General features: G+C 67.9%; 103 protein-coding genes (2 of these 103 running past the window's edge). 66 read left to right on the top strand and 37 right to left on the bottom strand.

Annotation, left to right across the window (positions count from 1 at the left end):
- From KNJ79_RS01370 to KNJ79_RS01410, 9 genes are all read left to right on the top strand, one after another.
- Positions 1-359 carry the final stretch of an MFS transporter gene (locus KNJ79_RS01370; protein WP_317152495.1) on the top strand. Its footprint begins 1,099 nt before the window's first position, so 359 of the gene's 1,458 nt are visible here — the last part of the coding sequence; the start codon falls outside the window, past its left edge; its stop codon occupies positions 357-359.
- Between the two features lie 112 nt (positions 360-471).
- Positions 472-1,764, top strand: a complete 1,293-nt coding sequence (locus KNJ79_RS01375; RefSeq protein ID WP_089216564.1) for an acyl-CoA dehydrogenase family protein — start codon at positions 472-474, stop codon at positions 1,762-1,764.
- 112 nt (positions 1,765-1,876) lie between these two features.
- Entirely contained in the window at positions 1,877-2,968 is a 1,092-nt protein-coding gene (locus KNJ79_RS01380) for a Zn-dependent alcohol dehydrogenase (RefSeq protein ID WP_317152496.1), read from the top strand.
- Positions 2,965-4,032 carry a phosphotransferase family protein gene (locus KNJ79_RS01385; RefSeq protein ID WP_317152497.1) on the top strand — a complete coding sequence of 356 codons (1,068 nt, stop codon included), beginning with the start codon at positions 2,965-2,967 and terminating at the stop codon, positions 4,030-4,032. The genes KNJ79_RS01380 and KNJ79_RS01385 overlap by 4 nt, the downstream gene beginning before the upstream one ends.
- The gene (locus tag KNJ79_RS01390) at positions 4,029-4,805 is read left to right on the top strand and encodes an SDR family NAD(P)-dependent oxidoreductase (RefSeq protein ID WP_317152498.1); all 777 of its coding nucleotides are present in this window, start codon (positions 4,029-4,031) and stop codon (positions 4,803-4,805) included. Before KNJ79_RS01385 ends, KNJ79_RS01390 begins: the two co-directional genes overlap by 4 nt.
- Positions 4,805-5,608: an SDR family NAD(P)-dependent oxidoreductase gene (locus KNJ79_RS01395; protein ID WP_317153972.1), complete on the top strand. Its 804-nt coding sequence runs from the start codon at positions 4,805-4,807 to the stop codon at positions 5,606-5,608. Before KNJ79_RS01390 ends, KNJ79_RS01395 begins: the two co-directional genes overlap by 1 nt.
- A 107-nt stretch (positions 5,609-5,715) precedes the next feature.
- A complete protein-coding gene (locus KNJ79_RS01400) occupies positions 5,716-6,918 on the top strand; it encodes a serine hydrolase domain-containing protein (protein WP_317152499.1) in 1,203 nt (400 codons plus the stop codon).
- A 24-nt stretch (positions 6,919-6,942) separates the two neighbouring features.
- Complete coding sequence (locus tag KNJ79_RS01405; protein WP_317152500.1) at positions 6,943-8,976, top strand: 3-hydroxyacyl-CoA dehydrogenase NAD-binding domain-containing protein; 2,034 nt, start codon at positions 6,943-6,945, stop codon at positions 8,974-8,976.
- Between the two features lie 152 nt (positions 8,977-9,128).
- Complete coding sequence (locus KNJ79_RS01410; protein WP_317152501.1) at positions 9,129-9,362, top strand: hypothetical protein; 234 nt, start codon at positions 9,129-9,131, stop codon at positions 9,360-9,362.
- Between the two features lie 164 nt (positions 9,363-9,526).
- Here KNJ79_RS01410 and mmsB read toward each other — a convergent pair whose 3' ends face one another.
- The 8 genes from mmsB to KNJ79_RS01450 all read right to left on the bottom strand — a co-directional run bounded on the left by mmsB (position 9,527) and on the right by KNJ79_RS01450 (position 16,697).
- On the bottom strand, positions 9,527-10,402 hold the full coding sequence (mmsB, locus tag KNJ79_RS01415) for a 3-hydroxyisobutyrate dehydrogenase (protein WP_317152502.1): 876 nt from the start codon (positions 10,400-10,402) through the stop codon (positions 9,527-9,529).
- 122 nt (positions 10,403-10,524) lie between these two features.
- A complete protein-coding gene (locus KNJ79_RS01420) occupies positions 10,525-11,307 on the bottom strand; it encodes an enoyl-CoA hydratase-related protein (protein ID WP_317152503.1) in 783 nt (260 codons plus the stop codon).
- Positions 11,308-11,414: 107 nt separating this feature from the next.
- Positions 11,415-12,461, bottom strand: a complete 1,047-nt coding sequence (locus KNJ79_RS01425; protein WP_317152504.1) for an enoyl-CoA hydratase/isomerase family protein — start codon at positions 12,459-12,461, stop codon at positions 11,415-11,417.
- A 133-nt stretch (positions 12,462-12,594) separates the two neighbouring features.
- Positions 12,595-13,764, bottom strand: coding sequence for an acyl-CoA dehydrogenase family protein (locus KNJ79_RS01430; protein ID WP_089216575.1), 1,170 nt, complete (start codon positions 13,762-13,764; stop codon positions 12,595-12,597).
- Positions 13,761-14,156 carry a RidA family protein gene (locus tag KNJ79_RS01435; protein ID WP_245836797.1) on the bottom strand — a complete coding sequence of 132 codons (396 nt, stop codon included), beginning with the start codon at positions 14,154-14,156 and terminating at the stop codon, positions 13,761-13,763. The genes KNJ79_RS01430 and KNJ79_RS01435 overlap by 4 nt, the downstream gene beginning before the upstream one ends.
- Complete coding sequence (locus tag KNJ79_RS01440) at positions 14,149-14,454, bottom strand: I78 family peptidase inhibitor (protein WP_089216577.1); 306 nt, start codon at positions 14,452-14,454, stop codon at positions 14,149-14,151. The genes KNJ79_RS01435 and KNJ79_RS01440 overlap by 8 nt, the downstream gene beginning before the upstream one ends.
- Positions 14,455-14,483: 29 nt before the next feature.
- Positions 14,484-15,008: a hypothetical protein gene (locus KNJ79_RS01445; protein WP_317152505.1), complete on the bottom strand. Its 525-nt coding sequence runs from the start codon at positions 15,006-15,008 to the stop codon at positions 14,484-14,486.
- A 195-nt stretch (positions 15,009-15,203) separates the two neighbouring features.
- Positions 15,204-16,697 carry a CoA-acylating methylmalonate-semialdehyde dehydrogenase gene (locus tag KNJ79_RS01450; protein WP_317152506.1) on the bottom strand — a complete coding sequence of 498 codons (1,494 nt, stop codon included), beginning with the start codon at positions 16,695-16,697 and terminating at the stop codon, positions 15,204-15,206.
- Positions 16,698-16,927: 230 nt separating this feature from the next.
- Between KNJ79_RS01450 and KNJ79_RS01455 the strand changes: the two genes are divergently transcribed.
- The 7 genes from KNJ79_RS01455 (at position 16,928) to KNJ79_RS01485 (ending at position 29,487) form a co-directional block, all read left to right on the top strand.
- A complete protein-coding gene (locus KNJ79_RS01455; RefSeq protein WP_089216580.1) occupies positions 16,928-17,815 on the top strand; it encodes a LysR family transcriptional regulator in 888 nt (295 codons plus the stop codon).
- Positions 17,816-17,931: 116 nt separating this feature from the next.
- The gene (locus KNJ79_RS01460) at positions 17,932-19,107 is read left to right on the top strand and encodes an efflux RND transporter periplasmic adaptor subunit (protein WP_317152507.1); all 1,176 of its coding nucleotides are present in this window, start codon (positions 17,932-17,934) and stop codon (positions 19,105-19,107) included.
- 6 nt (positions 19,108-19,113) lie between these two features.
- Positions 19,114-22,308: an efflux RND transporter permease subunit gene (locus KNJ79_RS01465; protein ID WP_317152508.1), complete on the top strand. Its 3,195-nt coding sequence runs from the start codon at positions 19,114-19,116 to the stop codon at positions 22,306-22,308.
- Entirely contained in the window at positions 22,305-23,699 is a 1,395-nt protein-coding gene (locus KNJ79_RS01470) for an efflux transporter outer membrane subunit (protein WP_317152509.1), read from the top strand. Before KNJ79_RS01465 ends, KNJ79_RS01470 begins: the two co-directional genes overlap by 4 nt.
- Positions 23,700-23,976: 277 nt before the next feature.
- Complete coding sequence (locus KNJ79_RS01475; protein WP_317152510.1) at positions 23,977-24,765, top strand: ImuA family protein; 789 nt, start codon at positions 23,977-23,979, stop codon at positions 24,763-24,765.
- Complete coding sequence (locus tag KNJ79_RS01480) at positions 24,668-26,206, top strand: Y-family DNA polymerase (RefSeq protein WP_317152511.1); 1,539 nt, start codon at positions 24,668-24,670, stop codon at positions 26,204-26,206. Before KNJ79_RS01475 ends, KNJ79_RS01480 begins: the two co-directional genes overlap by 98 nt.
- Complete coding sequence (locus tag KNJ79_RS01485; protein WP_317152512.1) at positions 26,203-29,487, top strand: error-prone DNA polymerase; 3,285 nt, start codon at positions 26,203-26,205, stop codon at positions 29,485-29,487. The genes KNJ79_RS01480 and KNJ79_RS01485 overlap by 4 nt, the downstream gene beginning before the upstream one ends.
- 305 nt (positions 29,488-29,792) lie before the next feature.
- On the opposite strand, the gene KNJ79_RS01490 is transcribed toward KNJ79_RS01485, so the two are convergent.
- From KNJ79_RS01490 to KNJ79_RS01510, 5 genes are all read right to left on the bottom strand, one after another.
- Positions 29,793-31,346, bottom strand: coding sequence for an amino acid permease (locus tag KNJ79_RS01490; protein ID WP_089216587.1), 1,554 nt, complete (start codon positions 31,344-31,346; stop codon positions 29,793-29,795).
- Between the two features lie 107 nt (positions 31,347-31,453).
- The gene (gene pbpC / locus KNJ79_RS01495; RefSeq protein ID WP_317152513.1) at positions 31,454-33,580 is read right to left on the bottom strand and encodes a penicillin-binding protein 1C; all 2,127 of its coding nucleotides are present in this window, start codon (positions 33,578-33,580) and stop codon (positions 31,454-31,456) included.
- A 165-nt stretch (positions 33,581-33,745) separates the two neighbouring features.
- Positions 33,746-39,562, bottom strand: coding sequence for an alpha-2-macroglobulin family protein (locus tag KNJ79_RS01500; RefSeq protein WP_449465112.1), 5,817 nt, complete (start codon positions 39,560-39,562; stop codon positions 33,746-33,748).
- Positions 39,563-39,664: 102 nt separating this feature from the next.
- Positions 39,665-40,042, bottom strand: a complete 378-nt coding sequence (locus KNJ79_RS01505; protein ID WP_317152514.1) for a histidine triad nucleotide-binding protein — start codon at positions 40,040-40,042, stop codon at positions 39,665-39,667.
- 8 nt (positions 40,043-40,050) lie between these two features.
- Positions 40,051-40,371, bottom strand: a complete 321-nt coding sequence (locus KNJ79_RS01510) for a phosphoribosyl-ATP diphosphatase (RefSeq protein WP_170935568.1) — start codon at positions 40,369-40,371, stop codon at positions 40,051-40,053.
- 230 nt (positions 40,372-40,601) lie between these two features.
- Here KNJ79_RS01510 and ung point away from each other — a divergent pair, with 230 nt between their 5' ends.
- The 8 genes from ung (at position 40,602) to KNJ79_RS01550 (ending at position 48,110) form a co-directional block, all read left to right on the top strand.
- Positions 40,602-41,315, top strand: coding sequence for a uracil-DNA glycosylase (gene ung / locus KNJ79_RS01515; RefSeq protein ID WP_317152515.1), 714 nt, complete (start codon positions 40,602-40,604; stop codon positions 41,313-41,315).
- Entirely contained in the window at positions 41,312-42,070 is a 759-nt protein-coding gene (locus KNJ79_RS01520) for a sulfite exporter TauE/SafE family protein (protein WP_317152516.1), read from the top strand. Before ung ends, KNJ79_RS01520 begins: the two co-directional genes overlap by 4 nt.
- A complete protein-coding gene (locus tag KNJ79_RS01525) occupies positions 42,067-42,528 on the top strand; it encodes a YaiI/YqxD family protein (protein WP_317152517.1) in 462 nt (153 codons plus the stop codon). The genes KNJ79_RS01520 and KNJ79_RS01525 overlap by 4 nt, the downstream gene beginning before the upstream one ends.
- Before the next feature lie 46 nt (positions 42,529-42,574).
- Positions 42,575-42,865 carry a hypothetical protein gene (locus KNJ79_RS01530; protein ID WP_089216595.1) on the top strand — a complete coding sequence of 97 codons (291 nt, stop codon included), beginning with the start codon at positions 42,575-42,577 and terminating at the stop codon, positions 42,863-42,865.
- A gap of 184 nt (positions 42,866-43,049) precedes the next feature.
- Entirely contained in the window at positions 43,050-43,427 is a 378-nt protein-coding gene (locus tag KNJ79_RS01535) for a BlaI/MecI/CopY family transcriptional regulator (RefSeq protein WP_089216596.1), read from the top strand.
- On the top strand, positions 43,424-45,157 hold the full coding sequence (locus KNJ79_RS01540) for a M56 family metallopeptidase (RefSeq protein WP_317152518.1): 1,734 nt from the start codon (positions 43,424-43,426) through the stop codon (positions 45,155-45,157). The genes KNJ79_RS01535 and KNJ79_RS01540 overlap by 4 nt, the downstream gene beginning before the upstream one ends.
- A gap of 122 nt (positions 45,158-45,279) precedes the next feature.
- Positions 45,280-46,026, top strand: coding sequence for a hypothetical protein (locus KNJ79_RS01545; RefSeq protein WP_317152519.1), 747 nt, complete (start codon positions 45,280-45,282; stop codon positions 46,024-46,026).
- Positions 46,023-48,110 carry a TonB-dependent receptor plug domain-containing protein gene (locus KNJ79_RS01550; RefSeq protein ID WP_317152520.1) on the top strand — a complete coding sequence of 696 codons (2,088 nt, stop codon included), beginning with the start codon at positions 46,023-46,025 and terminating at the stop codon, positions 48,108-48,110. The genes KNJ79_RS01545 and KNJ79_RS01550 overlap by 4 nt, the downstream gene beginning before the upstream one ends.
- Positions 48,111-48,188: 78 nt before the next feature.
- Here the strand turns inward: KNJ79_RS01550 and KNJ79_RS01555 are convergent, their stop codons facing one another.
- The 3 genes from KNJ79_RS01555 to KNJ79_RS01565 all read right to left on the bottom strand — a co-directional run bounded on the left by KNJ79_RS01555 (position 48,189) and on the right by KNJ79_RS01565 (position 51,518).
- On the bottom strand, positions 48,189-49,661 hold the full coding sequence (locus tag KNJ79_RS01555) for a peroxidase family protein (protein WP_317152521.1): 1,473 nt from the start codon (positions 49,659-49,661) through the stop codon (positions 48,189-48,191).
- A gap of 260 nt (positions 49,662-49,921) precedes the next feature.
- On the bottom strand, positions 49,922-50,947 hold the full coding sequence (locus tag KNJ79_RS01560; protein ID WP_317152522.1) for an adenosine deaminase: 1,026 nt from the start codon (positions 50,945-50,947) through the stop codon (positions 49,922-49,924).
- On the bottom strand, positions 50,940-51,518 hold the full coding sequence (locus KNJ79_RS01565) for a phosphoribosyltransferase (protein WP_089216602.1): 579 nt from the start codon (positions 51,516-51,518) through the stop codon (positions 50,940-50,942). Before KNJ79_RS01565 ends, KNJ79_RS01560 begins: the two co-directional genes overlap by 8 nt.
- A gap of 338 nt (positions 51,519-51,856) precedes the next feature.
- On the opposite strand from KNJ79_RS01565, the gene KNJ79_RS01570 reads away from it, so the two are divergent.
- The 13 genes from KNJ79_RS01570 (at position 51,857) to gp17 (ending at position 61,139) form a co-directional block, all read left to right on the top strand.
- Positions 51,857-52,348, top strand: a complete 492-nt coding sequence (locus KNJ79_RS01570; RefSeq protein ID WP_317152523.1) for a hypothetical protein — start codon at positions 51,857-51,859, stop codon at positions 52,346-52,348.
- Positions 52,349-52,407: 59 nt separating this feature from the next.
- Positions 52,408-53,655, top strand: a complete 1,248-nt coding sequence (locus tag KNJ79_RS01575) for a DNA-packaging protein (protein WP_317152524.1) — start codon at positions 52,408-52,410, stop codon at positions 53,653-53,655.
- 54 nt (positions 53,656-53,709) lie between these two features.
- The gene (locus KNJ79_RS01580; protein ID WP_317152525.1) at positions 53,710-54,003 is read left to right on the top strand and encodes a hypothetical protein; all 294 of its coding nucleotides are present in this window, start codon (positions 53,710-53,712) and stop codon (positions 54,001-54,003) included.
- Between the two features lie 91 nt (positions 54,004-54,094).
- Positions 54,095-54,457: a hypothetical protein gene (locus tag KNJ79_RS01585; protein ID WP_317152526.1), complete on the top strand. Its 363-nt coding sequence runs from the start codon at positions 54,095-54,097 to the stop codon at positions 54,455-54,457.
- Positions 54,458-54,508: 51 nt separating this feature from the next.
- Positions 54,509-55,654, top strand: a complete 1,146-nt coding sequence (locus tag KNJ79_RS01590; RefSeq protein WP_317152527.1) for a phage portal protein — start codon at positions 54,509-54,511, stop codon at positions 55,652-55,654.
- 69 nt (positions 55,655-55,723) lie between these two features.
- Positions 55,724-56,050 (top strand): DUF6127 family protein, encoded by a 327-nt coding sequence (locus tag KNJ79_RS01595; RefSeq protein ID WP_317152528.1) that lies wholly within the window; start codon positions 55,724-55,726, stop codon positions 56,048-56,050.
- A gap of 104 nt (positions 56,051-56,154) precedes the next feature.
- A complete protein-coding gene (locus KNJ79_RS01600) occupies positions 56,155-56,670 on the top strand; it encodes an HK97 family phage prohead protease (RefSeq protein WP_394357188.1) in 516 nt (171 codons plus the stop codon).
- 137 nt (positions 56,671-56,807) lie between these two features.
- Positions 56,808-57,947, top strand: a complete 1,140-nt coding sequence (locus KNJ79_RS01605) for a phage major capsid protein (protein WP_317152530.1) — start codon at positions 56,808-56,810, stop codon at positions 57,945-57,947.
- A 298-nt stretch (positions 57,948-58,245) separates the two neighbouring features.
- Positions 58,246-59,760 carry a tail fiber domain-containing protein gene (locus KNJ79_RS01610; protein ID WP_317152531.1) on the top strand — a complete coding sequence of 505 codons (1,515 nt, stop codon included), beginning with the start codon at positions 58,246-58,248 and terminating at the stop codon, positions 59,758-59,760.
- Entirely contained in the window at positions 59,757-59,912 is a 156-nt protein-coding gene (locus tag KNJ79_RS01615; protein ID WP_170935563.1) for a hypothetical protein, read from the top strand. Before KNJ79_RS01610 ends, KNJ79_RS01615 begins: the two co-directional genes overlap by 4 nt.
- A gap of 14 nt (positions 59,913-59,926) precedes the next feature.
- The gene (locus tag KNJ79_RS01620; RefSeq protein ID WP_089216611.1) at positions 59,927-60,208 is read left to right on the top strand and encodes a phage fiber-tail adaptor protein; all 282 of its coding nucleotides are present in this window, start codon (positions 59,927-59,929) and stop codon (positions 60,206-60,208) included.
- Complete coding sequence (locus KNJ79_RS01625; RefSeq protein WP_317152532.1) at positions 60,205-60,753, top strand: head-tail connector protein; 549 nt, start codon at positions 60,205-60,207, stop codon at positions 60,751-60,753. Before KNJ79_RS01620 ends, KNJ79_RS01625 begins: the two co-directional genes overlap by 4 nt.
- The gene (gene gp17, locus KNJ79_RS01630) at positions 60,750-61,139 is read left to right on the top strand and encodes a tail completion protein gp17 (RefSeq protein ID WP_317152533.1); all 390 of its coding nucleotides are present in this window, start codon (positions 60,750-60,752) and stop codon (positions 61,137-61,139) included. Before KNJ79_RS01625 ends, gp17 begins: the two co-directional genes overlap by 4 nt.
- 96 nt (positions 61,140-61,235) lie before the next feature.
- Here gp17 and KNJ79_RS01635 read toward each other — a convergent pair whose 3' ends face one another.
- Positions 61,236-61,571: a hypothetical protein gene (locus KNJ79_RS01635; RefSeq protein ID WP_089216614.1), complete on the bottom strand. Its 336-nt coding sequence runs from the start codon at positions 61,569-61,571 to the stop codon at positions 61,236-61,238.
- A gap of 48 nt (positions 61,572-61,619) precedes the next feature.
- Between KNJ79_RS01635 and KNJ79_RS01640 the strand changes: the two genes are divergently transcribed.
- From KNJ79_RS01640 to KNJ79_RS01690, 11 genes are all read left to right on the top strand, one after another.
- The gene (locus KNJ79_RS01640; protein WP_089216615.1) at positions 61,620-62,027 is read left to right on the top strand and encodes a phage tail tube protein; all 408 of its coding nucleotides are present in this window, start codon (positions 61,620-61,622) and stop codon (positions 62,025-62,027) included.
- Positions 62,028-62,080: 53 nt separating this feature from the next.
- A complete protein-coding gene (locus tag KNJ79_RS01645) occupies positions 62,081-62,338 on the top strand; it encodes a gene transfer agent family protein (RefSeq protein WP_394357189.1) in 258 nt (85 codons plus the stop codon).
- 124 nt (positions 62,339-62,462) lie between these two features.
- A complete protein-coding gene (locus KNJ79_RS01650; protein WP_089216617.1) occupies positions 62,463-62,618 on the top strand; it encodes a phage tail assembly chaperone in 156 nt (51 codons plus the stop codon).
- Positions 62,611-63,168, top strand: coding sequence for a tail tape measure protein (locus tag KNJ79_RS01655; protein ID WP_089216618.1), 558 nt, complete (start codon positions 62,611-62,613; stop codon positions 63,166-63,168). The genes KNJ79_RS01650 and KNJ79_RS01655 overlap by 8 nt, the downstream gene beginning before the upstream one ends.
- Positions 63,169-63,347: 179 nt before the next feature.
- Positions 63,348-65,678, top strand: a complete 2,331-nt coding sequence (locus KNJ79_RS01660) for a DUF2460 domain-containing protein (protein ID WP_317153974.1) — start codon at positions 63,348-63,350, stop codon at positions 65,676-65,678.
- Positions 65,672-66,499 carry a DUF2163 domain-containing protein gene (locus KNJ79_RS01665; RefSeq protein ID WP_317152534.1) on the top strand — a complete coding sequence of 276 codons (828 nt, stop codon included), beginning with the start codon at positions 65,672-65,674 and terminating at the stop codon, positions 66,497-66,499. Before KNJ79_RS01660 ends, KNJ79_RS01665 begins: the two co-directional genes overlap by 7 nt.
- A complete protein-coding gene (locus KNJ79_RS01670) occupies positions 66,492-66,911 on the top strand; it encodes a C40 family peptidase (protein WP_245836801.1) in 420 nt (139 codons plus the stop codon). The genes KNJ79_RS01665 and KNJ79_RS01670 overlap by 8 nt, the downstream gene beginning before the upstream one ends.
- A 73-nt stretch (positions 66,912-66,984) precedes the next feature.
- Positions 66,985-69,162, top strand: coding sequence for a GTA baseplate fiber-binding domain-containing protein (locus tag KNJ79_RS01675; protein ID WP_317152535.1), 2,178 nt, complete (start codon positions 66,985-66,987; stop codon positions 69,160-69,162).
- Positions 69,163-69,195: 33 nt separating this feature from the next.
- The gene (locus tag KNJ79_RS01680) at positions 69,196-69,648 is read left to right on the top strand and encodes a DUF2793 domain-containing protein (RefSeq protein ID WP_089216622.1); all 453 of its coding nucleotides are present in this window, start codon (positions 69,196-69,198) and stop codon (positions 69,646-69,648) included.
- A 131-nt stretch (positions 69,649-69,779) separates the two neighbouring features.
- Complete coding sequence (locus KNJ79_RS01685) at positions 69,780-70,898, top strand: OmpA family protein (RefSeq protein WP_089216623.1); 1,119 nt, start codon at positions 69,780-69,782, stop codon at positions 70,896-70,898.
- Positions 70,899-71,134: 236 nt separating this feature from the next.
- Positions 71,135-71,560 carry an ExbD/TolR family protein gene (locus tag KNJ79_RS01690; RefSeq protein ID WP_089216624.1) on the top strand — a complete coding sequence of 142 codons (426 nt, stop codon included), beginning with the start codon at positions 71,135-71,137 and terminating at the stop codon, positions 71,558-71,560.
- Positions 71,561-71,579: 19 nt separating this feature from the next.
- On the opposite strand, the gene KNJ79_RS01695 is transcribed toward KNJ79_RS01690, so the two are convergent.
- The gene (locus tag KNJ79_RS01695; protein WP_317152536.1) at positions 71,580-72,116 is read right to left on the bottom strand and encodes a DUF1993 domain-containing protein; all 537 of its coding nucleotides are present in this window, start codon (positions 72,114-72,116) and stop codon (positions 71,580-71,582) included.
- Between the two features lie 28 nt (positions 72,117-72,144).
- Positions 72,145-73,947 (bottom strand): ABC transporter transmembrane domain-containing protein, encoded by a 1,803-nt coding sequence (locus tag KNJ79_RS01700; RefSeq protein WP_317152537.1) that lies wholly within the window; start codon positions 73,945-73,947, stop codon positions 72,145-72,147.
- Between the two features lie 174 nt (positions 73,948-74,121).
- On the opposite strand from KNJ79_RS01700, the gene KNJ79_RS01705 reads away from it, so the two are divergent.
- From KNJ79_RS01705 to KNJ79_RS01720, 4 genes are all read left to right on the top strand, one after another.
- Positions 74,122-75,342 carry a polyhydroxyalkanoate depolymerase gene (locus KNJ79_RS01705; protein WP_317152538.1) on the top strand — a complete coding sequence of 407 codons (1,221 nt, stop codon included), beginning with the start codon at positions 74,122-74,124 and terminating at the stop codon, positions 75,340-75,342.
- Positions 75,343-75,398: 56 nt separating this feature from the next.
- The gene (locus tag KNJ79_RS01710; RefSeq protein WP_089216628.1) at positions 75,399-75,731 is read left to right on the top strand and encodes a DUF962 domain-containing protein; all 333 of its coding nucleotides are present in this window, start codon (positions 75,399-75,401) and stop codon (positions 75,729-75,731) included.
- Between the two features lie 106 nt (positions 75,732-75,837).
- Positions 75,838-76,044: a DUF2061 domain-containing protein gene (locus KNJ79_RS01715; RefSeq protein WP_317152539.1), complete on the top strand. Its 207-nt coding sequence runs from the start codon at positions 75,838-75,840 to the stop codon at positions 76,042-76,044.
- A 53-nt stretch (positions 76,045-76,097) separates the two neighbouring features.
- Positions 76,098-76,526, top strand: coding sequence for an OsmC family protein (locus tag KNJ79_RS01720; protein ID WP_089216630.1), 429 nt, complete (start codon positions 76,098-76,100; stop codon positions 76,524-76,526).
- Positions 76,527-76,538: 12 nt separating this feature from the next.
- Here KNJ79_RS01720 and KNJ79_RS01725 read toward each other — a convergent pair whose 3' ends face one another.
- Positions 76,539-76,865, bottom strand: a complete 327-nt coding sequence (locus tag KNJ79_RS01725) for an antibiotic biosynthesis monooxygenase family protein (protein WP_089216631.1) — start codon at positions 76,863-76,865, stop codon at positions 76,539-76,541.
- An 8-nt stretch (positions 76,866-76,873) separates the two neighbouring features.
- A complete protein-coding gene (locus KNJ79_RS01730; protein ID WP_089216632.1) occupies positions 76,874-77,404 on the bottom strand; it encodes a hypothetical protein in 531 nt (176 codons plus the stop codon).
- A gap of 147 nt (positions 77,405-77,551) precedes the next feature.
- On the opposite strand from KNJ79_RS01730, the gene KNJ79_RS01735 reads away from it, so the two are divergent.
- Positions 77,552-78,436 (top strand): arylamine N-acetyltransferase family protein, encoded by an 885-nt coding sequence (locus KNJ79_RS01735; protein WP_317152540.1) that lies wholly within the window; start codon positions 77,552-77,554, stop codon positions 78,434-78,436.
- On the opposite strand, the gene KNJ79_RS01740 is transcribed toward KNJ79_RS01735, so the two are convergent.
- A complete protein-coding gene (locus KNJ79_RS01740; protein WP_089216633.1) occupies positions 78,433-78,636 on the bottom strand; it encodes a dodecin family protein in 204 nt (67 codons plus the stop codon). The two genes, KNJ79_RS01735 and KNJ79_RS01740, sit on opposite strands and share 4 nt — an antisense overlap.
- A gap of 192 nt (positions 78,637-78,828) precedes the next feature.
- Between KNJ79_RS01740 and KNJ79_RS01745 the strand changes: the two genes are divergently transcribed.
- Entirely contained in the window at positions 78,829-79,686 is an 858-nt protein-coding gene (locus KNJ79_RS01745) for a TauD/TfdA dioxygenase family protein (RefSeq protein ID WP_317152541.1), read from the top strand.
- Positions 79,687-80,060: 374 nt separating this feature from the next.
- Here KNJ79_RS01745 and KNJ79_RS01750 read toward each other — a convergent pair whose 3' ends face one another.
- The 5 genes from KNJ79_RS01750 to gyrB all read right to left on the bottom strand — a co-directional run bounded on the left by KNJ79_RS01750 (position 80,061) and on the right by gyrB (position 84,583).
- Positions 80,061-80,531, bottom strand: a complete 471-nt coding sequence (locus KNJ79_RS01750; protein WP_317152542.1) for an SRPBCC domain-containing protein — start codon at positions 80,529-80,531, stop codon at positions 80,061-80,063.
- Positions 80,528-80,857: an ArsR/SmtB family transcription factor gene (locus KNJ79_RS01755; protein ID WP_317152543.1), complete on the bottom strand. Its 330-nt coding sequence runs from the start codon at positions 80,855-80,857 to the stop codon at positions 80,528-80,530. The genes KNJ79_RS01750 and KNJ79_RS01755 overlap by 4 nt, the downstream gene beginning before the upstream one ends.
- The gene (locus tag KNJ79_RS01760; protein ID WP_089216637.1) at positions 80,854-81,327 is read right to left on the bottom strand and encodes a VOC family protein; all 474 of its coding nucleotides are present in this window, start codon (positions 81,325-81,327) and stop codon (positions 80,854-80,856) included. The genes KNJ79_RS01755 and KNJ79_RS01760 overlap by 4 nt, the downstream gene beginning before the upstream one ends.
- Before the next feature lie 128 nt (positions 81,328-81,455).
- Positions 81,456-81,893, bottom strand: coding sequence for a septal ring lytic transglycosylase RlpA family protein (locus KNJ79_RS01765; protein ID WP_317152544.1), 438 nt, complete (start codon positions 81,891-81,893; stop codon positions 81,456-81,458).
- 134 nt (positions 81,894-82,027) lie between these two features.
- The gene (gene gyrB / locus KNJ79_RS01770; protein ID WP_317152545.1) at positions 82,028-84,583 is read right to left on the bottom strand and encodes a DNA topoisomerase (ATP-hydrolyzing) subunit B; all 2,556 of its coding nucleotides are present in this window, start codon (positions 84,581-84,583) and stop codon (positions 82,028-82,030) included.
- A gap of 107 nt (positions 84,584-84,690) precedes the next feature.
- Here gyrB and KNJ79_RS01775 point away from each other — a divergent pair, with 107 nt between their 5' ends.
- Positions 84,691-85,137 (top strand): hypothetical protein, encoded by a 447-nt coding sequence (locus KNJ79_RS01775; protein ID WP_317152546.1) that lies wholly within the window; start codon positions 84,691-84,693, stop codon positions 85,135-85,137.
- 479 nt (positions 85,138-85,616) lie between these two features.
- Here the strand turns inward: KNJ79_RS01775 and KNJ79_RS01780 are convergent, their stop codons facing one another.
- From KNJ79_RS01780 to KNJ79_RS01815, 8 genes are all read right to left on the bottom strand, one after another.
- Positions 85,617-86,135 carry a hypothetical protein gene (locus tag KNJ79_RS01780; RefSeq protein WP_317152547.1) on the bottom strand — a complete coding sequence of 173 codons (519 nt, stop codon included), beginning with the start codon at positions 86,133-86,135 and terminating at the stop codon, positions 85,617-85,619.
- Positions 86,132-86,833, bottom strand: a complete 702-nt coding sequence (locus tag KNJ79_RS01785) for a nitroreductase (RefSeq protein WP_317152548.1) — start codon at positions 86,831-86,833, stop codon at positions 86,132-86,134. The genes KNJ79_RS01780 and KNJ79_RS01785 overlap by 4 nt, the downstream gene beginning before the upstream one ends.
- Complete coding sequence (locus tag KNJ79_RS01790) at positions 86,820-87,689, bottom strand: RDD family protein (protein ID WP_089216643.1); 870 nt, start codon at positions 87,687-87,689, stop codon at positions 86,820-86,822. The genes KNJ79_RS01785 and KNJ79_RS01790 overlap by 14 nt, the downstream gene beginning before the upstream one ends.
- Entirely contained in the window at positions 87,686-88,714 is a 1,029-nt protein-coding gene (locus KNJ79_RS01795) for a stage II sporulation protein M (RefSeq protein ID WP_317152549.1), read from the bottom strand. The genes KNJ79_RS01790 and KNJ79_RS01795 overlap by 4 nt, the downstream gene beginning before the upstream one ends.
- The gene (locus KNJ79_RS01800) at positions 88,714-90,048 is read right to left on the bottom strand and encodes a DUF58 domain-containing protein (RefSeq protein ID WP_317152550.1); all 1,335 of its coding nucleotides are present in this window, start codon (positions 90,046-90,048) and stop codon (positions 88,714-88,716) included. Before KNJ79_RS01800 ends, KNJ79_RS01795 begins: the two co-directional genes overlap by 1 nt.
- Before the next feature lie 190 nt (positions 90,049-90,238).
- Positions 90,239-91,204 carry an AAA family ATPase gene (locus tag KNJ79_RS01805; protein WP_317152551.1) on the bottom strand — a complete coding sequence of 322 codons (966 nt, stop codon included), beginning with the start codon at positions 91,202-91,204 and terminating at the stop codon, positions 90,239-90,241.
- A complete protein-coding gene (locus KNJ79_RS01810; protein WP_317152552.1) occupies positions 91,194-92,426 on the bottom strand; it encodes a DUF4350 domain-containing protein in 1,233 nt (410 codons plus the stop codon). Before KNJ79_RS01810 ends, KNJ79_RS01805 begins: the two co-directional genes overlap by 11 nt.
- Entirely contained in the window at positions 92,423-93,109 is a 687-nt protein-coding gene (locus KNJ79_RS01815) for a DUF4129 domain-containing protein (protein WP_317152553.1), read from the bottom strand. The genes KNJ79_RS01810 and KNJ79_RS01815 overlap by 4 nt, the downstream gene beginning before the upstream one ends.
- Before the next feature lie 155 nt (positions 93,110-93,264).
- Between KNJ79_RS01815 and KNJ79_RS01820 the strand changes: the two genes are divergently transcribed.
- Positions 93,265-95,466, top strand: a complete 2,202-nt coding sequence (locus tag KNJ79_RS01820; RefSeq protein WP_317152554.1) for a thiamine pyrophosphate-dependent enzyme — start codon at positions 93,265-93,267, stop codon at positions 95,464-95,466.
- On the top strand, positions 95,463-96,515 hold the full coding sequence (locus KNJ79_RS01825) for an ACP S-malonyltransferase (RefSeq protein WP_317152555.1): 1,053 nt from the start codon (positions 95,463-95,465) through the stop codon (positions 96,513-96,515). The genes KNJ79_RS01820 and KNJ79_RS01825 overlap by 4 nt, the downstream gene beginning before the upstream one ends.
- A gap of 166 nt (positions 96,516-96,681) precedes the next feature.
- Here the strand turns inward: KNJ79_RS01825 and KNJ79_RS01830 are convergent, their stop codons facing one another.
- Complete coding sequence (locus KNJ79_RS01830) at positions 96,682-97,329, bottom strand: response regulator transcription factor (RefSeq protein WP_245836804.1); 648 nt, start codon at positions 97,327-97,329, stop codon at positions 96,682-96,684.
- A gap of 176 nt (positions 97,330-97,505) precedes the next feature.
- Here KNJ79_RS01830 and KNJ79_RS01835 point away from each other — a divergent pair, with 176 nt between their 5' ends.
- Positions 97,506-98,747 (top strand): ROK family transcriptional regulator, encoded by a 1,242-nt coding sequence (locus KNJ79_RS01835; RefSeq protein ID WP_317152556.1) that lies wholly within the window; start codon positions 97,506-97,508, stop codon positions 98,745-98,747.
- 154 nt (positions 98,748-98,901) lie between these two features.
- Here KNJ79_RS01835 and KNJ79_RS01840 read toward each other — a convergent pair whose 3' ends face one another.
- Positions 98,902-100,269, bottom strand: a complete 1,368-nt coding sequence (locus KNJ79_RS01840) for a sugar porter family MFS transporter (RefSeq protein WP_317152557.1) — start codon at positions 100,267-100,269, stop codon at positions 98,902-98,904.
- A 228-nt stretch (positions 100,270-100,497) separates the two neighbouring features.
- Between KNJ79_RS01840 and KNJ79_RS01845 the strand changes: the two genes are divergently transcribed.
- The 8 genes from KNJ79_RS01845 to KNJ79_RS01880 all read left to right on the top strand — a co-directional run.
- On the top strand, positions 100,498-101,328 hold the full coding sequence (locus KNJ79_RS01845) for a class I mannose-6-phosphate isomerase (protein ID WP_317152558.1): 831 nt from the start codon (positions 100,498-100,500) through the stop codon (positions 101,326-101,328).
- A gap of 24 nt (positions 101,329-101,352) precedes the next feature.
- Positions 101,353-103,713 (top strand): GH92 family glycosyl hydrolase, encoded by a 2,361-nt coding sequence (locus KNJ79_RS01850; RefSeq protein ID WP_317152559.1) that lies wholly within the window; start codon positions 101,353-101,355, stop codon positions 103,711-103,713.
- Between the two features lie 118 nt (positions 103,714-103,831).
- Positions 103,832-105,778: a glycoside hydrolase family 2 protein gene (locus tag KNJ79_RS01855; protein ID WP_317152560.1), complete on the top strand. Its 1,947-nt coding sequence runs from the start codon at positions 103,832-103,834 to the stop codon at positions 105,776-105,778.
- A 278-nt stretch (positions 105,779-106,056) separates the two neighbouring features.
- Complete coding sequence (locus tag KNJ79_RS01860) at positions 106,057-109,065, top strand: TonB-dependent receptor (protein ID WP_317152561.1); 3,009 nt, start codon at positions 106,057-106,059, stop codon at positions 109,063-109,065.
- A 109-nt stretch (positions 109,066-109,174) separates the two neighbouring features.
- Complete coding sequence (locus tag KNJ79_RS01865) at positions 109,175-110,224, top strand: glycoside hydrolase family 43 protein (RefSeq protein ID WP_317152562.1); 1,050 nt, start codon at positions 109,175-109,177, stop codon at positions 110,222-110,224.
- A 22-nt stretch (positions 110,225-110,246) separates the two neighbouring features.
- A complete protein-coding gene (locus KNJ79_RS01870; protein ID WP_394357143.1) occupies positions 110,247-112,589 on the top strand; it encodes a GH92 family glycosyl hydrolase in 2,343 nt (780 codons plus the stop codon).
- A 14-nt stretch (positions 112,590-112,603) separates the two neighbouring features.
- Complete coding sequence (locus KNJ79_RS01875) at positions 112,604-114,037, top strand: glycoside hydrolase family 125 protein (protein WP_317153976.1); 1,434 nt, start codon at positions 112,604-112,606, stop codon at positions 114,035-114,037.
- Between the two features lie 14 nt (positions 114,038-114,051).
- Positions 114,052-114,620, top strand: the start of a protein-coding gene (locus KNJ79_RS01880; protein WP_317152563.1) for a GH92 family glycosyl hydrolase. It continues 1,765 nt past the right edge of the window; 569 of the gene's 2,334 nt are visible here — the first part of the coding sequence; its start codon is at positions 114,052-114,054; its stop codon lies off the right edge, out of view.

Here is a 114,620-nt window from a genome sequence, read left to right on the forward strand (position 1 = left end):
CGTCGATGGTCGCCGAAATCGTCGAGGCGCACGAGGTCGATCATGGCACGCGAATCGAGGGCGTCTTTTTCGCCGGCTATCTGATGGTCCAGAAATTCGGGCAGGCGCTCGGCATCTTCCTCGTCGGCCAGCTCGTCGCCTTCGTCGGGCTCAGCGACCGGCTGCGGCCCGAGGATTGGCCGGCGCGCGACGCGGCGGCGATGGCGTGGATTTTCGCCGGGCTGATGATTTTGATCGGAATCATGGCGACGATCGGACTGCGCCGTTACGCGATCGACCGGGCGAGTCACGAAGCACGCCTCGCCGCGCTTGCCTCGACCCTGCAACCGCAGGGCGATAGCGAAGGGCAGCGGCCGTAGCGTAAGATTGCGCGGGTGTGCAGGTGCCGGCAATTTTCTGCGTCGCGGGGCTTGGCAAGGCGCCCGAATCGGTTCTAGGGTTTACGTGAACGTAAAGGGAAAGGATGCAGCGATGGATTTCGACCTCACCGAGCGGCAGAAGCACTGGCAGGGCCGCGTGCGCGACTTCATCGAGCGCAAGGTGCGCCCTGCGGTCCCGACCTATAAGGAACAGGATCAGGCCGGCGATCGCTGGAAGGTGATCCCGATCGTCGAGGAGCTGAAGGCCGAGGCGAAGGCGGCGGGCATCTGGAACCTGTTCATGCCGCCGCGCAGCGCCGCGCACCACCATGTCGACGAGACGATCGAGTTCGAAGGCCCCGGCCTCACCAACCTCGAATATGCGCTGTGTGCCGAGGAAATGGGGCGGATCGGCTTTGCGAGCGAGGTGTTCAACTGTTCGGCGCCCGACACCGGCAATATGGAAGTCTTCCATCGCTACGGCACTGCGGCGCAGAAGGAACGCTGGCTGAAGCCGCTGATGAACGGCGAGATTCGCTCGGCCTTTCTGATGACCGAACCCGCGGTCGCCTCGTCCGACGCGACCAATATCGAGACGCGGATCGAGCGCGACGGCGACGATTATGTGATCAACGGCCGCAAATGGTGGTCGTCGGGGGTCGGAGATCCGCGCTGCGCGGTCGCGATCGTGATGGGCAAGACCGACTTCGGTGCGAAGCGCCACCAGCAGCAGTCGATGCTCGCGGTGCCGATGGACACGCCGGGGATCAAGATCCTGCGCCACCTGCCCGTCTTCGGCTATGACGACGCGCCGCACGGCCATATGGAGGTCGAGCTGAAGGATGTGCGCGTCAATGCCGAGGATGCGATGCTGCTCGGCGAAGGGCGCGGGTTCGAGATCGCGCAGGGCCGGCTCGGGCCGGGCCGCATCCATCACTGCATGCGCACGATCGGCGTCGCCGAGGAAGCGCTCGAAAAGATGTGCAAGCGGCTCCAGTCGCGCGTTGCTTTTGGCAAGACGATCGCCGAGCACAGCATCTGGGAACAGCGGATCGCGCGCGCGCGCATCGACATCGAGATGACGCGGCTTCTGTGCCTCAAGGCCGCCGACATGATGGACAAGGTCGGCAACAAGGCCGCCGCGGCCGAGATTGCGGCGATCAAGGTGCAGGCGCCGAACATGGCGCTGAAGATCATCGACGATGCGATCCAGGCGCACGGCGGCGGCGGCGTCAGCGACGACTTCGGCCTCGCGAGCGCCTATGCGCATCAGCGCACCCTGCGCCTCGCCGACGGCCCCGACGAGGTCCATGCCCGCGCGATCGCGCGCATCGAACTCGCCAAGCACGCGCCGGCGGCGAACGACCCCGGCTTTTCGTCGGGCGACGTCGGGGTTTCGCGCTAAGCTCCCCTCCCGCCAGCGGGAGGGGCCGGGGGAGGGCCTGTCCCGGTTCGCATTCAACATCCCTTCCCCTAACCCCTCCCGCAAGCGGGAGGGGGGATGAACGGAGATTATCATGACCAAAGCCGCCGTCCTGATCGAACCCGGCAAGCCGCTCTTCGTCGAAGAGGTCGTCGTCGACAAGCCCGGCCCGCACGAGGTGCGCATCCGCACCGCCGCGTGCGGCTTGTGCCATTCGGACCTCCACTTCATCGACGGCGCCTATCCGCATCCCCTTCCGGCCATTCCCGGCCACGAGGCCGCGGGCATCGTCGAGGCGGTGGGAAGCGAAGTGCGCACGGTGAAGCCCGGCGATGCGGTCGTCACCTGCCTTTCGGCCTTTTGCGGTCACTGCGAGTTCTGCGTCACCGGGCGCATGTCGCTATGCATGGGCGGCGACACGCGGCGCGCGCCCGGCGAACCGCCGCGCATCACGCGCCCCGACGGCAGCGTGGTCAACCAGATGCTGAACCTTTCCGCCTTTTCGGAAGTGATGCTGGTCCACGAACATGCGTGCGTCGCGATCGACCCCGACATGCCGCTCGACCGTGCGGCGGTGATCGGCTGCGCGGTGACGACCGGCGCGGGGACGATCTTCAACGCGTGCAAGCTGACGCCGGGCGAAACGGTCGCGGTCGTCGGTTGCGGCGGCGTCGGGCTCGCGACGATCAACGCTGCGAAAATCGCCGGCGCGGGGCGCATCATCGCCGCCGACCCGGTGCCGGAAAAGCGCGCGCTCGCCGAAAAGCTCGGCGCGACCGACACCGTCGATGCGCTCGCCGACGATGCCGCGAAGCAGATCGTCGAGATGACCAGGGGCGGCGTCGATCATGCGATCGAGGCTGTGGGGCGTCCGGCCTCGGCCAGCCTTGCGGTCGCATCGCTGCGCCGCGGCGGCACCGCGACGATCCTCGGCATGATGCCGCTCGCCGAAAAGGTCGGGCTCGGCGCGATGGACCTGCTTTCGGGCAAGAAATTGCAGGGCGCGATCATGGGCGGCAACCGCTTCCCGGTCGACATCCCGCGGCTCGTCGATTTCTACCTGCGCGGGCTGCTCGACCTCGACTCGATCGTCGCCGAAACGATCCCGCTCGAAAAGATCAACGAGGGCTTCGACAAGATGAAGAAGGGCGATTCCGCGCGGTCGGTGATCGTATTCGACCAATGAGCATCGACGCGCAGAAGCTGTTTTCGGGCACCGTCGCGCCCGAGGGCGCCGACATCCTCGACGAGGCGAAGCTGACCGCGTGGATGGAGGCGAATGTCGAGGGTTTCAGAGGGCCGCTGACGCAGAGCAAGTTCGCCGGCGGCCAGTCGAACCCGACCTACAGGATCGCCTCGCCGTCGGGCAATTATGTGCTGCGCCGCAAGCCGTTCGGCAAGCTGCTGCCCTCGGCGCATGCGGTCGACCGCGAATATAAGGTGCAGGCGGGCCTGCACAAAATGGGCTTTCCGGTCGCGCGCCAATATGGGCTCTGCACCGACGAGAAGGTCGTCGGCAGCTGGTTCTATGTGATGGACATGGTCGACGGCCACACCATCTGGGACGGCTCGATGCCGGGATCGACCCCCGAAAACCGCCGCGCGACCTATTTCGCGATGATCGACACGCTCGCCGCGCTGCACGGCGTCGACGTCGAGGCGGCGGGGCTGGCGGACTATGGCAAGCCGGGCAATTATTTCGGGCGCCAGGTCGACCGCTGGACCAAGCAGTACAAGCTCTCCGAAACCGAGACGATGGACGAGATGGAGCAGCTGATCGCCTTCCTGCCCGCGACCCTGCCCGAACAGACGCGCACCAGCGTCGTTCACGGCGACTATCGGATCGACAATATGATCTGGGCAAAGGACCGCGCAGAGGTGCTCGCGGTGCTCGACTGGGAGCTGTCGACCCTGGGCGACCCGCTCGCCGACTTCACCTATGTCGCGATGGCGTGGGTGACCGAGAATGGCGGACGCTCGGGGGTGATGGACCTCGACCGCGCGGCCCTCGGCATTCCCGAGCTTGAAGCGGTGGTCGAGCGCTATTGCGCCGCGACGGGGCGCGACAGCGTGCCCGACATGAACTGGTATTTCGCCTATAATTTCTTCCGCCTCGCGGGCATCATGCAGGGCATCAAGAAGCGCGTGATCGACGGCACCGCCTCGTCGGCGCATGCGAAGGAAATGTCCGAACGCGTGCGGCCGCTCGCGCAGCGCGCATGGGATTTTGCACGAAAGGCAGGCGCATGAATCTCTTCGATATGAGCGGCGAGGTCGCGCTGATCACCGGATCGTCGCGCGGCATCGGCAAAGCCATTGCGGAAGCGATGGCCGAGCAGGGCGCGAAGGTCGTGATTTCGAGCCGCAAGCAGGATGCGTGCGACGCGACCGCGGCGGCGATCAACGCGAAACACGGGCGGGGCACCGCGATCGCGGTCGCGGCGAACATTTCCTCGAAGGAGGATCTTCAAAATCTGGTCGCCGAAACGCGGCGCGCCTTCGGCAAGATCACGACGCTCGTCTGCAACGCCGCGTCGAACCCCTATTACGGCCCGGGGCTCGGCATCGCCGACGAGCAGTTCCGCAAGATCATGGACAATAATATCCTGTCGAACCACTGGCTGATTTCGATGGTCGCGCCCGAACTGATCGCACAGGGCGGCGGCGCGATCACGATCATCAGCTCGATCGGCGGGCTGAAGGGATCGCCGATCATCGGCGCCTATTGCATCTCCAAGGCCGCCGACATGCAGATGGCGCGCAACTTCGCGGTCGAGTTCGGGGAAAGCGCCGTGCGCGTCAATTGCATCGCGCCGGGGCTGATCCGCACCGACATGGCGCGCGCCTTGTGGGAAAATCCCGAGACGCTCAAACGCTCGACCGCCGCCGCGTGCCTCAAGCGCATCGGCGAGCCGCACGAGATCGCGGGCGCCGCGGTCTTCCTCGCGTCGAAAGCGGGGGCTTTCACAACCGGCCAGACCATCGTCTGCGATGGCGGCGCCACGATTTCGGGAGGCGCATGATGGGCGCATTGGACGGCAAGATCGCGATCATTACCGGTGCCGGCTCGGGGATCGGCCGCGCGAGCGCGCTGCGCTTCGCCGCCGAGGGCGCGCGGCTCGTCATCGGCGACAAGACGGCGGCGGTACACGACACGGCGGCGGCGGTGAAGGACGCGGGCGGCGAGGTCGTCGCGCTCGAAATCGACGCCGGGGTCGAAGCCGATGTCGCGAAGCTCGTCGCGGCCGCGCAGGGCACCTATGGCGGGCTCGACATCGCCTTCGCCAACGCCGGGATCATCGGCGACATGGGCGGCATCTTCGACATCACGCCCGAGGGCTGGGCCGAAACGCTGCGCGTCAATCTGATCGGCCCCGCGCTGATGGTGAAACATGCGGGCAAGGCGATGGTCGACCAGGGGCGCGGCGGCGCCATCGTGCTGACCGCGAGCGTCGCGGGGCTCAATTCGGGCGCGGGTCCCGCCGCCTATTCGGCGTCGAAGGCCGGCGTGATAAACCTTGCCAAGACCGCGGCGCAGCAGATGACGACCGCCAATGTCCGCGTCAACGCGATCTGCCCCGGCCTCACCGAAACCGGCATGACGCGCCCGACTTTCGACTATGCGAAGGAAAAGGGCGTGACGCACAAGATCGGCCAGCTCAATCCGCTGAAGCGCGCGGGGCAGCCCGAGGAGCTTGCCAATGTCGCGCTGTTCCTCGCGAGCGATCAGGCGAGCTATGTCAACGGCCAGGCGATCGCGGTCGACGGCGGCCTTACCAGCTCGCACCCGGTGACGCGCCAGCTGCTCGGCCAGACGTCGCATTAGGAGATGGTGATTTTCGACATCGAGCAACCCTGCGATAGCCGTGTGTCCCCGCCTTCGCGGGAGCACAGGCTTTTCCCATCGAAGACAGCCATGACCGGAACACATTGATGACCCACGGATTCGACACCGCGCGGCTCGACCGCATTCCCGCCTTCCTCGGCGCCAAATATGTCGATAGCGGGCGCCTGCCCAATGCGGCGACTTTGGTGTCGCGGCGCGGTGAGATCGCGCATCTGTCATGCATCGGCGAGGCGCGGCCGGGCGAGGCGCTGAAGGAGGATGCGATCTTCCGCATCGCGAGCATGACCAAGCCGATTACCGGCATCGCCTTCATGATGCTGCTCGAAGAGGGCAAGGTCGCGCTGTCCGACCCGCTCGTCAAATATTGCCCCGAATTCAGGGAAACCGGCGTGTTCGTCGCCGGCGGCGGCAATGTCCCCTTTCTGACCCGCCCGCCGGCGCGGCCGATCCTGATGGTCGATCTGCTGCGCCATACCGCGGGGCTGACCTACAGCTTTCAGGAACGCACCCCCGTCGACGCCGCTTACCGCAAGACGAAAATCGACGATTTCGACGCCGATTATACGATGGACAGCTTCATCGCGGCGCTCGCGAAGATTCCGCTCCAGTTCGACCCCGGCGCGCACTGGAATTATTCGATGGCGACCGACGTGCTCGGCGCGGTGATCGAACGGATCGAGGGCAAGCCCTTTGCTGAGGTCCTGCACGATCGCATCTTCGCACCCCTCGGCATGGTCGACACCGGCTTCAAGGTGCCGGCCGGCGAGCAGCATCGCCTGACCGACTGCTATGCCTTCGACCCCAAGGCGAAGATGAAGCCGTTCGACAGCGGCGCGCGCAGCCGCTGGGCGAAGGATCGCAGTTTCCATTCGGGCGGCGGCGGGCTCGTTTCGACGCTTGCCGACTATCACCGTTTCTGCCTGATGCTGCTCGGCGGCGGCAAGCTGGGCGATGTGCGGATCGTCAGCCGCAAGACGCTCGACCTGATGACGTCGAACCACCTCGTCGGCGGCGGCGATTTGACTCAGCATAGCGTTGGCATTTTCAGTGAGGATGAAAATGCGGGGGTCGGCTTCGGGCTCGGCTTTGCGGTCACGCTCGATCCGGCGCGCGCGGGCATCCCGGGCTCGGCGGGCGATTTCTATTGGGGCGGCATGTTCTCGACCGGCTTCTTCGTCGATCCGGTCGAGGAGATCTGCATGGTGTTCATGACCCAGCTGATGCCCTCTTCGACCTATCCCGTGCGGCGCGAGGTCAAGACCCTCGTCCACGCCGCGATCGACGACTGATTACCCAGACCAAGGAGCTTTCCCATGTCCGATGAAACCCCCAACTCCGTCACGATGCAGAAGGATGGCGAGGTCGCCGTCATCATCGTCAACAATCCGCCGGTCAACGCGCTGTCGTGGCACGTTCGCGAAGGGCTGAAGACCCATTTCGAGGCCGCGCTCGCCGATGACGGCGTCAAGGCGATCGTGCTGCGCTGCGACGGCGCGACCTTCATCGCCGGCGCCGACATCAGCGAATTCGGCAAGCCGCCGCGCGGGCCCGATTTCAACGCGGTGCTCAACATGATCGAGGCGGCGCCCAAGCCCGTGGTCGCGGCGATCCACGGCACCGCGCTCGGCGGCGGGCTCGAGACCGCGCTCGTCTGTCACTATCGCATCGCGGTGCCGTCGGCGAAGCTCGGCGTCCCCGAGGTCAAGCTCGGCCTGCTTCCCGGCGCGGGCGGGACGCAGCGCCTGCCGCGCGTCGTCGGGGTCGAGGCCGCGGCGACGATGACCTCGCTCGGCGATCCCGTTCCGGCGCCCAAGGCGAAGGAGATGGGCCTCGTTGATGAACTGGCGGGCGAGGACAGCCTTGCCGCCGACGCGATTGCTTTCGCGCGCGCCAGGATCGCCGACGGCCCGCGCCCGACGCGCGAGCGCGAGGTGTTCGGCGATGTCGCCGCGATCGAGCAGCTCAAGACCGCGAACGCGAAGCGCTGGCGCGGCTTCGAGGCGCCCTATGCCAACCTCGCCTGCGTCGAGGCGGCGACGCGCCTGCCCTTCGACGAAGGCCTCGCCTTCGAGCGCCAGGAGTTCATGAAGCTGATGATGGGCAGCCAGTCGGCGGCGCAGCGCCACATCTTCTTCGCCGAACGCCAGGCCGCGAAGATCGACGGTCTGCCCAAGGACATCAAGCTGCGCGACGTGAAGAAGGTCGGCATCATCGGCGCCGGCACGATGGGCGGCGGCATCATGATGAACTTTCTGCAAAAGGGCATCCCATGCACGATCGTCGAGATGCAGCAGGAGGCGCTCGACCGCGGGCTCGGCGTCGTGCGCAAAAATTATGATGCAAGCGCCGCAAAGGGCCGCTTCAAGCCCGAGCAGGTCGAGTCGATGATGGGGCTGATCACACCGTCGCTCGAGCTGGAGGCGCTCGCCGATTGCGACCTCATCATCGAGGCGGTCTATGAGAATATGGACGTCAAGAAGGAGATTTTCGGCAAGCTCGACAAGATTGCGAAGCCCGGCGCGATCCTCGCGTCGAACACCAGCTATCTCGACGTCAACGAAATCGCCGCATCGACGAGCCGGCCCGGCGACGTGCTCGGCATGCACTTCTTTTCGCCCGCGAATGTGATGAAGCTGCTCGAGGTCGTGCGCGGCGACAAGACCGCCGACGATGTGCTCGCGACCGCGATGGCTACGGGCAAAAAGATCGGCAAGGTCGCGGTGGTCGCGGGCGTGTGCCACGGCTTCATCGGCAACCGCATGCTCGCGCCGCGCCAGATCGAGGCGCAGAAGCTGCTGCTCGAAGGCGCGACCCCGGCGCAGGTCGACAAGGTGCATGTCGATTTCGGCATGCCGATGGGGCCGTTCCAGATGAGCGACCTCGCGGGCGTCGACATCGGCTGGCACCGCGACCCGAACCGGATCGAAAGCATCCGCGACGCGCTATGCGCCGAGGGCCGCTGGGGCCAGAAGAAGCAGGCGGGCTTTTACGACTACGATGACAAGCGCAACCCGTCGGAAAGCCCGCGCGTCGCCGAGATCATCGAGGAGTTCCGCCAGAAGGCCGGGGTCGAAAAGCGCGAGATCAGCGACCAGGAAATCGTCGAGCGCACGCTTTATCCGATGGTCAACGAAGGCGCGCTGATCCTCGAGGAAGGCAAGGCGCAGCGCGCGAGCGACATCGACGTCGTGTGGATCTATGGCTATGGCTGGCCGGTCTATCGCGGCGGCCCGATGTTCTGGGCGGGGCTCGAAGGCACCGACAAGATCGCCGCGGCGCTGGAAAAACATGGTTTCGAGGTGGCGCCGCTGCTCAAGGAAAAGGCCGCGGCGAAAGCCGGGTTCTGATCCCAATATCCCCTCCCCTTCAGGGGAGGGGCTTAATTTCGTCCCGATGCGGGGCAGGCGGCCCTTCGTTTGTCGGCGTCCTGCGTCCGGCACGGGCGAAAAGTTGCGATTGAAGGTTAAAGCACTGGCAAGACCCGCCGTTAGGGCAGAGCATGGACGCCATGCCCTTCGCCGCTGCCCTGATGCTGCTCGCCGCCGCCGCACCGGCCGCCACGCCGGCGCCGCAGCCGAGCGCGGTCGGCGTCGCCCGCGCGCGCATCGTCGCGCCGGCCGAGGTTCGGCGGGTGAACGGCAAGCTCGAAATCCGCAGCGGCGATGCCAAGGCGCCGCGGCAGGTGCATCGCACCACGCGCCGCGACGGCGGCGAGACGGCGGACTTTTATTGAACGATCCACGACGGCCGATATCGACTCTCGAGCTGGAGCCGATCCAAACACTCTCGTCATCCCGGACTTGATCCGGGATCCATTCGAGCCGACGGGGGGAACTGGATCCCGGATCAAGTCCGGGATGACGAAGATTTCGAGGCGGCCCTTGCCTGGTCCCTCATTCAGGCCTGCAACGTCCGGATGATCGCCGAAAAGTCATGGCCGCCCTCGTCGGCAGCGACGAAGGCTTCGTAAAGCTCGCGCGCGCGGCTGCCCATCGGGACTTGCGCCTCGACGCTCGCTGCGGCTTCCATCGCGAGCCGCAGATCCTTGAGCATCAGCGCCGCGGCGAACCCGCCCTGATAGTCGTTGTCGGCGGGGGTCGTGGGGCCGACGCCGGGGAGCGGCGCATAGCTGGTCAGCGACCAGCATTGCCCCGACGACACGCTCGCGATGTCGAAGAATTTCTGCGGGTCGAGCCCCAGCTTCTGCGCGAGCGCAAGGCTTTCGCACGTCGCGATCATCGACGCGCCGAGCAGCATGTTGTTGCAGATCTTCGCCGCCTGTCCTGCGCCCGCATCGCCCGCATGGATCACCGCCTTGCCCATCGCGCCGAGGATCGGCTCGCTCCGCGCAAAGGCGCCGCCGGTGCCGCCGACCATGAAGGTCAGGGTGCCCGCGTTGGCGGCGGCGATGCCGCCCGAAACCGGTGCATCGACCGCGACGAGGCCCTTCGCCGTCGCAGCTTCGATATTGGCGCGCGCGGTGGCGACGTCGATCGTCGAGCAATCGAGCAGCAAGGTGCCGGGCGCGGCATTGGGGAAGACGTCGGCTTCATAAACGCCCGCGACATGCTTGCCCGCGGGGAGCATGGTGACGACAGCCTCGGCGCCGGTCACCGCTTCGGCCGCCGACGAGGTGCGCTGGCAGCCGGCTTCGACCGCGCGCGCCAGCGCCTCTTCGCTGAGGTCGAAGGCGCGGACGTCATGCCCCGCCTTCGCGAGGTTCGCGGCCATGCCGCCGCCCATATTGCCGAGTCCGATGAATGCGATTTTCATATCTGCTCCCCTCCCGCTTGCGGGAGGGGCCGGGGGAGGGCCTGTCCCGTATATTGCACATTGCCGGGAAAACGAACACGCCCTCCCCTAGCCCCTCCCGCAAGCGGGAGGGGGGACTGAAATCACCGCCCCTTCCACACGCCTTCGCGCTTTTCGATGAAGGCGGCCATGCCCTCGGCCTTGTCCTCGGTCGCGGCGAGGATCTGAAACAGGCGGCGTTCGTAGATCAGACCCTGGTCGAGCGTCGTTTCGAACGCGGCGTTGACCATGTCCTTGTTCACCATCGCCGCCATCGGGGGCATCGCGGCGATCACCGTCGCGGTCTTCACCGCTTCGTCGACGAGGCTTTCATGCGCCACCACCCGCGCGACAAGGCCTGAGCGCTCGGCCTCTTCGGCGTCCATCATCCGGCCGGTGAGGCACATTTCCATCGCCTTGGCCTTGCCGACCGCGCGGGTGAGGCGCTGCGAGCCGCCCATGCCGGGGGCGACGCCGAGCTTGATTTCGGGCTGGCCGAACTTCGCCTTTTCCGACGCGATGATGAAATCGGCCATCATCGCGAGTTCGCAGCCGCCGCCGAGCGCGAAGCCGTTCACCGCGGCGATCCACGGCTTGCGAACCTTCTTCACGAAGTCGCTCGTCCATTTCGAGAAGAAATCCTCGAGGTAGAAATCGGCGGCGGGTTTGTCGGCCATTTCCTTGATGTCGGCGCCCGCGGCGAACGCCTTGTCGCCCGAACCGGTGAGCACCGCGCAGCGTTGGCTGTCGTCGGCCTCGAAGGCGGCGAAGGCGGCGATCAGGTCGTCGAGCACACCCGAATTGAGCGCGTTGAGCGCCTGCGGGCGGTTGAGCATGACGAGCGTGACGGCGCCGCGCTGTTCGACGAGGAGGGTATCGTAGGTCATTCTGATGTTCTCCTGATGGCCGTCATGCCGGCCCTTCGACGGGCTCAGGACCGGCATCCATTCCGGCGAGGCTGACTGGACCCCGGATCAAGTCCGGGGTGACGAAATTAGGGTAGCGGGGTCCATTTCTCCTCATCGGGCAGCGGCGCGAAGATCGCGTCGATCCACGCGTCGCTGACCGCCTCGGGGGTTGGCGGGTCCCATTTGGGACTATTGTCCTTGTCGACGATCAGCGCGCGCACGCCTTCGAGGAAGTCGTGCATCTGGACGACGCGCGCGCCGATCGCATATTCCTGGGCCATCTCGGCGGCGAAGTCGGGCATCGCCGCGCCTTCCTTCAGCTGCCGCAGCGCGACCTTGCACGTCTGCGGCGATTTGGTGCCGAGCGTGTCGCGCTCCTTTTGCGCCCAGTCCGATCCGTCGGCCTCGAGCGCGGCGAGGATGTCCTCGTAGCGGTCGCTCGCGAACAGGCGGTTGATCTTGTCGAGATGGTCCATCACCGCCGCATGCGGCGCAGTGATAGAGAGCTCGCCCAGGATACCGCCGATGCGGTCGGGGTGCGCGGCGATGCGCGCCTTCGCCTCGGCGAGCTTTTCGGACGGCAGATAATGGGTGGCGATGCCGAGCGCCAAACATTCGGCGCCGTCGAGCCGCGCGCCGGTGAGCGCGAGATATTGGCCGACGCGCCCTTCGAGCCGCGGCAGATACCAGCCGCCGCCGACGTCGGGGAAGAGGCCGATCCCCGTCTCGGGCATTGCGAAGCGCGTATGCTCGGTCGCGACGCGATATTTTGCGGGCTGCGAAATGCCGACCCCGCCGCCCATGGTGATGCCGTCCATGAAGGCGACGACGGGCTTTGCATAAGTGAAGAGCAGGTGGTTGAGGCGATATTCGGTGTGGAAAAAGGCGCGCGCTTCCACGCCGTCCTTCGCGCCGCTCTCTGCCAACATGCGGATGTCGCCGCCGGCGCAGAAGCCGCGGCCCTCGCTATGCTCGATAATGACGGCTTCGACGGCGGCATCATCGCGCCACGCGACGAGTGCGTCGATCATCGCCCGACACATTGCGAGGTTCAATGCGTGGATCGCCTTGGGGCGGTTGAGCGCGATGCGGCCGATGCGGCCTTCTTTCGCGATGATGACGTCTTCGGTCATGCAGCAGGTCCTTCGAGACGGGTCTTCGCCAGGCTCAGCCCCTCCTCGGGACGAACGGCGAAAAATAAAATCCGTTTGTGCTGAGGAGCCGCTGAGCCTGTCGAAGCGGCGTCTCGAAGCATCGTTATCTTCATCATTGGCGCAGCAGGTCCCTTCCCACGATCATCCGCATCACCTGGTTCGTCCCTTCGAGGATCGAATGGACGCGCAGGTCGCGCCAGAAGCGCTCGATCGGATAATCCTTCAGATAGCCATAGCCGCCGAACAGCTGGAGCGCGTCGTTGACGATCTTGCTGCCATTGTCGGTCGCGAGCCGCTTCGCCATCGCCGAGAAGCGCGACTTGTCGGGGGCATTCGCGGTGACCTTCGCTGCCGCCATGTAAAGCAGCGCGCGCGCGGCTTCGAGGTCGGTCGCCATGTCGGCGAGCATGAACTGGGTGTTCTGGAAATCCGAAATCGGCTGTCCGAACTGCTGGCGGTCCTTCGTATAGGCAATCGCTTCGTCGAGGCAGCGCTGCGCGCCGCCCAAGGAACAGGCGCCGATGTTGAGCCGGCCCCCGTCGAGCCCCGCCATCGCGAAGCGGAAGCCGTCGCCCTCGGCGCCGACGCGGTTTTCGACCGGCACCTTCACATTGTCGAAGATCACCTGCGCGGTGGGGGAGGCGTTCCAGCCGAGCTTGCGCTCCTTGGCGCCGAAGCTGACCCCCGGCATGTCCTTTTCGATGACGAGGCACGAAATGCCCTTCGGTCCCGGCTCGCCGGTGCGGACCATCGTCACATAGAGGTCGTTGACCCCGGCGCCCGAAATGAACTGCTTGGTGCCGTTGACGACATAATGGCCTGCCCCGGACCCCGATCCGGGGTCGCCCTCCAGCTTCGCCGTCGTCTTCAATGCCGCGGCATCGGAGCCTGAACCCGGCTCGGTGAGGCAATAGCTCGCCATCTGGTCCATCGTGACGAGGCCGGGCAGGAACTTCGCCTTGACCGCGTCGCCGCCGAAACGGTCGATCATCCAGCTCGCCATATTGTGGATCGAGACGAAGGCGCTGGTCGCGGGGCAGCCATAGGCCATCGCCTCCATGATCAGCGCGGCTTCGAGCCGGCCGAGGCCGATGCCGCCCGATTCCTCGCTGACATAGATAGCGGCGAAGCCCAGCTCGGCGGCCGCCTTGATCACATCGCGCGGGAATATCTGCTTTTCATCCCATTCGGCGGCGTGCGGCGTGATCGCATCGGCGGTGAACTTGCGCGCCATCTCCTGAATGGCGCGCTGGTCGTCGGTCAGCTGGAACTGGTCGGTCATTTCCCTGTCTCTATTATGGCCTCGGCCTCGATTTCGACTTTCCATTCGGGGCGCAGCAGGCCCGCGACGACGGCCATCGTGGCCGCGGGCCGGACATCGCCGAACACAGCCCCGTGCGCGCGGCCGACGAGGTCGGCGTCGGCGGGGTCGGTGATGAACATGCGCGTGCGCACCACGTCGGCGGGCGAGCCGCCGAGCGCGGCGAGCGCCTCCGCTATGATCGTCAGGCAGCGAGCCGCCTGCACCCCCGCGTCGCCGGCGGTCGACGAACCGTCGGGCTCGATCGGCGCGGTTCCGCCGACAATGATCCGCTCGCCGATCCGCACCGCCCGGCTGTAGCCGAAAACGGGTTCATAGGGCGATGCGGAGGCGTGATTGCGGCGGTCAGCCACAGGTGATTTTCTCGATTTTATAGGCGTCGTCATAGAAGATGTTCAGCCGGTCCTGGCGATAGTCCATCGTCATCGCCGAGCGCGGCGGGCCCCAGCGCAGGGTGCGCGCGCCCGATTCTTTCAGGATCGCCGCGCCGAGATCGGGGGTCGCGGTCTGCCCGACATGGCTTTGCACCGCATCGGCGTTGCACGTCATTTCGGCGGGCGGCGGCGGTCCCATGTCGCCGGGCGATTCGCCGGGCGCCGCACAGGCGGCCAGCGGCAGGGCGGCGGCGATCGTCAGCAAGCGAATATCCATCGTCTATCTCCCTTTCTTCCTGCCGCCCCTCAGGCGACGCACCGCCTATAGCGCAGCGGCTCGGCGGCGGCACCCTCGCCATAATCGCGGCGCACGAGCGTCTTGCCGCCGTCGGCGAGGCCGAGCAGCATCAGCCGGTCCCATGTCTCGCCTTCGCCGCTGAACTTGTAATCGGCGACGATGCGGTTCGCGCCGCGCTCGCGGACATGCGCAAGGTCGCCCGCCGATTCGAAGAAACGCAGCGTCTTTGCGTCGATCACCAGCGCGGTGAGGTCGGTGCCGGGGCGCGCGGTGCAATCCTCTTCCTTGAGCGCCCAGCGCCCCTGGATCGCGGCGGGGATCGCCTTGTCGCCGGTGCCGATGCCGGCATCGGGCTTCGCGGGCGGCTTCGCCGACGCGTCGGGCGTGTAGGAAAGGTCGGCGTCGGCGGGCGCCCCCTCGGCGGGAACCGCGCTTGCGGGTTCGCCGGGGATGGAGGTGTTTTCGGGTGCCGTTTCCTGCTTCTCGTCATGGCCGCCGCCGCACGCGGCCAGAAGCAAGATTGTGGCCAACATTAAGCCCCTCCCCTTCAGGGGAGGGGTTGGGGGTGGGGCCCATCGGCCTTGCACAAGGTTTCGGGGCCCCACCCCAATCCCTCTCCTGAAGGGGAGGGGCTTTGTTGAAGCGGCGTCGGTGTGACTGTTCATCCTTTGTCTCCTTCGCAGGAGAAATGCCCGATGGCCGGACGCGGTTTCATGGCGCGCGCCCGCTCAGCCCATCGTCGGGATGACGAAGGCGTTGCCGCCGTCCGGCGACCCGTCGGGCCAGCGCGCGGTGACCGTCTTTACCTTGGTCCAGAATTTGACGCCTTCCATGCCGTGCTGATTGGTGTCGCCGAACGCCGAGCGCTTCCAGCCGCCGAAGCTGTGATAGGCGACGGGCACCGGGATCGGCACGTTGATGCCGACCATGCCGACGTTGACCCGCGCGGCGAATTCGCGCGCGGCGTGGCCGTTGCGCGTGAAGATCGCGACGCCATTGCCATATTGATGCTTCGAGGGCAGTTCGAGCGCGGTTTCGAAATCGGGCGCGCGGACGATCTGGAGCACGGGGCCGAAGATTTCTTCCCTGTAGCTTTCCATGTCGGGGGTGACATGGTCGAAGAGCGTCGGGCCGACGAAGAAGCCGTCTTCATGCCCCTGGAGCGAAAAGCCGCGGCCGTCGACGACCAGCTCGGCGCCTTCCTCGGCGCATTTGGCGATCCAGCCTTCGACCTTTTGCTTGTGCGCGGCGGTCACCACCGGGCCGTAATGCGCTTCGGCATCGGTCGAGACCCCGACGCGCAGCGCCTCGATCGCGGGAACCAGCTTGTCGCGCAGCCGCTCGGCGGTGTCTTCGCCGACCGGGACGACGACCGGCAGCGCCATGCAGCGTTCGCCCGCCGAACCGAAGGCGGCGCCGGTCAGGTCGCTGACCACCTGGTCGAGATCGGCGTCGGGCATGACGATGCCGTGGTTCTTGGCCCCGCCCATCGCCTGGACGCGCTTGCCCGCGCGCACGCCGCGCTCATAGACATAATGCGCGATGTCCGACGAGCCGACGAAGCTGACCGCACCGATGTCGGGATGGTCGAGGATCGCGTCGACCATCTCCTTGTCGCCGTGGACGACCTGGAAAATTCCTTCGGGCATACCGGCTTCGAGCATCAGTTCGGCGAGGCGGACGGGAACCGACGGGTCGCGCTCGCTGGGCTTCAGGATGAAGGCGTTGCCGACCGAGGTTGCGACCGCGCCCATCCACAACGGGATCATCGCGGGAAAGTTGAACGGGGTGATGCCGACGCCGATGCCGATCGGCTGCCGCATCGACCAGACGTCGATGCCGGGGCCGGCGCCTATCGTATATTCGCCCTTCAGCACATGCGGGATGCCGCAGCAGAATTCGACGACCTCCAGGCCGCGCTGGATGTCGCCCTTCGCGTCGGCGATGACCTTGCCATGCTCGCTCGACAGCAGCGCGGCGAGCTCGTCCATATTGGCTTCGACGAGGCGCTTATACTCGAACATTACGCGCGCGCGGCGCTGCGGATTGACCGCGGCCCACGCGGGCTGCGCCGCCTTTGCGGCGGCGACCGCCTTGTCCAGCACCGCCGCATCGCCGAGCGCGACCTCGGCCTGCACGCCGCCATTGTTGGGATCGAAGATTGCGCCCTTGCGCGCCGCCCGGCCGGCACCGCCGACGATGAAATGGTCGATCTGTCGCATCGAAGGACTCCTTTCCCTACCCCGCTTCCCCGAGCGAAGACGAGGGGCCGTGCCGAGCGAAGCCGAGGCAACGCCGCCGCTGGTTCTCGCTTCGCTCGAACGAGCCCCTCGTCTTCGCTCGGGGAGGCGGAGACTTCAGGTCATTGCTGTTTCAAAATAGTCTCTCAACCCAATCGCGGCCTATTTGCAAGGGATAGACTTGCAGCTTTATACTGCATATTTGCAGGGCAATGGACTGGGACAAGCTGCAATATTTCCTGTCGGTCGCGCGGCACGGCACGCTTGCGCGCGCGGGTCAGGCGCTGCACGTCGACCCTACCACGGTCAGCCGCCGCGTCAGCGGGCTCGAGGCCGAGTTGCAGCAGACGCTGTTCGAGCGCGCGCCGGCCGGATTCCTGCTCACCGCGGCGGGGCGCGCGCTCGTCCCGCATGCCGAGGCGATGGCGGCCGCCGCGGCGCGCATCCATGCGGGCGGCGACGGCGGCGCGGCGCTGTCGGGGCAGCTGCGGATCAGCGTGTCCGAAGGCTTCGGCGGCCATTTTGTCGCGCCGCGGCTCGCGGGCTTCGTTGCGGCGCATCCCGAAATCGAGATCGACCTCGTCGCCTCGTCGGGTTTCCTCAATCCTTCGCGGCGCGAGGCCGATATGGCGGTGCTGCTCGCGCGGCCGCGCAAAGGCCCGCTCATCACGCGCAAGCTCGCCGACTACAGCCTCGGCCTCTATGCGCCCGCCGACCGGCTGGACTGGCAGCGCGCAGTCGAGGCGACGGCGCTGTCGCGCGCGGCGATCCCGATCGTCGGCTATGTTCCCGACATCCTCTATGCCCCCGAACTCGACTATCTGGGCGAGATCGAGCCGGGATTGCGCGCGGGGGTGCGATCCTCGTCGATCCTTGCGCAGCGACGGATGATCGCGGGCGGTGCGGGGGTCGGGGTGCTCCCCTGTTTCCTCGCCGCGGGCGACCCGGCGCTGGTACGGGTGCGCGCCTCGCAGACGATCCGCCGCAGCTTCTGGCTCGCGCTCCACCGCGACGTCGCGCCGCAGCCGCGCATTCGCGCCTTCATCGACTGGCTCGACGCCGAAGTGCATAAAGGCCGCGCGCTGCTTGTCCCGGGCTGAAAAACGAAATTGTCGCACTTTGTCGCAAGCCGCCCATTTTCCTTGCGGCGACCGGTCAATCCGTTGAATAGAGCCCTCTTCCGCCCTCCCCGGGATCGACAAGAGTTGGATCGACCATGCCCAGCAAGCGGCCGCCGCGCCTGACCGGAGCCCTGTGCGCGATGTTGCTGACGCTCGGCGCGTGCGCGAACGGCGATGCGGACAAGGGCGGGCCTCAGACCCCCGAAGTCGGCTATGTGACGGTTGCGGCCGCGGCGGTGCCGATCGCGAGCGAACTCGGCGGGCGCACCGTCGCCTTCGAGACGAGCGAGGTGCGGCCGCAGGTGACGGGGCTGATCCGCAAGCGGCTGTTCACCGAAGGCAGCTTCGTGCGCGCCGGCCAGCCCTTGTTCCAGATCGACGCGAGCCTCTATCGCGCCGCGGTCGCCGAGGCCGAAGCCAATCTGGCGAGCGCCAGGGCCAATGCCATGGGCGCCGAGGAGAAGGCGAAGCGCTACGAACCGCTCGCGAAGATGCAGGCGATCGCCGAGCAGGACTATACCGACGCGCTCGCCGCCGCCCGCGTCGCGCGCGCCGCGGTCGCGCAAAATGCCGCTGCGCTCGATACCGCGCGGATCAACCTGCGCTACACCACGATCACCGCGCCGATCGGCGGGCGCATCGGCCGATCGCTCGCGACCCCCGGCGCGCTCGTCAGCGCGACGCAGGCCGATCCGCTCGCGATCGTGCAGCGGCTCGACCCCATCTATGTCGATATCCAGCAATCGGCGGCCGAACTGACCGCGCTGCGCCGCTCGCTCGCGAACGGCAGAACGCAGCCCGGAAGCACCGCGGTGCGGCTGCGGCTCGAGGACGGCAGCGACTATGCGCTGCCCGGCACGGTCGAATTTTCCGAGGTGACGGTGAACGAGGCGACGGGGACGGTGACCTTGCGCGCGCGCTTTCCCAATCCGAACGGGGTGCTGCTGCCGGGCATGTTCGTCACCGCACTGTTCGAACAGGCGGTCGAGCCCGACGCGATGCTTGTCCCGCAGCCGGCGGTGCAGCGCGACTTCGATGGCAGCGCCTTCGTTTATGTGGTGGGCAAGGACAATAAGGCGCAGCGGCGCAAGATCGTCACGACGCGCACCGCGGGGGCGAACTGGGTCGTCTCGTCGGGGCTGAAGCCGGGCGAGCGCGTCATCACGCAGGGGCTCGGCAATTTGCGCAGCGGCGCGGCGGTCAGGCCCGTGCCGGCGGCGAGCGCGCAGAAGGTGGGGGCGGCGGGCGGCAAAGCGGCGAAGGGCGAGTAGCGGCCGATGTCGCGCATCTTCATCAACCGGCCGATCTTTGCATGGGTGCTGGCGATCATCGTCATGCTCGGCGGGCTCGGCGCGCTGTTTTCGCTGCCGATCGCGCAATATCCCGACATCGCCCCGGTGCAGGTCAATATCCGCGCCAACTATCCCGGCGCGTCGGCCGAGACGATCGAGAACAGCGTCACGCAGGTGCTCGAACAGCAGCTCACCGGGATCGACGGCCTGCTCTATTTCAGCTCGCAGTCGAGCTCGCGCGGGCAGGCGAGCATCAGCGTCATCTTCGCCAAGGGGACCGACCCCGACATCGCGCAGGTGCAGGTGCAGAACCAGATCCAGTCGGCGATCTCGCGCCTGCCGCAGCAGGTGCAGAGCCAGGGCGTGCGCGTCACCAAGTCGAATTCGGACTCGCTGCTGCTCGTCGCGGTGTTCGACACCACCGACACGCGGTCGAACCAGGATGTGTCCGACTATCTGACCTCGAACATCCAGGACCCGCTGTCGCGCGTCGACGGGGTCGGCGACGTCAATGTCTTCGGGTCGCCGCACGCGATGCGCATCTGGCTCAACCCGCAGCGGCTGGCCGCGGTGTCGCTGATGCCCGGCGACGTGATTAATGCGATCAATGCGCAGAATAGCGAGATCGCGGCGGGCGACGTCGGCGGCCTGCCCGCGCCCGAAGGCCAGATGCTCAACGCGACGGTCACCGCGCAATCGCGGCTCCAGACCCCCGAAGAGTTCGAGAATATCGTGCTCAAGACGCTGTCCGACGGATCGACGGTGCGGATCAAGGATGTCGCGCGGGTCGAGATCGGCGCCGAAAGCTATGCCGTCATCACCCGCGTCAACGGCCATCCGGGCGCGGGCATGGCGATTTCGCTGTCGCCCGGCGCCGACGCGCTGAAAACCGCCGAACTGGTCAAGGCGCGGATGGACGAGCTGGCGCAGACGATGCCCGAGGGGCTCGACTATGCCTATGCGAATGATTCGACCAATTTCATCAAATTGTCGGTCAGCGAGGTGCAAAAGGCGCTGTTCGAGGCGATCCTGCTCGTCGTGCTCGTCATGTTCGTGTTCCTGCAAAGCTGGCGCGCGACCTTGATCCCCGCGATCGCGGTGCCGGTGGTGCTGCTCGGCACTTTCGGCGTCTTCTATATCGCGGGATTCAGCATCAACACGCTGACCCTGTTCGGGCTCGTCCTCGCGATCGGCCTGCTCGTCGACGATGCGATCGTCGTCGTCGAAAATGTCGAGCGGTTGATGGAAGAAAATCCCGGCATGACCGCGCGCGAGGCGACGATCCGGTCGATGCAGGAATTGCAGGTCGCGCTCGTCGCGATCGGGCTCGTGCTGTCGGCGGTGTTCCTGCCGATGGCCTTTTTCGGCGGTTCGACCGGGGTGATCTATCGCCAATTCTCGGTCACCATCGTCTCGGCGATGGCGCTGTCGGTGCTCGTCGCGCTGATCCTCAGCCCGGCGCTGACCTCGACGCTGCTCAAGCCGAAGGCGCACGGGGCCGCGGCGGATGGCCCGCATCGCTTCCCGCGGCTCCACACCGTCTATGAGCGCGCCAAACAGGGCTTCAACACGCGCTTCGAGCGCGCGAGCGCGGGCTATGCGGGCAGCGTCGCCAAGGTCGTCGAGCGCAAATGGCTGTTCCTCGGCATCTATGCGCTCGCGCTCGCGCTGCTCGTGCTGCTGTTCTGGCGCTTGCCGAGCGGCTTCCTGCCCAACGAGGATCAGGGGCGCGTCGCGATCCAGTTCCGCCTTCCTGCCGGCGCGACGCAGGCGCGCACGCTCGAGGTGCGCGACGCGATCGAGAAATATCTGCTGACGCAGGAAAAGGCGAACACCCAAGCGCTGTTCCTGATCGCCGGCGGCGGGGGCGGCGGCGCGTCGGGGCAGAATACCGGCCAGGGTTATGTCAACCTCGTTCACTGGGACGACCGGCCCGGTCCCGAGAACAGCGCCGACGCGATCGCGCAGCGCGCGCGGCAGGCGCTGTCGGGGCTGCGCGACGCCGACATCTTCGCGCTCGTTCCCGGCGCGGTGCGCGGGCTCGGCGACACGTCGGGCTTCACGATGGAGCTGCAGAACCGCAGCGGCCTATCGCGCGACGAGTTTGTGGCGGCGCGCGACCGGTTGCTGGAGATGGCGAACGCCAATCCCAAGCTGACCTCGGTGCGGCTCAGCGACCTGCCCGACGTCGCGACACTGAAGATCGACATCGATACGCAGCGGTTGACCGCCTATGGGTTGTCGAACAGTGACGTCAACACGACGCTGTCGACCGCGTGGGGCGGGCGCTATGTCAACGACTTCATCGACAAGGGGCGCGTCAAGCGCGTCTATGTGCAGGGTGACGCCCCCTATCGCGCGAGCCCCGACGACCTGGGGCAATGGTATGTGCGCTCGGCAGACGGCGGCATGTCGCCCTTCTCCGCCTTTTCGCACATCGGCTGGTCGACGACACCGAGCAGCACCTCGCGCTTTCAGGGGGTGCCCGCGTTCGAAATTTCGGGGCAGGCCGCGCCCGGCGTAAGTTCGGGCGAGGCGATGGACGAAATGGAGCGGATGGCGGCCGAGATTCCGGGCACCAGCGTCGCCTGGTCGGGCGCCTCCTATCAGGAACGGCTGTCGTCGGGGCAGGCGCCCTTGCTCTATGCGCTGTCGCTTCTCGTCGTCTTCCTCTGCCTCGCGGCGCTCTACGAAAGCTGGTCGATCCCGGTCGCGGTGCTGCTCGTCATCCCGCTCGGGCTGGTCGGCGCGGTGCTCGCGGTGACGCTGCGCGGGCTGGAGAATGACGTCTATATGCAGATCGGGCTTTTGACGACGATGGGGCTCGCGTCGAAGAATGCGATCCTGATGATCGAATTCGCCGAGCAGGAAGAACGCAAGGGCAAGCGCGTGATCGAGGCGGCGATCGCCGCGGCGAAGATCCGCCTGCGCCCGATTTTGATGACGAGCTTTGCCTTCATCTTCGGCGTGCTGCCGCTCGCGGTCGCGACCGGCGCGGGCGCGAACAGCCGTGTCGCGATCGGCACCTCGGTGATCGGCGGGATGCTGACCGCGACCCTGCTCGCCATCTTCTTCATCCCGCTCTTCTTCGTGCTTGTGCGGCGCGGGGTGCGCGACGGGCTGGCGGCGCTCCGCCAGCGCTTCGGCCGCGGCGGCGATGCGGCGGAGGTGCCGGCATGAGGCGCGCATTGCTTTTGTTGACGCCGCTCGTCCTCGCCGGATGTTCGCTCGCACCGAAGACGGTGCTCCCGGCGCCGCCGGTGCCCGCAAGCTGGCCGGTCGGCGACGCCTATCTGGCGGCGAGCGAGGCGGCGCTGCCGCTGCTCTCCTACAAGGCGATCTTCACCGATCCGCGGTTGCAGGCGCTGATCGAGGCGGCGCTTGCGAACAATCGCGACCTGCGCGCCGCCTATGCCAATGTCGCGGCGGCCCGCGCGCAGGTGCGCGTGAGCCGGGCGGCGCAACTCCCCGCGATTGGCGCGAGCGCGGGCGCCGGCTATTCGGACAGCAATAGCAGCGACGGCAGCGCCGATTTTTCGCTGCAGGGCGGCGTCACCGGCTTCGAGCTCGACCTGTTCGGGCGGCTCGCCAATGCGACCGAGGCCGAACGGGGTCGTGCGCTTGCGACCGAGGCGGCGGCGCGCACGGTGCGCCTCGCGCTGATTGCCGACCTCGCCGACGCATGGGCGAGCTATGGCGCCGACCGCGACCTGCTCGCGATTGCGCAGGATACCGCCGTCAATGCGCGCGAGAGCGTGCGGCTGACCAGGGCGCGGCTGGAGGGCGGCATCGCGCCGCGCACCGACCTGAGGCAAGCCGAGCAGATCCTCGCGAGCGCCGAGGAACTGATCGCGGTGCAGACGAGCGCGATCGCGCAGGACGAAAATCTGATCCGCCTGCTCGTCGGCGGCGACGTCGATCGCGCGCTGCTGCCCGCGAGCCTCGACGAAGTGGTGCCGGGAATCGCGCTGCCGCCCGCCGGAGTCAGCTCGCAGATCCTGCTCCGCCGCCCCGACGTGATCGAAGCCGAATATCAACTGCGCGCCGCCAATGCCGATATCGGCGCGGCGCGCGCGCGGCTGTTCCCGACGATTTCGCTGACCGGCCTGCTCGGGGTTGCGAGCGATGCGCTGTCGAGCCTGTTCGACGGCGGCTCGTTCGGCTGGTCGGCAGGCGCCGACGCGAGCGCGAGCATCTTCGATTTCGGCGGCCGCCGCGCTGCTGTCGCGGTGAGCGAGGCGCAGCGCGACGCCGCGCTCGCGAGCTATGAAGGCGCGATTCAGACCGCCTTTCGCGAGGTTTCCGACGCGCTCGCGGTGCAGGGCACGATCGCCGAGCGCGTCCGCGCGGCGGCGGCGAATCGCGAGGCCGCCGCCGACAGCGCGGCGCTGACCGAGGCGCGCTACAAGGGCGGGATCGACAGCTTCCTCGCCAGCCTCGTCGTTCAGCGCAGCCTCTATACCGCGCGCAGCAGCGAGGTCGCGACGCGCCTGCTGCTCGCGCAAACGCGAATCGCCCTGTTTCGCGCGCTCGGCGGCGACAGCGAGGCGGGAAGCGCGGGCGAGCCGTAGCGCGTCGATTGCGCCTCGCGCCGGGACGCGGGCGTTGTGTAATTTATTCGCACGAAGCCACGAAGCCACAAAGAAGCGCCGTCCGCAGCGCAGCCACTATCCTTCAAGGCAGTGCAGGATATGGCGGCTGGGCAGGAGGGCGCCTGCGGCGCGATACGAGATTCCTTTGTGGCTTTGTGTCTTTGTGCGAGTCCCTCTTCGCCGGTCGCGACCATGATCGCTCCGTCTTGACAAGCGGCCGGACTCGCGCGCTAATAGAACATATAGAGAACATGTCATGCGCGAGTCGTCTTCCTCTCTCGCCGGGCTGCGCCGCCGCGTCGCCCGGATCGCCGCTTCGGGCGCGCCGTCCGTCCGCCAGTCCGAGCGCTGGCTGGCGAGCGGGCACGACCGATTCGACGCGGCGCTCGGCGGCGGGCTTGCGGCGGGGCGCATCCACGAATTTTTCGCCGCCGATCCGCTCGACGCCGCGAGCGCCGCCGCCTTTGCCGCGCTGCTCGCGCTGCGCGGCGGAGGCGAGGCGCCGCTGTTGTGGCTGCGCACCGCCGATGCGGGGCGCAAGGCCGGGCATCTCTATGCCCCCGGGCTTGCCGAGCTTGGCGGCGATCCGAACCGGTTGCTGCTTGTCGAGACGGGCGACGCGAAAGCGCTGCTCGCCGCCGCCAACGATGCGGTGCGCTGCGCCGGGCCGGCGGCGGTGGTAGTCGAAAGCCATGGCCGGCTTCCTGCGTTCGATCTGACCGCAGGACGCCGTCTCGCGCTCGGCGCGCGCGAGGCGGGGACGAGCCTGTTCCTGCTGCGCATCGCCGCCGAGCCCGTGCCGAGCGTTGCCGAAACGCGCTGGCAGGTGGCGGCCGCCCCCTCGCGCGAACTCGAGGCGCGCGCGCCGGGCGCGCCCGCCTTCGACCTGGAATTATTGCGCTGGCGCGCCGGCCCCGCGGGCGCGCGCTGGCGGCTGGAGTGGAACCGTGACGACCAAGCCTTCCGCGACCCGGCGCTATCTGGCGCTCTTCTTCCCCTGGCTCCCCGCCGAGCGCTGGAGCCGCGCGGCGCCGCGGCCGCCTGACGCGCCGCTCGTCTTTGCCGAGACGGTCCGCGGCGCGCTGCGCCTTGCGAGCGTCGCGCCCGAAGCGGCAGCGCTGGGACTCGTTCCCGGCATGGCGCTCGCCGATGCGCGCGCGCGCGTTCCCGCGCTGACGGTGGTGCCGCACGACCCCGCCGCCGATGCCGCATGGCTCGACCGGCTCGCGCAGGGCTGCGCGCGCTACACGCCGCTCGTCGCGCTCGACGCCCCCGACGGGCTGATCCTCGACATTGCCGGTGCTGCGCATCTGTTCGGCGGCGAGGCGGGACTGGTCGCCGACGCCGCGATGCGCTGCGACCGGCTGGGAATGACGCTGCGTCATGCCTTCGGTCCGACGGCCGACGCAGCGCGCGCGCTCGCGCGTCATCCGGCCCCGCCCGCCCCCGACGAGGCCGCGGCGATCCGCCGCCTGCCCGTCGCGGCGCTCGAACTCGACGAAGAGGCGACGCGCGCGCTGGTCCGCGCCGGCCTCAAGACGATCGGCGACCTCGCGACCCGGCCGATGGCGAGCCTCGCCGCGCGCTTCGGCACGGGCGCCGCGACTGCGCTGCGCCGCATCCTCGGCGACGCGCCGAGCCCGCTCGACCCGCGCGTGGCGCCGCCGCCGGTCGCCGCCGAACGCCGCTTTGCCGAACCGCTCGCGAGCAGCGCGCATGCGATGGAGGTGCTCGCCGAACTGATGGGCGAGGCTGCCGCCGACATGGCCGAGCGTGGCAAGGGCGGGCGCGCCTTTCGCGCGACCTTTTTTCGCAGCGACGGGCTGGCGCGGACGATCGCGGTCGAAACCGGCCAGCCGGTGCGCGACGTCGCGACCGTCATGCGGCTCTTCGCCGAGCGCCTCGACGCGCTGCGCGATCCGATCGACCCCGGCTTCGGTTTCGACATGATCCGCCTTGCCGTGCCGCGCCTCGAGGCGCTCGGCGCGAGCCAGCTGAAGCTCGAGGGCGGCGCGGTGCGGAGGGGCGACGTCGATGCGCTCGCCGACCGGCTCGCGACGCGGCTCGGGCGCGGGCGGGTGCGCAGGCTTCGCCCCGCCGACACGCATATCCCCGAACAGGCGCAGCTCGAACTGCCCGCCGCCGACGCGCCGCGCCCCGAACGCTGGCCCGAACCAGAGGCGGGCGAGCCACCGCTGCGCCCCTTCTACCTCTTCGACCCGCCGCAGCCGATCGAGGTGATCGCCGAAGTGCCCGACGGCCCGCCGCAGCGTTTTCGCTGGCGCCGCGCGCTCCACGCGGTGCGCCTCTACGAAGGGCCCGAGCGGATCGCCGCCGAATGGTGGCGCCGCCGCGACAATAAGGGGCTGACGCGCGACTATTATCGCGTCGAGGATGTGCAGGGACGGCGTTACTGGCTGTTCCGCCACGGCCTCTACGACGAAAAGGCCGATCCGCGCTGGTATATCCACGGGCTGTTCGCATGAGCGGTGCGTCCGGCCCCGAACCCCGCCCCGAGCCCGGCTTCGCCGAACTGGTCGCCGCGACCAACTACAGCTTCCTCGCCAGTGCCTCGCACCCCGCCGGGATGGTCGCCGAGGCGATCGCGCTCGGGATGGACGGCATCGGCATCGCCGATCGCAACAGCGTCGCGGGGGTGGTGCGCGCCTGGGCGTTCCTGAAGGAATTGCAGGTCAAAGAGGACGCGCGGGCAGCGAATTTCAGGCTGGTGACGGGGGCGCGGCTGGTTTTTTCCGACGGCACCCCCGACATCGTCGCCTATCCGGTCGATCGGCGCGGCTGGGGGCGGCTGACCCGCCTGCTTTCGACCGGGAATCTGCGCGCGCCGAAAGGCGACTGCATCCTGAACCTCGACGATCTGCTCGACCACTGCGAGGGTCTGCTGCTGATCGCGATGGACGGCGACGCGGCGCTGCTCCGCACGCTCAAGCGCGCGCGGCCGAAATCGGTGTGGCTGGCGGCGACGATGCCGCGTGCGGGGAGCGACGCGCGGCGGCTGGCCGAACGCCGGCGGCTGTCGGCGGCGGCCGGCGTTCCGCTGCTCGCGACCAATGACGCGCTCTATGCCACCGCCGCGCAGCGCCCGCTCCACGACATCGTCACCTGCATCCGCGAAGGCACGACGGTCCAGAAAGCGGGCCGGCGGCTGCACGCCAATGGCGAACGCCATCTGAAATCGCCCGCCGAAATGGCGCGGCTGTTCGGCGCCTGTCCCCAGGCGGTCGGCGAAAGCGCGAAGCTGCTCGCGCGCATCGGCTTTCGCCTCGACGACCTGCGCTACGAATATCCGCACGAGCCGGTGCCGCCCGGCTGGAAACCCTTTGCCTGGCTTCACCATCTGGTGAAAACGGCGGCTGAAAGGCGCTATGGGACGCCGCTGTCTCCCAGGGTGCGCGCGCTGATCGGCAGCGAGCTGCGGCTGATCCGCAGGCGGAACTATGTCTATTATTTTCTGACCGTTTACGACCTCGTCCGCTTCGCGCGAACGCAGGACCCGCCGATCCTGTGCCAGGGCCGCGGCTCGGCGGCCAATTCGATCGTCTGCTTCCTGCTCGGCGTCACCTCGGTCGATCCGATGAAGCACGAGCTGCTTTTTTCGCGCTTCATCTCGGCCGAGCGCGACGAACCGCCCGACATCGACATCGATTTCGAGCATGAGCGGCGCGAGGAGGTGATCCAGCACATCTATGACCGCTATGGCCGCGACCGCGCGGGGATCGCCGCGACCGTCATCCACTATCGCCCGCGCAGCACGATCCGCGAGGTCGGCAAGGCGCTGGGCTTCAGCGAGGATGTGACCGCGCGGCTCGCCGACACGAGCTGGGGAAGCTGGGGCGACGACGTGCCGGTGGAGCGGCTCGTCGAGGCCGGGCTCGATCCGCACAATGGCGAGATCGAGCGGCTGCACCGTTTCGTCGGCGAATTGCTGACCTTTCCGCGCCACCTGTCGCAGCATGTCGGCGGCTTCGTGCTGACCGAAGGGCGGCTCGACGAACTGGTGCCGATCCATAACGCCGCGATGGAGGATCGCACCTTCATCGAATGGGACAAGGACGACATCGACGCGCTGGGGCTGATGAAGGTCGATGTGCTCGCGCTCGGCATGCTGACCTGCATCCGCAAATGTTTCGACCTGATGCGCGCGCACGGGCTGGGGAACAAGACGCTGAAACTCGACCTCGATGCGGATGATCCCGCAGTCTATGACATGTTGTGCAAGGGCGACAGTATCGGCGTCTTTCAGGTCGAAAGCCGCGCGCAAATCAACATGCTGCCGCGCCTGCGACCGCGCGAGTTCTACGATCTGGTGGTGCAGGTGGCGATCGTCCGTCCGGGGCCGATCGAGGGCGATATGGTGCATCCCTATCTGCGAAGGCGAAGCGGCGAGGAGCCGGTCGACTATCCCTCGCCCGCGCCGCCGCATCCGCCCGATGAACTGCATGATGTGCTGGGCAAGACCTATGGCGTCCCGCTGTTTCAGGAACAGGCGATGAAGCTGGCGATGGTCGCCGCCGATTTCAGCCCCGAGGAAGCGAACGGCCTGCGCCGCGCGATGGCGACTTTTCGCAATCTGGGGACGATCGACAGGTTCCGCGACAAGATGATCGGCGGCATGGTCGCGCGCGGATATGAACGCGATTTCGCCGAGCGCTGCTTCAAGCAGATCGAAGGATTCGGCAGCTATGGCTTTCCCGAAAGCCACGCCCAATCCTTTGCGCGGCTCGTCTATGTCTCCGCGTGGATCAAGCATCATCACCCCGCGGTTTTCACCTGCGGGCTGCTCAATTCGCAGCCGATGGGTTTCTATGCCCCCGCGCAGCTCGTTCGCGATGCGCAGGGGCATGGCGTCGAGGTGCGGGGGGTCGATGTCAATGCGAGCGGGTGGGACAACAGCCTCGAACGGCGTGCGGACGGCGCCCTCGCGCTCAGGCTCGGTTTCCGGCAGATCGACGGGTTTCGCGAAGCGTGGGCGGAGGCGGTCGTTGCGGCGCGCGGCGCGCCTTTCGCGAGCGTCGAGGAGCTGGCGCGGCGCGCGGCGCTTCCACCCCGCGCCTTGCGGCTGCTCGCCGAAGCCGATGCGTGCCGCTCGATGGGGCGCGAACGCCGCCCTGCGCTGTGGGAGGCGCGGCGGGTGCGGCAGGGGGTGCTGCCGCTGTTCGATGCCGCCGGTGCGGGCGAACTGGGCGCCGAGGCCGATGCGCAGCTGCCGCCGATGCCGCGCGTCGAGCAGATACTCACCGACTATCAGACGACGCGGCTGTCGCTGAAAGGCCATCCGATGGCCTTTTTGCGCGAGGCGTTCGCGAAGGAGGGGGTGCTGAGCTGCCTCGAGACCGCGGCGGCGAAGAACGGCCGCATCGTCCGCACCGCGGGGGTGGTGCTGATCCGCCAGCGTCCGGGCAAGGGCAATGCGATCTTCATCACGCTCGAGGACGAGGGGGGGATCGTCAACATCCTCCTCTGGGCGCGCCATTTCGAACGCTATCGCCGCGCGGTGATGGCGTCGCGGCTGATGCTGGTCGAGGGCGAGGTGCAGCGCAGCAAGGAGGGCGTCGTGCATCTGATGGCGAGCCGGGTCGTCGACCGCACCCCCATGCTCGACGCGCTGGGAAGCGGCCGGCCGGTCGAACCCGACCTCGCGCGCGCCGACGAGGTCCGCCATCCGCAATATCCCCGCGGCCACGCGCAGCGCCACGGCCATCCGCGCGACGTGCGCATCCTGCCGAAGTCGCGCGATTTTCATTGAACGAGGATTGGGGGGAGCGCAGAGACGCTTGGAGTGACGGCTTTGGGGTGGTTTGCTGTCATTCGACCAAACCCCTCCTCTTCAGAGGAGGGGCAGCGAGACTTGCCAGCTTGCTGGCTTAGTCGCAGCGGGGTGGTGCTAGACGTCTTGCGCGCTATCGCGCGCCACCACCCCCAACCCCTCCTCTAAAGAGGAGGGGCTTATTACGCCCGCTACCGCCCGCAACCCGCCATTTGAACCCAAGCGGAAAATCCAAAAAGAAAGGGGGCCGGAAGCCCCCTTTCCCATATCCGTCTTCGGACCGATCACTCGATCGGCGGAACCGGCTGCGGCGGTGCGTCGCTATCGGCTTCATGCACCTCGACCAGCCCGCGCCCGACATGGCTCTTGCGATAGCCATAGGCGAAATAGACGAGCAGGCCGATGCCGCCCCACACGGGCAGGACCATCTTCGATTCGAACGGCAGGTTCGCATAGAGGCCAACCGTGCCGAGGATCGCGAGCGGCGCGACGACCCACACGAGCGGGGTGCGGAACGGGCGGTGGCGGTCCGGTTGGGTGCGGCGCAGGATCAGCACCGCGATCGCGACCATGAAGAAGGCGAAGAGCGTGCCCGAGTTCGAAATATCGGCGAGCTGGCCGACGGGCAGGAAGGCCGCGAAAAAGGCGACCGCGACACCGGTAATCATCGTCACGACGTGCGGCGTCTTCCACTTCGGGTGGATCGTCGCGAGCTTTTCGGGCAGCAGCCCGTCGCGCGCCATCACGAAGAAGATGCGCGTCTGGCCGAAGAGCATGATCAGGATGACCGACGGCAGCGCGAGGAAAGCCGCGACGCCGATCAGGTCGCCGATGCGTTCCCAGCCGATCGAGCGGAGCACATGGGCGAGCGCTTCGCGCGAGCAGACGAGCGGCTCGCGGCCCGCGTCGATCAGTGCCTGGCACTGGCTGGCGAGCATCGGCGTGCCGGGCTGGAGCACCTCGCCCGCGGGCCCCGCGACCGGCTGCGCGCCGATCGTCCCGATCGCGCCCGCGGCGACGAGCAGGTAGAAGATGGTGCAGATCGCAAGGCTGCCGATCAGGCCGATCGGCACGTTGCGCTGTGGATTCTTGGTCTCCTCGGCGGCGGTCGAGACGGCGTCGAAGCCGACATAGGCGAAGAAGATCGACGCCGCGGCGCCGATGACGCCGAGGCCCGAACCATTGCCGTTGCCGAACCAGCCGTTGGGCATGAAGGGTTCGAACTCGGCGCCCTTGATCACCGGCAGGGTCAGCGCGATGAATACGGTGAGCGCGGTGACCTTGATCGCCACCAGCACCGCATTGACGCGCGCGCTTTCGGTGGTGCCGATCATCAGCAGGCCGGTGATCAGCAGTGCGATGAACAGCGCCGGCAGGTTGACGATGCCGCCGGCATAGGGCCCGACGACGAGCGCGTGGGGAAGACTTATCCCCCAACTCTGCAACAGTCCGACGAAATAGCCCGACCAGCCGACCGACACGGCGCTCGCCGCGACGGCATATTCGAGGATCAGCGCCCAGCCGACCATCCACGCGAGCAGCTCGCCCATCACCGCATAGGTGTAGGTATAGGCCGAGCCCGAGACCGGCACCATCGACGCGATTTCGGAATAGCAGAGCGCGGCGACGGCGCAGACGAGCCCCGCGACGACGAAGCTCCACATCATGGCGGGCCCGGCCTTTTGCGCGGCTTCGGCGGTCAGGACGAAGATGCCCGTGCCGATGATGGCGCCCACCCCGAGCAGGGTGAGCTGAACGGGTCCGAGCGTGCGCGCGAGCGATTTCTTCTCGGCCGTGGCGAGAATGGCGTCGAGTGGTTTGACGCGACCAAATATCATGCGAATGTCCCCTTGTCGGGCCGCCGGAAGGGCGCCCGTCTCCTGGCGGGGCAGACTAGCCGCTCGTTCGCTCAGCGCAACTTAATTTCAGCGGTGTGACACGCGCTCTATCGCACCGTGAATCGCACCCGGTCGATCGTCCGCCCGCCGGGATCGACGAGCGCGAGGATGTGGCTGCCGGGGCGCGGCACGATCTGCAAACCGGCATCGGCGTCGCCGAGCGGCTTTTTGTCGAGAAGCAGGCGATGGCCCGCCACCGCGCCGCTGACCGCGACGCCGAGCCGCTGGCGATCCGCGGGAATGTCGGGGTCGATCGCATAGACGCTGCCGCTCACCGGGCTGGTGATCCGCGGGCGCCGCGCGGCTTCGGGCGCTGCGGCCATTTCGGTCTGCGCGGTGCCGGCAAGGAAATATTCGCGCCGCGGCGGCTCGCGCGTGCCGGGGAGCGCGATGCGGCGCGCCTCGACGCCATCGGGCACCGCGGGGGCGGTGCCGGGGCGCCCTTCGTGCAGCGCCAGCATCACGTCGCGCCACACCGGCGCCGCGCCCGAGGTGCCCGAAACCGCGTGCATCGAATCGCCCTCGAGATTGCCGACCCACACCGCGACGGTGTAGCGGTCCGAAAAGCCGATGCACCAATTGTCGCGCATCCCCTTCGACGTGCCGGTCTTCGCCGCCGCCCAGAAGGGCAGGCGCAGCGCGCTGTCGGCGCCGAAGGCGTCGGTGCGCGCGGTCGCGTCGGAGAGGATGTCGCCGACGATGAAGGCGGCGCCGGCACCGACGATGCGGCGCGGCTTGCCCATCGGCGCGCCGCGCACGAAGCGCACCGGCGACCAGCGGCCCTGATTGGCGAGGGTCCGAAAGGCATTGGCCTGTTCGACCAGGCTGACCTCGGCCGAGCCGAGCGCGAGGCTGAAGCCGTAATAGTCGCCGTCCTCGACCAGTCCGTGATAACCCAAGGTCCAGAGGCGGTCGCGGAATTGCTGGACATCGTCGAGGACAAGGGTGCGCACCGCAGGGACGTTGAGCGAACTGGCGAGCGCCTTGCGCACCGTTACCGGCCCCTTGAAGCTGTGATCGTAATTTTTGGGCACATAGAGGCCCGAGGCGGTGTCGAGCTGGACCGGGCTGTCGTCGAGGATCGAGGCGGCGGTCAGCCAGCGCTTTTCGATCACCTGCGCATAAAGATGCGGCTTCAATGTCGAGCCCGCCTGCCGCCGCGCGCTCGCGCCGTCGACCGCGGCGGCGGTCGAGCCGAGCCCGACCCCGCCGACATAGGCGAGCATGTCGCCGGTCCGGTTGTCGAGCACGACCACCGCGCCGTCGCGCACGCGCTCCGCACCGAGCCCCTTGAGCTGACGGCGCAGCGCGCGGATCGCGATCTGCTGCGCGCGCCGGTCGATCGTCGTGGTGACGCGCTTGCCGGGCGTGTCGAGCAGGCGGATCGCGAGGTGCGGGGCGAGCGCCGGGTCGAGCCGTGCCGCGCGCTCGCCCGAAACGAGCGTCGCCGCTGCGGCCTCGATCGCGCCGCAATCGGCGGCCGCGGCGATGCGGCAGGCGCGCGCGCCGAGCGCCTTGGCCCCCGCCGCCGGGTCGGGCAGCAGCCCGGCGAAAAGCGCGGCGTCGGTGCGCGTCAGGTCGGCGGGACGCTTGCCGAACAGGCTGTTCGCGCCCGCACCGATCCCCTGTGCCTCGCCGCGCAAGGGAACGAGGTTCAGATAGGCCTCGAGCATCTGCGCGCGGGTCCAATGCGACGCGAGCGCCTGCCCGGCGCGCATCTGGCGGATCTTGGTCAGCCAGTCGCGCCGTCCGGGCGCCGCGATGTCGGGCGACAGGAAGCCCGCAAGCTGCATCGCGAGCGTCGAGGCGCCGCGCGAGGGGCCGCCGGTCCAGCGCGCGCGGATCGCGCCGGCGATCGCGAGCCAGTCGACCCCGCCGTGCGACCAGAAGCGCCGGTCCTCCGATTGGACGACGGCGTCGCGCACTGCGGGGCTGATGTCGCCGAGCGGCACCCACGCGAGGCGGCGGCGCTGGAAATCGACGCGCTCGGTATCGAGGAGGCGGCCGTTGCGGTCGTAGAGCCACGCCTCGCTGGGCTTCCACGCCGCGCGCACGTCGGCATAGGCGGGCATCGCGGGCGGGCGGGTGACAAGATGCGCGGCGGTGACGAGGATGAGCGCGGCGAGCGCGATCCACGCGAAAGCGTCGAAGAGGCGGCGTTTGGGGGGGTGCATGATGTGATTCGGCGCCGTCCATTGCTCGTTCAAAGCCCCTCCCCTTCGGGGGAGGGGTTGGGGTGGGGCTTGCGGGATGGTGCTGGCGTTGCGGCCCGCCCCGCTGCGACCAGGCAGCAAGCTGCCAAGTCTCGCTGCCCCTCCCCTGAAGGGGAGGGGGTTGGTCTATTCCGCCGATCCCGCGACGGTCATCGTGCCGTTCGGCCACTGGCCGCGGATCGCGGGCGAATACATCGCTTCGACGCGCGTCGGCGGCAGGGTGAAGCGGCCCGAGCCGTTCAAACGCACGACATATTCGACCGCGTGGGTGCCCGCGGGCATCCAGCCGAAATAGCCGCGCCAGCTGTCCTTGCGGCGTTCGACATAGCTCGGCTGCCAGCCTTCGCCTTCGGCTTGCTGGCCGAGCATCTGCGACTGGCCGCCGAGGTTGCCGACGATCGTTGCGCCGGGCGGGACCGGGTCGCTCACGACGACCCACGTCCGGCCGGCGCTCGCGGCGATCTCGATCCGCACCTTGACGACGTCGCCGCGCACGAGCCGCTTCGGATCGGCGGCTTTGACGATGCTCATCGTCCGCTTGATCCGGTAGCCGGCGTTCAGCGGCTCCTTGAGCGGCACCGCCGCCCTGACGCTGACCGTCGCCCATGGCGATCCGCCGCCGTCGTGGCGCAGGCTGAGCGGTCCCGCGACCAGCGGCACGCGCAGCGGTTCGGTGTCGGCGCGCAAGGGCCAGGCCTGCGCCGCGCTGCCGCCGCCGAGCGACACGCGCGTCGTGCCGGTGATCGCGCTTGCGGGGTAAAGCTCGGCGAAGCGGCGCACCACCGTCGCGCCCCACGCATTCGCAGGGGTGGTGTCCCAATGGCCGCGGCGCTGGCGCTGCGCGACGCCGGTCATCAGCCGCCCGGCGTCGTCCTCCCAGCCCTTGCGGCCGAGCACGGCGTCGAGCGTCTTGATCGCCATTTCGTCGCCGCTCGCCATCATCCACCACGGCGCGCGCGCATCGTCGACGAGGTCGAGGCGCGTGCCTTCGTAGACGAGCCGTTTGCGAAGCTCGGCTTCCGCCGCGGCGCGCAGGCGCGGCGCACCCCGAACCCCCGGGGTCGCGTCGATCGCGACGAGCCAGTCGGCGAGCGTGCCGGTGGCCATGTCCTCGGGCGCCATGTCGGCGGCTGCGATCAGATCGGCGCTCGACGCCCGATTGCGCGCGAGCGCGGCGAGCGCCGCGATACGCACCGGACGGATGTCATAGGGGCCATAGCCCTTGCGGGTCAGCCGTCCCTCGACGAGCGCCTGGAGCGCCGCGATCATCTTTGCCCTGGGCGCCTCGGGGATCGCGAAGCCGTTTGCCGCGGTGATCGCGAGGACATAGGCGGTAAGCTCGGGCGATCCCTGGAGCCGCTCGCTCGGCCAGTAACGCAGCAGCCCGTCGTCATCGAGATAGGTCGGCATCGCGCCCGCGAGCGCCTGCCAGCGTCCCAGATCGCCGAGCGCGACGGCGCGCGAGGTTGCCTGCTCGAAACAGTCATAGGGATAGGCCGCCATATAGGCGCGCACCCCCGCGAGCGGCGGGGCGAGCGTATCGGAGAGCGCAATGTCGACAGTGCCGCCCGCCAGCGCGCCCGCGGGCGGTGCGATCGGCAGGCCGGTGTCGGCGCCGACATGGAGCAGGCTCGCGGCCCAGGTCTCGATCGGCACCGCGGGCTCGATCATCTGGTCGAAGACGAGGCGGTCGCGCTGCTTGCCGTCCTTCGACGCGGCTTCGATCGTCCATATGAGCTTGCCGGGCGCATCGGGCGCTTTCATCGTCCAGCTGATCGGCACCGCGCCGCCCGCGGGAATGGTGACGGTGAGCGGCTTTCCGGTCGCGATCGCGGGGGTGAGCGACGGGGTCGCGGTCACCGTCATCGCCTTGCCGGTGCCGTTCCTGAGCGTGAAGCGCGCATCATAGCTGTCGCCGGTACGGACGATTTCGGGAAGGCCGGCGAAGATGCCGAGATCCTGCACGGTGCGGACGCTCGCCTCGCCGGTGCCGAAATATTGCGCCCCGCCGGTCGCGATCGCGACGAGGCGGAAGGCCGAAAGATTGTCGGAGAGCGGGACGTCGACGCGCGCGCGCCCCTTGGCATCGAGCGCGACATGGCCTTTCCAGAGCAGGACCGGGCGGAAATCCTCGCGCGTCAGCCCCGAAAGATCGCCCCCGCCGCCACCACCGGGCTCGAGCGCCTTGCGGCCGTAATGGCGCTTGCCGACGACCTGCATCTGCGCGGTCGAGGTGAGGACGTCGAGCGTGCGCGCGCCCATCATCGCGTCGAGCAATTTCCAGCTCTCGTTGGGCGCGAGCTGGAGCAGCGCCTCGTCGACCGCGACGAAAGCGACGTCGGCGTCCTTCGCGGGCTTGCCGTCCGGGGTGCGCACCTCGATGCTCGCCTTTGCGGTGTCGCGCACGGCATAGCTTGGCTTGTCGGTCCTGACCTTGACGGCGAGCTGGTGGCCCTCCCAGCCGACCTTGATCCGCGCGATGCCGAGGCGGTAGCTCGGCTTGGCGAGGTCGACGAGCGCGGTCGGGGGGGCGTTCTCGCTCTTTTCGATTTCGAAGCCGACCGCGCGCTTCATCTTGCGCAGCCAGCTTTCCTCGCCGGTCACGCGCCCGCGCACCGCCATCACCGAGACGTAGACGTCGGGGGCATAGGTCGCGGGCAGCTTGACCTTGACCACCGGGTCGGTGCCCGAAAGCGGGGTGACGAAGCTCGACAGCACGCCTTCGCGTTCGACGGTGACGAGCGCGGTCGCCTCGCGGAAGGGCATGCGGACCTGGAAACGCGCGGTGTCGCCCGCGGCGTAGCGCGGCTGCTCGGGAATCACGTCCATGCGGTCGCCATTGTCGCCGCCGAACCACCAGTCGTCGTCGCCCGCGAGCCACACCGAGCGCACCGCGCGCGCTTCGTTGCCGTCGGCGTCGCTCGTCGTCGCGACCACCGTGACCTCGCCCGAGACGCCGGGCGCCATCGCGCAGCTCGCGCGGCCGAGCCTGTCGGTCGAGGTGCTGCACCGCGCGGCGAGCTTAGTCGTGCGCATCTGGTTGTCATAGGCGTAGAAGCCGCCGATCAGGCGGCGCCGCGCGGTGATGACCTCGCGGCTGTAGAGCGCGACGTCGATGCGCTGGCCGCGGATCGGCTTGCCGGCAAGGTCGAGCGCGACGAATTTGAGCCGCAGATCGTCGTCGCGCATCAGCCAGCCGTCGGTCTTGAGCCCGAGCCGCACCGCCGAGGGATAAAGGGTGATGCGGCGGCTCGCGGTCAGCGTCTCGCCATTGGCGTCGGCATAGTCCATCTCGACCGCCATCAAGGTCGGCTCGCTTATCGGCTCGTCGACGGCGATATTGGTCCTTGCGGTGCCGTCGGCGCCGAGCGTCAGCGGCACCGAGCGCGCGAGCGGCATGTCGGCGCGCGGCACGTCGCCGTCGTCGTCGAGGCGCACGATACCTTCCTTCACCGGCTGGCCGTCGAAATCCCAGCCCTCATAATCCTCCGGCGGCGACCAGCTCGGATAGAAATTGGTCCTGAGCTCGACCGGCAGGCCGGGGGCGGGGCCGCCCGACAGATAGCCGGCGAACAGCGACAAGGGCACGCTCGCCGGGCGCACCGGCGGCGCCTTTGGCCCTGTGACCTCGGCCTTCATCGTCGGCAGGCGATATTCGTCGACGCGGATCGACTGGTCGCTCCAGCGCGTCTGTTCCTCGCCCTTCTTGTCTTTGGTGACGAAAACGAGGTCGTAATCGCCCATCGGCGCCGATTTGGGGACGTCCCACGCCGTTTCGCCGCTGCCGCTCGCGGCAATCGCGAAGGGCATTTCGAACTCGGTATCCGAACCGCGGTGGCGCAGGCGCAGCGTCCCCGCCATCGCTTCGGGAATCTTGAAGCCGGTGCCGACCGGACGGCGCAGGATATGCTTCATATGCACCGTCTCACCCGCCTTCACGAGCGCGCGGTCGAAGACGGTGTGGACGATGTCCTCGCGTTCCGACCAGCCATAGGGCAGGTCGAAGTCATAGGGGCGGATGCCCTTGCCCCAGTCGGTGAGGGTGAAGCTGAAATCATCGCCCGCCCGCGCGGTGACCATCAGCGCATGGCCCTCGCTGTCCATCGGGTCGGGGTCGTCCTCGCAGCTCGAATAAGTCTCGGGCTCGGGCAGCCCCTTGGGGAAGGCGAGGCGGCCGGCCTTGTCGGCGGTGCCGCTGGCGAGCAGGCGCCCCGTGCAGCTGTCGGTGACGCGAATCTCCGCCCCCGCGACGGGCTTGCCGCTCGCGAGATGGGTCACCCAGGCGAGCGAATTTTCGCGGCCCCATTTGAAATGCACCGCCATGTCGGTGACGAGCGCGGCGGTCGCGACATAGCGCGTCGCCTTGCGCCCCAGCAGCGCGGCGCCGAGTTCGGGGCTCGCGATCTCGACGACATGGAAGCCCTTTTGCGCGAGCGGGATGCCGACGACCTCGAACGCCTTGCCGCCGCCGGGCGGGGTGAGGGTGAGGTCGCGGCGGGTGCCGCCCGCCGGGGCGCCATCGCCGAAGACCGATTCGCTGCCGGTGTAATTGACCGTGATTTCGGTGCCGTCGGGGCCGGGCTCGCGGCGATAGTCGCTGTCGCCCGCGTCGTCGACGCGCTTCAGCCAGCGCGCGATCGCGGCATCGTCGTCGCCGACGCGCAGCGTGCGCGCGGACATCTGGAGGTTCTTCTGCACCAGCGAGGCTTCGACGCCGCGCACGGTGACGGGCAGCACGCCGCCCTCGCTCGCCTCCAAAATGCCGAAGGGGGCGGCGAATTTGACCAGCGGCGGAGCGCGGTCGATGCCGAAGCGCAGCGGGAAGTTCGCGGCATTGGCGAGGGGGCGGCCGCTCTGGTCGGTGACATTCGCGGGCAGGGTCAGCGTCGCCTCGACATTCTGCGGCAGCGGGCCGGCGAAGCGGACTTCGCTGAGCCACGGGTCGTGCTTGTCGTCGTCGCTCGCCTTGGGGGTCAGGCGCTGGCCGTCGGCGGTGGTGAGCACCGCGGCGAGCGCGGTGGCGCGCGCGACGGGCGAGGCGAAGGAGAGACGGACATCCTCGATCGGATTGCAGCCGGCCTGCGCGTTGACGCGGCTGCACGCCATCTTCGCGGTGAAGGCGGGGCGCACGTCATAGTCGAAGCGCTGGTCGCGCCCCGCGGTGCGGCCGGGGACGCCCGCTTGCTGGATGCGCGCGTCCCAGACGAGCGCCATCTCGCGGCCGGGGGGCAGCGGGCGGCGGCATTTGAGCGGAACGATGCGGTCGAGCGCGGCGTCGCGATCGGCACCCGCGGCGGGCAGGCGATCGGGCAGGCCGGCGTCATAGGCGAAGGACCGGCGCTTCCAGTCGTTTTCGCCGAGGCCGGTCAGGATTTGCGTCGCGGTCTCGCGCGGCAGCACGTCGACCGGGATCTTCTCGCCGATGCCGTCGACCGCGCAATAGGTGTAGCGGCCGACCGAGGCGCGGTCGGCGGCGACGTTGGTCGCGACGAGGAAGATCTGCTCTTCCTCGATCCCTTCATAGGTGCCGCCGGCGAGCACGGCGCGCGCCGACGGGCCGCCGGTGTCGATCGCGAAACGGTCGTTGCCGACCACCGACACGCCGCGCGCCGTCACGAGGTCGGGGCGCAGCTCGACATGGCAGCGCTTGCCGCCGGGGAGCGGCGCGTCGAATTCGAGCACCCAGGTGCGCGTGTCGACCCAGCGGCTCGTCTCGGCGACCTTGCAGTCGTTGGTGGCGGGCGCGCGCGCGCGCGGGTCGCCGAGCGGGACCATGTCTTCGGAAAAGCGCAGGGTGAAGCGCGTGATCGTGCCGTCGCCGCTGCCCGAGCTGCCGGGGGTCGCGAGCGTCACCTGCGGCACGCTGTCGCTGCCCGCCGCGGCGACAGCTGCCATCAGCGGCAACAGCAGCGCAAGCCGCAGCCGCCCGGCCAATGCGCTCACGAGCGCGCGTCCCCTGTTCCTCATCGCTGGCGTCTCCCTGGCTTCGCGCGACCCGAGAGTCTGTATTTCGCCGCTATTTATGCACGGTTCGTCGTTCGCTTGTCAACGCGCAAGCATCGGCCCGAGCGGCCGGCCCGCGAAGATATGTATGTGAAGATGCGCGATTTCCTGGTGGCTGTCGAGCCCTGCGTTGGCAAGCACGCGATAACCCGGCGCGACGAGCCCCTGATCGCGCGCGATCTTGCCGACCGCGCGGATCAGCGCGGCAATTTCTTCGTCGCTGCCGCGCTCCGAAAAATCGTCCCAGCTGACATAGGCGCCCTTGGGAATGACGAGGATATGGACCGGCGCCTGCGGGTTGATGTCGTGGAAGGCGAGGACATGCTCGTCCTCATAGACTTTCCTGCACGGCAGCTCGCCGCGCAGGATGCGCGCGAAGATGTTGCTGTCGTCATAGGGAAGGGTGGCGTCGATCGGCATGGGCTCTCCTAGTCGTTGCGGGCGGCTTTTTCGGCGTGGCCCGAAGTGCCGTGGCGGCGCGCGAGCTCGGCGGCGACGGCGTCCCAGCCGATCCCGCGCTCCGACAGCAGCACGGTCAGGTGGAAGATCAGGTCGGCGGCCTCGCCGGTGAGCGCCGCATCATCCTCGGTCAGCGCGGCGATCACGGTCTCGACCGCTTCCTCGCCGAGCTTCTGCGCGATCTTGCCGCGCCCTTTCGCAGCAAGGCTCGCGACATAGGAGGCGCCCGCGTCGGCGGCGGCGAGGCGGTCTTTCACCACCGTTTCGAGCTGCATCAACGTCGGGCCTATAGTCATTATTGCCGCTCCTCAACCGGATTCCCGTTCGTCCTGAGGAGGGGCTGAGCGTGGCGAAGACCCGTCTCGAAGGACCCGGCGCCGCGCTGCGGTCCTTCGAGACGCCATTTCGACAAGCTTAATGGCTCCTCAGGACGAACGGAGCCTGAAGTCCGCCTCTTCGGGGATGACCTAGCCGCCGACAAGCCACTGGACAAGGCCGCGCGGCTCTGGTCGAAAGCCGCATGGCCGAGGTCAAGCTCCATCCCGACTGGCTCGCCGCGATCGGCGGCGAGTTCGAACAGCCCTATATGGCCGATCTGAAGGCGTTCCTCGCGGCCGAGCGCGCGAAGGGCAAGCGCATCTATCCGCGCCCGCGCGACTGGTTCGCGGCGCTCGACGCGACGCCGCCGCAGGAGGTGCGCGTCGTGATTCTGGGGCAGGACCCCTATCATGGCCCCGGGCAGGCGCACGGGCTGTGCTTTTCGGTCCAGCCAGGCGTGCGCACCCCTCCGAGCCTCGTCAACATCTACAAGGAAATGCAGACCGACCTGGGCATTCCGCCGGCGCGCCACGGCTATCTGAAGAGCTGGGCCGACCAGGGCGTGCTGCTCCTCAACAATTGCCTGACCGTCGAGGCGGGGATGGCCGCGTCGCACCAGAAAAGGGGCTGGGAGCGCTTCACCGACGCCGCGGTCGCGGCGGTCGCCGCCGATCCGGCGCCCAAGGTCTTCATCCTGTGGGGCAGCCATGCCCAGCGCAAGGCGGCGAATGTCCCCGCGCTCGGACCCGGAACCCCGCACCTGATCCTGCGCGCGCCGCACCCCTCGCCGCTGTCGGCGCATAATGGATTTTTCGGCTCGCGGCCGTTCAGCCAGGCCAATGATTTCCTGACCGCGAACGGACGCGGTGCGATCGACTGGCGGCTCCCCGAGACTCCCGAGACCGCCGCTACATGAACATCCTCGCCGACCCGGTGACGCTCGCGGTGCTCATCGCGGCGGTGATTCTGCTCGGCATGGCGAAGGGCGGGCTCGCTGGGGTCGGCGCGCTCGCGACGCCGCTCGCGGCGCTCGTGCTGCCGCCCGCGACCGCGGCGGCGCTGCTGCTGCCGATATTGATCGTGCAGGACGTGATCAGCGTCTGGGCGTTCCGCAAGACGTGGGACGGCTGGATCGTCGGCTGGATGCTGCCCGGCGCCGCGGCCGGCGTCGCGGCGGGCTGGGTCTATGCCGAGCGGGTAAACGAAGCGCAGCTGATGGCGGCATTGGGCGCGATCACGCTCGCTTTCGGCCTCTATCGCCTGTGGGTCGAGCGCGGCGGGCGGATCGTCGCGGCGTCGCGCTCGCCGGGCTGGGTCGGGACGATCTTCGGCGCGATCATGGGGCTGACCAGCCAGATCGCGCACGCCGGCGGGCCGCCGTTCCAGATGTGGGTGACGCCGCGCAAGCTGCCGCATCTCGCCTTCATCGGGACGAGCGCGATCCTGTTCGCCATCGTCAACTGGATGAAGGTGCCCGCCTATCTGGCGCTCGGTGCCTTTCCGCGCGAGGTCGTGGTCGCGGCGCTGCTGTTGATGCCGCTCGCGATCGTGTCGACCTTGCTGACGGTGCGCTGGATGAAGGCGATGAATCCCGAGCGCTTCTATGTCCTCGTCTATGCGCTGATGGTGCTGCTTGGCGCGAAGCTCTTGTGGGACGGGCTTGGCGGATGACGGTGCCGGTGATCCTCGTCGATGCCGACGCCTGCCCGGTGAAGGACGAAATCTATCGCGTCGCGTGGCGCCACGAGGTGCCGGTGAAGATCGTCAGCAACAGCCGGCTGCGCGTCCCCGACCATCCGCAGGTCGAGCGCGTGCTGGTCTCGGACGGTTTCGATGCCGCCGACGACTGGATCGCCGATGCGGCGACGCCGCGCAGCATCGTCGTCACCGCCGACATATTGCTCGCCGACCGCGCGCTGAAAGCGGGGGCGACGGTGCTCGCGCCGACGGGCAAGCCCTTCACCGCCGCCTCGATCGGTCCCGCGATCGCGACGCGCGCGATCATGGCTGATTTGCGTTCGGGGATGAGCGATGGAATCGGAGGCCCGCCGCCTTTTTTGAAGGCCGATCGCTCGCGCTTCCTGCAAGCGCTCGATGCCGCGCTGGTGCGGCTGAAGCGCCAGGTGTAAATTTTTTTCCTTTCTTTTCATTATTTTGTGGATTTTCTGCGCGCCAGTGATCGCGATCACCGCAATGCCGCGCGCGCTGCGGCAAAAGGCGGGCATCGGGACCGACCCGATCCGGCTTTTGAATGACCCCAATGATTTTCGAGAGGAAGAAACGATGACCAAGAAGCTGATCCTTGCCCCCGCCATGGCCCTGACGATCGCGCTGTCGGCGACCCCCGCCATGGCGCAGTCGACGACGCCGACGCAGGCGGGCTCGATGTCGATCACGACCAACCCGATCGCCATCCTGATCGGCCTGCTGCTCCCCGCGGTGCAGAAGGTGCGCGAAGCGGCCTGATTTTCACCATTTCTTTCCGGGCCGTTTCCCGCGGTCCGGCGGACCCTCCCGCCGTTTGCGACCCTCGGCGGGAGGGTCTTTTGCTGCGTGTCGCAGCCGACAGCGTATTAGCCGAATAAAACTGCTTGCCATCCGAGCGCTACAAATGTAGCTAGGCTACAAATGTAGCGCATGGAGTGATTCGATGCTGTCCAGTCTGCCGCCGCGCGAACGCGAAATCGTCGATATCTTGTATGAGAGAGGCGCGTCGACCGTCGCCGAGATCGCGGCGTCGCTGAGCGACGAGCTGTCGGGATCGGCGATCCGCGCGATGCTCAAGCGGCTCGAGGGCAAGGGCTTCGTGGCGCGCGAGGCGTCCGAGCGCGGCTTTCTCTATGCGCCGAGCGTCGAGGAGAAGACGGCGAGCAAATCGGCATTGGGCCAGGTCGTGCGCGTCTTTTTCAACGGATCGGCGACGAGCGCCGCGGCGGCGCTGCTCGGGATGCAGGACAAGATGAGCGACAAGGAACTCGACGAGATCGAGCGACTGATCGCCGAAGCGCGCGAAGGGAGGACGAAATGACGATCACGACATCCTTGCTGCTTGGCCTCGCCTGGAAGTCGGTGCTGGTCGCGGGCCTCGCCCTGGCGCTGCTGCGGCTTGCGCGCTCGCGCTCGGCGGCCGAGCGGTCGATGATCGCGCATGTCGGGCTCGCGGCCTTGCTCGCGCTTCCCGCGGCGACGCTGCTGCTGCCCCAATGGACGCCGCTGCCCGCGGCGTGGGTCGCCGACACGGCGCCTGCGGTTGTGGCGGCCGCGGATACGAGTGTCGCGGCGACGGTCGATGCGGCTGCGGCGTCGGCGCCGGCGGCCGGCGAGGTGGCGCGGCCGTCCTTGTGGGCGTCGCTGCCGTCGGCGTCCGAACTCGCGCCATGGGTCTATGCGCTGCCGCTCGCGCTGTTGTTTCTGACGATGCTGATCGCGGTCGTCCGGCTGTTCGCGATGCGCGGGCGCGCCGAGGTGCTGGTGCAGCCGTCGTGGCTGTCGGCGCTCGCCGAGGCGCAGCGGCGCATGGGGTTCAAGCATGGCACCGCGCTGCTCGTCAGCGACGAACTGCGCTCGCCGATCAGCTGGGGCGTGATCCGCCCGACGATCGTGCTGAGCCCGCACGCGGTGCAGGCGGTCGGCGAGGCCGAGGCGATCATCGCGCACGAGCTGGCGCATGTCGCGCGGCTCGACTGGGCGAAGCTGCTCGGCGCGCGGCTCGCCTGCGCGCTCTTCTGGTTCAATCCGCTGGTGTGGTTGCTGGCGCGCGAAAGCCACCAGCTGCGCGAGGAAGCCGCCGACGATGCGGTGCTGCTCGCCGACATCGACGGCCCCGATTATGCGAGCCTGCTGGTCGGCGCGGCGCGCCACGACAACAAGGGGGCGCTGATCGCCGCGCATGGGGTCGCGCCGGGCAAGGACAGTCTGAAGCGGCGGATCACCCGCGTGCTCGACGCGCGGGCGAAGCGCGGGCCGGCGGGACCGGGCTGGATCGCGCTGATGCTTGCCTTCCTCGCGGGCGTCACCTTGCCGCTCGCCGCCTTTTCGGCGACCGCCTCGCGGCCTTTGGACGAAATTCGCGAGCATGGCCCGTCCCCGGTGGCCGCGCTCGCGCCGGCGGCGGCCCGCGACGCCGCCGCCGGGCCTGCATCGGCTGCCGCTGCAGGCAAGGGCAAGCTGCCGGTCGATACGCTGGTCGGGATGAAGGCGATGGGGGTGACGCCCGACGACGTGCGCGAGATGCGCAAGGGCGGGCACGAGATCAACGCCGACGACGCGATCGCTGCGAAGGCGGTCGGGGCGAGCCCCGCCTATCTCAACCGGATGCGCGCGGTGTTTCCCGATGCCAGCATGGACGATCTGATCGGCGCTTCGGCGATGGGGATCGACACCGGCTATGCGCGCGAGATGAAGCGCTATTTCCCCGATGTGACGATCGACGATCTGAGCGGGCTGCGCGCGGTCGGGGTGACCGGCGATTATGTCCGCGAGATGCGCAAGGCGGGAATCCGCCTCGACGACCCCGACGATGCGATCGCGCATCGCGCGGTCGGCGGCGGGCTCGATATCGCGCGGACGGTGTCGGATGCGGTGGGCGTGGCGACCGGCGCCGCCTCGCTGGGCGTCGGCGAGGATACGGTGATCGAGATGCGCGGACCCGACGGCAGGATGACCCGCTATTCGGTGAAGCCGCCCGCGAGCCCCGCGACGGCCGCGCCGCCCGGCCCGCCGCTGCCACCCGCGCCGCCCGAAGCGACGAACGATTGACGCCGGTGCGCCCGGCCTGACCGGACGCGCCGCCACCCAAGCCTGACGAATGAACCGAAACGCCGCGCGAGGCGGCGAGCGATGGCGCTCGCCCGTGCTCCGCGGCCCCGAGGAGATATGCCATGAAAGCCCTGATCGTAACCACTGGCCTGGCAATGTTGTCCGCCCTCGCCACCGCCGCGCCGATGCAGCCGGCCGGCGCGCCGCTGACGCTCACCGACATTCGCTGGGACATATTGCCGCCCGATCGCGGCGCGGGCGACGAGCCGCGGTTGCGGGTGCGCCGCGACAATTCGAGCAGCACATTGGCGCTCGACGGGTCGCGGCCCGAAACCGACGCCGCGAAGCAGCTGCTCGGCGGCGGCGCCGGCTCGGTTTCCTTTGCGGTCATGCACGAAGCGGGGACGCTCGATTGCAACGGCCGCCTGTCGCGGCGCTACCAGGGCGACGGCGATTGCCGCTTCACCTCCGATCCCGGTTTCGAGAAGGCGCTTGCGGCGCGCGGACTGGCGCCCGAGCAGCGCCGCGACCTGCTCGCGATGCTGCTCGTCGATGCGACGATCGAGCTTGCCGACGGGCTGACTGCGGCAGGGGTGCGGCCCGAGGAGGGCGACGATCTGATTGCCGCGGCGGCGCTCAAGGTGACGCCAGCCTATGTCCGCGAGTTGCGCGCGGCGCCGATGACGCTCGCGTCGATCGACGACGCGGTCGCGTGCCGCGCGCTCGGGATCGACCCCGCCTATGTCCGCGAGCTTGCGGATGCGGGCTATGACGATCTGTCGGCCGAGGACATTGTCGCGATGAAGGCGCTCGGCGTCACCGGCGACTATGCGCGGCGGATGAACGAAGCGTCGGAGGGCGGCCGGTGAAGCGAGCCGCCAGCCTGATCGCGATTGCCCTTTCGCTTTCGGCCGCTCCCCTCCTTGCCCAGGAATCGACGGGCGACGCGCCGCCGCCCTCGGACGGCGAGGCCGCGACGACGACCGGCGCGAGGGGGCAGGTCTATGTTCCCGCCGATTTCGCGCGCTATGCGCCCAAGAACGCGCGCGACATGCTGGTGCAGGTGCCGGGCTTTTCGATCCGCGACAGCGACGAGGTGCGCGGGCTGGGGCAGGCGACGGGCAATGTGCTGTTCAATGGCGCGCGCCCCTCGACCAAGGCCGACAGCATCGACACGCTGCTGACGCGCATCCCCGCGACGGCGGTCGAGCGGATCGAGATCGTCGACGGCGCGACGCTCGATCTGCCGGGATTGTCGGGGCAGGTGGCGAATGTGGTCTTTCGCGCCGACAATTTCTCCGGCCAGTTTTCGTGGAAGCCCGAGTTCCGCCCGCACTACACCGATCCGCTTTTCACCCGCGGCGACATTTCGGTTTCGGGGCGCAAGGGCGAGATCGAATATGAGGTGGGGCTGAGCAACGACAACAGCTCGCGCAGCGGCGCGGGCGGGGGCACGGTGATCACCGATGGCGCGGGGACCGTCATCGAGCGGCGCAAGGATATCTGGAACACGCATTACGACACCCCCAAGCTGTCGGGGCGGCTGACCTGGGACCCGGCGGGCGCGGCGATCGGCCATCTGGGGGCGCATTATCAGCGTGAATGGTATCATTATGACGAGGATGGCTATTGGACGTCGCCCACGGGTCCCGACCGCGTCCGCACGATCCGCACGACCGAGGATACATGGAATTACGAGCTGAGCGGCGATTTCCAGTTCGCGCTCGGCCCCGGCAAGCTGAAGCTGATCGCCTTGCGCAGCTTCAGCCACGAGCCCTATTCGCAGGAAGTGGTGCTCGCGCCCGTCGACGGCTCGCCCGCGACCGGCGACCGCTTTACGCAGGTCGGCGACGTCGGCGAGACGATCGGGCGCGGCGAATATCAGTGGAAGATGCTGGGCGGCGACTGGCAATGGTCCGCCGAGGCGGCGTTCAACAGGCTGGGCAATGTCGCGCGGCTCTATACGCTGGACCCCGCGGGCGATTTCGTCGAGCTGCCTTTCCCCGAAGGCACCGGCGGGGTGAGCGAGGATCGCTATGAATCTTTGCTGAGCTTCGGGCGCACGCTCGCGCCGAACCTGTCGGTCCAGCTGGTCGGCGGCGCCGAATATTCGACGCTGACCCAGACCGGCATGAACGGGCTCGAACGCAGCTTCTTCCGGCCCAAGGGATCGCTGACGCTCGCGTGGACGCCCGAGACGGGGATCGACCTGTCGCTGAAGATCAAGCGCGAGGTGCAGCAGCTCGATTTCTACGACTTTCTCGCGCGTGCCTTTCTGGGCGACGGCAACAACAACAGCGGCAACAACGAGCTGAGGCCGCAGCAGGACTGGCGCTATGAGTTCGAGGCGAACATGTCGCTCGGTATATGGGGGTCGACCAAGGTCCAGCTCGTCTATGTCGATGCCGAGGATTTCGTCGATATCGTGCCGGTGGCGGGCGGCGAGTCGGTCGGCAATATCCCCAAGGCGTCGGCGGCGGCGGTCGTGGTGTCGGCGACGATCAACCTCGACCCCGCCGGGCTGAAGGGAATGAAGATCGACGCGAGCGTCGATCTGGAGACCTCGAGCCTGATCGACCCCTTCACGGGCGAGAAAAGGTCGTGGAGCGGGTTCGAGGACCGGTCGGCCAATTTCTCGCTGCGGCACGACATTCCCGCGAGCGACTGGGCGTGGGGCGTCGCGGCCGATTACGGCCATTATCAGCCGAACTATCGCCGCAACGAAGCCAACCGGACGTGGGAAGGGCCTGTTTTTGCTTCGATTTTCGTCGAGAACAAGGATGTGATGGGGCTGACGGTGCGCGCGACCTTCGCCAATGCGATCAATGCGCGGTCGCGGCGCGAGCGGACCGTTTACGAAGGGCTGCGCGGCGCGAGTGCGGTGCTGTTCCACGAAAGCCGCGACCGGCTGATCGGGCCGATCTTCGCCTTTTCGGTGCGAGGGAAATTCTAGGGTCCTGACCCCAAGGGCGACGGGCGCGCACGCCCCGCCGGGGCCGAAAGGCCCGGCGGGGCGGCGTTGACCGCCCCCTTAGAAGGTCAGCAGGTCGAGCAGGGTGAAGACGCCGTTCGGACCGAGCTTGTCGTCGGCGAGCGCGGGCGACCAGGCGCGGTTGCTGCCGAGCCACGCGCGGTCGTCGAGTTCGAGCAGCCCGATGATCGTTTCGGCGACGATGCGCCCGCCGACGGGGCCGAGCCCCTCGCCCTTGTCGAAAGTGCCCGGGCTCGTCTCGCGTCCGATCTCGGCGGCTTCGGTCAGGATATAGAGCCAGAGCGGCGTCGCGCCCGCCAGCGTCGCCGGCGGGCTCGCCGCGGCGGCAAGCGCCTGCGCCTTGTTCGTCACCTTGGCGATCTCGTTCGCCGGCCGGTCGCATGCGCGCGCGACATATTCGCCCGACGGCAGGCGGAAGGCCTGTCCACGCAAGAGGTTGCGCAGCGCGAGCGACTTGACATCGCCGGCGCCGACGAAGGGCAGGTCGAGCAGGTCGGCGGCGAGCTTGGTATCGAGCTTGTCGGCCCGGTCGGTGCTGGCGTTGCCGAGATCGAGCAGCTGCGGCCATTCGACCACCGCCTTGGCGTCGCCGAGTGGGCTGAAGCCGAAGCCGAGCGTCGCGCCGAAGACGTCGAGCGCGGGCTTGCCGGCCTGGACCTGAATCCGCTGCGGGATCATCGAATGGCCGAAGCGGAAGCCCGCGACCGCGAATTCGACGGGGATGAAGGGGTCGGGCCCGGCCTCCTCTCCGAAAGGACAATCGTCGGGGCGATAGATTTTGCGGCCGCCCGCAAAAATGTCGGCAAGCAGCGGCGCGCCGACCATCGCGCGCAGAAAATCATTCACCACGACCCAGTGATAATGCCACGTCACCGTGCGGCGGCATTGCTCGAACAGATCGTGCCCCGCGAGCCCCTTGGCATGGAGCGTTTCGGCGACGCGGTTGTGGAAGCGGATGAATCCGAGCTGCATCTGCGAGATGACGCGGTTCTCGTCGTTGCGCGGATCGCCGATGATCGCGCGGCCGTGCGCCGAGCGTGCGAGATCCTGCGCGGCGAGCGCCGCGGCGCCGGGCATGTCGGCGCCGGTGAGAATCTTGACCCCATTATATTCGCTGCCCGCGCCGCCGCCCGCGACATTGTGGTAGAGATAGGGCGAACCGTCGGGGCCGTCGCCGTAGATGCTGTCGAGGTCGAGCGTCGGGGTGCGGAAATTGATCGTCGCCTCGGCCGGATCGAGCCGGGCGAAGCTGCTCGTCAGGTCGAGCGTGATGTCGTGGTCGATGAACTGGCCGAAGAAGATGTGACCGACGGGAATGCCGCTCGTCTTCTTCGCCGGGCCGGTCGATTTCATCGGGCCGTTCTTGTCGGCGATCGCCGCAAGGTCGCGCGGATCGACATAGAGCGGCGGCGCGTGGGGGAACATGCGGCCGAAGCGGTCGGCGCGGTTGACGCTGTGCTCGCACAGATGGTGCAGCCCGGTGAAGTGCTTCATTCCATGATGCGTAGGCATGGCTTCTCCTTCGCCGCGGACGCTGATCCGCGGGCGGCTTGTCGGGTTGAAACGGACACAGGCGCAGCACCGGTCGGCCGCCGGCGACCGTTCGCGGGCCGGGCGGAAAGACGATGCCGATTTTTTGGCAAACCCTGGGGCGGAAAATTACGCCGCGTCCGGCGGCCCGGATAGCATCAATGCGTCATCACGCTGCGGTTTGCCTCAGTCCCTGCACGGCTCGACAGGTTAAATTCGCCTTAGCGAAGGCGCGGCGCCCCTCAGGCGAGAGCGTCGATTGCGGCGAGGTGCGGCGCCTGTTCTTCGGCGTCGAGGAAGGAACCGGTGAAGCCGTTGCACGCGAGCTTGACCAACTCGGCGCGCGACAGGTCGAGCGCGTCGGCGACCGCCTGGTAATTGGCGTTTACGTAACCGCCGAAATAGCTGGGATCGTCCGAGTTGACGGTGGCGTGGAGGCCGGCGTCGAGCATCGCCCTCAGGGGATGGTCGGCGATGGCGCCGACGACGCAGAGCCTGACGTTCGAGAGCGGGCAGACGGTGAGGCACATGCCTTCGGACGCGAGGCGCGCGACGAGCGCGGGGTCTTCGAGGCTGCGGTTGCCATGGTCGATGCGGTCGACCTTCAGCACGTCGAGCGCTTCGCGGACGTATTCGGGCGGGCCTTCCTCGCCTGCGTGCGCGACGAGTTTGAGCCCGAGGCTGCGGGCGCGCGCGAAGACGCGCGCGAATTTCGACGGCGGATGACCGACTTCGGACGAATCGAGCCCGACGCCGGCGATGCGGTGGAGCCATGGCAGCGCTTCGTCGAGCGTCGCTTCGGCCTCTTCTTCGCTCAGATGGCGGAGGAAGCAGAGGATGAGCTTCGACGTGATGCCGTGGCGTTCGCGCGCGTCGTCGAGCGCGCGGGTGATGCCCGCGATGACGGTGCCGAAGGCGACGCCGCGCGCCGTGTGACCCTGCGGGTCGAAGAAGATTTCGGCGTGGCGGACATTGTCGGCGCGGGCGCGGTCGAGATAGGCGGCGGTGAGGTCGTGGAAATCCTGCTCGGTCTGGAGGACGCCCATTCCCTGATAATAGATGTCGAGGAAATCCTGGAGGTTCGAAAAGGCATAGGCGGCGCGCACCTCCTCGACCGAGGCGAAGGGGATGGCGACGCCGTTGCGGCGCGCAAGCGCGAACATCAGCTCGGGCTCGAGCGAGCCTTCGATATGAAGGTGCAGCTCGGCCTTGGGGAGCGCGGCGATGAAGGCGGCGCGCTCGGCGGGCGAGGCGAAGCCGTCAGCCATCGGTGCGCGCCGCCTCTTCGCCGAGGATGATCGCCGCCTCGGGCTTGTGGCGGCGGATTTCGTCGGCGGTGAGTCCGTCGATCTCGTGCGGGAAGATCAGCCAGCGGTCGGTTTCGTGGACGAAATAGTCGGGCACGAGGTCGGTGACGTTGCGGCGCGGCTTGTACCAGACGGTCGCGATGCGGATGTCGCGCGGCATGTTGTAGCGGCAGCGCGCCTTCAGCTCGGCGAGGAAGGCGCGGATGCTGCGCCCCGAATCGAAGACGTCGTCGATCAGCAGCAGGCGGTCGTCGGGGTTCAGCGTGTCGATGAGGTAGCCCAATGCGAACACCTTCACCTGCGGGTCCTGCCGGTCGATGCCGTGGTAGGAGGAGGTGCGGATCGCGATATGGTCGCAGGGCACGCCATGATAGTCGAGCAGCTCCTGCACAGCGATGCCGACCGGCGCGCCGCCGCGCCAGATGCCGACGAGATGCGTCGGCGCGAAGCCGCTGTCGAGCACCTGCCGCCCGAGCCGCATCGAATCGGCGAGCAGTTCGTTCGCGCTGATGAAGATTTTCTCGTCGCTCATGGGCGAGGTCTAACCGCGGGGGCGGGGGCGGGCAAGGCGGGTGGGGGCGGACGCGGTCATTCCTTCTCCCCTCCCGCTTGCGGGAGGGGGTGGGGGTGGGCAGCGGCGCTGCAATAGCCCACCCCGCTGCGGCTAGCGAGCAAGCTCGCAAGCCTCGCTGCCCCTCCCGCAAGCGGGAGGGGAGGCCAGTTGTCGTTCGATTGGATCTTTGATAACCATATAGGTTATTTTCTATTGACATCATAACGCTGATATGGCACAAGCAAGGCATCATGAAGAATTGCGAGTCGGGCCGGCGACGTGGGGCGTGCGGCCCGATTGCTTTTGGAGGATGCGGGATGCGGCGCACGAAGCCGAATCGCGCCGAGCGGGCGGGGCGTCCCGGCCGGGCGCAGATGGATGTCTTTCTCGACGAACTCGCTGCGAGCTCGAACGTCGCGGCCTCGGCACGCGCGGCGGGCGTTTCGGCCAACGCTATGTACCGCGAGCGGCGGCGCAACGCTGCCTTCGCCAAGCGCTGGCTCGCGGCGTTGTGCGAGGGCTATGCGCGGCTGGAGGCCGAGCTGCTGTCCGAAGCGCTGGTCGCGCCGAACGGCAATGTGAAGGAGGCGACGCTGAAGTCGCGCGCGCAGAAATATCGGCTCGGCCTGTCGTTGCTTGCCGCGCATCGCGCCGCGGTGCGCGGCAATATGCCGACGCCGGCGGCGGCAGCGACGGGCGGGGCCGGGAACGCCAAGGCGCGGCTCGCGGCGAAGCTGCGCGCGATGCAGGCGCGGGTGCAGGAGGAGCGCGCGTCGGGCGCCGACGATGATGGGGACGACGGATTTTGAAGCGCGCGATCGATTGGGCGGAGGGACCGCCCCGGGATCTCGACGCATGGTTGCGGCGGTTGAGCGACGAACAGGCCGAGAAATGGCGGACCGACTGGGATTTCTGGCGGCGCGGCGATCAGCGGCCGCCCGCTGGCGATTGGCGCGTGTGGCTGCTCCTCGCGGGGCGCGGCTTCGGCAAGACGCGCACAGGGGCCGAATGGGTGCGCGAACTCGCCGAGACGACGCCGGGGGCGCGGATCGCGCTGGTCGCCGCGTCGCTGCACGAGGCGCGGCAGGTGATGGTCGAGGGCGAAAGCGGGCTGCTGGCGATCGCGCCGAGCTGGGCGCGCCCGGCCTATGAAAGCAGCCTGAGGCGGCTGACCTGGGCGAACGGCGCGGTGGCGACGCTGTTTTCGGTGGCCGAGCCCGAGAGCCTGCGCGGCCCCGAACATGGCGCGGCATGGTGCGACGAAATCGCCAAATGGCCGCACGGCGAGGCGGCGTGGGACAATCTGATGCTGACGATGCGGATCGGCCACGCGCCGCGCGTCGTCGCGACGACTACACCGCGCGCGGTGCCGCTGGTGCGGCGGCTGATGAAGGAAGCGGGCGTCGTTCCGACCGGCGGGGCGACGGGCGCGAACCGGTTCAACCTGTCGGGGCCGTGGCTCGCGGCGATGCAGCGGATTTACGGCGGGACGCGGCTGGGGCGGCAGGAACTCGACGGCGCGATGCTCGAGGATGTCGAGGGCGCGCTGTGGACGCGCGCGCTGATCGAGCGGTGCCGGGCCGGTGCCGATGCGGTCGGCAAGCCGGTGCGCGTCGTGATCGGGGTCGACCCGCCCGCGACGGCGACCGGCGATGCGTGCGGGATCGTCGTCGCGGCGCTGCTGCGCGATCGCCGGATCGCGGTGGTCGAGGATGCGAGCGTCGAAAAGGCACCGCCGCTCGTCTGGGCGCAGGCGGTCGCGGCCGCCGCGGCGCGCTGGGGCGCCGACCGGGTGGTCGCCGAAAGCAATATGGGCGGCGAAATGGTCGCGGGCACGCTGGCGCAGGCCGATGTGACGCTGCCGGTGCGCGCGGTCCATGCGAGCGTCGGCAAGGCACGCCGCGCGGAGCCGGTGGCGCTGGCCTATGAGCGCGGGCAGGTGGTGCATGCGGGGGTGTTCGCAGCGTTGGAGGACCAGCTTTGCGGGTTCCAGACGGGCGGCGGCTACGCCGGGCCAGGACGCTCGCCCGACCGCGGCGATGCGTGCGTCTGGGCGATGGCGGAGTTGCTGGAGGGGGTGCGGAAAGGGCGGGAGCCGGGGGTGCGGGTGGTGTGAGGTAGACAAGAATCCAAGTTTGCCATAATGTCAGCGAGAACAAAGGATAGGACAGTGGCAAAGGCTGCGGACAGTAAAATTAAGGCCGTTATAGAGCGCCTCGCAAAAGAAGAAATTAGAGATGTTCGCCTGTATCGAATTGATATGGAGCGCGACATTGACTCAGATGGTGAATCCATCTTTCGAATTGCTGTTGTAGTTGATCACCCTGAGCATATTAATTCGGGCGCAATGACCTCCTTTTCTCGGCTTGTTCGGAACAAAGTTTTAGATAATGATGGTACATATCCCTTAATTTCTTTTCGTTCATTGGCAGACGATAAGGGAATGAGTTCTGAAGCCGCGTGATCTGCTTGAGGTAGCGGAAGGCCTTTTAATAGGTCAGACGCGGCCGAGCAGCGCCCGGCTTAGGAGGGCGCAAAGCAGTATTTATTATGCCATGTTTCATGGACTTGCGCAGATTTGCTCGGACGGGCTGATTGGAACAGCAGGTGCGGACCGAAGCCGTCCTGCTTGGAGGCAAACCTACCGTGCGCTCGAGCATAGTGCCGCCAAGCGGGCTTGTAGAAACAACGCTATTCTGGCTGATTTTCCACAAGAAATTCAAGATTTTGCGGATGGATTCGCGCAGTTCCAAGAGAAACGTCATAATGCAGACTATGATCCGGAATTCCGTTCAAGCAAATCTGAAGTTCTCGCGGATGTCGAGCGGGCGACGGCTCTAATAGACGCTTTGAGAAACGTATCGATGAAAGATAAGCGAGCTTTCGCCGCTCATGTTCTTTTCAAGCAGCGGTTCTAAGTTCTAAATTCCGCTTGGGGGCCGGGTCGCCTCGATATCCAGGAGAATATCATGAACTGGTTTGGCCGCAAGGCTGCGCAGGGGGCTGCGCGGCCTGCTTTGTCGCGTGTGTATGGGACATATGGGATCATGGGGAGCGTGCCCGCGCCGCTGTCGTGGGAGGCGCAGGTGCGCGCCGGTTATCTGGGCAATGCGATCGTGCAGCGTGCCGTGCGGCTCATTGCCGAGGCGGCGGGGTCGGCGCCGCTCGCGGCGAGCGATCCGGCTTTGTTGCGGCTCGTCTGTGCGACCTCGGGCGGGCAGGGGCTGGTCGAGACGCTGGCGTCGCAGCTGCTGCTCCACGGCAATGGCTATGTGCAGATTTTGGCCGACGGCGCGGGGGCGCCGGCCGAGCTGTTTGCGCTGCGGCCCGAGCGGGTGACCGTGGAGGCCGACGCGCGCGGGTGGCCGGTCGCCTATCGGTATAAAGCTGGCGGTAGCGTGGCGGTGCTGCCGGCCGAGGATGGCGCGGGGCGCGTGGCGGTGGTGCATGTGAAGGCGCTGCATCCCCTGGACGATCATTATGGCGCGGGGTGCCTGGGCGCGGCGGCGGGCGCGATCGCCGCGCATAATGCCGCGGCGGCGTGGAATGCGGCGCTGCTGGAGAATGCGGCGCGGCCATCGGGGGCGCTCGTCCACGATCCGGGCGACAAGGGGATGCCGCTGTCGGCCGAGCAGGTCGACCGGCTGCGCGAGGAGCTGGCCGAGAGTTTTGCGGGCGGCGCGAATGCGGGACGGCCGTTGCTGCTCGAAGGCGGGCTCAAATGGCAGGCGCTGTCGCTGTCGCCCGCCGAGATGGACTTTCTGGAGCTGAAGCATAGCGCGGCGCGCGAAATCGCCATGGCGTTCGGGGTGCCGCCGATGCTGCTCGGGCTGCCGGGGGATGCGACCTATGCCAATTATCGCGAGGCCAATCGCGCGCTGTGGCGGCTGACGGTGCTGCCTTTGTGCGCGAAGATTTTGGGGGCGATTTCGCAGGGGCTGGCGGGCTGGTTCGAGGATGCGGCGCTGCGCGTCGACATGGACCGGGTGCCGGCGCTCGCCGAGGACCGGATGGCGCTGTGGCGCGAGGTGTCGGGGGCCGACTGGCTGACGGCCGAGGAGAAGAAGGCGCTGTTGGGGGTGGACTTTCAGCCACCCTCGTCAACCCGGACTTGATCCGGGTTCCACGACTTCGGCGCCGCTGTGGATCCCGGATCAAGTCCGGGATGACGAAAGGAAATCGACATGGACGAGGAAGAGGCGCTGGCGCGGCTGGTCGCGCTGGCGGGGACGAGTGCGGCCGGAGCGGCCGGCGCGGCCGATGCGGCGCTGTTGCGTGCGGTCGTCGAGGAGGCGAGCGAGCTGGGGGCGCGGCGGGCGCTCGCGCGGCTGGGGCTCGCCGACGAAGCGGCGCGCGACGACATCGGCGACTTGCGCCAGCTGCTCGGCGCGTGGCGCGATGCCAAGAAAAGCGCGTGGGCGGCGGTGGTCGACTGGGCGGTGCGCGGCGCGCTCGCGCTGGTCGTCGTCGGGCTGGCGGTTAAGCTGGGGCTGCCGGGGCTGCTCAAGTGAGAACGGCGGCTCGGCTTGAAAAGGGTTCACGCGGAGACGCGGAGACGCGGAGAGACGGCCCGATGCGCCCAGGTTCGCCTCCCAACCTGCAATCATTCAAGGCGGTGATGGCGGAAAGCGAAGGGGCGGCTTTGCCGCCCTTTTTCAATCTCCGCGCCTCCGCGTCTCCGCGTGAACCCCTTGCGGTTCGCTTTGCGGGCTATGTCTCGGTGTTCGACCGGGTCGATCGTGGGGGCGATGTGGTGCGCAGCGGGGCCTTTGCGGCGAGTTTGCGCGAGCGCCACGCGGTGCCTTTGCTGTGGCAGCATCGGCCGGGGGCGGTCGTGGGGGTGATCGAGACGCTGGCCGAGGATGCGCGGGGCTTGCGCGTCGTCGCGCGGGTCACGCATCCGACCGCGGCGGGGCTGGTCGCGCGCGGGGCGCTGACCGGACTGTCGTTCGGATATCGGGTGCGCGGCGCGCGGGGGAGCAATCCGCGCGAGCTGCTCGCGCTCGACCTTGCCGAAGTGAGCCTGGTCGCGATGCCGATGCAGCCGGCGGCGCGGGTGATTGCGGTGGAGAGCCTGCCCGTGGGCAGGGAGAGGATTCGCGCAGAGGCGCAGAGAGCGCCGAGGATTTGAGCCTTTGTGCGGCGATGCGGAGACAGGTGGCGAGGGTGGATCTGGGCGGCTTTGCCGCCCTTTTCATTGCTCTGCGGTCTCTGCGCCTCTGCGCGGAATTTTTCCGGGTTCCGGGGTTGTTGGAAGGAGTGAAGCGAATGGACGATTTCGAAGTGAAGGCCGATGCGCTCGAGGGGGCGTTCGACGCGGTGCTGGCGGCGGAGGCGGTCGACGAGCTGAAGGCGTCGGTCGCGGCGCTGAAGGCGCAGGTCGAGCGCCAGGCGGTCGCGGCGTCGCGGCTGCCGCTCGACGGGGCGAAGGCGGCCGATCCGGCGGCGGGTGCCTTTGTCGAGCGCTATCTGCGGCGCGGGATCGACGCGGGGATCGAGATGAAGAGCCTGTCGGGGGCGTCGGGCGGCGAGGGCGGCTATGCGGTGCCGCGCGAGATCGACGGGGCGATCGCGGGCACGCTCAAGTCGCTGTCGCCGATCCGCGGCATCGCGACGGTCGTGCAGACGGGGACGAGCGGCTATCGCAAGCTGATCGCGACCGGCGCGACCGCGGCGGGCTGGGTCGGCGAGACCGCGGCGCGGCCCGAGACGGGCACGCGCAGCTTTGCCGAGATCGCGCCGCCGTCGGGCGAGCTTTATGCCAATCCGGCTGCGAGCCAGGCGATGCTCGACGATGCGATGTTCAACGTCGAGGACTGGCTGACGGGCGAGATCGCGCGCGAATTCGCGGTCGCCGAAGGGGCGGCCTTCGTGAACGGTGACGGGACGAACCGGCCCAAGGGCTTTCTCTCCTATGCCGCGAGCGACGAGGATGATGCGGCCCGCGCCTTCGGAACGCTGCAATATGTCGCGAGCGGCGCGGCGGGCGGCTTTGCGGCGGTGAGCCCGCAGGACGGGCTGATCGAGCTGGTCCACTCGCTGCGCGCGCCCTATCGGCAGGGCGCCTGCTGGGTGATGAACAGCGATACGCTGGCGCGCATCCGCAAGTTCAAGACCTCGGACGGCGCCTTTCTGTGGCAGCCGGGGCTGGTCGAGGGGCAGGCGGCGACGCTGCTCGGCTATCCGGTGGTCGAGGCCGAGGACATGCCGGCGGTCGCCGCCGACAGCCTGGCAATCGCCTTCGGCAATTTCCGCGCCGGTTACCTGATCGCCGACCGCGGCGAGACGCGCATCCTGCGCGATCCGTTCAGCAACAAGCCCTTCGTGCATTTCTATGCAACCAAAAGGGTGGGCGGCGCGATTGTCGATTCGAACGCGATCAAGCTGATGAAATTCGCCGCCAGCTAAGCAGCGCTGGCGCGCGAGGGCGCCCGGCCCGCGCTCCCTGCCCTTTCGGGGGAGGGCCGGGCGTCAACGAATCGGCTGCCAATTCCGCCCATTCCGGCCTGCAAATGGCGCCGTCCCGCGCTTTCCGCTGCTCAGGTGCAGAAGCACGCTGCGCTGCGGGTCGCGGGACGTCACCCTTTTCGGCTCGGACTGACCGAAATTGGCAACCGATTCGGCCGTCGATGGACCCGAGCCAAATTCACGGCCGTCGATCGCTTTTTTCCGACATCTTTGTATTTTCCGAAAGGATGGGCTGGCCATGCCGACGCTTTTCTTTGCCGATCTGGTGCGCGAGCTGTGCGAGGCGGGCGGGACCGGGGCGCTGATGCCGGGCGGCGCAGTGCCGGGGCACCGGCGCTTTGCCGACGCAGTGCCGGTGGATACGCCCTTTCATTATGCGATCGCGGGGATCGCGAGCCCCGATCAGTGGGAAACGGGGCAGGGCCGGATCGACGCGGAAGGGCGGTTGCAGCGCGACAGCGTTGCGGCGTCGAGCGCCGGGGGCGCCATCGTCGATTTCGCGCCGGGGCTGAAGACGATCGCGCTGACCGTCGGCGCCGGCTGGTTCGCGGCGAGCGATGCGGCCGCAGCGGCGACGGACGCCGCGCTCGCGGACAAGCAGCCGCTGTCGACGAGCCACGATGCGGTGGCGACGGGGGCGGCGGGCGACCTGGTGACGGTGCGGCGCGCGAGCGGCTGGGTCAATCTGCCGCTGGCCGCGATGGCCTACCTCAGCGACGCGGGGCGGCACGAGCTCGCCGGTCCGCTCGGCGCGCAGGCAGGGACCGCAGCGGCACCCGCGCTCAGTTTTTCGGGCGATCCCGATACCGGCCTGTTCCGGCCGTCGTCCGATGCGCTGGGGTTCGCGGCCGGCGGCGCCGAGAAGGCGAGGATCGACGCGAGCGGTCGGCTGTTGCTCGGCACGACGACGGCGCCGGCCGACCTGGTCGTCGGCGGGGTCAGCGGCGGCGCCAATCGCGCGATCCAGATCGGTTCTTCAGGGCTTATCCGGCTACGGCTGGAAACCTCGGGGGCTTCCGGCACGGGCACCATCGCCGTGACCAACGGCGCAGGCGCGGGGAACATCGTGTTCCGCGCCGGCGACGCTGGCGAACATCTGCGCATCACATCGACCGGCACGGTCCAGCCGGGCGCGAATGCAAGCCAGGACCTGGGCACGAGCGGGACGCGGTGGTTCACCACCTTTACCAATATCGTTTCGGCGGCCTCGTCGAACCTCGTTCTACGCACCGACGCCGGTGAGTGGCGCGTCTCGGCCGCGACGGGCACCTTTTATCCGGGCACCGACAATGCGTTCAACATCGGGGGCGCCGCCAACCGGCCGGCGCAGGTCTATGCCATCACCGGCACGATCAATACCTGCGATGTCCGTGAAAAGCTGTGGCATGGCGGGCCCAGCGAGGCCGAGCGGCGCGCCGGCCGGCGCATCGCTGCCGAACTGGGATTTTTCCAGTGGCTGACACAGATCGAAACGAAGGGCGCCGAAAAGGCCCGGTATCACTTCGGCGTGCGGGCGCAGGCGGTCTGGTCGATCATGGCCGACGAAGGGCTGATCGCGCCGGTCGCACCCGGCGAGCCGCCCGACAGCCGCTATGCCTTTTTATGCTACGACCGATGGGACGAGGAATGCGACGCCGAAGGGGCGATCGTCCGCGCGGCGGGTGACCGCTTCGGCATCCGCCCCGACCAGCTGGCGCTGTTTCTGATCGCCGCGCAGGAAGCGCGGCTGACGGCGCTGGAGGCAGCGGCATGATCGGCGGAGCGGCGCTGTCGGCGCGGGCGATCGGCGATGCCTCGCGCCGCGAGCTGGCGAGCAGCTGGGGAGGCCCCGATCCGCGCCTCGCCCCGACCGTCGCGCGGCCGCCGCGCGAGCGCGTGCGGCGGCTGATGCTGCACAAACCCTGAAGAAAGGAACGGCGATGACCCTGCTGGTCAAGGATCCGGGGACGCGGATCGACTATGAATTCGACTGGAGCGCCGCCTATCCCGCGGGGCAGGCGGTGACCGCGAGCGACTGGAGCGCCGAGCCCGACGAGGCGGGCGGCGTGAGCGTGGCCGCATCGGCGCACGATCTGTTGCAAAGCACCGTGACCTTGACCGGCGGCATCGCCGGTCGCGTCTATCGCGTCACCAACCGGGTGACGCTGAGCGACGGGCAGATCGACGAGCGTTCGATGAGCGTGCGGGTGGAGGAGCGATGATGGGCGCAATCCTGACGCCGGGCGACGTTCCGGTGAGTTTGAACGAGGCGCGCGGCTGGCTGCGCATGGGGGCGTCGATCGACGATGCGGTCGTCGCACAGCTGATCCGCGCCGCGACCAATATATGCGAGGCGTTTATCGGGTGCCGGCTGATCGCCGGTGCGGTCGAAGAGATGCTTTCCGTCGGACCGGGTGCGGTGCAGCTCGGCGTGCGGCCGGTCGTTGGCGTCGATACGGCCGCGTTGCTGTCGGAGGAGGGGAGCGAAACGGCGCTCGGCGATGGCGATTATCGGCTGGCGATCGGGCGCGACGGCACGGGGCGGCTGACGCTGAGCGGCGCGGTTGGCGGCGGGCGGCTGCGCGTCGGCTATCGCGCCGGAATCGCGGCGGGGCCGAACGAGGTGCCCGAAGCGATCCGGCAGGGGATCGTCCGGCTGGTCCAGCATCTGCACGAGGCGCGCGACGGCGCCGGCGGCGGCCCGCCGGCGGCGGTCGCGGCGCTGTGGCAGCCGTGGCGGCGGATGAGCCTGGGCGGCGCGGCATGAGCGCCGAGCAGGCGCTGCGCGCGCGGGCGCTCGGCTTGCTGGCGGAGGATGGCGCGCTTGCCGCGCTGGTCCATGGCGTGTTCGACGGCGTCCCGCGGCGGGGGGCGATGCCCTATGTCGCCGTCGGCGGCGCCGAGGGAAGCGATTGGGGCACCAAGGACCGGGCGGGACGCGAGGTGCGCCTGACATTGACGCTGGCGGGGGTCGACCCCGCGGGACCGGGCGCGGCGGCGGCGCGGATCGAGGCGATCGTGCCGGCGCTGCGCGGCACATCCGACGGATGGCAGATCGTCGCCGCGCGCCTTGTGCGCAGCCGGTTCGCGCTGCGCCGCGAGGGCGGCTGGCGGCAGGAGTTTCTGCTGCGCTGCCGCTGCCTTGCGGCGTGAGTTAGAGCCTGATCAACTTTCATTGAAGCGTGTGTGCTCCCGCCTTCGCGGGGACACACGAACCTTTGTAAGCGTTTCGCTCAAAGTTGATCGCACCTAACCCGCCGGCATAGTGTTGGTCTCGGTATAGTCCGTGAACTTCTCGAGGAAGTTCTCGTGATAATCCTCGACCTGCATGTCGGCGTCTTCGGCCGCGTCGGCGTCGGAATCGCCGCTCGCCTTGTCGAGCGCGATCACCGCCTTGCGAAAGGCGTCGCGTTCGGTCTGACAGACGGTCTTGATCGCGGTTTCATAGTCGGCCGGGGCCATTTTGGCCTCGAGCGACTTCTTCATGTCGGCGTGCAGGCATTTGGTGAAGGCGACGCGCGCCGTGGCGACATCGGCGGATGGCGATTGCGCCATGGCGACCAGAAGCAAGCTGGTGATGAGCATCCTCTTTCTCCCCGTTTTTCGGATGATTTGTGTTGAGGAGAATAAACGATGGCAGTCGAAAATGGGAGCGCTTTTCTGCTCAAGATCGGCGACGGGTCGGCGCCCCCGGCCTATCGGACCGTCGCCGGACTGCGCACGACGCAGCTGTCGGTGAACGGCGAAGCGGTGAACGTCACGACCAAGGAATCGGGGGGCTGGCGCGAGCTGCTGTCGGGCGCGGGGGTGCGGTCGGTGTCGGTGAGCGCGGCGGGGATTTTCACCGGCTCCGACGCCGAGACGCGGCTGCGCGCCCAGGCGCTCGCCGGGACGATCGACGATTTCCAGCTGAGTTTCGAGAGCGGCGAGCGGATGGAGGGGCGCTTCCTCGTCACGCGGCTCGACTATTCGGGCGATTATAACGGCGAGCGGCAATATGTGCTGAGCCTGGAGTCGAGCGGCCCGGTGGTGAGCCTGTGAGCGCGGGAGCCAATCCGCTGCGCGGCGAGGCGGAGCTGCGCATCGGCGAAAATATGCATGTGCTGCGGCCGAGCTTTGCGGCGCTGGTCGCCGCCGAGGAGGAGCTGGGGCCGCTGTTCGCGCTGGTCGAGCGCGCCGCCGGCGGCGGGCTCAGGCTCGGCGAGCTGGCGGCGCTGTTCTGGCATTGCCTGCGCGAGCGGCCCGCGGGGCTGACGCGCGAGGCGGTCGGCGAGGCGGTGGTCGCGCAGGGGCTGGCGGCGGTGACGCCGGCTTTGCGGATGCTGCTCGGGCAGATCGTGCGGGGGCGGTGAGGTGGCGGGCGATGAAGGAGCGGCCCACCCCGCTGCGACTAGCGGGCAAGCCCGCAAGTCTCGCTGCCCCTCCCGCGAGCGGGAGAGGGGAGTCGGGGCGGTCGCGCTGGGCTTGGCCGGTGTGATGGCGCGGGTGGCAGGGTGGCGGCCCGAGGAATTGTGGGCGGCGACGCCGGCCGATGTCGCGGCGGTGCTGGCGGCGTGGATGCCCGAGGCGGAGAGCGCCGGCGTCGATCGCGGCGCGCTGGCGGCGATGATGGAGCAATGTCCCGATGGATGAGGTCGATGAGATGGTCGTCGCGGTGCGCGCCGATACCGAGGCGTTCCGGCGCGACATTGCCGCGATGCGGAGCGAGTTGGCCGGGCCTTTGGTCTCGGCCGCCGACGATGCGGGGCGCGGGATCGAGCGGGCGCTGATGCGCGCGGTGCTGAGCGGCAAGCTGGGGTTCGAGGATCTGAAGCGCGCCGCGCTGGCGGCGATGAACGACATTGCGCGGTCGGCGATTTCGGGCGGGCTCGGCGCCATCTTTGGCGGCGGCGGGCTGGTGTCGGCGGGGCAGGGGGCGCTGCTCTCGCTGCTGGGGGTGCCGGGGCGCGCGACGGGCGGGCCGGTGAGCGCGGGGCGCGCCTATCGCGTCGGCGAAAACGGACCCGAGCTGTTCGTGCCCACCGCAAGCGGGCGGATCGAGGCAGCGGGCGGCGCGGGCGTGCGCAACATCGCGATCACGGTGAATGTGCAGGGCGGCGGGGCGGCCGAGCCGCAGCGGCTCGCGCAGACCGGCCGGCAGCTGGCGCGTGCGGTGCGGCGCGCGGTGGCGGCGGAGGAGTAGGGGGGCAGCGGCATGATGGAGAGAATGATTTTCGAACGCGGCGCCGTTTCTCCCCTCCCGCTTGCGGGAGGGGTCGGGGGTGGGCCAGCGACGGAGCCATGGCCCACCCCGCTGCGACTAGCGGACAAGTCCGCAAGTCTCGCTGCCCCTCCCGCAAGCGGGAGGGGAGGACGTCCGTGATGGGCTGGGCGCTCGTCGCGGCCGAGCCGCATCATCGCAAGGGGTGGATCAAGCGCTTCGATCCGCGCTTCTGGACCGTCGATTTCGCGCGCCCGATGATGGCGAGCGTGGTGACGACGGCGCCGGCGGCGCTGCGCGTCGAGGCGGCGTTTTACAACCGGCAGGACCTCGCGGGGCTGATCTGGGAGGCCGAGGATCGCTGGGACCACCCGCTGCTCGCCTATGAGACGAAGCGCGATTTTCGCGGCACGCGGCTCAGCTTTCGCTGGCGGTCGGGCGGGGTGAAGCCGCTCGACGCGCTGCACGGGCCGACCTTGACGATCGAGGGACGCGATGCCGAAGGGAATGCGCGCGCCTGGTATGTGCGGCTGTGGAATTATGCGTCGGGATCGCCCGAGGATGCCGTCGTCAGCCTCGATTTCGACGCGCTCGACGGTGGCTTCCTGCTGCCCGGCGAGGCCGATCCGGTGTGGGCGGGCGATATCGACCGGATGTTCGTCTCGCTGGTGCCGCCCGATTATGACCTGACCGAAGCCGCGCTCGCGGCGCCCGTCGAGGGCTGGGCCGAGATGAGCGCGATCACCTGCACCGGATCGGGATCGGTGCTTGCGACCGGCGATGCGATGCTGCCCGAACATGGGCTGGGGATCGCGAACGGCTATGACGACAGCTATCATCTGACGCCTGCGCGGGTGGTGCGGCAAATGGTCGCGCTCGGCTATCGCGGCGACGTCGTCCATTATGTCGGGATGAGCCATTATATGCGGCTGGAGGCGGCGGGCGGCGGCTTTGCGGTCAGCGCCGATGGCGGGGCGCTCAATGCGTCGACGGCGGCGTGGCACGCCGCCTTTGCCGCCGCGTGCCGCGATGCGGGGCTGGGGATCATCTGGTCGCTGTCCTATGAATTGTTCGACGCTTATTGCCCCGAGGCGTGGAAGCAGCGCGATGCAGCCGGGGCGCCGGCGCTGACCGGATGGGTGCCGCCGTCGACCCTGCTGTCGCCCGCGAACGGTGCGGCGATGGGATATTTGCAAGCGGTCGCGCGCGCCTTTGTCGGGATTGCCGCCGCGGCGGGGCTCGACGTCAAATTCCAGGTCGGCGAGCCGTGGTGGTGGGTCAATCCGGACGGGCGGATCTGCGCCTATGATGCGGCGGCGACCGCCGCGCTGGGGAGCGCGAGCGTCGCGATTGCCGATGTGCGCGGGGCGCTCGATGCGGGGCAGGCGGCGATGCTCGACGCGCTCGGCGGGCTGCTCGCGGCATCGACCGCGGCGCTGGTCGATGCGGCGCGCGACGAAGCGGGGGCGGCCGGGCTGACGAGCCATTTGCTCGTCTTTCTGCCCACCGTGCTCGACCCCTATGCGCCCGAGCTGCGGCGCGCCAATGTGCCGGCCGGCTGGGCGGCGCCGGCGTTCGATGTGCTGCAGCTCGAGGATTATGACTGGGTGACGGGCGGGCGCGGGGCGGAGACCGCCGGCGCGCGCGACGCGATGATCCGGCGGCTCGGCTATCCGGCCGGGCAGCAGCATTATTTCGCAGGCTTCGTGCTGAATGGCGAAGATCGCGCGCTGTGGGCGCCGATCGCCGCCGCGGCCGAGGCAGCGCGGCGTGCCGGGGTGGCGCGGAGCTTCGTCTGGGCGCTGCCGCAGGTCGCGCGCGACGGCTTTGTGGCGTTCGATGGCGAGGAAGAGGAGGGCGAGGTGCAGGCTTATGATGCGGTGGATTTCCCGCTGGCGATCGGGCGCGAGGCGCTGGCGGTCACCGAATTTTCGACCCAGATCGTCAGCTCGCCGTCGGGGCACGAACAGCGCGCGAGCGAATGGGCCGAGGCGCGGATGCGCTATGACGCGGGGCCGGGAATCCGGTCCGAAGCCGATGTGCGGATGTTGATCGACTTTTTTCGCGCGCGGCGCGGGGCGGCGCGGGCGTTCCGTTTTCGCGATCCGTTCGACCAGAGTTCGGCGGCGGACGACGGACTGCCGACCGCGAGCGACCAGCGGCTCGGCTATGGCGACGGTAGCCGGCGGCAGTTCGCGCTCGTCAAACATTATGGCGATGGCGACGCGGTGCAGGAGCGTGCGATCCGCCTGCCGGTCGCGGACAGCGTGCGCGTGTCGATCGACGGGGTCGAGACCGCGGCTTTCGCGATGACCGGCGATGGCGAGGTGTTGCTCGATGCGGCGCCGATCGCTGGGGCGGTGGTGCGCGCCGGGTTCCTGTTCGACGTGCCGGTGCGCTTTGCCGAGGACCGGCTCGAGGTGAGCCGCGCGACCTTCCTCGCGGGCGAGCTGGCGAGCGTTCCGCTGGTCGAGGTGCGCGCGCCATGGTGATGGGGGCCGCGCCCGACTGGCTGCGCGAAGAACTGGTGACGCTCGCCTGGTGCTGGCGGCTGTCGCGGCGCGACGGGGTGGTGATCGGGCTGACCTCGCACGACCGCGACCTGATTGTGGACGGCATCGCCTATCGCGCGGCGCCGGGGATGAAGCCCTCGGCGCTCGAGACGAGCGATGCGCTCGACGTCGAGACGCTCGACCTCGAAGGTGCGATCGCGAGCGATGCGATCGCGGCGCGCGACCTCGACGCGGGGCGCTGGGACGGCGCCGCGCTGACCTTGTTCGTGACCGACTGGAGCGCGCCCGAAACGGCGCCGGTGACGGTCGCGCGCGGGGTGCTCGGCGCGGTCGAGCGGCGCGGGGCGGCGTTTACCGCCGAGTTGCAGGGGGTGACGCGCGCGCTCGACCGGCCGGTGTGCCCGGCGACCTCGCCGTCGTGCCGCGCGACGCTCGGCGACCGGGCGTGCCGGGTCGACTTGGCGCCGCGCACGCACTGGCGGCGCGTCGTCGCGGTCGACGGGCGCGCGGTGACGCTCGACGGCGCGGCGCCGGCGGGGACGATGGCGTTCGGCGAGCTTTTGTGGATCGAAGGGCCGGCGTGCGGGCTCGCGAGCGCGGTGATCGGCGAGGCGGGTGCGGTGCTGACGCTCGCCGAGATGCCGCCCTTCGATGTCGGCGCGCCGGTGCGGGTGCGGTTGACCGAAGGGTGCGACAGGCAGCTTGCGACGTGCCGCGACCGGTTCGGCAATGCAGCGAATTTTCGCGGCGAGGCGCATCTGCCGGGGAATGATTTGCTGACGCGCTATCCCGGTGGATGACGCCGGCGCGCGCGCCTTTGCCGCGGCGCGGACGATGGTCGGGGTGCGGTTCCGGCGGCAGGGGTGCGAGGCGGCGACGGGACTCGATTGCGTCGGGCTCGTGTGGGCGGCCTATGCCGCCGCCGGGCGGCGGCTGGTGCGGCCGGTGGGTTATCCGCTGCGCGGGTGGTCGCGGGCGCGGGTCGAGGCGGCGTTGGTCGCGGCGGGGTTCCATCCGATCGCGGATGCGCGGGTGGGGGACGCGGCCTTGTTCGCGCTGCCGGCGGGGCAATTTCATCTGGGGCTGATCGGTGAGCGGAGTTTCGTTCATGCCCATGCCGGGTTGCGGCGGGTGGTCGAGACGCCGCTCGGCGGGGCGCCGGGCGCGATGGCGCGGTGGCGGCTTGGGGAAGGCCCACCCCGCTGCGACTAAGCGAGCAAGCTCGCAAGTCTCGCTGCCCATCCCGCAAGCGGGAGGGGTGCATGGGATAATCGGGAGCATTTTGATGGCGACTTTGGTGCTGACGGTGGTCGGCGGGATCGTGGGCGGGCCGGTCGGGGCGGCGCTGGGCGCGGCGATCGGGCGGCAGGCCGATGCGGCGATCTTTGCGCCGAAGGGGCGCGAGGGGCCGCGGCTCGCCGACCTGAAGGTGCAGGCATCGACCTATGGCCAGCAGATCCCGCAGCTGTTCGGGACGATGCGCGTCGCCGGCAGCGTGATCTGGGCGACCGACCTGATCGAACGGCGGGCGAAGAGCGGCGGCGGCAAGGGGCGGCCGTCGGTGACCGAATATAGCTATGCGGTGTCGATGGCGGTCGCGCTGTCGTCGCGGCGGGTGCGCGCGATCCGGCGGATATGGGCCGACGGCAATCTGCTGCGCAGCGCGAGCGGGACGTTCAAGGAACGCTGCACCTTTCGCTGGTACGACGGGAGCGAGGATCAGGCGGTCGACCCGCTGATCGCCTCGGCGGTCGGCAGCGGGTCGGCGAGCGCGTTCCGCGGGACCGCTTATGCGCTATTCGAGGAGCTGGACCTTGCGAGCTTCGGCAATCGCATCCCCTCGCTGACTTTCGAGGTCGAGGCCGATGCGGGAGACATCGACGCGGGGCTGATCGGCGACACGCTGCTCGGCGAGGCGGGGCGGTGCGCCGGACAATGGCCGCTTTCGGGCTATGCGGCGTCGGGCGACCGCGCGCGCGACGCGCTCGCGCCGCTGTTCGAGGTCGATGCGGCGCGGCTGGTGAGCCGAAGCGACGGGTGGCAGATCGCACCGGCATCGCTTGCGGGCGACATGGTGGCGCTCGCCGATTTTCGCGAGGCGCGCGGCGGCGAAGCGGCGAGCGACCGGGTCGAGCAGCGCCGCGCCCCGCTCTCGGCGCTTCCCGGCCTGATTCGCCTGCGCCATTATGAACCCGGACGCGACTATCAGCTGGGACAGCAAAGCCATGCGGTCGCGGGAGGCGGCGCGCGGGAGGAGCGGATCGACCTGCCCGCGGCGCTTCCCGCAGCGGCTGCGCGCGGCCTGGCGCGGCGGCTCGCAGCGGCCGCGGCCGACGGGCGCGAAACTTGCGTGTGGCAGGCCGACCTCGCCGCGATGGCGCTGCCGGTCGGCGGACGAATCGCGCTGGCCGACGCGAGCGTGTGGCGCCTCGCCCGGCGGACGGTGAAGGCCAGCGGCGTGACGATCGAGCTGCTGCGGCATCAGCCGCTCGCCGACGCCGGCGTTCCGGCCGACCCTGGGGTGCCCGTGAGCGCGCCCGACTGGCCCGACGCGACCGGCGTCGTGCGGCTGTTCGATCTGCCGTCGATCGGCGCTTCCGCCGCCACGGCCGCGCGGATCGCCGTCGCGGGTGCGGGAAGCAACGACGGCTGGCGCGGCGCCGACTGCTGGTTCGTGCCGGCGGCGGAGGCCGAGCCGGTCGCGCTCGGTTCGCTGCGGCCGGCGGCGGCGATGGGGGTGCTCGCGGCTGCGCTCGCGCCGGGGAGTCCCGATCTGGTCGACGAAGCCCATGTTGTCATCGTCGAACTCGATAATGCGTCGATGGCGTTCGAGTCGGTGAGCCATGCCCAGCTTTTGGGCGGCGCCAATCGCGCGATGATCGGCGGCGAACTGATCCAGTTCCAGCTCGCCGAGCCGCTGTCGCCGACGCTTTGGCGGCTCTCGCGCCTGCTTCGCGGCCGCGCGGGCACCGCTTGCGACAGCGAACATGCGGCCGGCGCGCCTTTCCTGAGCCTCGACGATGCCGGCGCTCTGATGCTGCCGGAGGATCTCGCGGGCTGGGCGGCGAGCGGCGCCGCGCGGGTGCAATGGGCCGAGCGCAACGATGTGGCGCTCACCGAGCTTGCCGTTCCGTCAGGCGGGCAGGCGGTGCGGCCGCTGTCGCCGGTCCATCCGCGCGTGTCGGGCGACGGCGAAGGCGGTCTGATCGTCGAGTGGACGCGCCGCAGCCGCCTCGACACGGGCTGGCGCGACGAGGTCGACCTGCCGCCGGGCGAGAGCCGCGAACGCTATCGCGTCGCGCTCGACCCCGCGGTCCCGGGGCTCGGTCCGTGGGAGTGCGATCGGCCGCTGCTGCATCTCGATGCGGCGATGGCGGCGGGCCTTGCCGGCGGCGTCGCGATGGAAATCCGGCAAGTCGGCGACCTCGCCCTCTCCGACCCTCTCACCGTCGCGCTGGGCTAGGCTCGAGGCAATAGAATATCAGAAAGGCCGATCATGACCGATTCCCCGATTACCGCGCGCTTTTCACTGCCATTGCTCGCCGTCGCGCAGGCGCAGAAGGAGGTGACGCACAATGAAGCGCTGACCCTGCTCGATGCTCTGGTCGTGCCGACGGTCGAGGCGGGGCCGCAAAACGATCCGCCGGAAACGCCGCTGGCCGGGCAGGTCTGGCTGGTCGGCGCCGCGCCGACGGGCGCCTGGGCCGGCGAGCCCGGAACGCTGGCGCTGTGGACGGCGGGTGGCTGGCGGTTCGTCGCGCCGCGCGCGGGAATGCGCGTCACGCGCCTCGACGACGGGCTATGCCTTTGTTTCGACGGCGCGACGTGGTCGGCACCTCCCGCGATCGCCGCGCCGGCCGGAGGGGCGGTTGTCGATACTGAGGCGAGAGCGGTTATCGGCGCCCTGATTTCCTGTCTTTCGGCGCATGGTCTTCTGATCGTGGGCTGATTTTTCCTTTTTTTAACGACGATAGTGCGACTTTTCGGCAACAGATTGGCGATTTGTCATCTTGCGTGGAACCAAAGCGACGAGTAGAACGTCTGACGAGACGTAAATCTCAATTGAAAGGGGAATCTACTATGAGGAAGCTAGCCGTCGCGGTGGCATTGGCCTCTACTGCCCTTGCGTCGTCGCCAGCAATGGCGCGCGACAACTCCTGGTATGTGGGAGTTGGTGGCGGTGTGATGCTCGTCGAGGACATGGATCTCGACATTGGCACCATTGATAATGCGGGTACGCTCGATCACGGTACTGGCTATGATTTTGAAGGCACCGTCGGTTACGATTTCGGCACGTTCCGTGCGGAAGTCGAAGTCGGCTATCGTGAAGCGGATATCCAGAGCGGCCGTTTCAGCGCTCCCGGCATTCCGCAATCGGCTTCGGGTTCGGGGACGCCGTTCGTCGGCACCACCGACCTGAACGGTGACAGCAATGCTCTGAGCTTCATGGTCAACGGCATGTTCGACTTCGGCGACGACGACGGCCTGCAGGGCTTCGTCGGCGGCGGTGCGGGTGTCGCCCGCGTCTCGGTCGAGCCGGTTTTCGCCGGTCCGTTCCTCGACGATTCGGATACGGGTTTCGCCTGGCAGGCGATTGCGGGCATTCGTGCGCCGCTGACCCGCAACTGGGATGCCGGCATCAAGTATCGCTTCTTCAATGCAAGCGGTCTTGACCTGGTCGATCAGGCCGGTCGCGACGTTTCGACGCGCTTCCGTTCGCACTCGATTCTCGGCACGCTGACCTATAACTTCGGTGGGGCTGAACCGCCGCCGCCGCCGGCTCCGCCGCCGCCTCCCCCGCCGCCGCCGCCGCCTCCCCCGCCGCCGCCGCCGCCTCCGCCGGTATGCTCGCCGGGACCGTATATCGTCTACTTCGACTGGGATCAGTCGGCGATTACGCCCGAAGCGGCTTCGACGCTGGACAATGCGATCAGCGCCTACAACCAGGGCTGCAGCGGTCAGCAGGTCATGCTCGCCGGTCACGCCGACCGTTCGGGTTCGGCCAAGTACAACGTCGGTCTGTCGCAGCGTCGCGCCGATGCCGTGAAGGCCTATATGACGGCTCGCGGCGTTGCCGACAGCTCGATTATGACCGAGGCGTTCGGCGAAACCCGTCCGGCCGTTGCGACCGCCGACGGTGTCCGCAACGACCAGAACCGTCGCGTGGAAATCACTTACGGTCCGGGTTCGGGCATGTAAGACCGGTTTCCAATCCCGACGGGGACTGGATGAAAAGAGGGGGCGGTGCCGAAAGGTGCCGCCCTTTCTTTATGCGTCGATTGTGCCTTGCTGCCGATTGCTGCTTTTTATTTGCGCTTTCTCTATTATGTTATACCATAACAGATGAAGCCGGGGCATATCTCGCAGCGCCGGTTCGCATGCGGCCGGGGTGCCTGCAAAGGGGACGGGTCGGCCGCCCGAGAGGGAGAGACACGATGCGCCGACGCCGCAGCATTTTTCGGACCGACCCAAATGCCGACCCGATGATCAACACGACGCCGCTGATCGATGTGATGCTCGTCATGCTGGTGATGTTCATCATCACGGTTCCGCCGCCCACGCACAGCGTCGATGTAACGCTACCGTCCGACGCCGCGCTGCCTGTCGATATTCGCGATCGGAACCGTATCACGATCGACGCGGCCGACATCATCCGCTGGAACGGCGAAGCGGTCGATCTCGCCGAACTGGGGCTGCTGGTGAAGCGGGCGTCGGAGCGCGCCGAGCCGGCAACGCTGATGCTCGAGCCCGAGGCGCGGGCGCGTTACCTGCGCGTCGACGCAGCGATCGGCGCGATCCGGCGCAACGGCGGAACGCGGATCGCTTTCCCGGGGATTGCGCAATATCGCGAGCTGATCTGACGTCCGGCCGCCCAGTCGCTCAAGCGGCGGGCGCGGTGCCGGGGCGAAGATACGCCATCATATAGCTGACATAGTCGGGCTTGCCGAGCGGCACCCCCATGTGGCGCATCACGGCATAGGCCGCGACGAGATGGAAATAAAATTGCGGCTGCGCCCAGTCGCGCACGTAAGTGACGGCGGTCATGTCGAACGCCATGCCATTGGGTAAAGTGAAATCGACCGGGCGATCGGGGTCGCGGTCGATCGCGCCGGCATCGACGGTATCGAGCCAGCCGAGCGTCTCTGCGATCTGCGCCTGAAATCCGGCAAAATCCTCAGCATCCTCGCTGATCTGCGGGGCACCCGGCGCGCCGAGGCGCGTCGCGCCCTGAAGCGCCTGCGCGCAGGTGAAATGCACCTGCGACGCGAGCGGGAACATGTCGGGCGCGAGCCGCGCGGCGGCGAACTGAAGCTCGTCGACATTGTTGTCGGCACCCCAGGCGAGCGCCTTGTCGAGTTGGCCCGACAGAGCGGTGAGGCCGTTGACATAGGCGGGAATGGTCATCGCATAGAGCATGGGGTCGATCCCTCTTTCGTGAAAAATGTCAGGCAGGTGCCAGATTGTCCTGGAATTGCAGGCGTGCGAGGCGGGCGTAGAGGCCATCGGCGGCGACGAGATCGTCGTGGCGGCCCTCCTCGACGATGCGGCCTTCGTCCATGACGATGATGCGGTCGGCGGCGCGGACGGTCGCGAGGCGGTGCGCGATGACGATCGTCGTGCGGTCGTGCATCAGCGCCTCGAGCGCGTCCTGGACGAGCCGTTCGGACTCGGCGTCGAGCGCCGAGGTTGCTTCGTCGAGCAGGAGCAGCGGGGCGCGGCGCAGCAGCGCGCGGGCGATCGCGACGCGCTGGCGCTGGCCGCCCGACAGCCGCGCGCCGCCCTCGCCCATGAAGGTGTCGAGGCCTTGCGGCAGCTTGCGCAAAAACTCTTCGGCATTGGCGGCACGCGCGGCTTCCCACAACTCCTCGTCGCTCGCCAGCCAATTGCCGTAGCGCAGATTGTCGCGCGCCGAGGCGGCGAAGATCACCGTCTCCTGCGGCACCATCGCGATGCGCGCGCGGATGTCGGCGGGATCGGCCTCGGTCAGCGCGACGCCGTCGAGGCGGATCTCGCCCGCCTGCGGGTCATAGAAGCGCTCGGCGAGCTGGAAGAGGGTCGATTTACCGGCGCCCGAGGGGCCAACGATCGCCACGGTCTCGCGCGGGCGGATGGCGAGCGAAAAATCGTGCAAGGCTGCGGTGTCGGGGCGGGTCGGATAGCGGAACTCGACGGCCGCGAATTCGAGCGTCCCGGTGGCGGGCTGAGGCAGCGGCCGGGGATGGGCAGGCGGCGCGATCGCAGGTTCGGCGTGGAGCAGCTCGCTCAAGCGCTCGGCGGCGCCCGCGGCGCGGAGGAGGTCGCCATAGACTTCGGTGAGCGCGCCGAACGCGCCCGCGACGAGCCCGCCGGTGAGGACGAAGGCGGCGATGGTGCCGCCGGTGATCGTCCCCGCCGCGACGCCCGCCGCGCCGTACCAGAGCAGGGTGGTGATCGCGCCGAAGAGCAGGCCGATCACCGTCGCGGTGATGATCGCGCGCAGGCGGATGCGGCGCTTGGCCGTCGCGAAATTGGCCTCAACCGCGGTGGTGAAGCGGTCGGCTTCGCGCGCTTCCTGCCCGAAAGCCTGAACGATCTTCATGGCGCCCAGCTGCTCGGCGGTGGTCGCGCCGATGTCGGCGACACGGTCCTGGCTGGTGCGCGAAACCGACTGGAGGCGCCGGCCGAGCAGCACGATCGGCAGGATGATCACCGGAATGCCGACCAACATGCCGGCCGTGAGCGCGGGCGACAGAGTGAAGAGATAAACGATGCCGCCGATGCCCATCACGAGGTTGCGCAGCGCGACCGAGACGGTGGTGCCGACGACCTGTTCGATGATCGCGGTGTCCGACGTCATGCGCGAGGCGATTTCCGACGGCCGGTTTTCCTCGAAGAAGCCGGGAGCGAGGCGCAGCAGGTTGCGCTGGACCGCCTGGCGGATGTCGGCGACGGTGCGCTCGCCGAGCCAGCTCACGAAATAGAAGCGCAGCGCGGTCGCGAGCGCGAGCAGGACGACGATGACATAGAAGAGGCGGAAATGCGGGGCGACGTCGCCGCCGCCGGCGACGAAACCGCTGTCGATCATCGCCTTGAACTGCCAGGGGATGGCGAGGGTTGCGAGCGCGGCGACCCCGAGCGCGATCGCCGCGACGATCAGTTGCAGCGGATAGCGGCTCGCATAGCGCCAGATCATGCGAAGGCTGCCGAGCTTGCGGCGGCGCGGTTCCTGGGGCTGGGTCGGGGCGGATTGGTCGGGTGAAGTCGCCATCGCGCACGGCCCTAGCAGCCGCGGGTGCGGCGCTCAACGCCTGAGAATGGCGTCCTGCTTCATGGGGCTTGAAGCGGGCTCAAATGATGCGTTGCACAATGGCGCCGATGGCCTAACATGGCGGGCCCGAGGCGCCGTCAGAGCACCCGGACGGACGCAAGGACATTTCGATACATGCTTTATCACGCCTTTGACATGCAGAAGAGCTGGCTCGCCGGCGCGAGCGCGCTCGCAACCGCGGGTGCGCAGGTCATGCAGCACCCCGCCAACCCGCTCGGCTATTTCAGCGGCAGTCCGATGTTCGCCTCGGCGCTCGAGGTCTTCGCGCACGCTTCCGCGCCGCGTGGCAAGCCGGGCTTCGACCTCTATGAAACCGAAGTCGATGGCGAGACGGTGCGGGTGACCGAAAAGATCGAGGCGCGCAAACCCTTTGGCCAGTTGAAGCATTTCAGGCACGAGGGCGCGAAGGACGCGCCGAAGCTGTTGATCGTCGCGCCGATGTCGGGTCATTATGCGACCCTGCTTCGCGGCACGGTCGAGCGGATGCTGCCGCGCCACGACGTGTGGATCACCGACTGGCGCGATGCGCGCAACGTCCCGCTCGAAGCGGGCAAGTTCGATCTCGACGATTATATCGACTATCTGATCGGCTGGCTCGAACATATCGGGCCGGGCGCGCATGTGCTCGCGGTGTGCCAGCCGTCGGTTCCCTGCTATGCCGCCGCGGCGGTCATGGCGGCCGAGAAGCATAAGTGCCGGCCGCGCACGCTGACGATGATGGGCGGGCCGATCGACACGCGCAAGGCGCCGACCGCGGTCAACCAGCATGCGACGACGCGGCCCTATGCCTGGTTCCAGGAAAATGTCATCGCGACGGTGCCGGCCTGGTATCCGGGCGCGGGGCGCCGCGTCTATCCGGGCTTCCTGCAGCTCGCCGGCTTCATGTCGATGAACCTCGGCAACCACATGATGAGCCATTGGGAGATGTTCAAGCATCTGGTCGAGGGCGACGGCGAGAGCGCCGACAAGACCAAGGATTTCTACGACGAATATCGCGCGGTCTGCGACATGACCGCCGAATTCTATCTGCAGACCGTCGATGCGGTGTTCCAGCGCCACCTGTTGCCCAGGGGCGAATTCGAGCATCGCGGCAAGATCGTCGATCCGAACGCGATCGAGGACATCGGCCTGCTCGCGATCGAGGGCGAGCGCGACGATATTTCGGGGATCGGCCAGACCAAGGCGGCGCTGACGCTGGCCAAGGCGCTGCCGGCCGGGAAGCAGCGCTATCTGATGGCGAGGGGCGTCGGCCATTACGGCATCTTCAATGGCCGTAAGTGGCGCGAGGAGATCGCGCCGGTGGTCGAGGAGTGGATCCGCGCCAACGGCGGGTAGAACCGCCGGCGATCGGGCGCCTTGACGCGATCCGGTGCGCGGCGCATTCTCGTGCGATGGCGCGCGTATATGCCACTTTCGCCGATTTCTGGCCCTTTTACCTGCGCGAGCACAGCAAGCCCTGGACGCGGGCGCTGCATTATGTCGGGACGAGCCTAGTCGTCCTGATCGCGCTGGCGGCGCTGCTGAGCGGGCGCTGGTGGGCGCTCGCGGCGCTGCCGGTGGCGGGCTATGCCTTTGCCTGGGTGGCGCATTTCGGGATCGAAAAGAACCGCCCGGCGACCTTCACCTATCCGCTGTGGAGCCTCGCCGCCGATTTCAGAATGTGGGCGCTGTGGCTGACCGGGCGGCTCGGCCGCGAACTCGACAGGGCCGGCGTCGCCCGCTGAGCCGGCGCTCGCGGCGGGATTTCGATCAGAGTGAACGAAAGCCTGCACTGGCGCTTATTGCGAGTCATTCCTAATTTCTTCGCCTGTTCTGGATGGAGACGGGCTGATGCCGCGCGATTTGACCAAGACCTTCACCTATCTGTCGCTGCACCTGACGATCGGGTTCAGCGTCGCCTATGCGATGACCGGATCGGCGCATGTTGCCGGCGGAATCGCGCTGGTCGAGCCCTGTATCAACGCCGTCGCCTTCTTCTTTCATGAAAGGGCGTGGAAGCGTGCCGGTGCGCAGCATACCCGACCGGCGTTCGCCTGATACGGAACTCCGCTCGCGGCGGTGCCGTTATGCAGAATCGAAGGAGAAAGCGAATGACCGTGAACAGCGCAACCGCCCGTTACGAAGGGCTCGGCAAGGACGGCAAAGGGCATATCTGGACGAAGCGCGGCGCGCTCGACGGCGAGCCCTATGGTTTTGCTTCGCGTTTCGAGGATGGCCCCGGCACCAATCCCGAAGAACTGATCGCGGCGGCGCACGCTGCCTGCTTCACCATGGCGCTGTCTTTCGCGCTCGCGGCGGCGGGGCATAGCGACGGTCAGCTCGATACCAGGGCGGAGGTGACGCTCGACAAGGATGGCGACGGTTTTTCGGTGACCCGCTCGGCGCTGACCCTGACCGCGAAAGTGCCGGCTATCGACGGCGGCGAATTTGCCGGCATCGCCGCCAATGCCAAGGCGAACTGCCCGATTTCGAAGCTGCTGAACTGCGAGATCACCCTCGAATACACGCTCGAAAGCTAGGTATTGATCCCTTCACCCGCGGTCGAGCAGATCGTCGGTGACTTCGAGCAGCAGCAGCGGTTCGTCGGCGGCTTCGGCGATCGCATCGACGAAGGCAGCGCGCGTCGCCGGCTCGTCATAGGCCATTTTGGCGTCGAAGGCGGCCTGCCATGTCGCGCGGTCGGGCCATTCGGCGATGCCGACGAAACGCGTGCCGCCGCCGGGCATATCCTCGCGATGCAGGCGCGAGCCGAGCGAGCCGTATTTTTCGCGGATCAATTCGGTCCCGCGGCGCCACGCCGCGCGAAATTGCTCCTCCTTGCCCGGTTTCACCTTCCACCAATAGGCCGCGACGAACATGGTTTCGCTCAGCTCTCTTCCTGCCCGAGCTGGCAATTGCCGTCGCGCCATTCCTCCTTGCCGGCGGCGAGGAACCAGTGCGCGCGGCCGCTGTCGACCGCTTCGTCATAATAGCAGGCGTCGGTGGCGCCGCTCGCGGGGTCGACCAGCACCGCCCATTGGTGCGGGCCGCAATTATGCGCCTCGCACGCCCATGCCATGACCTTTCCTTCATATATTTCGATCGGTGCCGAGGGGCCGGCGCGCGTTGCGATCGTCTCGCGGATCTTGGGGTCGGTGACGGTCGCGGCGAGCCCCGCCTTGACCGCCGGATGGTCGCTCCATGCGACGCCGTTCACCTCGTCGAACGGATATTTGCCGACATAGGCGGAAAGGCCGGTGTCTTCGGCGCCTTTCGCGGGAGCCGTCGCGTCGGCCGACGGAGCGGGCGACGTCGCGGCGGCGCCGTCGGCGGCGCTCTTGTCCGCGCTCTGGCCGCAGGCGCCGAGCGACAGCATGGCGCCGAGCAGCAGCGTGTGAGGGGCGAAATTGTTGGTCATGGCAACTCCCTTCGTGCGGCATCATGCCACGAACGGCCGCAATATTTGAAGCCGATTCGGGGATGGACCGGTCCTCGTCGGATTTTCGCTTGATCTAAACCGTGGTTGAGCTTGCATCAAAGGGCCGACGATTCGCGACCCGGAGACATGCCGATGCTGTACCGCCCTTTTTCCTCCGTTTCCGACAGGCTGAATACACGGCTTGCCACGTCCGGCGATAATCTGTTGCGGCGCTATTTCGATCGGATCGGCTATGCCGGCCCCGCCGAACCGACGCCCGGCGTGCTGCGCGCATTGCAGGCCGCGCATATCGCGGCGATCCCGTTCGAGGCGATCGACGCGCTCGTCGAGGGCAATGTCGACATCGGCGCCGATGCGGTCGCGGCGAAGCTGATCGACCAGCGGCGCGGCGGCTATTGCTTCGAACAGAATGGGCTGTTCCTGCGCGTGCTGCGCGCCATCGGCTTCGATGCCGAAGGGCTGCTCGGCCGCGTGCGCTGGATGCAGCCCGCCGGGGCGCCGCCGACGCCGCGCAGCCATATGGTGATCCGCGTGCGGCTGGGCGGCCGGCCGTGGCTCGTCGACGTCGGCTTCGGGTCGGCAGTGCCGCCGCAGCCGCTCGCGATGGACGTCGAGGCCGCGCAGCCGACCGTGCACGAGGCCTATCGCATCGCACGGCACAGCGGCCAATGGTCGGTGCGGACCCGGATCGACGGCGAATGGATGCCGGTCTATGTCATCGACGACGCGGTGCCGCCGGCGATAGATTATGAGGTCGCCAACTGGTACACCGCGACGCATCCCGCCTCGCATTTCCGCCACCAGCTGATCGCCGCGCGCACGACCGCGGAGGCGCGCTATGCGCTGCGCGACAACCGGCTGACGATCCGCCGCGCCGACGGGACGAGCGAGCGGCATTATCTGACCGCCGACGCGATCGAGCGCGCGCTCGCCGAGCATTTCCATCTGACCGTCCGGCCGCACTGGCGCACCGCGATCGAGCGCGCGGCAGCGGCGGAGATCGACGCCTAATCCTTGACGACGAAGGTGATCTTGAGCGTGCAGCGCCATTCGACGATGTCGCCCTTGGCGACGCGCGCCTTGATATCCTTGACCCAGACCGCTTCGATCCCGTCGATGGTTTTCGACGCGCGCTGGACGCCCTGCCGCACGGCGTCTTCGATTCCCACGGTCGAAGCGGCGATGATTTCGGTGACCTTGGCAACGGACATGAAAAGCCTCCCTTGGGCCGGGCCGGCAAGGAAGGACGCCGCCGCCGCCCGGCGGGGCGGTGCGTCCTTTCGGACATAACGGCCCAGCGGCCGAAAGGTTCACCGGCGCGCCCCGCGGCGGCGGCGGCGGCTTGACTCGCGGCACCCTTAGGTTCCTAATGTCTTCGCAAAAGAGACGAAGGAGAGGGTGCCATGAACATTGCCGCCGGGCAGGCCAGTTTCACACGATTGCAGGTGGCGCCGCTGACGCCGCACATCGGTGCCGAGATTGCAGGCATCGACCTTCGCGAAGAACAGGATGATCGGGCGATCGCCGAAATCCGCGCCGCGCTGCTCGCGCACAAGGTGATCTTCTTTCGCGATCAGGACATCACGCCCGCGCAGCATATCGCCTTCGCGCGCCGCTTCGGCCGCCTCGAGATCCACCCCGCGACGCCGAAGGACCAGCCCGACCCCGAAGTGCTCCACATCGCGCACGGCCCCGATTCGAAGGGGCAGGAAAATGCATGGCATTCCGACGTCACCTGGCGCACCGAGCCGTCGCTCGGCTCGATCCTGCGCGCGGTCGAGGTGCCCCCGGTCGGCGGCGACACCTTGTTCGCCGACATGGGCGCCGCGTTCCGCAGCCTGTCGCCGGCAATGCAGCAATTCTGCCGCGGCCTGACCGCGTCGCACGACATCGCCCGCGTCTTTGCGAGGCGGCTCGGCAAGCGGCCCGAAGAGTTGCACGACCAATATCCGCCGCAATCGCACCCCGTGGTGCGCACCCACCCCGAAACCGGCGAGCAGGCGCTTTATGTCAACACCGCCTTCACCAGCCATATCGAAGGGCTGTCGGAGAAGGAGAGCGACTGGCTGCTCCAGCATCTCTATGCGCAGGCCGCGGTGCCCGAGTTCCAGTGCCGCTTTCGCTGGGAAGCGAACTCGATCGCCTTCTGGGACAATCGCGCGGTGCAGCATTATGCCGCGTCGGACTATTTCCCCGCGGTGCGCCGCATGGAGCGCGTGACGATCGCGGGCGACCGGCCTTTCTACAAGGACGAGCGCTGACCCTTCACCCCTTGGGCTTGCGGCCGAAGGCGACGCGCAGCTCGTCCTTCGCAGCCTCGTCTTCGCTCGGGGGACGGTGCAGATTTATGGGTCCCGACCCTGACTCTTGTTTTGCCGTGATTTCCGAGCCGTCAGGCGATTCCACCTGACTTGAAAACACTCTGGAGCCTGATCATCTTTGAATGAAGCGCTTGAGAAAGCGCGTGTGTCCCCGCGCAGGCGGGGACCCATCTCCGGGGGGTTCAAGACAGAAGGGTCGGGAGATGGGCTCCCGCCTGCGCGGGAGCACACGGCCTATTCAGTCAAAGGTGATCTTGCTCTAGCGCGCGTGCCGCGCCTTTCCAGTGGTCGGCTGTGCGGGATGCATCGGGCGATCAGCATTCGCCGCTCAGCCTGCGGAGCAGCGCTTGCCAATGCTCGCCGAGACGGCGCTGGAACAGCATCAGTTCGAAGCCGTGGCGCGCGGCATGGCGCTGCGGGATATTGTCCCAGCCGCGATGTTCGACCGTGACGCGCGTTTCATCGCCGATCGCCTCGAAGCGCACCTCGACCTCGGTCGCCTGATCCTCGGCGAAGCTCGGCAGGCGCCAGCCGAAGCTGAGGCGTTCGCCGGGGCGCCAGTCCGCTACCCTGCCGATCTCCCACTCCTCGCCATCGTCGAAGCGCGTGACGAGGCGCCCGCCTGGCCCCGCGGGATCGAAGCGCAGCGTGCCGTCACCCTTGGGCGAGAGCGGAAAGAGCGGGTGGCTCGTCCACCAGCGGCCGATGCCCTCGGTAAAGGCGGCAAAGGCGGCGGCGGGCGTCGCGCCGACGCGCAGCGCGACGATGACAGCGGCGCCGCTCATTCGCTCGCCGCCTCGACGTGATGTTTGAAGGCGGCAAGCTGGTGCGTCCAGCGTTCTTCGGTCGCGGCGAGCCACGCCTTGAGCTCGTCGGTCGCGCCGTGTTTGAGCCGATAGATGCGCACGCGGGCGTCGAAATCGGGATGCCCGTCCTCGACGAGCCCGCCGGCCTTCAGCGTGCGCAAATGGCGGCTCATCGCGGGCGGCGCGAGGCCGAGGTCGCGCGCGAGCTCGCCCGCGCTGCGCGGCCGCTCGCCGAGCAGCTCGACCGCGCGCCGCCGCGCGGGGTCGGCGAGCGCGGCGAGCGTGCGGTCCAGGCCCGTGCTCAATCGTCGAGCCGCGTCTTGGTGGTGAAGCCACCCTCGGCGTCCCATTCGGCGGCGGTTTTCGCCTCGACCGTGACGCCGAAGGTCCAGATATGCCCTTCGGGGTCCTTGGCGCGATAGGTGCGGTCGCCATAGAATTGCGTTTCGGGCTCGGCGATGATCGCGGCGCCCGCGCCGCGCGCGCGGTCGCAATGCGCGTCGATATCTTCGCCCGCGCCGAGCTGGACGTGGACGCTCTGCGTGTTCTTGCCGCCGATCGACGCCGGGCTCCGGTGATCGTCCGACCATTCGTTGCCGACCATCACCACCGACTGGCCATAGCCCATCTCGCTGTGCGCAAGATTGCCGTCCTCGTCGAGCAGCACGAACAGCGGCTCGAAGCCGAACGCCTCCTCGAGCCAGCGATACGCCGCCTTGCTGTCCCGATAGCTGACCGCGCTAGCGAGCCCTTTCGGGCGGTGGGATTCGGCCATGATGCTTCTCCTCCGACTCGGAATGATGATCCTATTCTATAATATTTGCGGAAAAATGAAAGTATATAGGCGCGCCGGCAACGAATCGGGCGTTGCGATGAGGATTGGCGGAGAAGGAAGGCCTGGCGTCAGTCGGCGGCGCCGACCGCCGCCGCTCCGGCGGCGTTGTCGGCGGCGGCGAGTTCGGTCTCGTTGTCGAGCAGGGTCATGCTGACCCGTGCGAGCCCCGCGCGGTCCATGCCGATCTCGCGTGCCGCGGCGTGGCTGACGTCGATCACGCGGCCGCGGCTGAACGGGCCGCGATCGTTGATGCGGACGACGACGCTCTGGCCGTTGGCGAGGTTGGTGACGCGCACGCGGCTGCCGAAGGCAAGCGTGCGGTGCGCGGCGGTGAGGTCGTCGGGGTCGAACCGCTCGCCGCTGGCGGTGCGGTTGCCGGCGAGTTCGTCGCCGTAATAGCTCGCGGTTCCGCTGCCGAGATCGGTGGCGCCATCGGCGATCTCATCCTGCGCAGCGGCCGGAATGGCGAGCAGCAACGGCAACATCATGGCGGTCAAGCGATGCATGGCGACCTCCCCCTTTTCAGGTGGAGCGCTCAAAGCAGCGTCGGCGGTCCGCTGCAAGCAAAGCGCGTCCGGCCGCACCGAATCTGCGCCTAGCGGTGGAATCCCGAGCCGCGCAAATCGGCGCTCAACGCAAATTAAACGTCCAGATTTGCGACGCTTAGCGCATTGGTCTGGATGAAATCGCGCCGCGGCTCGACCTCGTCGCCCATCAGCCGCTCGAAAATTTCGTGCGCGACGTCGGCCTGTTCGGCCTCGACGCGCAGCAGCGAGCGGTTGGCGGGGTCCAGCGTGGTCTCCCACAATTGTTCGGCATTCATCTCGCCCAGCCCCTTGTAGCGGCTGATCGACAGCCCCTTGCGGCTGAAGGCGAAGATCGCGTCGAGCAGTTCGGACGGCCGCGTCACCGGGCTCGCCTTCGCGCTGCTCGATGCGATGGCTTCGCCATCCTCTTCCTCTGCATCGGCTCCGGTCGTGGCGGCGGCGGTGCCCTTCACCAGCCGCGCCGGGCTCGCATAGGTTTCGGCCTGTTCGCTCGCGAGCGTGTGGAGGCGGCGCGCCTCCTGGCTCGCGAGGAAGGCGGCGTCGACGACATGATGGTCGCTGACCCCGCGCCAGCGGCGTTCGAGCGTGTAGCCGCCGCCCTCGACCGCCTCGACGGTCCACAGCGCTTCGGCGCCGCCGGTGATCGCGCGTTCGGCGGCATTGAGCCATTGCGCGGCGGTTTCGGCGGCGCTGTGCCGGCCCGCGGTATCGAGTGCCGGATCGAGCGCCCCCGCGAGCGCGAGCGCTTCGACCAGCCCGTGGTCGAGGGTGCGCGGGACATAGCGCATCAGCGCGCGCAGCCGCCGGCCGTGCTCGATCAGCGTGCGCAGGTCGTTGCCCGACCGCGCGCCGCCCGCGCTTTCGAGCAGCAGCGCGTCGATGCCCGCATCGACGAGATAATTTTCGAGCGCGGTATCGTCCTTCAGATACACCTCGCTGCGCCCCTTCGCGACCTTGTAGAGCGGCGGCTGGGCGATGTAGAGATGGCCGTTCTCGATGATCTCGGGCATCTGGCGATAGAAGAAGGTCAGCAGGAGCGTGCGGATATGCGCGCCGTCGACGTCGGCGTCGGTCATGATCACGATCTTGTGATAGCGCAGCTTTTCGATGTTGAATTCGTCGCGAATGCCGGTGCCGAGCGCCTGGATCAGCGTGCCGACTTCCTTCGAAGAAATGATGCGGTCAAAGCGCGCGCGCTCGACGTTCAAAATCTTGCCCTTGAGCGGCAGGATCGCCTGCACGTGCCGGTCGCGGCCCTGCTTCGCCGATCCGCCTGCCGAATCGCCCTCGACCAGAAAGAGTTCGCACTTCGACGGGTCGCGTTCCTGGCAGTCGGCGAGCTTGCCGGGGAGCGAGGCGATGTCCATCGCGCCCTTGCGCCGCGTCAGCTCGCGCGCCTTGCGCGCCGCCTCGCGCGCCGCGGCGGCGTCGACGATCTTCTGGATCACGGCCTTCGCATAGGCGGGATTTTCCTCGAGCCATTCGGTCATCCGGTCGGCCATCAGGCTTTCGAGCGGCTGGCGGACCTCGCTGCTGACGAGCTTGTCCTTGGTCTGCGACGAGAATTTGGGATCGGGCAGCTTGACCGAGACAATCGCGGTCAGCCCTTCGCGCATGTCGTCGCCGGTCAGGCTGACCTTCTCCTTCTTGAGGGCGCCCGACTTTTCGCCATAGCTGTTGATCGTGCGGGTCAGCGCGGCGCGGAAGGCCGCGAGGTGGGTGCCGCCGTCGCGCTGCGGGATGTTGTTCGTGAAGCAGAGGACATTTTCATAATAGCTGTCGTTCCACTCGAGCGCGACGTCGATGCCGATGCCGTCGCGCTCGCTGCTGATCGCGATCGGCTCGGGCAGCAGGGCATTTTTGTTGCGGTCGAGCCATTTGACGAAGGCCGCGATGCCGCCCTCGTAGAACAGGTCGTGGGTGACGTGCTCGGCGTGGCGCGCATCGACCAGCTTGATGCGCACCCCTGAGTTCAGGAAGGCAAGCTCGCGATAGCGATGCTCGAGCTTGTCGAAATCGAACTCGGTGACATTCTTGAACGTGTCGGTCGAGGCGAAGAAGGTGACGCGCGTGCCCTTCTTGCGCGTTCCATCGCTATTTTGGGGCGCGGGGCCGCGAATCTCGAGCGGCGCGACCGCGTCGCCATGCTCGAAGCGCATCCAATGTTCCTTGCCGTCGCGCCAGATCGTCAGCTCGAGCCATTCGGACAGCGCGTTGACGACGCTGACGCCGACGCCGTGGAGGCCGCCCGACACCTTATAGGCATTGTCGTCGCTCGTATTCTCGAACTTCCCGCCCGCGTGGAGCTGGGTCATGATGACCTCGGCCGCCGACACGCCCTCTTCGGCGTGGATGTCGGTCGGGATGCCGCGGCCATTGTCCTCGACGCTGACCGACCCGTCGCTGTTGAGCGTGATCAAAACGAGGTCGCAATGCCCCGCAAGCGCCTCGTCGATCGCATTGTCCGAAACCTCGAACACCATATGATGCAGCCCCGACCCGTCGTCGGTGTCGCCGATATACATGCCGGGGCGCTTGCGCACAGCGTCGAGGCCCTTGAGGACCTTGATCGAATCGGCGCCATAGGCGCTCATATTGGGCTGCTTTGCGCCGGATTCGGGCGCCGGGGTTTCAGGGGTGTCCGTCATGCCGATCATATAGGGTCGAAGGGGGCAAAACCCAAGCGAAAATGCGCCTCTCCGCACCGTGCGACGGGGCGTTGCGCGCGCGCGCCGCGGCGGCTAGTTTCGAACGCATGACGATGCTTTCCGCCCTTCGCCCCGGTCCTGCCGCTCTTGCCTTCTGCGCGCTCGCGCTCGCCGGCTGTTCGCAGCCCGCGCCGCCGCCCGACAATGCGAAGCTCGCGGGCGGCGAGCCGATCGCGACGCGCGCGGTGATGGTCGGCACCGAAGGCCCGACGCTTCCTGCCTGTTCGAGCATCAGCCGCGTCAAGGACGGCGGCACCGACGTCTATTGGGCGCCCGGCGAAACGCGCGTCGTCAAGGCGCGGCTCGCGGGGGGCACGCCGGTGTCGCTGTGCGAAGCGGCGGACAATGATCGCTGGTTCGGCATCGTCTTTGCGGCGCCCGGCACCGACAAGGACATGTGCGGCGTCGGCCGCTCGGTGCCGAACGCCCGCGAATATCAGGGGCCGTGCCGCTGGGGCTGGATCCGCGGCGGAACGGTGCGGCTGGGGGCTTGAGCCGATCGCTTCTGGAGAGATGGACGGCGGCTAACGACCGATTGCGGTCATCGAAATCCTCCCCGCGTGCGGGGAGGGGGACCGCCGCCGAAGGCGGTGGTGGAGGGGGCTGTCGGCCTGACGCGCCGCCGAAGGACGCCACCCCCCTCCGTCAGCGCTTCGCGCTGCCACCTCCCCGCAAGCGGGGAGGATCGTCTTGTCCCCACCCCAAGTCGGACACCCGCCGCGAAAAAACCGCTGTCCTACATCATTCGGTTGTGCCAGCCTTCGTCTCGGCTCTTTCGATAGGCGGATAAAAGCGATCGCGGCCCGGTTTGCAGATGCGGGCGGGAGCCTGTGCTGCATGTTCGCTGAACGCGCCCATCGGCGGCTGCACAAGGCTGACCTTTGCTGAACTTTGAAACGACGAGGCGGACCCGGCCCGCGATTACCAAAGACGGCGATGGCAACTGGCCCACCCCAAAGCCGCCGTTGCAAGCCTATCGGCAATCCTCGATCACGCGCCCGATCTCCGACTGCACCGGCAGCGTCAGCGTGCTGCCGTTGCTGGCCTCGAGCGCGAAGCGGCCGCGGCTGAAGGCGATGCGGTCGAGCCGTGCGTCACGCGCGGGGAGTGTCGCTGCGCCGCCTTCGAAGCGCAGCCGGTCGGCGCCCGCGCTTGTGCGCAGCGATACGTCGAGCGGCGCGCCCGTTCCGCCGAGCCCGGCCGCGAGGCGGATGGCGCCGCCGCTGCACGCCATGGTGACGAGCGGGCTCGCATTGCCGGTCTGAACGAAGCGCGCAGTGCGGCTGCCCGCGTCATAGCGCCACGCGCCCTTGTCCAACTGGCGTTCGTCCCACGGCAGCGCCGGCGGCGGCGCGGGCGAGGGGGCCGGCGTGGCGACGGGCGCGGGGGCGGGTGCCGGCGCTTCGGGCTTCGGGATCGCGGCGCAGCCCGCGATCGCCAGCATCGGCAGGACCGCGGCGGCGCCGCGCAGCAGGCTGTGTCTTTTGCTCATTCGCCAAATCCCCGCCAGTCGATCGCTTCGTCAACCCCGGCGCGCGGCACCGGCCAGCGGTTCACCGCCGCTTCTTCGTCGGCATAGCCGATCGCGAGGCCGGTAAACAGGATCTGGTCGTCGCCGATCGCGAGCGCGGCACGCACCGTCTCGCCATACATCGCCCAGCATTCCTGCGGGCAGCTCGCGAGTCCCTTTTCGACGAGCAGCAGCATCACCGATTGCAGCCACATCCCCATATCGGCCCATTGCGGCGGTCCCATGATCCGCGAGCAATGGAGGAACAGCATCACCGGCGCGCCGAAGCCCGTATAATTGTGCATGAACTGCGCGAGCCGCCCGCGCTTGTCCTCGCGCGCGATACCGAGCGAGGCGTAGAGCGCTTCGCCGACGCCGAAGCGGCGCGCCTCCCACGGATCGGTGAGCGCCTTGGGATAGATGTCATATTCGGGTTGATAGCCCGCGCGCCCCATCGCGATCCGCGCCGCGACCGCATCCTTGACCGCCTGCCACGGCGCGCCCGTGAGCACCACCGCCTGCCACGGCTGGAGATTGCCGCCCGATGGCGCGCGCTGCGCCGCGGCGAACACCTCTTTCAGCAGCGCGGGATCGACCGCGCGGCCGGTAAAGGCGCGCACCGAGCGGCGCGCATGGAGCGCATCGGTTACCGAACGGGCAAGGGTGTCAGTCGCTGGCATATTTATCCTCTCGGCGCTTGCCGAACAGCAATTGCCGTTCGAGGCGGGTCTTGAGCTGGCGATAATAGGAGGTGAGGAAGACGTCATCCTCTTCGGCGACCGGCCGGCCGATCTTGCCGCGGATCGTATCGGCGACCTCGCGCATCTGCTTCGCGTCGGCGGTGCGCAGCACGCGTTCGAGTTCCTGCAGTTCGAAGATGCCATAGACCGCGAGTTCGGCGTCGCTGAACGCGACCTGGTGCGCGGCCTCGCCGCTCGCCATGTCGCGGTCGAGCTTGCGGCGCTGCGCCATCACGACCCAGGTGCCCGCGATCAGGTCGCCCATCCGCATCCGGTCGCGGTTGAACAGCGGAAAGAGGCTGAGCGTCAGCGCCCAGCCGAAGCCGAACAGCGCGGTCCACGCGCCCGCCATATCCTCGGCCGCGCTCACCGACAGCATCGTCAGCGGCAGGAACAGCTCGAGCTCGCGGATCAGGTTGCGCGCGACGACCGCATCGGCGGTCAGCCGCCCGCCGTCGCGCGCGACGACGCGGATGCCCATCAGCCTCTTGCCCGGCGTCGCGGCGCGCTGGCCGAGCTCGAAGCCGATGAACCAGAAATTCCTGAGCACGAAGCCGCCGAGCATCCAGATGCTGAGCATGATCGTCGAGCGCGAAGCGAAACCCGCCCAGAGCATCAAAATGGTGAACAGGATCAGCGCGACGACGATCAGTGCAAGGTCGATCACCAGCGCGCCGAGCCGCAGCGACGCGCTCGCGATCCTCAGCTCGAGGTCGATCCCCTCGGGCGTGATGAACTCGCGGATCTTCCTTGCCTGCGCGGCGCGCAAGCGGGCGTCGGTGCGCGCGGGAGTCATGGCAGGGCGCTCCGCCGCGGCAGGTAATAATAGCCGAGCCAGAAGAGCAGCATCAGCGTGCCGATGCCGTAGCGCACGAGCGTGTCGGTGACGAGCTGGCGCCCGAAGCCCTCGAGCAGTCCCGCGGCGAGCAGCATGACGATCACTCCGACCATCACCTTGCCCGCGGTGCGCCCGGCCGCCGCCGCGGCGTCGAGCCGCCCGCGCGCGCCCGGAAAGACGACCGCGGTGCCGATCTTCAGTCCCGCCGCACCCGCGAGCGTCGCGGCGAACAGCTCGGTGGTGCCGTGGATGAACAGCCAGCCGCCGAATTCGACCCCGAGTCCCTTGCCCGAAAAGACCGCGAGCATCGCGCCGAGGCTGAGCCCCTGATAAAATTCGAGGATCATCGTCGGCACGCCGAAGGCGAAGCCGAGCGCAAAGGCCATGATCGACACACGGCTGTTGTGGGTGAAAAGATAGGTCGCAAAGACGTGGAGCATCCCGTCCTCGCCGTCCGGCGCCTTGCCATGACCGATCGTGCTGCGCAGAAACTCGACCGAGGCGCGCGGATCGCGTCCGCCCGAAAGCTCTTCGGGGATGAAATGGAAATACCATTCGGGGTCGTGCGCGACGAGCAGCCAGCTCGTCGCGACGCCCAGGATCAGGACCAGCGCGACGATCAGCGTCTCTTTCCACAATGCGCGGACCGCGGCGGGCCAGTCGTGGAGGAAGAAGCGCTTCAGCCGGCCGAGCCGCGATTCGCGCACCCCATAGATCAGGAAATAGCCGCGGATCGACAGCGCCTCGAGATGGTCGAGCAGCGCCTTGTCGAGGCTCGTCGCGCGCGCGATCGACAGTGAGGAGAGGGTGGCGCGATAGAGCAGGGGCAGTTGCAACAGCTCGTCGCTCGACAACGCCTTCGCGCCGCGCCTTTCGAGCCGGGTGAGCAGCGCGTCGAAGGCGATCCAGTCGGCTTCGCGCTCGTCGCGAAAGCGCGCGGTGGAAAAGGCGGGGGTTTCGTTCGTCGGCACCGCGGCGTCCATCACAGGTTCCCCGCGCGCTTGATGCCCAGATAGGCCTCGACCGCGCTCGCCCCCATCGCGTCGGCCGGAACCTCGATCACATCGACCCCGAGCCGTTGCAGCCGCGCGATCACGAGGCGCCGTTCGCGCAGCATCGCCGCGGCGACATTGGCGCGGGTGACGTCGGCGGGGGCGTGGGGGCGGCGGCGCTCCTCGCTTTCAAGCTCCTCATCCTCGATGACGACGAACAGCAGCCGGTGCTTTTTCACGAGCCGCCCCGCGGCGCGGATCATCAAATCGGCGCTCGTCGCGTCGGTGAATTCGGTGAACAGGATGATCAGCGACCGCCGGTCGAGCCGCGCGCCGAGCGCCGCGAGCGCGAGGGTGAAATTGCTTTCGACATGCGCATAGTCGATCCGCGCCGCGGCGCGCTGCAACGCGGGGAAATCCTGCGTGTGCATATAGGCGGGGGTCAGCGCGTGCGGCTGCGCGGCGAAGGAGAAGAGGCTGATCCGGTCGTGCAGTTTCAACCCGACAAAGGCGAGCAGCAGCGCCGCCGACACCGCGCGGTCGACGCGCGGCATCCCGCCCGCCGGCTCGGCCATCGTCCGCCCGGCGTCGATCGCCAGCACGACGCGATTGTCGCGCTCGACGCGATATTCCTTGGCGAGCAGCTTCACATGGCGCGCCGAGGCGGTCCAGTCGATCGCCCGCCGGTCCATCCCAGGGTGATATTCGGCGAGCGCCTCATATTCGCTGCCCTCGCCGCGCAGCCGCTGTTGCCTCAGGCCGAACAGGCTGTTGCGCTGGAACAATCGCCTTCCTTCCTCGGTCGCGGCGCGAAGGCTGGGGACGACGCTGATTGCCCCCCCGACGCCGAAGCAGCGCTGCTTCCACACGAGCCCGAGCGGGCCGCGCCAGCGGACCCACAGCGCCTCAAGTCGCGCTTCGCCGCGCCGGGCCGCGGCGAGCGGCAGCGTCTGCACGAGCGTGTGCGGGTGCGCGTCGCCCGCGTCGGCGGCGCGCATCCGCCCGGCGATCCGCCCGCCTTCGGCGAGCCGCTCGTCGACCTGAAGCGCCAGTTCGGCGCCGCCTCCGGGCACCGTCCCGCTGCTGCGCGCGGCAAGCGTCAGTTCGAAGGGATCGCCGACGCCGACCTGATACGGAAAGCGCGCATCGAGCGCGAGCCGTCGCGGGCTCGCGCCGAAGAGGATGTCGAGGATCAGGCACGCGGCGATCACGCCGATCCACGCCGGCGCGATCAGCCACAGCTCGGGCCGCACGAGCCCGAGCGCAAGCGCCGCGGGCGCGCCCGCGAGCAACAGAAAGATCGCACGGCGGGTGGGGTAGATCATGGCAAACCCTTCTCCGCATCCCCGAGCGAAGACGAGGGGCATTGCCGAGCGAAGTCGAGGCTGCGACGCTGCGGTTCTCGCTCCGCTCGAACGAGCCCCTCGTCTTCGGCCAATGGCCGAAGTTTATCCTGAGCGCCCGCCAGGGCAGTCGAAGGGCTCGGGGATGCGGAATTGAAAATGGCTGGCTCGATCACCGCGGCACTTCCTCGCGCTCGAGCAGCGCGGCGACGACCTGTTCGACGCTGCGCCCCTCGATCTCGGCCGCGGCCGACAGGATGACGCGGTGGCGCAGCACCCCGGCGGCGAGGCGCTGGACATCGTCGGGGATCGCATAGTCGCGCCCGTCGAGCGCCGCGGTGGCGCAGGCGGCGCGCGCGAGCAGGGTCGCGGCGCGCGGGCTTGCGCCGCATTCGAGGTCGGCGCTCTCGCGCGTCGCGCGGACGAGGCGGACGATATAGTCGACGATCTCGTCGGCGAGCCGGACCTCGGCGATCGTGTCGATCGCGGCGGCGATCGCGGCGGCGTCGGCGATCCGCTCGACCCCGAAGTCGGCGACCGCGGGGCTTTTGAAGCGCCCGCCATGGTCGGCGACGATGCGCCGTTCCTCGGCGGCGTCGGGATAGTCGACGACGAGCTTGAACAGGAAGCGGTCGAGCTGCGCTTCGGGAAGCGGATAGACGCCCTGCTGCTCGATCGGATTCTGCGTCGCGAGCACGGTGAAGCGCGGGCTCATTGTATGCGGCTCGCCATTGATCGTGACGCGGCGCTCCTGCATCGCCTCGAGGAGTGCCGCCTGCGTCTTGGGCGGGGTGCGGTTGATCTCGTCGGCGAGCAGCAATTCGGTGAAGATCGGCCCCTTGGTCAGGGTGAAGCTCGACGTCTGGAAGTTGAACAGGTTCGATCCCAAAATGTCGCCGGGCATCAGGTCGGGGGTGAACTGGATACGCCCGAAGTCGAGCCCGACCGCGCGCGCAAAGGCCTGGGCGAGCAGCGTCTTCGCGGTCCCCGGCGGACCTTCGAGCAGCACATGGCCACCCGCGAGCAGCGCGATCGTCACCATGCGCGTGAGGCCCGCCTGTCCGAACACCGCCTTCGCCACCTCGCGCTCGATCGCGGCGCCGAGCGCAGCCACGCTTCCGATCCTGTCAGCTGTCACGCAATAAATCCTTTCTGATGTCGTGGAGCGCCTGCGCGTCCTCCAGAAATTCGTGGGGGCTTCGCGCGAGCGGCAGCCGCCGCGCGAGCGCCGAAAAGGGCTCGCGTCCGGCGGGAAGGTGCTTGTCGATCCAGCCGTCGGTTTCGGCCTCGTCGAGGCCCGCGGGCGCGTGCAGCCGCCGCGCGATCGCGCCGCGCTGGTTCGCCACATAGGCGCGCGCGCCGTCGAGATCGCGCCCCGCCTGCGCGATCAGCTCGGCGCTGTTCGCGATCAGCGCGGCCTTCGAGACCGGGATCGCGCGCGCGGGCCGGAGCGCCGGGCCGAAGCGCATCCACGCCTGCCACAGCGCGAGCAGGCCGGTGGCAATGACGCAAAGGGTGATGCCGATGAAGGGCGGCACGAAGGCAAAGCGGAGCAGCGAGCGCCCGCCGCCGAAGCCGGCGAGCGTCAGGTCAAAGGCGAAGCCGCTCGCATTCGCATCCTCGCCGACCGCATCGAGCAGCAGCGCCGCGCCGCGCGCCTTGTCGCGCGAGGCGAAAGCGAAATTGTCGATAAGGTCGGGATCGGCGAGGATGTAGAGATCGGCGTCCTTTGCGCGCGCAAGCAGAGCGCCGCCGCCAGGTGCGGCGATCAGCGTGTCGAGCGCGTCGCCCTTTATCGTCTGCACCTGGTTCGGCAGGATCAGTTCGATCGCGCGCCCCGCGACCTCGCCGCGCACCCGTTGTCCGCCCGCTCCGCGCGGCCCGAGTTCGACGGCGCCGAAGCGCGCTTCGGGGAGCAGGCGGAGCGGCGGCGGCACCGCCATCGCCGGGCCGGACCAGCCGGGTTTTTCGGCTTCATTGGGGATCGGCAGCGCATACCATTTGGGCAGGATCACCAGCGTCGGCGCGCCGCCCTGGGCGTTCAGCAATTCGGCGACCTCGCCGGGCTGTGTCTGGTGCGTCGGGGTCAGGATCAGCAGCGGCTGATCTCCGCCGCCATAGCGTTCGGGTCGGCGGCGCAGTTCGACTTCGGCGCCCGCGCGCTCGAGCAGATCGACGATACCCGCAAAACCCGGCGCGCCGCGCGAAAGGGCATGGCCCTTGCCGTCGTTGCCGCTCCTGAGATCGGGGCCGAGCGCGATCAGCGCCCACAGCGCGATGAAAGCGACGATGCCGACGGCGATCACGCCGCCGATCAGCCGCGGGTCGAACGCCCGTTCGTTCGCCGCCGTGCCGCTCATGCGCGCGCCCAGCTTTTGGGCACGGTCAATTCGGCATAGGCGCTGCGGCAGCTCGTCCATGCCTCCGCGTCGATCGCGCGGCCCCCGAACAGGCTGATCTCGACCGCGCGTGCGATGCGGCTGAAGGCGCCGCGCGCAATCGCGGGCAGGTCGCGCGCGTCGGCGAGCTCGCGCGAGGTCATCGCGGGGCGCACGAGTCCCGGACGGCGCGAGTCGATATCCTCGATGCTGCGATAGAGCAGCAGGTGGACGGCTTCGGCGAAGCGCCCCGCCGCCGCGAGCGCATCGGCCTCGGCGAGCAGCGCGCGCGCGGCGCCCGCTTCGACGACGCCTTCCTCCTCGGCCTCGGCGCCCTTGCGGCGCAGCAAGGGCAAGCTGTCGACCCAGCGCGTGAAGGCGGGGACGAAATGATAGAGCAGCACGAGCGCCAGCGCCGCTATGGCGAGCCACAGCAGCGGCTTGTAGGCGGGCTGCGCCCATTCGAGGAAATCGCGCAGCGCGGCGAACAGCGAGCGCAGCCATTCGGGGGTTTCGGGCGCCGGGGGCGGCGCCGGAAGGCTGGTCTGGATGGTGCCGCCCGCGATCGTCTGACTATAGCCGGGATCGACGAGTTCGGGGTCGATCAGCCAGCCCTCGCCGACGGGCGCGGCCGCAGCCGCCGCGAGGACGAGCGGCGACATCATGTTGAAATTCCGGCCTCGCCCCGCATGGTCATCGCGCCAACAGGTAGCGCGAGGCGGCGCGCCAAGGCAAGAGATGCTTGCGCCGGCAACGGACGCGCTCTAGCCCCGCGCGATATGGTTGCAGCGGCAACCTTGTGGCCGGCAGGAGGACAGGCGTGGACGCGGCGCAGGCGGTGCATGAGAAGTTTCTGGCGGCGCTCGCGGAGGGGCGGCTGGCGCGCGCCGCCGATGCCCCCGATCCCGCCGCGACGGGGCTCTCGCGTGCCGAGGCCATCGACATCTTCCTATCGCAACTGACCAGCCGCCAGATGGACCGGCTGTCGCGCACGCTGCAGGCGCGGGGCGAGGGCTTCTACACGATCGGTTCGTCGGGGCACGAAGGCAATGCCGCGGTCGCGGCGGCGCTGCGCGTCACCGATATGGCCTTCCTCCATTATCGCTCGAACGCCTTTCAGCTCCACCGGGCGCGGCAGCTTCCCGGCGGGACCCCGACGTGGGACATGCTGCTGAGCTTCGCGGCCTCGTCCGAAGACCCGATTTCGGGCGGGCGGCACAAGGTGATCGGCTCGAAACCGCTTGCGATCCCGCCGCAGACCTCGACGATCGCCTCGCACCTGCCGAAAGCGGTCGGCGCCGCCTTTTCGATCGGCATCGCGCGGCGGCTCGGCATGACCGATCTTCCGCTTCCCGGCGATGCGGTGGTGCTCGCGAGCTTCGGCGATGCGTCGGCGAACCATTCGACGGCGCAGGGCGCGTTCAACACCGCGGGCTGGACCGCCTATCAGGGGACGCCGATGCCGCTGATCTTCCTGTGCGAAGACAATGGCATCGGCATTTCTACGCGTACCCCGGCGGGGTGGATCGAGGCGCAGTTCCGCAACCGCGCGGGGCTCCACTATATCCAGTGCGACGGCACCGACATCGTGTCGGCCTATGCGGGCGCGAAGGCGGCGGCGGACTATGCGCGCGGCACGCGAAAACCCGTGTTCCTGCACATGAGGGCGGTGCGGCTCTACGGCCACGCGGGGTCGGACGTGCAGGGCGCCTATCTGCCGAAAGCGCTGATCGAAGCCGACGAGGCGCGCGATCCGCTGCTCGCCGGCGCCGCGCTGATGACGCAGCAGGGGTGGATGACCGCGTCAGAGGTCGCCGAGGCCTATGAGGAGATCGGCGGGGCGCTGGCGCGGCAGGCCGAAGCGGCGATCCAGCGCCCCAAGCTGACGACGAGCGCCGCGGTGATGGCGAGCCTGATCCCGCCGAAGCGCGATCTGCCGCGCGCGAACACCCCGTCGGACGAGGATCGCGCCGCCATGTTCGGCAGCGACGCCGCGGCGATGGACAAGCCGATGCACATGGCGCGCCTGCTCTCGTGGGCGCTCGCCGACCTGATGCTCGCGCACAAGGAGATCGTCGTCGCGGGCGAGGATGTCGGGCCCAAGGGCGGTGTCTATAATGTCACGGCAAAGCTCCACCAGCGCTTCGGCTCGGCGCGCGTCGTCAACACGCTGCTCGACGAACAGGCGATCCTCGGCCTCGCGATCGGCATGGCGCACAACGGCTTCCTTCCGATGCCCGAGATCCAGTTCCTTGCCTATGTCCACAATGCCGAGGATCAGATCCGCGGCGAGGCCGCGACCTTGAGCTTCTTTTCGAACGGCCAGTACAGCAACCCGATGGTGATCCGCATCGCCGGGCTGGGCTATCAAAAGGGTTTCGGCGGCCATTTCCACAATGACAATAGCCTCGCCGTCTTCCGCGACATTCCGGGCGTCATTCTTGCCGTGCCGTCGAACGGGCGCGATGCGGTGCAAATGCTGCGCGAATGCGTGCGTCTGGCGCGCGAGGAGCAGCGCGTCGTGGTCTTCGTCGAACCGATCGCCCTCTATATGACCCGCGACCTGCACGAAGAGGGCGATGGCCTCTGGACGAGCGTTTACGAGGCGCCGGGCGAGGGGGCGCCGATCCGGCTCGGCGATGTCGGGGTGCATGGCGACGGCAGCGATCTTGCGATCGTCACCTATGGCAACGGCACTTATCTGTCGCGCCAGGCCGAAAAATTGCTCGCCGCCGATGGGGTGAGGGCGCGCGTGATCGACCTGCGCTGGCTCGGCCCGGTCGATGAAGCGAAGCTCGTCGCCGCGGTCGGCGACGCGCGGCGCATCCTGATCGTCGACGAATGCCGCATCACCGGCTCGCAGAGCGAGGCGCTGATGGCGCTGTTCACCGAGCGCCTGCCCGATCGCAAGCTCGCACGCATCGCCGCCGACGACAGCTTCATTCCACTCGGCAAGGCGGCGACTTTGACCCTGCCGAGCCGCGAATCGATCGTCGCCGCGGCGAAGGCGCTGCTGGCATGAGCGGCCGCAAGACCGCGCTCGTCGTCGCGCCGGGGCGCGGCACCTATGGCAAGGGCGAACTCGGCAGCATCGCGCGGCTGCACGGGCGCCGCTTCGCCGGGCTGATCGCCGATTTCGATGCGCAGCGCCGCGCGCGCGGCCAGCCGACGGTGACCGAACTCGACGGCGCCGAACGCTTCAGCGTCGCGACGCACATGCGCGGCGACGTCGCGGCGCCGCTGATCTATACCGCGACTATGCTCGATTTCCTCAGCATCGACCGCGATCGGTTCGACGTCGTTGCGGTCGCGGGCAATTCGATGGGCTGGTACAGCGCGCTCGCGCTCGGCGGCGCGGTGTCGGTCGAGGACGGCTTTCGCATCGCCAATGCGATGGGCCTGAACAGCCAGACGCACGGGCCCGGCGGGCAGATATTGCTCCAGATCGTCGACGAGGACTGGCGGCCGGTGCCGGGACTACGCGATGCGCTGCTCGGCCTCGCCGACGAAATCGCGGCGCGGCCCGGCCACGATCTTGCGCTGTCGATCGACCTCGGCGGGATGCTCGTGCTCGCGGGCAATGAGGAGGGGCTTGGCGCGCTGCTGGCCGGGGTGCCGCCGACGCCGGGGCGCGATCCGCTGCGGCTTGCGGGGCACGGCCCGTTCCACACGCCATTGATGATCGGCAGTTCACAGAAGGCGAAGGCCGAACTCCCGTCCTCGCTCTTCCGCGCGCCTGCGCTGCCGATGGTCGATGGTCGCGGCCACGTCTGGCGCCGCTTTTCCTCCGACCCCGATGCGATATGGGACTATAGCTTCGGCCACCAGATCCTCGCGCCCTATGATTTCGCGGGCTCGGTACAGGTCGCAGTCAAGGAATATGCGCCCGACGTCATCATCCTGCCCGGCCCCGGCGACACGCTCGGCAGCGCGATCGCGCAATCGCTGATCGGCATCGGCTGGCAGGGGCTGACGGGCAAGGCCGATTTCGCTGCGCGGCAGACGGAGGATCCGATCCTGCTGGCGATGGGGCGCCCCGATCAGCGTGCGCGCGTGGTGGCCGACGAATAGGGCCGACCGGGAGGTGGGCTCCCGGCCGGCCCTGTGGGTGCGCGGCCAGGTGGGGAAGGCCGCGCGGAGGCGAACGGCAGCGCCCTTGGGGACCAACACAGGGGCGGTGGGCCGTTCGATATACTTATAGGATGGCCGCGCCGCGGCTGGCCGGATGCGGCGCGCATCAAGCGCCATTTCGGATCGAAAATCCCGCCTGCGCCTGTTCGGCGATGAAGGCGAGGCGGAGCAGTTCGGCGACATTGGCGGCGCCTGCGCGGCGCATGATGTTCGCGCGATGAACCTCGACGGTGCGCGGGCTGAGGTCGAGCCGCCGCGCGATCGCCTTGTTGCCGAGCCCCGCGGCGAGCGATTCGAGGATGTCGCGTTCGCGCGGGGTCAGTGCCGCGAGCCGCGTTTCGGCGTCGCGGTGCGCGGCGGCCGCCCGCCGCTGCGCATGCCAGTCGCTCAATGCCGCGTCGATCGTGCGCCGCACCAGCCGCGGGTCGAGCGGTGCAGGCAGCAAATCGTGCGCGCCGCCGCGCAAGACCGCGCGCGATTCGGCGATGCTCAGCCGTTCGGCGGCGACGAAGGCGACGAGGCCGGGGCAGGATGCGATGCGATCGAGCAGCGCGCCGCCGCTCACCTTCCCCGGCTGGCGCCAGCGAAAAAGCAGAATGGCGTCGCCCGGGTCGGGCTCGGCTTCGAGCCACGCGTCGGCGCTCGCAAAGCTCCGCACCACCCGCGTCGTCCCTGCGGCGATCGCGCGAAAGCAGGCGGCGCGCTCGGTCGCGTCGGGCAGGATCAGATGGATATGGCCCCCCGTCTCGGTCATGCCGCCATGGTGTCGCAATCCGCGCGGCAGGCCGAGCATGATCGCCTCGGCTTCGGCGCCGGAATGAAGCGATCGGCGGGGCCGGCAGTGGGGGCGGAGACCCCCGATTGACATGCGGCGCCCGCTCGTCTTTATGAAAAAGGAATTATTAAAGCGCTTGCAGGGGCCGATCGACGATGAGACTCAACCTTCCCGGTCGGGATCGCCGGCCGCCTGCAACGAGCGGTTCCGAGGCGCGCGACGCCCGCCTGACGCTCAGCCTGTCGGGAACGAACCTCGAGCGCGCGGGCGACTATAATCAGCGGATCGTGCTGCAGGCGATCCGCCTCAGCGAAGAAACGACGCGCAGCGAACTCGCGCGCGTGACCGGACTGACCCCGCCGACGATCGCCAATATCACCAAGCGGCTCGAGGATCTGGGGCTCGTCAAGCCCGCGGGGCGGCTTCAGGGCCGGCGCGGCCAGCCGGCGATGCGGATCGTCATCGACCCCGACGGTGCCTTTTCGATCGGGCTCAACATCGACCGCGATCATATCACGCTGGTCACGCTCGACCTCGCGGGCCGCATCCGCAGCCGGCAGACGCGCGAGATCGCCTTCGCGCTTCCCGAAATGGTCGTCGGCTATGTGCGCGACGTGCTTCCCGACCTGCTCGACGAAGGCGGCGTCGACCGCCGCCGCATCCTCGGCGTCGGGGTCGCGCTTCCCGACGATCTCGGACGGATCGCGCTGCCGCATCGGCCCGCGGCCTATGACGCGTGGAACGGTATCGACCTCGGCGAATTGCTCGGCGAGGTGCTGCCCTGGCCGCTCCACGCCGACAATGACGCCGCGTCGGCGGCGCTCGGCGAGGTGCATCTCGGCAATGGCATCGCGCTGCCGAGCTTCTTCTATCTCTTGATCAGCGCCGGGCTCGGCGGCGGACTCGTCATCGACCGCAGCTATGTGCGCGGCGCCGATGCGCGTTCGGGCGAAATCTGGGCGATGCCCGACCCGGCGCGCGGCGCGGGCGCCAATGTGCAGGACACGGTGTCGCTCTCGGCGCTCTACGCCCGGCTCGAGCAAGCGGGGCACGCGGTCGACCGGCCCGAGGCGCTGGTCGACGGGGCGGGCGGCAAGGATGCGATCATCGGCGGGTGGCTCGACGATGCCGCCGATGCGCTCGTCCAGCCGCTGATCGCGGTCAACTGCCTGATCAATCCGGCGGCGATCCTGATCGGCGGGCGGCTGCCGGGCAGGCTCGCCGACGCGCTCGTCGAACGGCTCAACGCGCGCATGGCCGAACGTCAGCTTCCCGTCGTCGCGCCGGTGCGCCGCGCCGAGACCGCCGACGACGCCTCGGCGATCGGCGCCGCGATCATCCCCTTCCTCGACAATGTGCTGCCGTCCGAATCGATCCTGATGCAGGCGGGGCGTTAGAGCGTGATCATCTTTGACTGAATAAGCCGTGTGCTCCCGCGAAGGCGGGAGCCCATCTCCTGCCGGCTCCATCTTGAACCCGCCGGAGATGGGTCCCCGCCTTTGCGGGGACACACGAACTTTCTCAAGCGCTTCATTAAGAGGCGATCGCGCTTTAGGCGCTCTCCATCCGTTCGGCCATCGCGTCGAGATCGACTCCGCGCGTTTCGGGGAAGATCGCCGCGACGATGATGAACTGCGCGATCATCGCGGCGGCGAAGAGGACGAAGGGCGCGCCGGGCGACCAGGCGACCAGAATCGGAAAGACGCCCGCGATCAGTGCGTTCATCAGCCAGTGGGTGCTTGCGCCGAGCGCGCTCCCCCGCGCACGCACCGGCGTCGGAAAGACTTCGGAGATATAGACCCAGATCACTGCGCCCTGACTCGTCGCGAAAAAGGCGATGAAGCCGACCAGCGCAGGCAGCATCAGCGCATTTGCTAGCGTGCCGAACAGCACGCCCGCGGCGATCGACAGGCACAACGCCATCCCCGCCGCGCCCGCGAGCAGCAGCGTCTTGCGCCCGATCCGGTCGATCAGCGCCATGCCGACGAGAGTGAAAATCAAATTGGCGAGGCCGATCAGCACCGCCTGCCGGTCGGGCGACAGCGATCCCGCGCGCGCGAAGATGTCGTTGAGATAATAGAGCACCGCATTGATGCCCGCGAGCTGGTTGAACATCGCGACGAGGACCGCGAGCGTCATCGGGCGGCGATGGCGGCGCCACGACAGTTTCTCGTTCGGCGGATCGCGCATCAGCGCTTGCTCGACGCGTGCCAGTTCGGCGGCCGCGGCGTCGGGCGCCATGCCGATGCGCGCGAGCGCGTCGCGCGCTTCGCTGGCGCGTCCCTTCACGACCAGCCAGCGAGGGCTGTGGGGAATGGCGAAGAGAAGGACGAAGAAGAGCAGCGCGGGCGCGGCGGTGATCCCGAGCTTCCACCGCCAGCCGGCGCCGCCGTCGACAAGCCCCGCGATTACCGCATTGCTGAGATAGGCGGTGAGGATGCCGATGACGATCATCAGCTGGAAGAGTCCGACGAGCAGGCCGCGCCGCCGCGGCGGCGCGATCTCGGCGATATAGACGGGGGCGAGCACCGACGATCCGCCGATCGCGAGGCCGCACAGAAAGCGAAAGAACAGGAACAGCGTCCAGCCAGGCGCCAGCGCGCAGCCGAGTCCCGCGACGAAATAAAAGGCGGCGAGCACGCGCAGGCTGTCGCGGCTCCCGAAGGCGTCGCCGGGCTTGCCCGCGAAAAGCGCGCCCGCGAGGGTTCCCCACAGCGCCGCCGACACGGTCAGGCCGAGCGTCTCGGGGGTGAGCGCGAAAAGGAGCGTCAGGTCGTGCGTGACCCCGGCGATGACCGCAGTGTCGAACCCGAAGAGCAGGCCCGCGAGCGCCGCGGTGCCAATCGCGGCGGCGAGCGTGATGCGTCCGCCTTGCGGCGATCCGGCTTCGTTTTGATTTCCGTGCAGCTCACCCGTCATTGTCTCTCCCTCGACCCTCATAGGGGGCTCTTCTGGGGCGACCGGCATGCGCTCGCCATCCGGCGATCATGGCACAAGGGCCCGGCTGAGAAAATAAATTAAATTCCATTATTGTCTTGACGGCAAGACCGCGCGCGGGGCAGGTTTGCGCAAAACGGGGTCGGAACGCCGACGGGCGGCGGTGCCGCGCACCCGAATGAACCGCCGAAAGACGAAAGGGAGAGTGTCGTGCCGGCAAAGCTGCTAGCGACCCATCGCGTCGAAAAACCCTGGGGGCGCCGGCGCCTGTGGGGCCCGTTTCCCGACGCGCCGGCCGATGGCGAACCGGTGGGCGAAATCTGGTTCCAGGCGCCGGGTGACAGCACGCCGGACCTGCTGATCAAATATCTTTTCACCAGCGAGAAGCTGTCGGTGCAGGTGCATCCCGACGATGCGCAGGCGCAGGCGCGTGGGCTGACGCGCGGCAAGGATGAATGCTGGCTGATCCTGGGTGCCGAACCCGATTCGACGATCGCGGCGGGGACGAAGCGGCCGGTCGATGCCGAAACGCTGCGCGCCGCGGCGCTCGACGGCAGCATCGAAGCGTTGCTCGACTGGAAGCCGGTCAAGGCGGGGGACTTCCTCTACGCCGCGTCGGGCACGGTCCATGCGATCGGCGCGGGCATCACCTTGATCGAGGTGCAGCAGAATTCCGAAACCACTTATCGCCTCTATGACTATGGCCGGCCGCGTGCGCTGCATCTGGACGATGGCGTCGCGGTCTCCGACGCGCGGCCCTATGTGCCCTATGCTTCGCCCGGCAAGGTTGAAGAGGGCCGCAGCATCCTCGTTGAAGGGCCGAAGTTCGTGCTCGAACGGCTTGGCGGCGGCGATCGCACGCTGGCGTTGCCCGAAGGCCTCACCGCATGGCTGATTCCGGTCGTCGGCAGCGGCGAAGCCGACGGCACCGAATTCAAGGCCGGCGAATGCCTGGCGCTCACCGGCACCGTTCGCCTTGTTGCCGAAGACCATGCCGACCTGCTGCTCGCCTATCCGGGCGCGCAGCGGCTCGGCGACTGAATCAAGACAAAAAGGGAGGATATAATGACCGACGACAGGGGCGGCGCGCGGGCGCCGGGCAGGGCGGGGCTGGGCAAGAGAGCGGCGATGCTGCCCCTTATGCTCGCCGCTTCGGCGGCTACCGCACAGACCGGCGGGATTACGCCGGTCGATCTCGCCGATCCGCTCGTCGGCACCGCGCCGCTCGACAACCCGGCGGTGATCGGCAATGCGCCGCCGCCGGGCGAGCCCGTCTATTCGGGGCAGACCTCGCCGGGCGCGCGCCTGCCACACGGCTCGGTCGAGGCGGCGCCGGTCAACAATAATATCGAACTGCAATATCCGAACGGCGTGCCCGTCCCCTATTATTACACCAATCCGACGATGATCGGCTTCACCGGCGGGGGCGGACCGACCTATGGCGGCAATGCCGAGCCGATCATCATGCCCGTGGTCGGCGACTGGTCGCCGCCCCCCGCCTACAGCCAGTCATACTATGACAAGGCGCGCGAAAAGGCCGCGCCGGGCTATTATTCGGTGTTCCTCGACAGTTTCCGGACTCGCGCCGAGCTTACGGCGACGCGCTGGGCAAGCCTGATGCGCTTCACCTTCCCCGAAAGCCGGCGCGCGCACGTCGTCGTCAACTTCCCGCGCCATGGCGGCACGGTCGAGGTCGTCGGCGACCGCATGATCCGCGGCCGGTCGAACGAGAGCCGCGGCGTCGACGGCGCCTGGTTCGTCGCCGAATTTTCAAAGCCCTTCGTAAAGCTCGGCACCTTCCGCAAATCGCCCGGCGACAATGAAGGCTGGGGCATCGGCAACAGCGACGTCCAGCCCGGCACGCGCAGCCTGTCAGGCAGCTACGCCGGCGCCTATGTCGATTTCGCGACCGCGGCGGGCGAGCAGGTGCTGGTCAAGATGGCCCACGGCACCAGCTACGAACAGGCCGAACAGCGATTGAAGGCCGAGATTCCCGGCTGGGATTTCGACGGCGTGCGCGCTGCCGCGCGCGGCGAATGGGCGCAGCTTCTGAACCGCGTCCGCGTGACGGGGGGCAGCGAAAAGCAGCGAAAGCTCTTCTATTCGACCTTGTTCCAGTCTTTCGCTTCGCCGCGGCTGATCGCTGCAAAGGGCGAAAAATTCGCCGACACCAATGGCAAGGTGCAGGTCGCCGCGCACGACCGCTACAGCCCGGTTCCCTTCTGGGACACGGGGCGCAACCAGATCGTGCTGCTCGAGCTGATGGAGCCCGAGGCGGTGAAGAATATCATGGCGTCCGAACTCGATATGGCGCGCGAGAAGGGGTATATGAACACCTCCTTCCACGGCGACAATGCGGTGTTCCTCTATTTGGGCGCGTGGGAGCGCGGCATCGAGTTCGACTATGAAGCCGCCTATGACTATCTGCGCAAGAATGCGACCGATCCAAAGGGACCGCGCGGCTATCTGGCCGAATATATGAAGCGCGGCTGGATTTCGGACATCGTCCCCGACCACAATCCCAGCCCGCCCTATGCCGGGGGCAAGGCGGGCGCGGCGACGACGCTCGAATATGCGTGGGACGATTATGCGCTCGCGCTGTTCGCCAAGAAGCTCGGCAAGGATGCCGACTACCGGATGCTCCTGAAGCGCGCGGGCAACTATGCCAACGTCTTCGACAAGTCGATCGGCTTCGTCCGCGGCCGCACCGACGACGGCCAGTGGATCGCGCCCTTCGATCCGGCCGAGCCCTATTACAACTTCATGATGAAGGAGGCGTCGGGTTGGTCGACCCTGTGGCTCGTGCCGCACGACGTGCAGGGGCTGATCGAGCTGATGGGCGGGCGCGACGCCTTCAACGCCAGGCTCGATCAATTTTTCACCCGGCCCTATAATCCGACCGGAATCTGCCGCGACTGCACGGGGGTGATCGGCCAATATGTGCAGGGCAACCAGCCCGACCAGCAGGCGCCCTATTATTACAACTGGAGCGGCCAGCCGTGGAAGACGCAGGCGCTTGTGCGGCGCATTCTGGCCGAAACCTATGGCAGCGACGCGAGCGGCTACGGCTATCCCGGCATGGACGATCAGGGCGCGACCTCGTCCTGGTATGCGCTGAGTGCGCTCGGCTTCTATCCGGTCGACCCGTCGAGCCAGCATTATATCATCGGCAGCCCGCTCTTCGACGACGCGAGCCTCGACATGGGCAACGGCAAGACGCTGCGCATCGTCGCGAAGAATAATTCGGCCGCGAACGTCTATATCCAGTCGGCGACGCTGAACGGCAGGCCGTGGACCAGGCCGTGGTTCAGCCACGACGATATCAAGGACGGCGCAACCTTTGTCTTCACCATGGGGCCGAGGCCGAACAAGAGCTGGGGCGCCGCGCCCGACGCCGCGCCGCCGTCGATGTCGCGCCGCCGCTAAGGCCGCGCACCGACCACATCCTCCGCACCATGCGCGGAGGCCGAGCCCGGGACCGCTTACCCCCCCCTCTGGTCCCGGGCTCACCCGCCACCCGCCGTTCCAAGGAAAGACCCGTCCCATGCGCCGCTCGCTTCTCCTCGCCACCTGCCTCGCCTTCGCGCCTGTTGCGGCCTCGGCACAGGGGGCCGCGCCTCCCGCCGATGCCGTCTATACGAGCGATCTGATGACGCGCTGGGGCAAGGAAGTGACGCCCGCGAATGCGTGGCGCAGCTATCCGCGCCCGCAGCTGAAGCGCGAGCGCTGGCTCAACCTCAACGGCCTTTGGGACTATGCGATCGCGCCCAAGGGCGATGCGCAGCCGGCGCGGATGGACGGACAGATACTCGTCCCCTTCCCGGTCGAATCGAAGCTGTCGCGCGCCCAGCGCAAGGTCACGCCGGAGGATCGCATCTGGTATCGCCGCAGCTTCACCGTCCCTGCGGGCTGGCAGGGCGAGCATATCATGCTCAACTTCGGCGCGGTCGATTATGAAACGGTGGTGCGCGTCAACGGACCGGTCGTCGGCGCGCACAAGGGCGGCTTCGACGCCTTCGGCTTCGATATTACCCCCTATCTGAAGGCCGGCGCGAACGAGCTCGTCGTCGAGGTCACCGACCCGACGAGCGCGGGAATGCAGCCGCGCGGCAAGCAGATCCTCGACCCCGCCGGCATTTGGTACACCGCGGTCAGCGGCATCTGGCAGACGGTGTGGCTCGAACCCGTCCCCCAACTCCATATTGCCGAGGTGCGCGCGACGCCCGACATCGACCGCGGCACCGTCGACGTCGCGGTCGCGCTGAGCGGGTGGGCGGGCGACACGGATGCGGTGCGGCTCACCGCGAGCGCAGGCGGCAAGGCGATCGCCTCGACGATCGTGCGCGCCAACCGCCGCGCGAACCTTGCGATCCCGAATGCGCATCTCTGGTCGCCCGATGATCCCTTCCTTTACGATCTCAAGGCCGAGCTGGTGACGGTGCGCGATCCCTATGCGGGGGAGAAGGAGCGCGACCGCAAGGCCTATGATTCGCGCTTCACCGGCCATGAACGGCGGGTCTATGCGAAGGCCGAGGTCGCGGGCGCGCCGCGCGACACGGCCGAGGCCTATTTCGCGATGCGCAAGATTTCGGTCGGACCGGGCCGCGTCGAGGGTCAGCCGGCGATCCTGCTCAACAACGAGCCGCTGTTTCAAAGCGGCGTGCTCGATCAGGGCTGGTGGCCCGACGGGCTTTATACGCCGCCGTCGGAGGAAGCGATGGCGAGCGACATCGTCTTCCTGAAAAAAGCGGGCTTCAATATGCTGAGGAAGCATATCAAGGTCGAGCCCGCGCGCTATTATTACGACGCCGACCGGCTGGGGATGCTGATCTGGCAGGACATGCCCTCGGGCGGCGGCGAGGATCATTATCTCGCGGGGACGAGCCAGTATCAGGCGGTCTTCCCGTCGGAGACGATGGCCGAACAGCAGAAGCAACTCGCCGAAATGATCGGCGAACTTCGCGCCTTTCCGTCGATCGTGATGTGGGTCGTCAACAATGAGGGCTGGGGGCAATATGACGCCGCGACGCTCGCGCGCTTGGTCAAGGGGCTCGACCCGTCGCGGCTCGTCGATGCGACCTCGGGCTGGCTCGACGTCGCGCCCGAGGCGTCGGACGTGCTCGACATCCACACCTATGAAGATGTGCCGAACACCCCCCGCCACCAGTCGCGGCGCGCGATCGTGCTCGGCGAATATGGCGGCGTCGGCTTCCCGGTCGAAGGCCATATCTGGCGGCCGGGCAAGGGCAATTGGAGCTATCAGGTCGCCCGCGAGCCGGCCGAATATCTCGACCGCTTCCGCAAGAAGCTCGAGGGCGTGATCCGCCAGGCGAAGGAGGCCGGGCTCAGCGCCGCGGTCTATACGCAGACGAGCGATGTCGAGGACGAGATCAACGGCTTGCTGACCTATGACCGCGCGGTGCCCAAGGCGCCGCCCGAAGCGCTGGCGAAAATCGCGGCACCGCTTTGGCAGGACCCGTCGGGCGACTGAGTCCCGGCGCGCCGCCGCGTTGCAATTTTGTCTCACACACATGCCGGGCGCGCTCCGCACGCGAAGCTGGAACTGCGCTGCGATTGGTCAAAAACCCAGCTTTCGCCTTGGTTTCGGACCGCTCCATCGCACGGCGCGCGCTCCGGAAAGATTTATTTGACAAATTATTTTTTATATTCTGAATACGGGGTCGACGGACCCGATGGGTCGCACCGGTGATTGCTAGAACCGGGCAATGAGCGGGGGCGCGGAGCCCCTCGAACAGGGAGGATGAACAGATGGGCGCAGGACAATTCCATTCGTCGAAGGGGCGTAGCCGCGAACAGCTCGTGCGCGACCTGATGCTGACCGCGGGGGCCGTCGCCGGCCTGTGCGCGGTGCCGGCGCAGGCGCAGACTGCCGATAACGCACAGGTCGACGCGCAGGTGCAGTCGGACGATGCGGCCGGCGCGCCCGGCGACGCGATCGTCGTCACCGGCTATCGCGAATCGATCGAAAAGAGCCTCGAGCAAAAGCGCGACTCGAACGCGCTGATCGAGGTCATCACCGCCGAGGATATCGGCAAATTCCCCGACAAGAATGTCGCCGACGCGCTCCAGCGCGTTCCGGGCGTGATCATCACCCGCGACGGCGGCGAGGGCAGCCGGGTCAGCATCCGCGGCCTCAAGCCCGACCTTACGCTGACGCTGCTCAACGGCAATTTCATCGCCGGCGCCGACAGCGGCGATCCGCAGCGCTCGTTCAACTATGTGCTGCTGCCGTCGAACTTCATCGCCAGCACCGAAGTGTATAAATCGTCCGAAGCGCGGCTCGAGGAAGGCGGCGTCGGCGGCACCGTCATCCTCAACACGCGGCGCCCGTTCGACCTGCCGGCCTGGTCGGGCTTCGTCTCGGCCGAGGGCACCTATTCGGACACGACCGAGAAATTCGACCCGCAGATCGCGGGCCAGATTTCGTGGAAGGACCCGAGCGAGCGCCTGGGCTTCCTGGTCGGCGCGACCTATCAGGAACGGTCGAACCGCGAGCTGCGTGGCTATACCGAAACCTGGCGCTGGTGGAGCGACCGCGACGCCGACGGCAATGTCCTGACGCCGGCGGTCGATGCCAACGGCAACCCGTTCGAAAATGACGACGCGATTTCCTATTGGCCGGGCGAAGGCGTGACGACGCGCGACGGCACGCATTATTCGGGCTATTGGGCACCGCAGTCGGTCAATGAGGAAGTCTTCACGCAGGACCGCAAGCGGCTCGGTATCCAGGCGACCGCGCAGATGCGCCCGTTCGACAATCTGACCGTCACCTCGAACTATTTCCGCTTCGAATATAGCAGCAACTGGCAGAGCAATGTGCTGAAGATCCCCGAATGGGGCTATGGCAATTTCTTCACCGGTCCGACCTTCGACGAAAGCGGCACCATCTTCCAGTCGGCGAATTTCGAGGTTCCCGCCGCGGGCACCGAATGCCTCGCCAATTCGCCGCCCTGTACGATGGAGACGCCGCAGATCGCCGGCTCCTACAGCCGCGAAAAGCAGGTGTCGAACACCTTCGAAACCGAGGTCGAATGGAACACCGACAGCTTCGATGCGGTGTTCAAGGTCGGCAAGACCAAGGCGACCGGCGGCCCGTCGATGCGCTTCGGCGTCGCCTCGAAGCCGCGCCTGACGATCACCGGGCAGGAGCAGAACGGCAATTTCTTCAGCGGCTGGGATTTCACGAACGGCAATCTCAGCATGGAATTCTCGCCCGAGCTGCAGGACAATATCAAGAACGGCATCGCGCAGATCGACGTCGGCTCGACCGGGTCGGGCTTCACGAACAGCGAATTGTCGCAGCGCTATGCCCAGCTCGACCTCGTCCGTCACTTCGACGGCTTCCTGCGCGCGCTGCGCGTCGGCGGCAAGTGGCGCGACATGAGCATCCACCGCGAGACCGGCCGCAACGAATGGTACGCCGATCCCGCGACCGAGCTGCGCTATCAGGACACGCCCGAGGGTGCGGTCGCGCGGCCCGAATATTTCTATGACCAGCCGATCGGCAATATCGCCGGCGGCTTCAGCGCCAACGTCTATCCGGGCATCAATTTCGAGCGCTATCTCGATTACATCAACACGACCTATGGCCCATCGGTGCGCGTGCTCGAAGAGGACAATATCTATGACCTCGGCGAGCGGGTGTTCGCGGGCTATGTGCAGGCCGATTTCGAAAGCGGCCCGCTGCGCGGCAATATCGGCCTGCGCGTCGCGAATACCAAACAGTCGGGTATCACCTCGGATCGCCTGCAATATCTGAACGATTATTGCGTCGATGGGCCGGGCGGCCCGATGGACCCCAATGTGCCGATCGGTCCCGACGGCAACTGCCAGGTGCTGCCGCTCGACCAGCGCGAGGAAATCGTCAACGTCCCGATCGACCAGTCGAAGAGCTACACCGACTGGCTCCCGAGCCTGAACCTCGTTTACGAGGTCACCCCCGACATCGTGATCCGCGGTGCGGTCGCCAAGGTGATTTCGCGTCCGTCGTTCAACGATCTCGGGTCGCGGCGTTCGCTGACCTATCGCTCGGCGGCCTATGCTTTCGATCGCGGTCAGTTCGGCGAGTTCGAAGGCTGGTCGGGCAGCGGCGGCAATGCCGACCTCGCGCCGTTCGAGGCGTGGCAATACGACCTTGGCGTCGAATGGTATTTCGACCGCGGCTCGGTGCTCGGCGCGAGCCTGTTCCGCAAGGACGTGTCGAACTTCGTCGTCCCGCTCGTCCTCGACGTGACGCGCGAAGTCGCCGGCGAACAGGTGCTGATCCAGCCCTATTCGACGATCGCCAACGGATCGGACGCGGTGTCGCAGGGCATCGAACTCTATGCTCAGCATACGTTCGACTTCGGCCTCGGCGCGCAGGTGAACTTCACCTATAACGACACGTCGGTCGCCGACATCACGCTCGACGGCGAAACGGTCGGCCGCTCGCCGCTCGTCGGCAGCGCCAAGACGCAGGTCAACGCCTCGGTCTTCTACGAAACCGACCGCTTCCTGATCCGCGCGTCCTACAACCGCCGCGGCGAGGTTGTGGAAGGGCTCCAGTCGGGACTCAACGTCTATACCGAGCCCTATGAGCAGGTCGATCTCAACGCTTCCTACGAGCTGTGGGACAATGGGGTGGTGCTCACCGCCTCGATCATCAACCTCACCAAATCGGAGGAGCGCCAGCATCTCGGCAACGACACCGACGCGCGCTTCTATCGCGCCAATTATTTCGGCCGCCGCGCCTATGTGGGCCTGTCCTACAAATTCTGATGCGGGCCGAAGCCCATCGAACTCCCCCTCGGGTGGCTCCGCAAGGAGCCACCCATATTTTTCCGGGGGGCGCGAGGGCCTATAGGCAAGAAGACAGGGGAGGCGCGACATGACACGCCGCTGGCTGACATCGCTGACCATCGCCGCGGCCTTGCTCGCCGGCGGCGCGGCGCGGGCCGAAAATCCGATCGTGCCGGGCTGGTACGCCGATCCCGAAATCCGGCGGTTCGGGAATCGTTACTGGATCTATCCGACCTATTCGGATCATGCCGAAACGCCCGACGTTTCGCCGCATTTCAGCGAAGAGCAGCAAAGGCTGCGCGGGCAGAAGGCGCTGCGGCCTTCCTATTATATCCAGACCTTCTTCAACGCCTTTTCCTCGCCCGACCTCGTCCACTGGACGAAGCACGAGCATGTGCTCGACGTCGCAAACGTCGCCTGGGCGGCCTATGCGGTGTGGGCGCCGTCGGCGATCGAGAAGGATGGCAGATATTATCTCTTCTTCGGCGCCAACGATATTCAGTCGAACGACCAGCCCGGCGGCATCGGCGTCGCGGTCGCCGACAATCCTGCCGGACCGTTCAGGGACGCGCTTGGCAAGCCGCTGATCGGCCAGTTCCACAACGGCGCGCAGCCGATCGACCAGTTCGTCTTCCACGACGACGACGGGCAATATTATCTCTATTATGGCGGCTGGGGTCACTGCAACGTCGTGCGTCTCGGCGACGATCTGACCTCCATCGAACCTTTCCCCGACGGCGAGACTTTCAAGGAAATCACGCCCCCCGGCTATGTCGAGGGCAGCTTCGTGGTGAAGCGCAAGGGCGTCTATTATCTGATGTGGTCGGAAGGCGGCTGGACCGGTCCCGACTATTCGGTCGCCTATGCGATGGGGCCATCGCCGACCGGCCCGTTCAAGCCGATGGGCAAGATTCTCGAGCAGGATTTCCATATCGCGCGCGGCGCGGGGCATCATTCGGTGGTCAATGTGCCTGGCACCGACGACTGGTATATCGCCTATCACCGCCGCCCGATCGGCGACGACAGGGGCGAGCACCGCCAGCTCGCGATCGACCGCATGATCTTCAATCCGGACGGCACGATCGCGCCGGTAAAGATGACCAACGAGGGCGTGGAGCCGCGCCCGCTGGCGCAATGACGGGAAAAAGGGGAGAAACGACGTGAAGACGATCAGGCGCATCGCGCTCGGCGCCGCGGCAGGCGCGCTTCTGTTCGGCAGCATCGGCACGCCTGCGGCGCTGGCTCAGGCGGCGGCGGCGCAGGGCGCGCTCGTCGATCTCGTCAACCCGCTGATGGGCAGTGATTCCAGCTATCGCCTGTCTTACGGCAACACCTATCCCGCGGTGACGGTTCCGTTCGGGATGAACAGCTGGACCCCGGTGACTGCCGACGATCCCGGCAGCGGCTGGGGCTACACCTATGACGGCGAAAAGATCAACGGGATCAAGCAGACGCACCAGCCGAGCCCGTGGATGAACGATTATGCCGCCTTCGCGCTGATGGCGGAAACCGGCCCGGTCAAGGTGAAACAGGCCGATCGCGGCAGCTGGTTCAGCCACAAGGCCGAAGAGGCGCGGCCCTATTCGTACAAGGTCTATCTCGCCGACTATGATGTGACGGCGGAAGTCGCGCCGACGATGCGCGCGGCGCAGTTCCGCTTCACCTTCCCCGAAAGCGATGATGCGCACATCCTGCTCGACGGGCTCGCGGGCGGGTCGATGGTCAAGATCGACGCCGCGAACCGCCGCATCACCGGCTATGTCCGCAACAACCACGGCGGCGTTCCCGACAATTTCCACAATTATTTCGTCGCCGAGTTCGATCGCGACTTCACCCTCGCGCGCACCTGGGCCGGCGACGAGGCGCCGACGAACGCGGCCTCGCGCGAGGGCGACCATGTCGGCGCGGTCGTTAGCTTCAGGACAAAGAAGGGCGAACAGGTCCACGTCCGCGTCGCTTCCTCCTTCATCAGCCCCGAACAGGCGCTCCGCAACCTGCATACCGAAATCGGCAACGACGATTTCGACACGACGAAGGCGAAGGCCAAGGCGGCTTGGGAAAAGGAGCTGTCGCGCATCCGCATCGACGACGGCGACAAGGACGATGCGCGCACCTTCTATTCGGCGCTCTACCGGATGCTGCAATTCCCGCGCGCCTTTTATGAAGAGGATGCGACGGGGAAGATCGTCCACTACAGCCCCTACGACGGCAAGGTCCATGCCGGCTATATGTTCACCGACAACGGCTTCTGGGACACATGGCGCGCAGTCTTCCCCTTCTTCGCGCTGATGTATCCCGACCTCGACAGCCGGATCATGCAGGGGCTGGTCAACACCTATCGGGAGGGCGGCTGGCTCCCCGAATGGGCGAGCCCCGGCTATCGCAACGTGATGATCGGGTCGAACTCGGCCAATCTGATCGCCGATGCCTATATCAATGGCGTGCGCGGTTTCGACGCCGAAACCCTGTACGAAGCGATGGTCAAGAACGCGACGACGAGCGAAGGGCGCCCGACCGACAAGAAGGGCAATGTCGTGGGCGCCGTCGGCCGCGAAGGCGCCGAATATTACAATCGGCTCGGCTATGTTCCCTACGATGTCGGGATCAACGAGAATGCCGCGCGCACGCTCGAATATGCGACCGCCGATTTTTCGATCGCGCGCCTTGCGCAGGCGCTCGGCAAGGATGCAGATGCCAGGAAATATACCGCGCGCGCCCTCAACTACCGCAAACTGTTCGACAGCGAGAGCGGCTGGATTCGCGGCCGCAATCAGGACGGATCGTGGGCGACGCCCTTCAACCCCTATAAATGGGGCGATGCGTTCACCGAGGGCAATGCGCTCCACTATAGCTGGGCGGTGATGCAAGACGTCCACGGGCTGATCGAGCTGATGGGCGGGCGCGACAAGTTCGTCGAGCGGCTCGACTCGATCTTCACCACGCCGCCGATCTTCGACGAAAGCTATTATGGCCAGGTGATCCACGAGATCCGCGAGATGCAGATCGTCGACATGGGGCAATATGCCCATGGCAACCAGCCGATCCAGCACATGCCCTATCTCTATGACTGGGCGGGGGCGCCGTGGAAGGCGCAGCAGCATGTCCGCGACATCATGGCAAAGCTCTATTCGTCGGCGCCCGACGGTTATCCGGGGGACGAGGATAATGGCCAGACCTCGGCCTGGTATGTTTTCTCGGCATTGGGCTTCTATCCGGTGGCGCCCGCGACCGGTGAATATGCGATCGGCAGCCCGCTGTTCCGTGCCGTCACCCTGACGATGCCGAACGGCAAGCCGCTGACGATCGAGGCGCAGAACAACAGCGCCGCGAACGTCTATGTCCAGTCTGTGACGCTCAACGGCAAGCCCGTGACCAAGGCCTATCTGACGCACAAGGCGCTGTCACAGGGCGGCACGCTGACCTTCGTCATGGGGCCGCAGCCGAACAAGGCGTGGGCGAGCGACCCCGCCGCCGCGCCCTTTTCGCTGAGCGCGCCCAACTGATGCCGGAGACGATGATGACCCCCAACCGCCGCGAAATCATGGCCGGGGCCGGAGCGCTTGCGCTGTCGGCCGCCATCCCCACCGCCGCGCGCGCCGCCTCCTTCGCAAGCAAGCGCCCGGCGCCGGCTGCGCGCAACTTCACCAGTCCCGCAATCGAGGCCGAAATCGCGCGCGTGAAGGCGAAGATCGCCGACGCCGAACTCGCGTGGATGTTCGAGAATTGCTATCCGAACACGCTCGACACGACCGTCCAGACGGGCACGCTCGATGGCCGTCCCGACACGTTCGTCATCACCGGCGATATCGAGGCGATGTGGCTGCGCGACAGCTCGGCGCAGGTGCAGCCCTATATCCATCTCGTCACGAAAGACGCTAAGCTCAAGCGGCTGTTCCAGGGGCTGATCCAGCGCCAGGCGCGCTGCATCCTGATCGACCCCTATGCCAATGCCTTCGACAAGGACCCGGGCGCGCCGTCGAAGCTCGAATGGTCCGAGACCGACCAGACCGACATGAAGCCCGGCGTCGCCGAGCGGAAGTGGGAGATCGACTCGCTCTGCTATCCGATGCGCCTCAGCCACGAATATTGGACGCGCACGAAGGACAAGGCACCCTTCGACGACACATGGTCGCGCGCGATGAAACTCGCGGTCCACACCTTCCGCGTCCAGCAGCGCAAGGACGGCCCCGGCCCCTATCATTTCCAGCGCCCCGCGCTCCAGCCGTCGGACAGTCTGATGCTCGGCGGCTATGGCCGGCCGACGAAGAAGATCGGGCTGATCCACTCGATGTTCCGCCCGTCCGACGACGCCTGCCTCTATCCCTTCCTGATCCCGTCGAACCTGTTCGCGGTGTCGGTGCTGCGCAAGGTCGCTGAGGTCCACCGCGAAGCGCGCGGCGACGCGGCAGCGGCAACCGACGCCGAAGCGCTCGCCGCCGAGGTCGAGGCGGCGCTGAAGGCGCATGCGCTGATCGACGACGGCAAGGGCGGTCAGGTCTGGGCCTATGAGATCGACGGCTTTGGCAACCATGTCTTCATGGACGATGCCAATGTGCCGAGCCTGTCGGGCCTCGCGCTGATCGGCGTCGTCGACCGGAACGACCCGCTGTTCCGCCGCACCGCCGACCTCGCGTGGAGCGAGCGCAATCCCTATTTCTTCAAGGGCAAGGCCGCCGAGGGCATCGGCGGGCCGCATATCGGCCTCGACATGATCTGGCCGATGTCGATCATCACCCGCGCGATGAACGCCGATGATGATGCGACGATCCTTGAGTGTCTGCGCTGGCTGAAGGGCACGCATGGCGGCACCGGCTTCATGCACGAGAGCTTCCACAAGGACGATCCCGGGAAATTCACGCGCAGCTGGTTCGCCTGGGCGAATGCGCTGTTCGGGCAGCTGATCGTCGAGGTCGCGGACAAGCGCCCCGCGCTGTTGGCACGGCCGCTGTGATGGAGGCGCGTTCGATGACCACGACCAGCCGCCGCCAGCTTCTCGCCACCACCGGCCTGCTCGCGCTCGGCGGCGCGATCCCCGCCGGCTGCTCGCGCCTCGCGGGCGACGCGACGCTCGGCGCGGGCAAACCCAATCTCTTCATCGGCACGGGCGGGCACGGGCACACCTTCCCCGGCGCCTCGCTCCCCTTCGGCATGGCGCAATTGAGCCCCGATACGAACACCCACGGCTGGGACGCCTGCTCGGGCTATCATCAGAAGGATGGCTCGATCATGGGGTTCAGCCATACCCATCTGTCGGGGACGGGGATCGGCGACATGCTCGACATCCTCGTGGTGCCGACGCGGCAGGAGCTGAAGCTCCAACCCGGTTCGACCGACAATCCCGACGAGGGCTATCGCCAGCGCTATTCGGACGAACATGCCGAGCCCGGCTATTACCGCGTCAAGCTTGAATCGGGCGTGCTCGCCGAGCTCACCGTGACCGAGCGCTGCGGGCTGCACCGCTATCGTTTCGGCAAAGGCCCCGCGCATATCCTGATCGATTTCGCGCACGCGATCGAAGACGACTGGGACAAGGG

This window comes from Sphingopyxis indica, from assembly GCF_032879645.1.
Classification (GTDB): domain Bacteria; phylum Pseudomonadota; class Alphaproteobacteria; order Sphingomonadales; family Sphingomonadaceae; genus Sphingopyxis; species Sphingopyxis indica.

Bases quoted from the DNA above. Each gene is read 5' to 3' on its own strand.
- KNJ79_RS01375 (WP_089216564.1), top strand. From the start codon at position 472: ATGGATTTCGACCTCACCGAGCGGCAGAAGCACTGGCAGGGCCGCGTG.
- KNJ79_RS01380 (WP_317152496.1), top strand. From the start codon at position 1,877: ATGACCAAAGCCGCCGTCCTGATCGAACCCGGCAAGCCGCTCTTCGTC.
- KNJ79_RS01385 (WP_317152497.1), top strand. From the start codon at position 2,965: ATGAGCATCGACGCGCAGAAGCTGTTTTCGGGCACCGTCGCGCCCGAG.
- KNJ79_RS01390 (WP_317152498.1), top strand. From the start codon at position 4,029: ATGAATCTCTTCGATATGAGCGGCGAGGTCGCGCTGATCACCGGATCG.
- KNJ79_RS01395 (WP_317153972.1), top strand. From the start codon at position 4,805: ATGGGCGCATTGGACGGCAAGATCGCGATCATTACCGGTGCCGGCTCG.
- KNJ79_RS01400 (WP_317152499.1), top strand. From the start codon at position 5,716: ATGACCCACGGATTCGACACCGCGCGGCTCGACCGCATTCCCGCCTTC.
- KNJ79_RS01405 (WP_317152500.1), top strand. From the start codon at position 6,943: ATGTCCGATGAAACCCCCAACTCCGTCACGATGCAGAAGGATGGCGAG.
- KNJ79_RS01410 (WP_317152501.1), top strand. From the start codon at position 9,129: ATGGACGCCATGCCCTTCGCCGCTGCCCTGATGCTGCTCGCCGCCGCC.
- mmsB (WP_317152502.1), bottom strand. From the start codon at position 10,402: ATGAAAATCGCATTCATCGGACTCGGCAATATGGGCGGCGGCATGGCC.
- KNJ79_RS01420 (WP_317152503.1), bottom strand. From the start codon at position 11,307: ATGACCTACGATACCCTCCTCGTCGAACAGCGCGGCGCCGTCACGCTC.
- KNJ79_RS01425 (WP_317152504.1), bottom strand. From the start codon at position 12,461: ATGACCGAAGACGTCATCATCGCGAAAGAAGGCCGCATCGGCCGCATC.
- KNJ79_RS01430 (WP_089216575.1), bottom strand. From the start codon at position 13,764: ATGACCGACCAGTTCCAGCTGACCGACGACCAGCGCGCCATTCAGGAG.
- KNJ79_RS01440 (WP_089216577.1), bottom strand. From the start codon at position 14,454: ATGGATATTCGCTTGCTGACGATCGCCGCCGCCCTGCCGCTGGCCGCC.
- KNJ79_RS01445 (WP_317152505.1), bottom strand. From the start codon at position 15,008: ATGTTGGCCACAATCTTGCTTCTGGCCGCGTGCGGCGGCGGCCATGAC.
- KNJ79_RS01450 (WP_317152506.1), bottom strand. From the start codon at position 16,697: ATGCGACAGATCGACCATTTCATCGTCGGCGGTGCCGGCCGGGCGGCG.
- KNJ79_RS01455 (WP_089216580.1), top strand. From the start codon at position 16,928: ATGGACTGGGACAAGCTGCAATATTTCCTGTCGGTCGCGCGGCACGGC.
- KNJ79_RS01460 (WP_317152507.1), top strand. From the start codon at position 17,932: ATGCCCAGCAAGCGGCCGCCGCGCCTGACCGGAGCCCTGTGCGCGATG.
- KNJ79_RS01465 (WP_317152508.1), top strand. From the start codon at position 19,114: ATGTCGCGCATCTTCATCAACCGGCCGATCTTTGCATGGGTGCTGGCG.
- KNJ79_RS01470 (WP_317152509.1), top strand. From the start codon at position 22,305: ATGAGGCGCGCATTGCTTTTGTTGACGCCGCTCGTCCTCGCCGGATGT.
- KNJ79_RS01475 (WP_317152510.1), top strand. From the start codon at position 23,977: ATGCGCGAGTCGTCTTCCTCTCTCGCCGGGCTGCGCCGCCGCGTCGCC.
- KNJ79_RS01485 (WP_317152512.1), top strand. From the start codon at position 26,203: ATGAGCGGTGCGTCCGGCCCCGAACCCCGCCCCGAGCCCGGCTTCGCC.
- KNJ79_RS01490 (WP_089216587.1), bottom strand. From the start codon at position 31,346: ATGATATTTGGTCGCGTCAAACCACTCGACGCCATTCTCGCCACGGCC.
- pbpC (WP_317152513.1), bottom strand. From the start codon at position 33,580: ATGCACCCCCCCAAACGCCGCCTCTTCGACGCTTTCGCGTGGATCGCG.
- KNJ79_RS01505 (WP_317152514.1), bottom strand. From the start codon at position 40,042: ATGCCGATCGACGCCACCCTTCCCTATGACGACAGCAACATCTTCGCG.
- ung (WP_317152515.1), top strand. From the start codon at position 40,602: ATGGCCGAGGTCAAGCTCCATCCCGACTGGCTCGCCGCGATCGGCGGC.
- KNJ79_RS01520 (WP_317152516.1), top strand. From the start codon at position 41,312: ATGAACATCCTCGCCGACCCGGTGACGCTCGCGGTGCTCATCGCGGCG.
- KNJ79_RS01525 (WP_317152517.1), top strand. From the start codon at position 42,067: ATGACGGTGCCGGTGATCCTCGTCGATGCCGACGCCTGCCCGGTGAAG.
- KNJ79_RS01535 (WP_089216596.1), top strand. From the start codon at position 43,050: ATGCTGTCCAGTCTGCCGCCGCGCGAACGCGAAATCGTCGATATCTTG.
- KNJ79_RS01540 (WP_317152518.1), top strand. From the start codon at position 43,424: ATGACGATCACGACATCCTTGCTGCTTGGCCTCGCCTGGAAGTCGGTG.
- KNJ79_RS01545 (WP_317152519.1), top strand. From the start codon at position 45,280: ATGAAAGCCCTGATCGTAACCACTGGCCTGGCAATGTTGTCCGCCCTC.
- KNJ79_RS01555 (WP_317152521.1), bottom strand. From the start codon at position 49,661: ATGCCTACGCATCATGGAATGAAGCACTTCACCGGGCTGCACCATCTG.
- KNJ79_RS01560 (WP_317152522.1), bottom strand. From the start codon at position 50,947: ATGGCTGACGGCTTCGCCTCGCCCGCCGAGCGCGCCGCCTTCATCGCC.
- KNJ79_RS01565 (WP_089216602.1), bottom strand. From the start codon at position 51,518: ATGAGCGACGAGAAAATCTTCATCAGCGCGAACGAACTGCTCGCCGAT.
- KNJ79_RS01570 (WP_317152523.1), top strand. From the start codon at position 51,857: ATGCGGCGCACGAAGCCGAATCGCGCCGAGCGGGCGGGGCGTCCCGGC.
- KNJ79_RS01585 (WP_317152526.1), top strand. From the start codon at position 54,095: ATGTTTCATGGACTTGCGCAGATTTGCTCGGACGGGCTGATTGGAACA.
- KNJ79_RS01590 (WP_317152527.1), top strand. From the start codon at position 54,509: ATGAACTGGTTTGGCCGCAAGGCTGCGCAGGGGGCTGCGCGGCCTGCT.
- KNJ79_RS01595 (WP_317152528.1), top strand. From the start codon at position 55,724: ATGGACGAGGAAGAGGCGCTGGCGCGGCTGGTCGCGCTGGCGGGGACG.
- KNJ79_RS01605 (WP_317152530.1), top strand. From the start codon at position 56,808: ATGGACGATTTCGAAGTGAAGGCCGATGCGCTCGAGGGGGCGTTCGAC.
- KNJ79_RS01610 (WP_317152531.1), top strand. From the start codon at position 58,246: ATGCCGACGCTTTTCTTTGCCGATCTGGTGCGCGAGCTGTGCGAGGCG.
- KNJ79_RS01615 (WP_170935563.1), top strand. From the start codon at position 59,757: ATGATCGGCGGAGCGGCGCTGTCGGCGCGGGCGATCGGCGATGCCTCG.
- KNJ79_RS01620 (WP_089216611.1), top strand. From the start codon at position 59,927: ATGACCCTGCTGGTCAAGGATCCGGGGACGCGGATCGACTATGAATTC.
- KNJ79_RS01625 (WP_317152532.1), top strand. From the start codon at position 60,205: ATGATGGGCGCAATCCTGACGCCGGGCGACGTTCCGGTGAGTTTGAAC.
- gp17 (WP_317152533.1), top strand. From the start codon at position 60,750: ATGAGCGCCGAGCAGGCGCTGCGCGCGCGGGCGCTCGGCTTGCTGGCG.
- KNJ79_RS01635 (WP_089216614.1), bottom strand. From the start codon at position 61,571: ATGCTCATCACCAGCTTGCTTCTGGTCGCCATGGCGCAATCGCCATCC.
- KNJ79_RS01640 (WP_089216615.1), top strand. From the start codon at position 61,620: ATGGCAGTCGAAAATGGGAGCGCTTTTCTGCTCAAGATCGGCGACGGG.
- KNJ79_RS01645 (WP_394357189.1), top strand. From the start codon at position 62,081: ATGCATGTGCTGCGGCCGAGCTTTGCGGCGCTGGTCGCCGCCGAGGAG.
- KNJ79_RS01650 (WP_089216617.1), top strand. From the start codon at position 62,463: ATGGCGCGGGTGGCAGGGTGGCGGCCCGAGGAATTGTGGGCGGCGACG.
- KNJ79_RS01655 (WP_089216618.1), top strand. From the start codon at position 62,611: ATGGATGAGGTCGATGAGATGGTCGTCGCGGTGCGCGCCGATACCGAG.
- KNJ79_RS01660 (WP_317153974.1), top strand. From the start codon at position 63,348: ATGGGCTGGGCGCTCGTCGCGGCCGAGCCGCATCATCGCAAGGGGTGG.
- KNJ79_RS01665 (WP_317152534.1), top strand. From the start codon at position 65,672: ATGGTGATGGGGGCCGCGCCCGACTGGCTGCGCGAAGAACTGGTGACG.
- KNJ79_RS01675 (WP_317152535.1), top strand. From the start codon at position 66,985: ATGGCGACTTTGGTGCTGACGGTGGTCGGCGGGATCGTGGGCGGGCCG.
- KNJ79_RS01680 (WP_089216622.1), top strand. From the start codon at position 69,196: ATGACCGATTCCCCGATTACCGCGCGCTTTTCACTGCCATTGCTCGCC.
- KNJ79_RS01685 (WP_089216623.1), top strand. From the start codon at position 69,780: ATGAGGAAGCTAGCCGTCGCGGTGGCATTGGCCTCTACTGCCCTTGCG.
- KNJ79_RS01690 (WP_089216624.1), top strand. From the start codon at position 71,135: ATGCGCCGACGCCGCAGCATTTTTCGGACCGACCCAAATGCCGACCCG.
- KNJ79_RS01695 (WP_317152536.1), bottom strand. From the start codon at position 72,116: ATGCTCTATGCGATGACCATTCCCGCCTATGTCAACGGCCTCACCGCT.
- KNJ79_RS01700 (WP_317152537.1), bottom strand. From the start codon at position 73,947: ATGGCGACTTCACCCGACCAATCCGCCCCGACCCAGCCCCAGGAACCG.
- KNJ79_RS01705 (WP_317152538.1), top strand. From the start codon at position 74,122: ATGCTTTATCACGCCTTTGACATGCAGAAGAGCTGGCTCGCCGGCGCG.
- KNJ79_RS01710 (WP_089216628.1), top strand. From the start codon at position 75,399: ATGGCGCGCGTATATGCCACTTTCGCCGATTTCTGGCCCTTTTACCTG.
- KNJ79_RS01715 (WP_317152539.1), top strand. From the start codon at position 75,838: ATGCCGCGCGATTTGACCAAGACCTTCACCTATCTGTCGCTGCACCTG.
- KNJ79_RS01720 (WP_089216630.1), top strand. From the start codon at position 76,098: ATGACCGTGAACAGCGCAACCGCCCGTTACGAAGGGCTCGGCAAGGAC.
- KNJ79_RS01725 (WP_089216631.1), bottom strand. From the start codon at position 76,865: ATGTTCGTCGCGGCCTATTGGTGGAAGGTGAAACCGGGCAAGGAGGAG.
- KNJ79_RS01730 (WP_089216632.1), bottom strand. From the start codon at position 77,404: ATGACCAACAATTTCGCCCCTCACACGCTGCTGCTCGGCGCCATGCTG.
- KNJ79_RS01735 (WP_317152540.1), top strand. From the start codon at position 77,552: ATGCCGATGCTGTACCGCCCTTTTTCCTCCGTTTCCGACAGGCTGAAT.
- KNJ79_RS01740 (WP_089216633.1), bottom strand. From the start codon at position 78,636: ATGTCCGTTGCCAAGGTCACCGAAATCATCGCCGCTTCGACCGTGGGA.
- KNJ79_RS01745 (WP_317152541.1), top strand. From the start codon at position 78,829: ATGAACATTGCCGCCGGGCAGGCCAGTTTCACACGATTGCAGGTGGCG.
- KNJ79_RS01750 (WP_317152542.1), bottom strand. From the start codon at position 80,531: ATGAGCGGCGCCGCTGTCATCGTCGCGCTGCGCGTCGGCGCGACGCCC.
- KNJ79_RS01760 (WP_089216637.1), bottom strand. From the start codon at position 81,327: ATGGCCGAATCCCACCGCCCGAAAGGGCTCGCTAGCGCGGTCAGCTAT.
- KNJ79_RS01765 (WP_317152544.1), bottom strand. From the start codon at position 81,893: ATGCATCGCTTGACCGCCATGATGTTGCCGTTGCTGCTCGCCATTCCG.
- gyrB (WP_317152545.1), bottom strand. From the start codon at position 84,583: ATGACGGACACCCCTGAAACCCCGGCGCCCGAATCCGGCGCAAAGCAG.
- KNJ79_RS01775 (WP_317152546.1), top strand. From the start codon at position 84,691: ATGACGATGCTTTCCGCCCTTCGCCCCGGTCCTGCCGCTCTTGCCTTC.
- KNJ79_RS01780 (WP_317152547.1), bottom strand. From the start codon at position 86,135: ATGAGCAAAAGACACAGCCTGCTGCGCGGCGCCGCCGCGGTCCTGCCG.
- KNJ79_RS01785 (WP_317152548.1), bottom strand. From the start codon at position 86,833: ATGCCAGCGACTGACACCCTTGCCCGTTCGGTAACCGATGCGCTCCAT.
- KNJ79_RS01790 (WP_089216643.1), bottom strand. From the start codon at position 87,689: ATGACTCCCGCGCGCACCGACGCCCGCTTGCGCGCCGCGCAGGCAAGG.
- KNJ79_RS01795 (WP_317152549.1), bottom strand. From the start codon at position 88,714: ATGGACGCCGCGGTGCCGACGAACGAAACCCCCGCCTTTTCCACCGCG.
- KNJ79_RS01800 (WP_317152550.1), bottom strand. From the start codon at position 90,048: ATGATCTACCCCACCCGCCGTGCGATCTTTCTGTTGCTCGCGGGCGCG.
- KNJ79_RS01810 (WP_317152552.1), bottom strand. From the start codon at position 92,426: ATGAGCGGCACGGCGGCGAACGAACGGGCGTTCGACCCGCGGCTGATC.
- KNJ79_RS01815 (WP_317152553.1), bottom strand. From the start codon at position 93,109: ATGATGTCGCCGCTCGTCCTCGCGGCGGCTGCGGCCGCGCCCGTCGGC.
- KNJ79_RS01825 (WP_317152555.1), top strand. From the start codon at position 95,463: ATGAGCGGCCGCAAGACCGCGCTCGTCGTCGCGCCGGGGCGCGGCACC.
- KNJ79_RS01830 (WP_245836804.1), bottom strand. From the start codon at position 97,329: ATGACCGAGACGGGGGGCCATATCCATCTGATCCTGCCCGACGCGACC.
- KNJ79_RS01835 (WP_317152556.1), top strand. From the start codon at position 97,506: ATGAGACTCAACCTTCCCGGTCGGGATCGCCGGCCGCCTGCAACGAGC.
- KNJ79_RS01840 (WP_317152557.1), bottom strand. From the start codon at position 100,269: ATGACGGGTGAGCTGCACGGAAATCAAAACGAAGCCGGATCGCCGCAA.
- KNJ79_RS01850 (WP_317152559.1), top strand. From the start codon at position 101,353: ATGACCGACGACAGGGGCGGCGCGCGGGCGCCGGGCAGGGCGGGGCTG.
- KNJ79_RS01855 (WP_317152560.1), top strand. From the start codon at position 103,832: ATGCGCCGCTCGCTTCTCCTCGCCACCTGCCTCGCCTTCGCGCCTGTT.
- KNJ79_RS01860 (WP_317152561.1), top strand. From the start codon at position 106,057: ATGGGCGCAGGACAATTCCATTCGTCGAAGGGGCGTAGCCGCGAACAG.
- KNJ79_RS01865 (WP_317152562.1), top strand. From the start codon at position 109,175: ATGACACGCCGCTGGCTGACATCGCTGACCATCGCCGCGGCCTTGCTC.
- KNJ79_RS01875 (WP_317153976.1), top strand. From the start codon at position 112,604: ATGACCCCCAACCGCCGCGAAATCATGGCCGGGGCCGGAGCGCTTGCG.